The sequence below is a fragment of the Diaphorobacter sp. C33 genome, assembly GCF_030503915.1.
Taxonomy (GTDB): Bacteria; Pseudomonadota; Gammaproteobacteria; order Burkholderiales; family Burkholderiaceae_C; genus Diaphorobacter; species Diaphorobacter nitroreducens.
This window is the reverse complement of record NZ_CP129980.1, coordinates 2,176,438-2,286,487: the sequence shown is the minus strand read 5'-3', so window position 1 is coordinate 2,286,487 and position 110,050 is coordinate 2,176,438. Positions and strand designations below refer to the sequence as shown.

The 110,050-nt window shown below is 68.2% G+C and carries 107 protein-coding genes, 2 tRNA genes and 1 pseudogene (2 of these 110 running past the window's edge); 69 read left to right on the top strand and 41 right to left on the bottom strand.

Features of this window, described 5'->3' with window-relative positions; all coding sequences use genetic code 11:
* The 4 genes from QY917_RS10885 to QY917_RS10870 all read left to right on the top strand — a co-directional run.
* A protein-coding gene (locus QY917_RS10885) for a 3-oxoacid CoA-transferase subunit B (RefSeq protein WP_088888401.1) crosses the window boundary here: on the top strand, positions 1–555 show its 3' portion. The gene continues 99 nt to the left of window position 1, outside the view; only the last 555 of its 654 coding nucleotides appear in the window; the start codon falls outside the window, past its left edge; its stop codon occupies positions 553–555.
* Positions 556–627: 72 nt separating this feature from the next.
* Positions 628–1,839, top strand: a complete 1,212-nt coding sequence (gene pcaF, locus QY917_RS10880) for a 3-oxoadipyl-CoA thiolase (protein ID WP_123676185.1) — start codon at positions 628–630, stop codon at positions 1,837–1,839.
* Positions 1,840–1,866: 27 nt separating this feature from the next.
* Positions 1,867–2,667: a 3-oxoadipate enol-lactonase gene (pcaD, locus tag QY917_RS10875; protein ID WP_123676186.1), complete on the top strand. Its 801-nt coding sequence runs from the start codon at positions 1,867–1,869 to the stop codon at positions 2,665–2,667.
* Between the two features lie 88 nt (positions 2,668–2,755).
* The gene (locus QY917_RS10870) at positions 2,756–3,748 is read left to right on the top strand and encodes a tripartite tricarboxylate transporter substrate binding protein (RefSeq protein ID WP_015914171.1); all 993 of its coding nucleotides are present in this window, start codon (positions 2,756–2,758) and stop codon (positions 3,746–3,748) included.
* Between the two features lie 122 nt (positions 3,749–3,870).
* On the opposite strand, the gene kefC is transcribed toward QY917_RS10870, so the two are convergent.
* The gene (gene kefC, locus QY917_RS10865; RefSeq protein ID WP_123676187.1) at positions 3,871–5,742 is read right to left on the bottom strand and encodes a glutathione-regulated potassium-efflux system protein KefC; all 1,872 of its coding nucleotides are present in this window, start codon (positions 5,740–5,742) and stop codon (positions 3,871–3,873) included.
* 286 nt (positions 5,743–6,028) lie between these two features.
* Here kefC and QY917_RS10860 point away from each other — a divergent pair, with 286 nt between their 5' ends.
* From QY917_RS10860 to QY917_RS10850, 3 genes are all read left to right on the top strand, one after another.
* Complete coding sequence (locus QY917_RS10860) at positions 6,029–6,667, top strand: LysE family transporter (RefSeq protein WP_011806642.1); 639 nt, start codon at positions 6,029–6,031, stop codon at positions 6,665–6,667.
* A 147-nt stretch (positions 6,668–6,814) separates the two neighbouring features.
* Positions 6,815–7,435, top strand: a complete 621-nt coding sequence (locus tag QY917_RS10855) for a ParA family protein (protein WP_047349749.1) — start codon at positions 6,815–6,817, stop codon at positions 7,433–7,435.
* Between the two features lie 80 nt (positions 7,436–7,515).
* Positions 7,516–7,980, top strand: coding sequence for a MaoC family dehydratase (locus QY917_RS10850; RefSeq protein ID WP_011806640.1), 465 nt, complete (start codon positions 7,516–7,518; stop codon positions 7,978–7,980).
* 31 nt (positions 7,981–8,011) lie between these two features.
* On the opposite strand, the gene QY917_RS10845 is transcribed toward QY917_RS10850, so the two are convergent.
* Positions 8,012–8,500 (bottom strand): tRNA (cytidine(34)-2'-O)-methyltransferase, encoded by a 489-nt coding sequence (locus QY917_RS10845; protein WP_015914168.1) that lies wholly within the window; start codon positions 8,498–8,500, stop codon positions 8,012–8,014.
* Positions 8,501–8,590: 90 nt separating this feature from the next.
* Positions 8,591–9,319: a ComF family protein gene (locus QY917_RS10840; RefSeq protein WP_047349750.1), complete on the bottom strand. Its 729-nt coding sequence runs from the start codon at positions 9,317–9,319 to the stop codon at positions 8,591–8,593.
* A 35-nt stretch (positions 9,320–9,354) separates the two neighbouring features.
* Between QY917_RS10840 and QY917_RS10835 the strand changes: the two genes are divergently transcribed.
* From QY917_RS10835 to QY917_RS10805, 7 genes are all read left to right on the top strand, one after another.
* Complete coding sequence (locus tag QY917_RS10835; RefSeq protein WP_015914166.1) at positions 9,355–10,263, top strand: class I SAM-dependent methyltransferase; 909 nt, start codon at positions 9,355–9,357, stop codon at positions 10,261–10,263.
* 423 nt (positions 10,264–10,686) lie between these two features.
* Positions 10,687–11,856, top strand: coding sequence for a cytochrome c oxidase subunit II (coxB, locus tag QY917_RS10830; RefSeq protein WP_015914165.1), 1,170 nt, complete (start codon positions 10,687–10,689; stop codon positions 11,854–11,856).
* Between the two features lie 32 nt (positions 11,857–11,888).
* Positions 11,889–13,523 carry a cytochrome c oxidase subunit I gene (gene ctaD / locus QY917_RS10825; RefSeq protein ID WP_123676273.1) on the top strand — a complete coding sequence of 545 codons (1,635 nt, stop codon included), beginning with the start codon at positions 11,889–11,891 and terminating at the stop codon, positions 13,521–13,523.
* Positions 13,524–13,540: 17 nt separating this feature from the next.
* The gene (locus QY917_RS10820) at positions 13,541–13,651 is read left to right on the top strand and encodes a cytochrome oxidase small assembly protein (RefSeq protein WP_015914163.1); all 111 of its coding nucleotides are present in this window, start codon (positions 13,541–13,543) and stop codon (positions 13,649–13,651) included.
* 15 nt (positions 13,652–13,666) lie between these two features.
* The gene (locus tag QY917_RS10815; RefSeq protein ID WP_088888409.1) at positions 13,667–14,287 is read left to right on the top strand and encodes a cytochrome c oxidase assembly protein; all 621 of its coding nucleotides are present in this window, start codon (positions 13,667–13,669) and stop codon (positions 14,285–14,287) included.
* Positions 14,284–14,493, top strand: a complete 210-nt coding sequence (locus QY917_RS10810; RefSeq protein ID WP_047349752.1) for a DUF2970 domain-containing protein — start codon at positions 14,284–14,286, stop codon at positions 14,491–14,493. Before QY917_RS10815 ends, QY917_RS10810 begins: the two co-directional genes overlap by 4 nt.
* A gap of 58 nt (positions 14,494–14,551) precedes the next feature.
* Complete coding sequence (locus tag QY917_RS10805; protein WP_123676188.1) at positions 14,552–15,433, top strand: cytochrome c oxidase subunit 3; 882 nt, start codon at positions 14,552–14,554, stop codon at positions 15,431–15,433.
* 177 nt (positions 15,434–15,610) lie between these two features.
* Here QY917_RS10805 and QY917_RS10800 read toward each other — a convergent pair whose 3' ends face one another.
* Positions 15,611–15,835, bottom strand: a complete 225-nt coding sequence (locus QY917_RS10800; protein WP_015914161.1) for a twin transmembrane helix small protein — start codon at positions 15,833–15,835, stop codon at positions 15,611–15,613.
* A gap of 15 nt (positions 15,836–15,850) precedes the next feature.
* Between QY917_RS10800 and QY917_RS10795 the strand changes: the two genes are divergently transcribed.
* The 6 genes from QY917_RS10795 (at position 15,851) to QY917_RS10770 (ending at position 22,085) form a co-directional block, all read left to right on the top strand.
* Positions 15,851–16,627 (top strand): SURF1 family protein, encoded by a 777-nt coding sequence (locus QY917_RS10795; RefSeq protein WP_088888411.1) that lies wholly within the window; start codon positions 15,851–15,853, stop codon positions 16,625–16,627.
* Positions 16,569–17,318, top strand: coding sequence for a hypothetical protein (locus QY917_RS10790; RefSeq protein ID WP_011806627.1), 750 nt, complete (start codon positions 16,569–16,571; stop codon positions 17,316–17,318). Before QY917_RS10795 ends, QY917_RS10790 begins: the two co-directional genes overlap by 59 nt.
* Positions 17,315–18,514, top strand: a complete 1,200-nt coding sequence (locus QY917_RS10785) for a heme A synthase (protein WP_302076801.1) — start codon at positions 17,315–17,317, stop codon at positions 18,512–18,514. Before QY917_RS10790 ends, QY917_RS10785 begins: the two co-directional genes overlap by 4 nt.
* The gene (gene cyoE, locus QY917_RS10780) at positions 18,511–19,425 is read left to right on the top strand and encodes a heme o synthase (protein WP_123676190.1); all 915 of its coding nucleotides are present in this window, start codon (positions 18,511–18,513) and stop codon (positions 19,423–19,425) included. The genes QY917_RS10785 and cyoE overlap by 4 nt, the downstream gene beginning before the upstream one ends.
* A 57-nt stretch (positions 19,426–19,482) precedes the next feature.
* The gene (locus QY917_RS10775) at positions 19,483–20,046 is read left to right on the top strand and encodes an SCO family protein (RefSeq protein WP_123676191.1); all 564 of its coding nucleotides are present in this window, start codon (positions 19,483–19,485) and stop codon (positions 20,044–20,046) included.
* 215 nt (positions 20,047–20,261) lie between these two features.
* Positions 20,262–22,085: a bifunctional diguanylate cyclase/phosphodiesterase gene (locus tag QY917_RS10770; protein ID WP_123676192.1), complete on the top strand. Its 1,824-nt coding sequence runs from the start codon at positions 20,262–20,264 to the stop codon at positions 22,083–22,085.
* 21 nt (positions 22,086–22,106) lie between these two features.
* Here QY917_RS10770 and QY917_RS10765 read toward each other — a convergent pair whose 3' ends face one another.
* The 3 genes from QY917_RS10765 to rpoH form a co-directional block, all read right to left on the bottom strand.
* Entirely contained in the window at positions 22,107–22,889 is a 783-nt protein-coding gene (locus tag QY917_RS10765) for a Crp/Fnr family transcriptional regulator (protein WP_088888415.1), read from the bottom strand.
* Positions 22,890–23,125: 236 nt separating this feature from the next.
* Complete coding sequence (locus tag QY917_RS10760; protein ID WP_047349758.1) at positions 23,126–24,136, bottom strand: tripartite tricarboxylate transporter substrate binding protein; 1,011 nt, start codon at positions 24,134–24,136, stop codon at positions 23,126–23,128.
* A 138-nt stretch (positions 24,137–24,274) separates the two neighbouring features.
* On the bottom strand, positions 24,275–25,210 hold the full coding sequence (rpoH, locus tag QY917_RS10755) for an RNA polymerase sigma factor RpoH (RefSeq protein ID WP_088888417.1): 936 nt from the start codon (positions 25,208–25,210) through the stop codon (positions 24,275–24,277).
* A gap of 189 nt (positions 25,211–25,399) precedes the next feature.
* On the opposite strand from rpoH, the gene cutA reads away from it, so the two are divergent.
* Positions 25,400–25,735 (top strand): divalent-cation tolerance protein CutA, encoded by a 336-nt coding sequence (gene cutA, locus QY917_RS10750; protein ID WP_123676193.1) that lies wholly within the window; start codon positions 25,400–25,402, stop codon positions 25,733–25,735.
* A 76-nt stretch (positions 25,736–25,811) separates the two neighbouring features.
* Here cutA and ftsY read toward each other — a convergent pair whose 3' ends face one another.
* The gene (gene ftsY, locus QY917_RS10745) at positions 25,812–26,960 is read right to left on the bottom strand and encodes a signal recognition particle-docking protein FtsY (protein WP_123676194.1); all 1,149 of its coding nucleotides are present in this window, start codon (positions 26,958–26,960) and stop codon (positions 25,812–25,814) included.
* Positions 26,961–26,989: 29 nt separating this feature from the next.
* Here ftsY and QY917_RS10740 point away from each other — a divergent pair, with 29 nt between their 5' ends.
* From QY917_RS10740 to coaD, 4 genes are all read left to right on the top strand, one after another.
* Positions 26,990–28,444 (top strand): pitrilysin family protein, encoded by a 1,455-nt coding sequence (locus tag QY917_RS10740; RefSeq protein ID WP_123676195.1) that lies wholly within the window; start codon positions 26,990–26,992, stop codon positions 28,442–28,444.
* Positions 28,445–28,459: 15 nt separating this feature from the next.
* Complete coding sequence (locus QY917_RS10735; protein ID WP_123676196.1) at positions 28,460–29,842, top strand: pitrilysin family protein; 1,383 nt, start codon at positions 28,460–28,462, stop codon at positions 29,840–29,842.
* Entirely contained in the window at positions 29,839–30,462 is a 624-nt protein-coding gene (gene rsmD, locus QY917_RS10730; protein WP_123676197.1) for a 16S rRNA (guanine(966)-N(2))-methyltransferase RsmD, read from the top strand. The genes QY917_RS10735 and rsmD overlap by 4 nt, the downstream gene beginning before the upstream one ends.
* A gap of 145 nt (positions 30,463–30,607) precedes the next feature.
* Complete coding sequence (gene coaD, locus QY917_RS10725; protein WP_011806614.1) at positions 30,608–31,105, top strand: pantetheine-phosphate adenylyltransferase; 498 nt, start codon at positions 30,608–30,610, stop codon at positions 31,103–31,105.
* Here the strand turns inward: coaD and QY917_RS10720 are convergent, their stop codons facing one another.
* The 6 genes from QY917_RS10720 to QY917_RS10695 form a co-directional block, all read right to left on the bottom strand.
* The gene (locus QY917_RS10720; protein WP_123676198.1) at positions 31,106–32,206 is read right to left on the bottom strand and encodes a putative zinc-binding metallopeptidase; all 1,101 of its coding nucleotides are present in this window, start codon (positions 32,204–32,206) and stop codon (positions 31,106–31,108) included. It lies immediately after the preceding gene.
* Positions 32,207–32,296: 90 nt separating this feature from the next.
* Positions 32,297–32,611: a BON domain-containing protein gene (locus QY917_RS10715; RefSeq protein ID WP_015914146.1), complete on the bottom strand. Its 315-nt coding sequence runs from the start codon at positions 32,609–32,611 to the stop codon at positions 32,297–32,299.
* A 99-nt stretch (positions 32,612–32,710) separates the two neighbouring features.
* Positions 32,711–33,256, bottom strand: a complete 546-nt coding sequence (locus QY917_RS10710; RefSeq protein ID WP_011806611.1) for a bacterioferritin — start codon at positions 33,254–33,256, stop codon at positions 32,711–32,713.
* Positions 33,257–33,278: 22 nt separating this feature from the next.
* Entirely contained in the window at positions 33,279–33,671 is a 393-nt protein-coding gene (locus tag QY917_RS10705) for a hypothetical protein (RefSeq protein ID WP_123676199.1), read from the bottom strand.
* 55 nt (positions 33,672–33,726) lie between these two features.
* Positions 33,727–33,891, bottom strand: a complete 165-nt coding sequence (locus QY917_RS10700) for a DUF1328 domain-containing protein (RefSeq protein WP_011806609.1) — start codon at positions 33,889–33,891, stop codon at positions 33,727–33,729.
* A 165-nt stretch (positions 33,892–34,056) separates the two neighbouring features.
* Positions 34,057–35,400, bottom strand: coding sequence for a CHASE3 domain-containing protein (locus QY917_RS10695; protein WP_015914144.1), 1,344 nt, complete (start codon positions 35,398–35,400; stop codon positions 34,057–34,059).
* A 153-nt stretch (positions 35,401–35,553) separates the two neighbouring features.
* Between QY917_RS10695 and QY917_RS10690 the strand changes: the two genes are divergently transcribed.
* Positions 35,554–36,186: a response regulator transcription factor gene (locus QY917_RS10690; protein WP_015914143.1), complete on the top strand. Its 633-nt coding sequence runs from the start codon at positions 35,554–35,556 to the stop codon at positions 36,184–36,186.
* Positions 36,187–36,302: 116 nt separating this feature from the next.
* On the opposite strand, the gene QY917_RS10685 is transcribed toward QY917_RS10690, so the two are convergent.
* The 4 genes from QY917_RS10685 to gpmA all read right to left on the bottom strand — a co-directional run bounded on the left by QY917_RS10685 (position 36,303) and on the right by gpmA (position 39,948).
* Positions 36,303–36,713 carry a response regulator gene (locus tag QY917_RS10685; protein WP_015914142.1) on the bottom strand — a complete coding sequence of 137 codons (411 nt, stop codon included), beginning with the start codon at positions 36,711–36,713 and terminating at the stop codon, positions 36,303–36,305.
* A 108-nt stretch (positions 36,714–36,821) separates the two neighbouring features.
* Complete coding sequence (locus tag QY917_RS10680) at positions 36,822–37,586, bottom strand: molybdopterin-synthase adenylyltransferase MoeB (protein ID WP_123676200.1); 765 nt, start codon at positions 37,584–37,586, stop codon at positions 36,822–36,824.
* A 66-nt stretch (positions 37,587–37,652) separates the two neighbouring features.
* Complete coding sequence (locus tag QY917_RS10675; RefSeq protein WP_015914140.1) at positions 37,653–39,089, bottom strand: S41 family peptidase; 1,437 nt, start codon at positions 39,087–39,089, stop codon at positions 37,653–37,655.
* A gap of 115 nt (positions 39,090–39,204) precedes the next feature.
* The gene (gene gpmA, locus QY917_RS10670; RefSeq protein ID WP_123676201.1) at positions 39,205–39,948 is read right to left on the bottom strand and encodes a 2,3-diphosphoglycerate-dependent phosphoglycerate mutase; all 744 of its coding nucleotides are present in this window, start codon (positions 39,946–39,948) and stop codon (positions 39,205–39,207) included.
* Positions 39,949–40,021: 73 nt separating this feature from the next.
* On the opposite strand from gpmA, the gene QY917_RS10665 reads away from it, so the two are divergent.
* From QY917_RS10665 to QY917_RS10650, 4 genes are all read left to right on the top strand, one after another.
* Positions 40,022–40,429 carry a rhodanese-like domain-containing protein gene (locus QY917_RS10665; RefSeq protein ID WP_047349768.1) on the top strand — a complete coding sequence of 136 codons (408 nt, stop codon included), beginning with the start codon at positions 40,022–40,024 and terminating at the stop codon, positions 40,427–40,429.
* Between the two features lie 50 nt (positions 40,430–40,479).
* The gene (gene grxC, locus QY917_RS10660) at positions 40,480–40,737 is read left to right on the top strand and encodes a glutaredoxin 3 (protein WP_011806601.1); all 258 of its coding nucleotides are present in this window, start codon (positions 40,480–40,482) and stop codon (positions 40,735–40,737) included.
* Positions 40,738–40,838: 101 nt separating this feature from the next.
* Complete coding sequence (gene secB / locus QY917_RS10655) at positions 40,839–41,291, top strand: protein-export chaperone SecB (protein ID WP_011806600.1); 453 nt, start codon at positions 40,839–40,841, stop codon at positions 41,289–41,291.
* A gap of 72 nt (positions 41,292–41,363) precedes the next feature.
* Positions 41,364–42,356 (top strand): NAD(P)H-dependent glycerol-3-phosphate dehydrogenase, encoded by a 993-nt coding sequence (locus QY917_RS10650; protein ID WP_123676202.1) that lies wholly within the window; start codon positions 41,364–41,366, stop codon positions 42,354–42,356.
* Positions 42,357–42,658: 302 nt separating this feature from the next.
* On the opposite strand, the gene panC is transcribed toward QY917_RS10650, so the two are convergent.
* Positions 42,659–43,531, bottom strand: coding sequence for a pantoate--beta-alanine ligase (panC, locus tag QY917_RS10645; protein WP_123676203.1), 873 nt, complete (start codon positions 43,529–43,531; stop codon positions 42,659–42,661).
* A gap of 16 nt (positions 43,532–43,547) precedes the next feature.
* A complete protein-coding gene (gene panB / locus QY917_RS10640; protein WP_011806597.1) occupies positions 43,548–44,429 on the bottom strand; it encodes a 3-methyl-2-oxobutanoate hydroxymethyltransferase in 882 nt (293 codons plus the stop codon).
* A 65-nt stretch (positions 44,430–44,494) separates the two neighbouring features.
* On the opposite strand from panB, the gene nadC reads away from it, so the two are divergent.
* From nadC to QY917_RS10625, 3 genes are all read left to right on the top strand, one after another.
* Positions 44,495–45,373 carry a carboxylating nicotinate-nucleotide diphosphorylase gene (nadC, locus tag QY917_RS10635; protein ID WP_123676204.1) on the top strand — a complete coding sequence of 293 codons (879 nt, stop codon included), beginning with the start codon at positions 44,495–44,497 and terminating at the stop codon, positions 45,371–45,373.
* A gap of 79 nt (positions 45,374–45,452) precedes the next feature.
* On the top strand, positions 45,453–46,577 hold the full coding sequence (gene nadA / locus QY917_RS10630; RefSeq protein WP_103737209.1) for a quinolinate synthase NadA: 1,125 nt from the start codon (positions 45,453–45,455) through the stop codon (positions 46,575–46,577).
* Positions 46,578–46,646: 69 nt separating this feature from the next.
* A complete protein-coding gene (locus QY917_RS10625) occupies positions 46,647–48,446 on the top strand; it encodes a chorismate-binding protein (protein WP_123676205.1) in 1,800 nt (599 codons plus the stop codon).
* Positions 48,447–48,783: 337 nt separating this feature from the next.
* Here QY917_RS10625 and QY917_RS10620 read toward each other — a convergent pair whose 3' ends face one another.
* The 5 genes from QY917_RS10620 to QY917_RS10600 all read right to left on the bottom strand — a co-directional run bounded on the left by QY917_RS10620 (position 48,784) and on the right by QY917_RS10600 (position 52,363).
* Positions 48,784–49,146: a 5-carboxymethyl-2-hydroxymuconate Delta-isomerase gene (locus QY917_RS10620; RefSeq protein WP_123676206.1), complete on the bottom strand. Its 363-nt coding sequence runs from the start codon at positions 49,144–49,146 to the stop codon at positions 48,784–48,786.
* 31 nt (positions 49,147–49,177) lie between these two features.
* Complete coding sequence (gene panD, locus QY917_RS10615) at positions 49,178–49,558, bottom strand: aspartate 1-decarboxylase (RefSeq protein ID WP_011806592.1); 381 nt, start codon at positions 49,556–49,558, stop codon at positions 49,178–49,180.
* A gap of 27 nt (positions 49,559–49,585) precedes the next feature.
* Positions 49,586–51,175, bottom strand: a complete 1,590-nt coding sequence (gene nadB, locus QY917_RS10610) for an L-aspartate oxidase (RefSeq protein ID WP_123676207.1) — start codon at positions 51,173–51,175, stop codon at positions 49,586–49,588.
* Between the two features lie 48 nt (positions 51,176–51,223).
* A complete protein-coding gene (locus QY917_RS10605; protein ID WP_123676208.1) occupies positions 51,224–52,084 on the bottom strand; it encodes a ScpA family protein in 861 nt (286 codons plus the stop codon).
* Positions 52,085–52,159: 75 nt separating this feature from the next.
* Positions 52,160–52,363: a DUF3460 family protein gene (locus tag QY917_RS10600; protein ID WP_011806589.1), complete on the bottom strand. Its 204-nt coding sequence runs from the start codon at positions 52,361–52,363 to the stop codon at positions 52,160–52,162.
* 144 nt (positions 52,364–52,507) lie between these two features.
* Here QY917_RS10600 and bamE point away from each other — a divergent pair, with 144 nt between their 5' ends.
* Positions 52,508–53,008 carry an outer membrane protein assembly factor BamE gene (gene bamE / locus QY917_RS10595; protein ID WP_123676209.1) on the top strand — a complete coding sequence of 167 codons (501 nt, stop codon included), beginning with the start codon at positions 52,508–52,510 and terminating at the stop codon, positions 53,006–53,008.
* A 149-nt stretch (positions 53,009–53,157) separates the two neighbouring features.
* Positions 53,158–53,844: a YitT family protein gene (locus QY917_RS10590; protein ID WP_123676274.1), complete on the top strand. Its 687-nt coding sequence runs from the start codon at positions 53,158–53,160 to the stop codon at positions 53,842–53,844.
* 120 nt (positions 53,845–53,964) lie between these two features.
* On the opposite strand, the gene QY917_RS10585 is transcribed toward QY917_RS10590, so the two are convergent.
* From QY917_RS10585 to QY917_RS10570, 4 genes and pseudogenes are all read right to left on the bottom strand, one after another.
* Positions 53,965–55,620: an acetolactate synthase large subunit gene (locus tag QY917_RS10585; RefSeq protein ID WP_123676210.1), complete on the bottom strand. Its 1,656-nt coding sequence runs from the start codon at positions 55,618–55,620 to the stop codon at positions 53,965–53,967.
* 68 nt (positions 55,621–55,688) lie between these two features.
* Positions 55,689–56,824, bottom strand: a pseudogene (locus QY917_RS10580) (L-lactate dehydrogenase).
* Entirely contained in the window at positions 56,814–57,704 is an 891-nt protein-coding gene (locus QY917_RS10575; RefSeq protein WP_123676211.1) for a bile acid:sodium symporter family protein, read from the bottom strand. Before QY917_RS10575 ends, QY917_RS10580 begins: the two are co-directional and overlap by 11 nt.
* 28 nt (positions 57,705–57,732) lie before the next feature.
* Positions 57,733–59,340: an FAD-dependent oxidoreductase gene (locus QY917_RS10570; RefSeq protein ID WP_123676275.1), complete on the bottom strand. Its 1,608-nt coding sequence runs from the start codon at positions 59,338–59,340 to the stop codon at positions 57,733–57,735.
* A gap of 115 nt (positions 59,341–59,455) precedes the next feature.
* On the opposite strand from QY917_RS10570, the gene QY917_RS10565 reads away from it, so the two are divergent.
* Positions 59,456–60,469 carry an AraC family transcriptional regulator gene (locus QY917_RS10565; protein WP_302076765.1) on the top strand — a complete coding sequence of 338 codons (1,014 nt, stop codon included), beginning with the start codon at positions 59,456–59,458 and terminating at the stop codon, positions 60,467–60,469.
* A 48-nt stretch (positions 60,470–60,517) separates the two neighbouring features.
* Here the strand turns inward: QY917_RS10565 and QY917_RS10560 are convergent, their stop codons facing one another.
* From QY917_RS10560 to mnmH, 5 genes are all read right to left on the bottom strand, one after another.
* Complete coding sequence (locus QY917_RS10560) at positions 60,518–60,847, bottom strand: hypothetical protein (RefSeq protein WP_123676213.1); 330 nt, start codon at positions 60,845–60,847, stop codon at positions 60,518–60,520.
* On the bottom strand, positions 60,847–62,913 hold the full coding sequence (gene metG, locus QY917_RS10555; protein WP_123676214.1) for a methionine--tRNA ligase: 2,067 nt from the start codon (positions 62,911–62,913) through the stop codon (positions 60,847–60,849). Before metG ends, QY917_RS10560 begins: the two co-directional genes overlap by 1 nt.
* A gap of 59 nt (positions 62,914–62,972) precedes the next feature.
* Positions 62,973–64,205: a patatin-like phospholipase family protein gene (locus QY917_RS10550; RefSeq protein WP_123676215.1), complete on the bottom strand. Its 1,233-nt coding sequence runs from the start codon at positions 64,203–64,205 to the stop codon at positions 62,973–62,975.
* A 30-nt stretch (positions 64,206–64,235) separates the two neighbouring features.
* The gene (locus tag QY917_RS10545; protein WP_015914120.1) at positions 64,236–64,805 is read right to left on the bottom strand and encodes a restriction endonuclease; all 570 of its coding nucleotides are present in this window, start codon (positions 64,803–64,805) and stop codon (positions 64,236–64,238) included.
* A gap of 166 nt (positions 64,806–64,971) precedes the next feature.
* Positions 64,972–66,021, bottom strand: coding sequence for a tRNA 2-selenouridine(34) synthase MnmH (gene mnmH, locus QY917_RS10540; protein WP_123676276.1), 1,050 nt, complete (start codon positions 66,019–66,021; stop codon positions 64,972–64,974).
* A 128-nt stretch (positions 66,022–66,149) separates the two neighbouring features.
* Here mnmH and selD point away from each other — a divergent pair, with 128 nt between their 5' ends.
* The 3 genes from selD (at position 66,150) to apbC (ending at position 69,457) form a co-directional block, all read left to right on the top strand.
* Positions 66,150–67,220, top strand: a complete 1,071-nt coding sequence (selD, locus tag QY917_RS10535) for a selenide, water dikinase SelD (RefSeq protein WP_123676216.1) — start codon at positions 66,150–66,152, stop codon at positions 67,218–67,220.
* Entirely contained in the window at positions 67,217–68,287 is a 1,071-nt protein-coding gene (locus QY917_RS10530) for a tellurite resistance/C4-dicarboxylate transporter family protein (RefSeq protein ID WP_088888440.1), read from the top strand. The genes selD and QY917_RS10530 overlap by 4 nt, the downstream gene beginning before the upstream one ends.
* 78 nt (positions 68,288–68,365) lie before the next feature.
* Entirely contained in the window at positions 68,366–69,457 is a 1,092-nt protein-coding gene (gene apbC / locus QY917_RS10525) for an iron-sulfur cluster carrier protein ApbC (protein ID WP_103737100.1), read from the top strand.
* Positions 69,458–69,475: 18 nt separating this feature from the next.
* On the opposite strand, the gene pstS is transcribed toward apbC, so the two are convergent.
* Positions 69,476–70,591, bottom strand: coding sequence for a phosphate ABC transporter substrate-binding protein PstS (pstS, locus tag QY917_RS10520; protein WP_123676217.1), 1,116 nt, complete (start codon positions 70,589–70,591; stop codon positions 69,476–69,478).
* Positions 70,592–70,941: 350 nt separating this feature from the next.
* Here pstS and QY917_RS10515 point away from each other — a divergent pair, with 350 nt between their 5' ends.
* From QY917_RS10515 to QY917_RS10425, 19 genes are all read left to right on the top strand, one after another.
* Positions 70,942–72,927, top strand: a complete 1,986-nt coding sequence (locus QY917_RS10515; RefSeq protein WP_123676218.1) for an NADH-ubiquinone oxidoreductase-F iron-sulfur binding region domain-containing protein — start codon at positions 70,942–70,944, stop codon at positions 72,925–72,927.
* Positions 72,924–75,815, top strand: coding sequence for a formate dehydrogenase subunit alpha (fdhF, locus tag QY917_RS10510; protein ID WP_123676219.1), 2,892 nt, complete (start codon positions 72,924–72,926; stop codon positions 75,813–75,815). The genes QY917_RS10515 and fdhF overlap by 4 nt, the downstream gene beginning before the upstream one ends.
* A gap of 21 nt (positions 75,816–75,836) precedes the next feature.
* Positions 75,837–76,418, top strand: a complete 582-nt coding sequence (locus QY917_RS10505) for a DUF3305 domain-containing protein (protein WP_123676220.1) — start codon at positions 75,837–75,839, stop codon at positions 76,416–76,418.
* A complete protein-coding gene (locus QY917_RS10500) occupies positions 76,411–77,085 on the top strand; it encodes a DUF3306 domain-containing protein (RefSeq protein ID WP_123676277.1) in 675 nt (224 codons plus the stop codon). The genes QY917_RS10505 and QY917_RS10500 overlap by 8 nt, the downstream gene beginning before the upstream one ends.
* A complete protein-coding gene (locus QY917_RS10495; protein ID WP_302076750.1) occupies positions 77,045–79,108 on the top strand; it encodes a 4Fe-4S dicluster domain-containing protein in 2,064 nt (687 codons plus the stop codon). The genes QY917_RS10500 and QY917_RS10495 overlap by 41 nt, the downstream gene beginning before the upstream one ends.
* Positions 79,105–79,743, top strand: coding sequence for a molecular chaperone (locus QY917_RS10490; RefSeq protein ID WP_123676222.1), 639 nt, complete (start codon positions 79,105–79,107; stop codon positions 79,741–79,743). Before QY917_RS10495 ends, QY917_RS10490 begins: the two co-directional genes overlap by 4 nt.
* Before the next feature lie 173 nt (positions 79,744–79,916).
* Positions 79,917–80,129 carry a formate dehydrogenase gene (locus QY917_RS10485; protein ID WP_015914109.1) on the top strand — a complete coding sequence of 71 codons (213 nt, stop codon included), beginning with the start codon at positions 79,917–79,919 and terminating at the stop codon, positions 80,127–80,129.
* A 21-nt stretch (positions 80,130–80,150) separates the two neighbouring features.
* The gene (locus QY917_RS10480) at positions 80,151–83,120 is read left to right on the top strand and encodes a formate dehydrogenase subunit alpha (protein WP_015914108.1); all 2,970 of its coding nucleotides are present in this window, start codon (positions 80,151–80,153) and stop codon (positions 83,118–83,120) included.
* Positions 83,121–83,130: 10 nt separating this feature from the next.
* The gene (fdh3B, locus tag QY917_RS10475) at positions 83,131–83,751 is read left to right on the top strand and encodes a formate dehydrogenase FDH3 subunit beta (protein ID WP_011806563.1); all 621 of its coding nucleotides are present in this window, start codon (positions 83,131–83,133) and stop codon (positions 83,749–83,751) included.
* A complete protein-coding gene (locus QY917_RS10470) occupies positions 83,748–83,981 on the top strand; it encodes a hypothetical protein (protein ID WP_011806562.1) in 234 nt (77 codons plus the stop codon). Before fdh3B ends, QY917_RS10470 begins: the two co-directional genes overlap by 4 nt.
* A gap of 13 nt (positions 83,982–83,994) precedes the next feature.
* Positions 83,995–85,200, top strand: coding sequence for a formate dehydrogenase subunit gamma (locus tag QY917_RS10465; protein WP_103737092.1), 1,206 nt, complete (start codon positions 83,995–83,997; stop codon positions 85,198–85,200).
* On the top strand, positions 85,197–85,589 hold the full coding sequence (locus tag QY917_RS10460) for a hypothetical protein (protein ID WP_015914106.1): 393 nt from the start codon (positions 85,197–85,199) through the stop codon (positions 85,587–85,589). The genes QY917_RS10465 and QY917_RS10460 overlap by 4 nt, the downstream gene beginning before the upstream one ends.
* A gap of 114 nt (positions 85,590–85,703) precedes the next feature.
* Positions 85,704–86,594, top strand: a complete 891-nt coding sequence (locus QY917_RS10455) for a formate dehydrogenase accessory sulfurtransferase FdhD (RefSeq protein WP_011806559.1) — start codon at positions 85,704–85,706, stop codon at positions 86,592–86,594.
* A 72-nt stretch (positions 86,595–86,666) separates the two neighbouring features.
* Positions 86,667–89,240 carry an ABC transporter permease gene (locus QY917_RS10450; protein ID WP_302076741.1) on the top strand — a complete coding sequence of 858 codons (2,574 nt, stop codon included), beginning with the start codon at positions 86,667–86,669 and terminating at the stop codon, positions 89,238–89,240.
* An 8-nt stretch (positions 89,241–89,248) separates the two neighbouring features.
* Positions 89,249–89,476, top strand: a complete 228-nt coding sequence (locus QY917_RS10445) for a hypothetical protein (RefSeq protein ID WP_123676223.1) — start codon at positions 89,249–89,251, stop codon at positions 89,474–89,476.
* 45 nt (positions 89,477–89,521) lie between these two features.
* The gene (locus QY917_RS10440; RefSeq protein ID WP_123676279.1) at positions 89,522–91,093 is read left to right on the top strand and encodes a bifunctional aminoglycoside phosphotransferase/ATP-binding protein; all 1,572 of its coding nucleotides are present in this window, start codon (positions 89,522–89,524) and stop codon (positions 91,091–91,093) included.
* Between the two features lie 43 nt (positions 91,094–91,136).
* On the top strand, positions 91,137–91,523 hold the full coding sequence (locus tag QY917_RS10435) for a TraR/DksA family transcriptional regulator (protein WP_123676224.1): 387 nt from the start codon (positions 91,137–91,139) through the stop codon (positions 91,521–91,523).
* Positions 91,524–91,565: 42 nt separating this feature from the next.
* Complete coding sequence (locus QY917_RS10430) at positions 91,566–91,991, top strand: group II truncated hemoglobin (RefSeq protein WP_123676225.1); 426 nt, start codon at positions 91,566–91,568, stop codon at positions 91,989–91,991.
* A gap of 138 nt (positions 91,992–92,129) precedes the next feature.
* A complete protein-coding gene (locus tag QY917_RS10425) occupies positions 92,130–94,211 on the top strand; it encodes a bifunctional 2',3'-cyclic-nucleotide 2'-phosphodiesterase/3'-nucleotidase (RefSeq protein WP_123676226.1) in 2,082 nt (693 codons plus the stop codon).
* A 134-nt stretch (positions 94,212–94,345) separates the two neighbouring features.
* Here the strand turns inward: QY917_RS10425 and QY917_RS10420 are convergent, their stop codons facing one another.
* Genes QY917_RS10420 through radC form a run of 3 tightly spaced genes read right to left on the bottom strand, consistent with a single transcriptional unit; the run spans position 94,346 to position 96,938 of the window.
* Entirely contained in the window at positions 94,346–95,014 is a 669-nt protein-coding gene (locus QY917_RS10420; protein WP_041838884.1) for a Smr/MutS family protein, read from the bottom strand.
* A complete protein-coding gene (locus tag QY917_RS10415; RefSeq protein ID WP_123676227.1) occupies positions 95,011–96,225 on the bottom strand; it encodes an esterase-like activity of phytase family protein in 1,215 nt (404 codons plus the stop codon). The genes QY917_RS10420 and QY917_RS10415 overlap by 4 nt, the downstream gene beginning before the upstream one ends.
* Positions 96,222–96,938: a DNA repair protein RadC gene (gene radC / locus QY917_RS10410; RefSeq protein WP_015914096.1), complete on the bottom strand. Its 717-nt coding sequence runs from the start codon at positions 96,936–96,938 to the stop codon at positions 96,222–96,224. The genes QY917_RS10415 and radC overlap by 4 nt, the downstream gene beginning before the upstream one ends.
* A gap of 82 nt (positions 96,939–97,020) precedes the next feature.
* On the opposite strand from radC, the gene QY917_RS10405 reads away from it, so the two are divergent.
* The 3 genes from QY917_RS10405 (at position 97,021) to QY917_RS10395 (ending at position 100,079) form a co-directional block, all read left to right on the top strand.
* Complete coding sequence (locus QY917_RS10405) at positions 97,021–97,497, top strand: peptidylprolyl isomerase (RefSeq protein ID WP_123676228.1); 477 nt, start codon at positions 97,021–97,023, stop codon at positions 97,495–97,497.
* A gap of 13 nt (positions 97,498–97,510) precedes the next feature.
* Positions 97,511–98,506: a 4-hydroxy-3-methylbut-2-enyl diphosphate reductase gene (gene ispH, locus QY917_RS10400; protein WP_123676229.1), complete on the top strand. Its 996-nt coding sequence runs from the start codon at positions 97,511–97,513 to the stop codon at positions 98,504–98,506.
* A 250-nt stretch (positions 98,507–98,756) separates the two neighbouring features.
* Entirely contained in the window at positions 98,757–100,079 is a 1,323-nt protein-coding gene (locus tag QY917_RS10395; protein WP_123676230.1) for a hemolysin family protein, read from the top strand.
* A gap of 3 nt (positions 100,080–100,082) precedes the next feature.
* Here QY917_RS10395 and QY917_RS10390 read toward each other — a convergent pair whose 3' ends face one another.
* Positions 100,083–100,763, bottom strand: coding sequence for an HPP family protein (locus tag QY917_RS10390; RefSeq protein WP_123676231.1), 681 nt, complete (start codon positions 100,761–100,763; stop codon positions 100,083–100,085).
* A gap of 132 nt (positions 100,764–100,895) precedes the next feature.
* Here QY917_RS10390 and serS point away from each other — a divergent pair, with 132 nt between their 5' ends.
* From serS to QY917_RS10370, 4 genes are all read left to right on the top strand, one after another.
* Complete coding sequence (gene serS / locus QY917_RS10385) at positions 100,896–102,224, top strand: serine--tRNA ligase (RefSeq protein ID WP_123676232.1); 1,329 nt, start codon at positions 100,896–100,898, stop codon at positions 102,222–102,224.
* Positions 102,225–102,258: 34 nt separating this feature from the next.
* Positions 102,259–102,340 (top strand) — tRNA-Ser (locus tag QY917_RS10380).
* A gap of 487 nt (positions 102,341–102,827) precedes the next feature.
* Positions 102,828–103,643, top strand: a complete 816-nt coding sequence (locus QY917_RS10375) for an IPTL-CTERM sorting domain-containing protein (RefSeq protein WP_287806054.1) — start codon at positions 102,828–102,830, stop codon at positions 103,641–103,643.
* A 269-nt stretch (positions 103,644–103,912) separates the two neighbouring features.
* A tRNA-Ser gene (locus tag QY917_RS10370) sits at positions 103,913–104,002 on the top strand.
* A 159-nt stretch (positions 104,003–104,161) separates the two neighbouring features.
* On the opposite strand, the gene QY917_RS10365 is transcribed toward QY917_RS10370, so the two are convergent.
* Both QY917_RS10365 and QY917_RS10360 read right to left on the bottom strand, forming a co-directional pair.
* The gene (locus QY917_RS10365) at positions 104,162–105,466 is read right to left on the bottom strand and encodes a tryptophan--tRNA ligase (protein ID WP_123676234.1); all 1,305 of its coding nucleotides are present in this window, start codon (positions 105,464–105,466) and stop codon (positions 104,162–104,164) included.
* A gap of 24 nt (positions 105,467–105,490) precedes the next feature.
* Positions 105,491–106,159: a site-2 protease family protein gene (locus QY917_RS10360; protein ID WP_123676280.1), complete on the bottom strand. Its 669-nt coding sequence runs from the start codon at positions 106,157–106,159 to the stop codon at positions 105,491–105,493.
* 290 nt (positions 106,160–106,449) lie between these two features.
* On the opposite strand from QY917_RS10360, the gene QY917_RS10355 reads away from it, so the two are divergent.
* The 4 genes in view from QY917_RS10355 to QY917_RS10340 are tightly spaced (at most 30 nt apart) and all read left to right on the top strand, a layout consistent with a single transcriptional unit that may run on beyond the window.
* Positions 106,450–107,322 carry a c-type cytochrome gene (locus QY917_RS10355; RefSeq protein ID WP_123676235.1) on the top strand — a complete coding sequence of 291 codons (873 nt, stop codon included), beginning with the start codon at positions 106,450–106,452 and terminating at the stop codon, positions 107,320–107,322.
* A 30-nt stretch (positions 107,323–107,352) separates the two neighbouring features.
* Positions 107,353–108,726 carry a cbb3-type cytochrome c oxidase subunit I gene (locus tag QY917_RS10350; RefSeq protein ID WP_088888459.1) on the top strand — a complete coding sequence of 458 codons (1,374 nt, stop codon included), beginning with the start codon at positions 107,353–107,355 and terminating at the stop codon, positions 108,724–108,726.
* Positions 108,727–108,745: 19 nt separating this feature from the next.
* The gene (locus QY917_RS10345) at positions 108,746–109,549 is read left to right on the top strand and encodes a CbbQ/NirQ/NorQ/GpvN family protein (RefSeq protein ID WP_011806537.1); all 804 of its coding nucleotides are present in this window, start codon (positions 108,746–108,748) and stop codon (positions 109,547–109,549) included.
* Between the two features lie 2 nt (positions 109,550–109,551).
* Positions 109,552–110,050 carry the beginning of a nitric oxide reductase activation protein NorD gene (locus tag QY917_RS10340; protein WP_123676236.1) on the top strand. It continues 1,571 nt past the right edge of the window, so 499 of the gene's 2,070 nt are visible here — the first part of the coding sequence; the start codon lies at positions 109,552–109,554; its stop codon lies beyond the right edge, outside the window.

Below are 110,050 nucleotides of genomic sequence, written 5' to 3'. Positions count from 1 at the left end.
ACCCTGGTGGCCAACCACATCCCCGCAGGCCGCGAGGTGGTGCTGCATTCCGAGAACGGCATCCTGGGCATGGGCCCCGCGCCCGCCAAGGGCCAGGAGGACTATGACCTGACCAACGCCGGCAAGCAGCCCGTGACGCTGCTGCCCGGTGGCTGCTACTTCCACCATGCCGACAGCTTCGCGATGATGCGCGGCGGCCACCTGGACATCTGCGTGCTGGGCGCCTTCCAGGTGTCGGCCACGGGCGACCTGGCCAACTGGAGCACCGGCGAGCCCGGCGCCATTCCCGCCGTGGGCGGCGCCATGGACCTGGCCGTGGGCGCCAAGTCCACCTGGGTGATGATGGATCTGGTCAGCAAGACCGGCGAATGCAAGGTGGTCCAGGCCTGCAGCTACCCCCTGACGGGCCTGGCCTGCGTCAAGCGCATCTACACCGACCTGTGCACGCTGGAATGCACGCCCCAGGGCCTGCGCCTGATCGACACCGTGCCCGGCCTCTCGCACGAGGAACTGGAGCGCATCGTCGGCCTGCCGATCCAGCCCGCACAGCAATAAGTACCAAAACGGCCAGCGCTTGATGGACAAGCGCTGGCAGCTCACTTTTTTGATATTCCCCTCGGAGACACCATGAGCAACGCCCGCCAAGCCTTCATCTGCGACGCGATCCGCACCCCCTTCGGCCGCTACGGCGGCGCCCTCTCCAGCGTGCGCACCGACGACCTGGGAGCGTTGCCCATCAAGGCGCTGATGGAGCGCAACCCTGGCGTGGACTGGGCAGCGGTGGATGACGTGCTGTATGGCAACGCCAACCAGGCCGGCGAGGACAACCGCAACGTGGCGCGCATGTCCAGCCTGCTGGCCGGCCTGCCCATCGACGTGCCCGGCGCCACCATCAACCGCCTGTGCGGCTCGGGCCTGGACGCCGTGGGCTCCGCCGCGCGCGCCATCAAGTCGGGCGAGGCGCGCCTGATGATCGCCGGCGGCGTCGAATCCATGAGCCGCGCGCCCTTCGTGATGCCCAAGGCGGAGAGCGCCTTCAGCCGCAGCAACGCGGTGTACGACACCACCATCGGCTGGCGCTTCGTCAACAAGCTGATGAAGGCTCAATACGGCGTGGACTCCATGCCCGAGACGGCCGAGAACGTGGCCGACGATTTCAAGATCGAGCGTGAGGCCCAGGACCGCATGGCCCTGGCCAGCCAACAGAAGGCCGCCGCCGCGATGGCCGCCGGCTACCTGGCCAAGGAAATCGTCAACGTCGTCATTCCCCAGAAGAAGGGCGACGCCGTCGTGGTCAGCCAGGACGAGCATCCCCGCGCCACCACGCTGGAGGCGCTGGCCAAGCTCAAGGGCGTGGTGCGCGAAGGCGGCACCGTCACGGCCGGCAACGCCAGCGGCGTGAACGACGGCGCGTGCGCGCTGCTGCTGGCCGATGAGGCGGCCGCCCAGCAATACAACTTGGTGCCCCGCGCCCGCGTGGTGGGCATGGCCGTGGCCGGCGTGGCGCCGCGCATCATGGGCTTTGGCCCCGCGCCCGCCGTGCGCAAGGTGCTGGCCCAGACCGGCCTGACGCTGGACCAGATGGACGTGATCGAACTGAACGAAGCCTTCGCCGCACAGGGCCTGGCCGTGCTGCGCGACCTGGGTGTTGCCGATGACGACAAGCGCGTCAACCAGTGGGGCGGCGCCATCGCCCTGGGCCACCCGCTGGGAGCCTCGGGCGCGCGCCTGGCCACCACCGCCGTGAACCAGCTGCACACGCTGGGCGGCCGCTACGCGCTGTGCACCATGTGCATCGGCGTGGGCCAGGGCATCGCCGTGGTGCTGGAGCGCGTGTAAGCGCGCGGCGTGACCCGAGGAGCGAGCATGAACAAGCAAGAACGCTGGGTGGACGTGCAAGGCGGGCGCCTGCGCGTGTGCGTGCAAGGCCCCGAGGGCGCCCCGGCCCTGGTGTTTTCCAACTCCCTGGGCACCACGCTGGAGATGTGGGACGCGCAGGCCGCGCGCTTCGCCCAGGACTTCCGCGTGGTGCGTTACGACACGCGCGGCCACGGCGCGAGCGTGGTGACACCCGGCCCCTACACCTTCGAACTGCTGGGCGGCGACGTGGTCGCGGTGCTGGATGCGCTGCGGATCGAGCGTGCGCACTTCTGCGGCATCTCCATGGGCGGCTTCACGGGCCTGTGGCTGGGCGTGCACCAGCCCCAGCGCCTGCTGAGCCTGTCCGTGTGCAACAGCGCCGCCAAGATCGGCACGGCCGAAGGCTGGCAGGCCCGCGCCGCGCTGGTGCGCGAGAAAGGCCGTGACGCCATGGCGGAACTGGCCGCATCGTCACCCGCGCGCTGGTTCACCCCAGCCTTCTGCGCGGCCGAGCCGGACGTGGTGCTGCGCGCGCAGAGCTGGATTGCCGGCATTTCCCCCGAGGGCTATGCCGCCTGCTGCGAAGCCCTGGCGCTGGCCGACCTGCGCTCGCAGGTCGGTGGCATCGACGTGCCCACGCTGATCGTGGCTGGCAGCGCCGACCCTGTGACCACCGTGGCCGACGGCCGCTTCATGCAGGCGGCCATTGCCGGTGCGCGGCTGGCCGAAGTGCCGGCTTCGCACCTGTCCAACCTGGAAGCGCCGCAGGCCTTTGACGAGGCCCTGGCGCAGTTCCTGCGCGGCTGAGACCGCAGGTAGCGATGCAGTGCGGCTTGCTGCGCTGCCCACGCCGCTCCCTTCCATTCATCCAATCCTAGAGAAAGAGGAAACAAGCATGACCAACCTTCATCACACCACCCGCCGCACGCTGCTGGCCTCCCTGGCCGTGGCCGCCGCCGGCGCGCTGCCCCTGGGCGCCCTGGCGCAGAACTTCCCCACCAAGCCCATCACCATCATCGTGCCGTTCTCGGCCGGCGGCACCACCGACATCCTGGCGCGCATCGTGGGCCAGGGCCTCACCACCGAGCTGGGCCAGTCCGTCGTGGTGGACAACAAGCCCGGCGCGGGCGGCAACATTGGCGGATCGCTGGCCGCCAAGGCCGCAGCCGACGGCTACACCCTGTTCATGGGTACGGTGGGCACGCACGCCATCAACCAGTCGCTGTACAAGAAGATGCCCTTCGACCCGGTGAAGGACTTTGCGCCGCTGTCGCGCGTGGCCACGGTGCCCAACCTGCTGGTGGCCCACCCCAGCCAGCCGTTCAAGACCGTGAAGGAAATGATCGCCTACGCCAAGGCCAACCCCGGCAAGATCACGTTTGGCTCGCCCGGCAGCGGCGCGTCGCCCCACGTATCGGGCGAGCTCTTCAAGAGCATGACCGGCACCGACCTGCTGCACATCCCCTACAAGGGCAGCGCCCCCGCCATGACCGACCTGCTGGGCGGCCAGACCTCCGTCATGTTCGACAACATGCCCTCGGCCATCCAGCACGTGCGCTCGGGCAAGCTGCGCCCCATCGCCGTGACCACCGCCAAGCGCTCGCCCGAGCTGCCTGACGTGCCGACCATCGCCGAAGCCGGCGTGCCCGGCTACGAGGCAACGTCCTGGTTCGGCATGTTTGCCCCGGCCGGCACGCCCAAGCCGGTGCTGGACAAGCTGCACGCCGCGCTGATCAAGGTGCTGAACCAGGCCGACGTGAAGAAGAAAATCGCCGAGCAGGGCGGTGACGTAGTGGCCGAGACACCCGCGCAGTTCGCCGCCTTCATCAAGGCCGAAAGCGTGAAGTGGGGCAAGGTGGTGAAGGAGTCCGGCGCGACGGCCGACTGACCCTTCGCTGAGCGGTTCAGCCGCTTACCCCTCCCTCACACGGCGTGTGGAGGGGTAGCGGTAATCTGCTATTGATACGAGAGCTTGTAGCGCTTGATAGGCGGGCGCTACAGGCTCTTTTGTTATGGAGCCTTGGGTGCCTGGGGCACATCGGGCGGCAGGCCGGCGCCAGCCTCCGCCGCGGCCATGCGTTCCTGGCGCTCCTTGGCCATCTGCTCCACCAGCTGGGCGCGGCCCTGCTTGGCGACGGCGATCATGGCCTCGCGGTCGTTGTGGTGCTCGTACATGCGGTTGGACAGCGCCATGTTGTGCGCGCGGAAGCGCTCGGCCAAGGTGTCGGCCTCTTGCGGCGACAGGCCGTTGAGCTCCAGCACCGTGCGTGCGGTGCGCAGGCTGGACTCGAACACCTCGCGCTCCACATGCTCCACGCCCAGATCGCGCAGCGCGTGCCAGTGCGTCACGTCGCGCGCGCGCGCCACGATCTGCAACTGGGGAAAGTGCTTCTTCGCCAGTTGCACGATCTTGAGCGACTGCTCCGGCGCGTCCACCGCCACCACCAGGATGCGCGCATGCTCGGCGCCGGCCATGCGCAGCAGGTTCACGCGCGTGGCGTCGCCATAGAACACACGGTAGCCAAAGGTGTGGGCCACCTCCAGCATCTCCACGCTGTGGTCCAGCACCGTGGCGGGCACGCCCTGCGCCAGCATCATGCGCGCCACGATCTGCCCATAGCGCCCGAAGCCGGCAATGATCACCGGGGCCGACTGCGGCTCGGAGATCTCCTGCGCCTGCGGGGCGGTCTTCAGCGTGGCAAAGCGCTTGAGCAGCACCCGGTCCAGCAGCACCAGCAGCAGCGGGCTGATCAGCATGGACAAGGCTACCGCGCCGATCAGCAGCGACGCCATCTCGGCCGGAATCGCGCGAAAGCCCGCGCCGGCCTGGAACACCACGAAGGCGAACTCGCCGCCCTGCGCCAGCAGCAGCGTGAACACCGGCCGCTCCTGGTAGGGCATGGCGGTCACGCGCGCCAGCGTCCAGATCACCAGTGCCTTGATGCCCAGGAAGCCGAGCAGCAGCGCCAGCATGCCCCAGGGCGTGCGCAGGATCACGCCGAAGTCGATGCTCATGCCCACGGCGATGAAGAACAGGCCGAGCAGCAGTCCCTTGAAGGGCTCGATGTCGGTCTCCAGCTCGCGGCGGAACTCGCTGTCGGCCAGCAGCACGCCGGCAAGGAACGCGCCCAGCGCCATCGACAGGCCCACCGACAGCATCAGCATGGCGATGCCCACCACCAGGAACAGCGAGGTGGCGGTGAAGATCTCGGGCGTCTTGCTCTTTGCGATCCAGCGCAGCAGCGGGCGCAGCGCGAGCCGCCCGCCGAGCACGATGGCGCCCACCACGCCTAGGATCTTGGCTGCCTCCAGCAGCAGATCCTGCACTTCGTGCGGATGGTCCAGCTCGGCCGCGCGCGCGGCCACGCCCAGCAGCGGCAGCAGCGCCAGGATGGGGATCGCCGCCACGTCCTGGAACAGCAGGATCGAGAAGGCCTTCTGCCCGCTGTCCGTGCGCATCAGGTTGCGCTCGTTGATCACCTGCAGCGCGATGGCGGTGGACGACAGCGCCAGCCCCAGCGCGCCCACCAGCCCCACACGCCATGGCAGCCCGAACGCCCAGGCCGCGGCCCACAGCAGTGCGGCGCAGCCCACCATCTGGGCCGTGCCCAGGCCGAAGATGGGGCGGCGCAGGCTCCACAGGCGGCTGGGTTGCAGCTCCAGCCCCACCAGAAACAGCATCAGCACCACGCCGAACTCCGCGAAATGCAGGATATCCTGCACATTGCTCACCAGCGCCAGGCCCCAGGGGCCGATGGCGATGCCCGCGGCCAGGTAGCCGATGATGGCGCCCAGCCCCAGCGCGCGGGCGATGGGGACGGCGATCACGGCCGCGGCGAGATAGGTGAATCCGTAGGTGAGCCAGACGGGGGCTTGGGCCATGGTGTGCAGGAAGAGGGCGCGAAAAGTGATGCGGGGAAGTGCGTGCGCCGCACTCGGGCGCCGGCAGAAATTGTGCACCCGGCCCGCGGGCGGCGCAGGCGCGGGGGCCCGCCGGGCGGTCAGGGTGCCGTGGATGCTCTTGTTTTGATAGCTGTTAGCGCTGGATGGAAAAGCGCTAGGCCGCGTTTTCATGCCGGACGCCCGAGGACCGCCGCGCAGCGTGCCGGCTGCGTCGGCCGATAGAATCGCCGCATTCCTTCCCCCTCATTTCCCAACGGACCACGACATGGACTGGCATACCTGGATGGCTTTTTTTGCGGCGTCGTGGGTGATCGCCATCTCGCCGGGCTCGGGCGCCGTGCTGTCCATGAGCCACGGGCTGTCCTACGGCGTGCGCAAGGCGGGCGCCACGATCCTGGGGCTGGAGCTGGGCCTGCTGCTGATCCTGGTGGTGGCCGGCGCGGGCGTGGGGTCGCTGCTGGTGGCGTCGGAACTGGCCTTCAGCATCGTCAAGGTGCTGGGTGCGTGCTACCTGATCTACCTGGGCTTCATGCAGTGGCGCGCGGGCGCCGCCGGCACGCTGCAGGGCGACCTGCAGGCGCAGCCCGCGAGCTGGCGCCGCCGCGTGCTCACCGGCCTGCTGACCAATGCGACCAACCCCAAGGGCATCATCTTCATGGTGGCCGTGCTGCCGCAGTTCATGACCGACACGCGCCCGCTGTGGAGCCAGCTGCTGGTGATGGCCGTCACCATGCTCTCGGTGGACCTGATCGTGATGAACGGCTACGCCGCCAGCGCCAGCGCGCTGCGCACGCTGATGCGCAGCGGCCGCGCCATGCGCACGCAGAACCGCGTGTTTGGCGGCCTGCTGATGCTGGTGGGCGCAGGACTGTTTTTCGTTAAGCGCGGCACACAGCACGGATAGCCGCTGGTTTGCTATTTTTATAATAGCTAGTGGCGCTTGATGGACGGGCGCTAAGGCCTGTTTTTGCTTATGTGGAGCCAGCGGCCGTGACCGCCGGCACTACGATGCGGGCTGGCCCCGCGCGGGTACGGAACACAGGAGGCAGGCATGACCGTGGTCGCAGTTGCAAATCCCAAGGGCGGCGTGGGCAAGTCCACGCTGGCCACCAACATCGCTGGCTACTACGCCAGCCGCGGGCATGCGGTGGTGCTGGGCGATGTGGACCGCCAGCAGTCCGCGCGGCTGTGGCTGCAGCAACGCCCGGCCGCGGCGCGCCCCATCGGCGCGTGGGACGTGGAGCCCGATCGCTTCGACAAGCCGCCCAAGCATGCCACCCACGCCGTGCTCGACACGCCCGCGGGCCTGCACGGCTGGCGGTTGAAGGACATGCTCAAGCTGGCCGACCGCATCATCGTGCCGCTGCAGCCCAGCGTGTTCGATATCTTCGCCACGCGCCAGTTTCTGGACGAGCTGGCCGCGCACCGTCGCAGCGCGGGCGTGCCGATCGGCATCGTGGGCATGCGCGTGGACGCGCGCACCATCGCGGCGGACAAGCTGCATGCCTTCGTGGACAGCCTGGGCCTGCCGGTGCTGGGCTACCTGCGCGACACGCAGAACTACATCCACCTGGCGGCGCACGGCCTGTCGCTGTTCGATCTGTCGCCCGGCCGCGTGGCGCGCGACCTGGAGCAGTGGCAGGGCATCTGCGCCTGGCTGGACGGCGCCTGACGCGCGCTGGCCGATTTCCAGCGCCAGGGCTGTCGCGATGCCGACAGGCGCCCGCGCGCGCAGGCCGCTACAGTGGCCGCATGAAAACCTTCCGCAGCTATTCCGAAGTGGCCTCCTGCGTCGGGCAGGAAGTGGCCGTCACCGACTGGGTGGAAGTCACCCAGGCGCAGATCGACCGGTTTGCCGACGCCACGGGCGACCACCAGTGGATCCATGTGGACCCGCAGCGCGCAGCGCAGGGGCCGTTCGGCACCACCATCGCGCACGGCTTTCTGACACTGTCGCTGCTGCCGCGCTTCATGGAGGCATCGTTTGCCATCACCGGCGCGCGCATGGGCGTGAACTACGGGCTCAACCGGGTGCGCTTCCCCGCTCCCGTGCCCGTGGGCAGCCGGCTGCGCGCGCACATGGTGCTGGCAGCGGCCGAGCCCGTCGCGCCCGACGGCATGCAGATGACCTGGGAAGTGACGCTGGAGCGCGAGGGTGGCGACAAGCCCGTGTGCGTGGCCGAGGCGCTGGTGCGCAGCTACGGCGCACCCGCCTGACGGGGCTGCGCCGGGGGCCTGCCGGTCCGGTTCAGGCAGGCTGGGTCTGCGTGGACGGAGTGAGAAAGCTGTTTTGCCGCCACGCCTCGTAGACCGTCACGGCCACGGCGTTGGACAGATTCAGGCTGCGCTGGTTGGGCAGCATCGGCAGGCGCAGGCGCTGCGCGGGGGGGAACGTCTCGCGCAGTTCCGGCGGCAGGCCGCGCGATTCGGCGCCGAACACGAACCAGTCGCCCGGCAGGAAGCCCGTGTCGTACACCGACTGCGTGCCATGGGTGGTCAGCGCGAACATGCGCGACAGGTCGGGCTGCATGTCGCGCAGCAGGGCCGTCCAGCCCGGGTGGCGGCGCACCTCGGCGTACTCGTGGTAGTCCAGCCCCGCGCGGCGCATGAGAGGGTCTTCCATGGAGAAGCCCAGCGGTTCCACCAGATGCAGCATGCAGCCGGTATTGGCGGCCAGGCGGATCACGTTGCCGGTGTTGGGCGGAATCTCAGGCTCGACGAGGACGATGTGAAACATGGTGGCTATTGTCGGCGGCCCGCGGGTGGCAGGCTGACGGATGAGGCGGCAGATGGTAATGAATCGTATACCGGCGGCCATGCCCGCGCGTCACGGCGTGCGGGCCAGCACCAGCGCGCAGACCTGCAGCGCACCCGCATCGCGCAGGGGCGCTGCGGCCGCATGCAGCGTGGCGCCGGTGGTCATCACGTCGTCCACCAGCAGCACCCGCTTACCGGCCAGTTGCGCGGCCCGCAGCGGGTCGGGCACGAAGGCGCCGCGCAGGTTGCGCAGCCGTTCGGCACGCGCCAGGTGGCTCTGCGCCTCGGTATCGCGCACGCGCAGCAGCATCCGCGCGTGCACCTGTGGGTGGCCCAGCGCGCGCGCCAGCAGCAGGGCCTGGTTGTAGCCGCGCTGGCGCAATCGCTCGGGTGACAGCGGCACGGGCAACACCAGGTCGGCCTGGGCTAGCGCTGCCTGCGCGCCTGGGGCACGCGCCATCAGTTGCGCCAGGGCGCCGGCCCAGCCGGGCTCCGCATGGAACTTGAACTGGGCCAGCAGGTCGGCCCAAGGAAAGGCGTAGCTCACTGCGGCCACGCAGGCATCCAGCGGCGGTGGGTGGCGCAGGCAGTCGCCGCACTGCGCGACGCCGTGGGGCAGCAACCGCGCGCAGGTGGCGCAGCGCGGGAGCGGCGGAGCAAACTGCATGCGGCAGGCGTCGCACACGGGACGTGCGGGCCAGGCATGGCAGACCGCGCAGCGGCTGGGCACTGCCGCGCCCATGCGGGCTAGGCCGCGCGATATCCCTGCCAGGTGCGTGGCCAGATGCGTGAACAGCATGGGCTCAATATACTCGCGGCCATTTGCGGCCCGCCATGTCCGAACACCTTCCGCCCACCATCGACCCGGTTGCCGCTGCACGCTGGCATGCCATGGTGCCCGAGGTCTCGCCCTGGTTGCACGAAGAGGTAGCGCAGCGCATGCAGGAGCGGCTGCAGTGGATCGTGCAGGCGCCGCAGGCCTGGTGCGACTGGGATCCGCTGCGCGGCGGCGTGCAGGGCCATGGCCTGGTGGGGCAACATTTCGAACAAGCCGCCAGCCATATCACCGAGACTTCATCACCCGCGGGGGAGGCGCTGGCGCGCGTGCGCTTCGCAAAGCCCTGGTGGAGCCCCGCGCGCTGGTCCGCGGCGGCGCCGCGCTTCGGGGTGCCGCCCGAGGGCAGCGTGCAGATGCTGTGGTCCAACATGGCCCTGCACATGGCGGCGGACCCGCAGGCCCTGATCACCCAGTGGCATCGGGCACTGGCGGTGGACGGTTATCTGATGTTCTCGTGCCTGGGCCCTGACACGCTGCGCGAGCTGCACGCGCTGTATGCCGAGCTGGGCTGGCCCGCTGCCGGCCATGCCATGACCGACATGCACGACTGGGGCGACATGCTGGTGCATGCGGGGTTTGCCGAGCCTGTCATGGACATGGAACGCATCACGCTCACCTTTGCCACGCCCGAGCGGCTGCTGCAGGAGCTGCGCGGCCTGGGGCGCAACCTGCATCCGCAGCGCTTTCCCGCGTTGCGCGGGCGCCACTGGCGCCAGCGACTGGAAGAGGCGCTGGCCCAGCGGCTGGCCGATCCTCGCCATGAGGGGCAGCTTGCATTGACCTTCGAGGTCGTCTACGGCCATGCCTTCAAGCCCGCGCCCCGCGTGCGCGTGGAGGGCAGCAGCGCGGTGTCGCTGCAGGACATGCGCGCCATGCTCCACGCAGGACGCACGCTGCCGCGCTGAGGGGGCTGCAGCGCAATTTGCGCTGTCAATGACCTCAATCAATGCAGGCTACAATTCTTTAAGATTGCAGATTCGGAACTCTCTTGGCGCGCCTGCATCGGGTGGTCGCCCGCGGCCGGCGTCGCGTCTTCTGGAGTTCTGATGGCGCCACGCGGCGCTCTCAGGCCTCCTTTCTGCGTCACTTCTTGGCAGTGTTCTCTCGGGACTAACGTGTATTGCAGCCATGTCCCGTGCTAGGCATGCTGAATGCGATCAAGAGAGTCCGTGTTGGATTGCGGAGACAACAGGCTGCCAGGAAAGCGGTCTGGACTGATTGGTGAAAGCGGGTGCACGGCATGCCCGCATGGCTTTGTGCGCCGCCTGACCCCACGCAGGCGCGCACCGAGGGATTGGTCAATTGGAGCTTAGAAGTAAGTGAGAACTATGAAGAGCATTTCCAACAAGCTGGCTTCTGGGCTGCTGATGGCCGGAGCATGGGTGGGCACGGCGGCCCATGCGGTTCAAAGCCTGCCCGGCGGCCCGGCGGTGAACCAGCTGAACTTGCACCCCCCCGTGACCAAGATCGCCGAGGAGCAGCACTTCCTGCATTGGATGATGCTCATCATCTGCACGGTGATCTTCGTCGGCGTGTTCTCGGTGATGTTCTATTCGATCTGGAAGCACCGCAAGTCGCGCGGCGCCCAGGCCGCCAATTTCCACGAGTCCGTCACCGTCGAGGTGGTCTGGACGGTGATCCCCTTCATCATCGTGGTTCTCATGGCCCTGCCGGCCACCAAGGTGCTGGTGGCGCAAAAGGACACGACCAATGCCGACCTCACGGTGAAGGTGACCGGCTACCAGTGGAAGTGGGGCTACGACTATCTGTCGGGCGAGGGCGAGGGCCTGTCTTTCATCTCCACGCTGGACAGCAGCCATCGCCGGATGTCCGACAGCGGCAACGTGGCCAACGCGCCAGCCGACTACCTGCTGAAGGTGGACGCACCCCTGGTGGTGCCGGTGGGCAAGAAGGTGCGCGTGATCACCACGGCCAACGACGTGATCCACGCCTTCATGGTGCCGGCGTTCGGCATCAAGCAGGACGCGATCCCCGGCTTCGTGCGCGACACCTGGTTCCGCGCGGAAAAGGTGGGTGACTACTACGGCCAGTGCGCCGAGCTGTGCGGCAAGGAGCACGCCTACATGCCGATCCACGTCAAGGTAGTGTCCGCACAGGAATATACGCAGTGGGTGGATGGCGAGAAAAAGAAGGCCGCCGCCAAGCTGGACGACCCCAGCAAGGTCTGGACGCTGGACGCGCTGCTGCCGCGCGGCGAGAAGGTCTACGCTGCCAACTGCGCCGCCTGTCACCAGGCCAACGGCAAGGGGGCCGGCCCCATCAAGCCGCTGGACGGTTCGGCCATCGTCACAGACGCCGACCACGCCAAGCAGATCCAGGTGGTGCTCAAGGGCGCTGCCAACGGCGCCATGCCCGCCTGGGCGCAGCTCAGCGACACCGATCTGGCCGCCGTGGTGACCTACACCAAGAACGCCTGGTCCAACAAGACGGGTCAGCTGGTGCAGCCGTCTGAAATCGTGGCCCAGCGCGGCAAGTGAACCGCAACGCCCAACGCATTGAGGAATCGAACATGAGCGCAGTTCTGGACAATCACGGGCACGCCGGCGGCCAAGCACACGACCACGGTGACCACCACCACGGCCCCACCGGCTGGCGCCGTTGGGTGTTTGCCACCAACCACAAGGACATCGGGACGCTGTACCTGCTGTTCTCGTTCACCATGCTGATGATCGGCGGCGTGCTCGCGCTGCTGATCCGTGCCGAGCTGTTCCAGCCCGGGCTGCAGGTGGTGAACCCCGAGCTGTTTAACCAGCTCACCACCATGCACGGGCTGATCATGGTGTTCGGCGCCATCATGCCGGCCTTCGTGGGTTTCGCGAACTGGATGATCCCGCTGCAGATCGGCGCGTCCGACATGGCGTTCGCACGCATGAACAACTTCAGCTTCTGGCTGATGATCCCCGCGGCCATCATGCTGGTGTCGTCGTTCTTCATGCCGGGTGGCGCGCCTGCCGCGGGTTGGACGCTGTATGCGCCGCTGACCCTGCAGATGGGGCCGTCCATGGACGTGGGTATCTTCGCCATGCACATCCTGGGCGCCAGTTCCATCATGGGGTCGATCAACATCATCGTGACCATCCTGAACATGCGCGCGCCGGGCATGACGCTCATGAAGATGCCCATGTTCGCCTGGACCTGGCTGATCACGGCCTACCTGCTGATCGCCGTGATGCCCGTGCTGGCCGGCGCGATCACCATGACGCTGACCGACCGCCACTTCGGCACCAGCTTCTTCAATCCGGCCGGCGGCGGCGACCCGGTGATGTACCAGCACATCTTCTGGTTCTTCGGCCACCCCGAGGTGTACATCATGATCCTGCCGGCCTTCGGCATCATCAGCCAGGTCGTTCCCGCCTTTAGCCGCAAGAAGCTGTTCGGCTACGCCTCCATGGTGTACGCCACCTCGTCCATCGCGATCCTGTCGTTCATCGTGTGGGCGCACCACATGTTCACCACGGGCATGCCAGTCACGGGCCAGCTGTTCTTCATGTACGCCACGATGCTGATCTCCGTGCCCACCGCCGTGAAGATCTTCAACTGGACGGCGACCATGTGGCGCGGCTCCATGACCTTCGAAACGCCCATGCTCTGGGCCGTGGGCTTCATCTTCGTGTTCACCATCGGCGGCTTCACGGGCCTGATCCTGGCCATGGCGCCGATCGATATCCAGCTGCAGGATACCTACTACGTGGTGGCCCACTTCCACTACGTGCTGGTGGCCGGTTCGTTGTTCGCCATGTTCTCGGCCTACTACTACTGGAGCCCCAAGTGGACGGGCATCATGTACTCGGAGACGCGCGGCAAGATCCACTTCTGGGGCTCGCTGATCACCTTCAACATCACCTTCTTCCCCATGCACTTTCTGGGGTTGGCCGGCATGCCGCGCCGGTATGCCGACTACCCCATGCAGTTTGCCGACTTCAACGCGCTGGCGTCCGTCGGGGCACTGGGCTTTGGACTGATGCAGGTGTACTTTTTCCTGTTCGTCGTGCTGCCGGCCATGCGCGGGCGGGGCGTGAAGGCGCCGCAAAAGCCCTGGGAAGCCGCTGAAGGCCTCGAATGGGAAGTGCCGTCGCCCGCGCCGTTCCACACCTTTGAAGTGCCGCCCAAGCTGGACGCTACGGCCACGCGGGTGATCGGCTGACATTGCGGGAGATCGCCATGACCACGCCGGAGCAAAGAAAGTCCAACCTGCGCATGGCGCTGATCCTGGCGTCGGTGGCGGCGGTGTTCTTCATCGGCTTCATGGTGAAGATCGCCTGGCTGCATTGACGAAAGGGCGGGACCATGGGTGCGCGTAGCGAGAACCTGAAGATGGTGGGCAAGCTGGCCGTGGTGACGGTCGGCATGTTCGCCTTCGGCTACGTGCTGATCCCGATCTACAAGCACATTTGCGAGATGACGGGCATCAACATCTTGTCGCTGTCGGAGCGGCAGGTGCCCGGCAACGGCACGGCCGGCCGCAACGCCCAGGTGCCCGCCAACAGCCAGGTGGACAAGACCCGCCTCATCACTGTGGAGTTCGATGCGAACGCACGTGGTCCGTGGCAGTTCCGGCCCGCGCAGCGCTCCGTGCAGGTGCACCCGGGCGAACTGGCCACCGTGATGTACGAGTTCCAGAACGTGCAGGACCGCCGCATGGCTGCGCAGGCCATCCCCAGCTATGCGCCGCGCCAGGCGGCCGCCCACTTCACCAAGCTGGAGTGCTTCTGCTTCAACCAATACACCCTGGAGCCCGGCGAGAAGAAGGAATGGCCCGTGGCCTTCGTGATCGACCCGCGCCTGTCGAAGGACGTCACCACGATCACGCTGTCCTACACCTTCTTCGAAGTCGGCGGCAAGACGCCGGCCGCGCCCCAGTCCACGGCCGCCGCACTGCCGGCGACTTCCGCGGAGGCCGGTTCATGAGCCCCACGCCCCCGCGTCCGCCGCGCAAGGGATCGCTGTTGCGCACCCTGCGTGCCGTGGCATGGTCGCTGATCGGATTGCGCAAGGGGGATCAGTACCAGCGCGACCAGGAGACGCTGCAGCCGCTGCACATCGTGTTCGTGGGATTGGTCGCTCTGTTTGTGCTGGTGCTGCTGCTGATCGGACTGGTGAACTGGATTGCTTGATGCCTGCCGCCGCTGATAACAACGAGACAACCGAGAACTTTGAGAACGAGGAGCTGAAATGAGTGCATCTACCCACGGCACGACGCCTTACTACTACGTCCCCGCGGAGTCTCGCCACCCCGTGCTGGCGGCGGCGGGGTTGTTCTTTGTCCTCCTCGGCGCGAGCCAGTGGATCAACGGCCATGACTGGGGCAAGTATTCGCTGGCCTTCGGCCTGGCGTGGTGGATCTTCGTGCTGTACCAGTGGTTCCGCGATGCCGCGCGCGAGAGCGAGGGCGGGCTGTATGGCCGCAAGATCGACATCTCGTACCGCTGGAGCATGAGCTGGTTCATCTTCTCGGAGGTGATGTTCTTCGGCGCTTTCTTCACCGCGCTGTGGTGGGCGCGTGCGCATTCCGTGCCGGCCCTGGGCAGCCTGGACAACGCGCTGCTGTGGCCCGACTTCAAGGCGGTCTGGCCCAGCCTGGCGGCCGGGGCGACCGCCTCGCCGGCCAACACCGTGGAGCCTTTCCAGACCGTGGGCCCATTCTGGCTGCCCACCATCAACACCGCGCTGCTGCTGACGTCGGGCGTCACGCTCACCATCGCCCACCACGCGCTGCGCGAAGGCCAGCGCGCCAAGACGATCGGCTTCATGTGGGTCACGGTGCTGCTGGGCTTCGTGTTCCTGTGCGTGCAGGGCTACGAGTACTTCCACCTCTACACCGACCTGAACCTCAAGCTCACCTCGGGCGTGTTCGGCTCCACCTTCTTCATGCTCACGGGCTTCCACGGTTTTCACGTGTTCGTGGGCATGCTGATGCTGCTGTTCATCACGCTGCGCCTGCACAGCGGCCACTTCACGGCCGAGCGCCACTTCGGCTTCGAGGGCGCGGCCTGGTACTGGCACTTCGTGGACGTGGTCTGGCTGGGCCTGTACATCCTGGTGTATTGGATGTAATCCCGTCTCCGGATCGGGAAAAAGCGCCGCAAGGCGCTTTTTTTACGCGGAGGTGGTTGCTTCAAAAACAGGAGCTGCCTGCGCTTGATAGATAAGCACTTTGGATATAAATACTATTGAAATCCCTGTGCACCAAGCGCAAGGCGCTCACTTTTTTGATGGCCATCGGCGTGCGCCTCAGCGCACTGCGGCGGGCAGCCCGGTTGGCTGGATGTACCCCAGCTTCCAGGCCAGCAGCAGACACAGGAACAGCACGATGGACAGCCCCACGCGCAGCCCCAGCGCGCGGGCCATGCGCTTGCCCTGCTGCCGGTCGTCGCCCTTGCCGCGCATCATGAAAAACAGCGCCGAGCCCAGGCTTGCGATGATGGCGAGAAACGCCAATGCCACCAAAATCTTCATGAGGCCCATTATCCGGTGAACCCTGCCCGACAACCCTTCGGCCTGCGCTTCTGGCTGGTGACCCTCGCGGCGCTGGTCGCCATGGTGGTGACCGCGTCCCTGGGCCGCTGGCAGCTATCGCGTGCCGCGCAGAAGACCGCGCTGCAGGCGGCCATGGACGAACGCCAGTCCCGCGCACCGCTGCAGGGTGCCGAACTGGCACAGGCGCTGCAGTCGGCATCGCAGGAGGCCACCGCGCCGCTGCTGCACCGCCGCGCCGAGCTGCGCGGCCAGTGGCTCCCCGAGGCCACGGTGTTCCTGGAGAACCGCCAGATGTACGGCCGTCCGGGCTTTTTCGTGTTCACGCCCCTGCAACTGGCGGACAGCCCGCGCGTGGTGCTGGTACAGCGCGGCTGGGCGCCGCGCAACTTCCTGGAGCGCACGCGCCTGCCGGAGATCACCACCCCTGCCGGACCAGTGCAGTTGGAGGGGCGGCTCGCCGGCCCGCCGGCGCGGTTGTATGAGTTCGCACCCACCGCCCAGGGCGAGGGGTCTTCGCGCATCCGGCAGAATCTGGACCTGGCCGCCTATGGGGCCGAGACCGGCCTGGCGCTGGCGCCCCTGACCGTCGTGCAGACCGGCGCCGCCAGCGACGGGCTGCAGCGCGACTGGGCGCCCATCGACAGCGGCGTCGACAAGCATTACGGCTACGCATTCCAATGGTTCGGGCTTTGCGGCCTGGTGGCAATCCTCTATGTCTGGTTCCAATTCGTCCGACGCTTCCTTCGCCCAGGCCGCCAGCGTGGTGCCTGAGACCGGCGGCCAGCAGCCGCTGGGCCTCACGGTGCACAGCCTGCCCCAGGCGGGCGATGCCATGGCGGCGCTGCAGCGCTCGCGCAGCGGCCGCTGGCAGATGCTGGGGCTGTTGCTGGTGTGCGCGGCGCCCGTGATCGCTTCGTACTTCACCTATTACGTGCTGCGTCCCGAGGGCCGGCGCAACTTTGGTGAGCTCATCGAACCCCAGCGCGCCTTGCCCGCGCAGGCCGCAGCCACCGCATTGGACGGCACGGCGCATACGCTGGGCGAGCTGCGTGGCCAGTGGCTGCTGGTGAGCGTGGCACCCGGCGCCTGCGACGACGGCTGCCGCAACAACCTGTACCTGCAGCGCCAGTTGCGCGAAACCATGGGCCGCGAGAAGGAGCGCATGGACTGGGTCTGGCTGGTGTCCGACGGCGCCGTGCCCCCGGCGGAGATCGCCCCCGGCCTGCAGGGCGCCACCGTGCGCCGCGTGGATGCCGCCACCTTGGCCACCTGGCTGCAACCCGCGCCCGGCCATACGCTGGAAGAACACCTGTACGTCGTGGACCCGCAGGGCCACTGGATGATGCGCTTTCCCGCGCGGCTGGACCGCGCTGGCGCGGCCAAGGCCAAGCGCGACCTGGACCGGCTGCTGCGCGCCTCAGCATCATGGGACCAGCCGGGCCGCTTGCAGGAGGCCCCGTGACGGACATGCAGCCGCTGTACGACCTGGCGCCGGCCCTCGAGCTGATGGCCCTGGGCATCGTGATCGCCCTGGGCCCGCTGGCCTGGGTGTGGTGGCGCGGGCGGGGCGGCACACCGGTGCGGCGCCTGCAGGCGCTCACCGTGCTCACGCTGTTCCTTACCTTCGACCTGGTGCTGTTCGGCGCCTTCACGCGTCTGACGGACTCCGGCCTGGGCTGCCCTGACTGGCCGGGCTGCTACGGCAACGCTAGCCCGGTGGGCGCGCGTGCGGAGATCTCCGCCGCGCAGGAAGCCATGCCTACCGGCCCCGTCACCCACGGCAAGGCCTGGGTGGAGATGATCCACCGTTACCTTGCCACCGGCGTGGGCGTGCTGATCATCGCGCTCACCGTGGGCGCGTGGCGCCAGCGCCGCGCAGCCGCACAGTTGCCTCAGTTGGCAGGGGCGGCGCCTGCGCTGAGCCCCTGGTGGCCCACCGCCACGCTGGTGTGGGTGTGCCTGCAGGGCGCTTTCGGCGCGCTCACCGTGACCATGAAATTGTTCCCCGCCATCGTCACGCTGCACCTCATCGGCGGGCTGGTGCTGTTGGCGCTGCTGTGCGTGCAGGCCGTGCGCCAGACGCAGATGACGCGGGGCGTGGTGCCCGTGGCGCTGCCATGCGGCCTGCGCTGGCTGCTGGGCGTGACGGCGGCGCTGGTGGCGCTGCAGGTCGTGCTGGGCGGCTGGGTCAGCACCAACTACGCGGTGCTGGCCTGCACCACCTTTCCGCAGTGCCAGGGCAGCTGGTGGCCCGACATGGCGTTTGCCGAGGGCTTTCAAGTCTGGCGCGCGCTGGGCCTGCTGCAGGATGGCAGCCACATCAGCTTCGCCGGGCTCACGGCCATCCATTACGTGCACCGGCTCGCGGCCTACCTGGTGCTGGCGGCGCTGGCGCTGCTGGCCTGGCGCCTGCGCCGCGCGGGCGTGTTGCGCGACCCGGCGCGCTGGCTCGCAGGCCTGGCGCTGCTGCAGTTTGTCACCGGTCTGTCCAACGTGGTGCTGGACTGGCCGCTGGTGGCCGCCGTGCTGCACACGGGCGGCGCTGCCGCGCTGGTGGTGGTGCTGACCTGGGCGCTCATGGCCAGCCGCGCCACCGCCGGCGCCACGGCTTCGCAGCCGCGCGCCGGTGCCGATTCCGTCAAGAGAGTTTCCGCATGAGTGCCGCTCCCGCCCCCGCCGCCGCAGCGCCACGCGCTCTGCCGTCGCGGCTGTCCCAGTTCTACGCGCTGACCAAGCCGCGCGTGGTGCAGCTCATCGTGTTCTGCGCCTTCATCGGCATGGTGCTGGCCGTGCCGGGCATGCCCAGCGGCGCGCAGTGGGCGTTGATGGCCGTGGCCAGCGCGGGCATCTGGCTCGTGGCCGGTGCGGCGGCGGCGTTCAACTGCATCGTGGAGCAGGGCATCGACGCCAAGATGAAGCGCACGGCCTGGCGCCCCACGGCCAAGGGCGAGCTGTCCAACACGCAGACGCTGCTGTTCTCGGCGCTGCTGTGCGCGGCGGGCTCGGCGCTGCTGTACTGGTGGGTGAACCCGCTGACCATGTGGCTGACCTTCGCCACGTTTGTCGGCTATGCGGTGATCTACACGGTGATCCTCAAGCCGCTCACGCCGCAGAACATCGTGATCGGCGGCGCCAGCGGCGCCATGCCGCCCGTGCTGGGCTGGGCCGCGATGACTGGCGAGGTGGGCCCCGAGGCACTGATCCTGTTCCTCATCATCTTCCTGTGGACGCCGCCGCATTTCTGGGCACTGGCGCTGTACCGCGTGGAGGACTATCGCAAGTCCGGCCTGCCCATGCTGCCCGTCACCCACGGCAACGAGTTCACGCGCCTGCAGGTGTTTCTCTATACCTTGATCCTGTTCGCAGGCTGCCTCATGCCTTTCGTGTACGGTATGAGTTCGTGGATCTACCTTGCAGCCGCCGTGGTGCTGAGCGCGGGCTTTTGCCTGTACGGCTTCCGGCTGTGGCGCGACTACTCCGACACGCTGGCGCGCAAGACCTTTCGTTTCTCGCTGATCCACCTGAGCCTGCTGTTCGCGGCGCTGCTGGTGGACCACTACCTCCTGTGAAGCAAGCTTATGGATAAACGTGATGCTCTGAAAAAAATAGCTGCTGGCGCTCTCTGGATGGGCGTTGCAGGCACTTTTGCCGCGTGTTCTCCGAAGGCGCCCAAGTTCCAGGGGGTGGACCTCACGGGCGCCGAGTACGCGCGCGACCTGCAGTTGACCGACCACAACGGCCAGCAGCGCAGCCTCAAGGACTTCACGGGCAAGGTGGTGGTGGTGTTCTTCGGCTACACGCAATGCCCGGACGTTTGCCCCACGTCGATGTCCGAACTGGCCGACGTCAAGCGCGCCCTGGGCGCGGACGGCGACAAGCTGCAAGGCATCTTCGTCAGCGTGGACCCCGAGCGCGACACGCCCGAGGTACTCAAGGCCTACATGGCCAACTTCGATCCCAGCTTCCTCGCGCTGCGCGGCACGCCCGAGCAACTGGCCGCCGTGGCCAAGGACTTCAAGATCTACTACAAGCGCGTGGAGGGCCAGACCCCCACGAGCTACACCATGGACCATTCCGCTGGCAGCTATGTCTACGACCCCGCCGGCCGCCTGCGCGTGTACCACCGCTACGGCAGTGGGGCACAGAGCCTGGCGGCCGACGTGCGCGCGCTGCTGGACGAAACGCGCTGATTCCACGCGCTCCACGCGCCCAGGGGCTGGCGTGTGGCAAAAACCACATTGCCCGTAGGGCCTGAATTGACGTGTGCGTCACCTTGGGTGGCGATAGGCGCCAGGAGTGCGCCGCGCCTGCCTAGAGTGCACAGTGGCTGGTCGCCAGGCGCATCGACGGTGATGGCGCAGGCGCCGGCCACGGCCTCAACCTACCGACGCCCTACCGACGCGCCATGGATTCCTTTGCCCCTGCCGCCCGCCCCCGGTCCGAGGACGGCGTGACGCACCCGCCGCCCCATCGGACCGATGACGCCGCCGACGACAGTGCGGCGGCCTTCCTGCAGCGCATCGGCAGCCTGCGCGCGGGCACGCTGGAGCGCGCTGCCATGGATGCGGCGCCCGACGGCATCGTGCTGGCCGACCGACAGGGGCGCATCCTCATGGTCAACGCCCCCATGGAGACCATCAGCGGCTACACCAACGCGCAGTTGTGCGGCCAGTCCATCGACCTGCTGGTGCCGGCGCACGCGCGGCCCGAGCATGGCCAGCATATGCAGCGCTACCACCAGTCTCCCAGCCGCCGGCCCATGGGCATGGGGCGCGACCTGTGGTTGCAGCGACGCGACGGTAGCCAGGTGCCGGTGGACATCGCCCTCGGCCATTCCTCCGCCCACGGGGGTACGGTGGTGGCTTTTGTGCGCGACGTCTCCGACCTGCGGCGCCTGGAGGCGCGCATGCACTACCAGGCCACGCACGACACGCTGACCGGTCTGCTCAACCGCTGGAAGTTCGGCCAGCGGCTGGAACAGGCGATCGCGGAGCAGGCGGTGGCGCAAAGCCCGCCCTTCGCGCTGCTGCTGCTCGATCTGGACGACTTCAAGGCCATCAACGATGGCTACGGCCATGCCGCCGGCGACCAGGTGCTGCAGGAGGTGGCGCGGCGCCTGCGGGGTGCGCTGGGCACGGGCGACATCCTTGCGCGCCTGGGCGGCGACGAGTTCACCGTGCTGTTGCCCGGGGTGGCCAGCGCCGCGCAGGCCGAGGGCGTGGCCGCGCGGCTGATGCAGGCGCTGTGCGTGCCCTGTCGCGTGCAGGGGTTCGAACTGAACTTCGGCGCCAGCATGGGCATCGCGCTGTGCCCTCAGGATGCGGGCGACGCCGCCACGTTGCTGCGCTATGCCGACATGGCCATGTACCACGCCAAGCACCGCGGGCGCGCCAACTTCGCGTTCTACGCCCCGTCCATGGGCCGCAAGATGGCCGAGAAGATCCAGTTGCACGACCGGCTCAAGCTGGCGCTGGCCTACGGCGGGCTGACGCTGCATTACCAGCCGCAGGTCGAGGTGGCCACCAACCGCATGGTGGGTGTGGAGGCCCTGCTGCGCTGGCACGACCCGCAGCTGGGCGAGGTGTCGCCCGAGCGCTTCGTGCCCGTGGCGGAGGCCACGGGACTGATCCTGGAGTTGGGCGCCTGGGTCATGGCCGCGGCCTGTCGCCAGATCGCGGCGTGGGAGCGCCAGGGCATGCGTTTGCGCGTGGCAGTGAACCTGTCCGCCCAGCAGCTGCGGCAGACCGACCTCGTCGAGCAGGTGGCGCGCAACCTGCGCACCCACCATGTCCCGCCCGAGCTGCTGGAACTGGAGGTGACCGAGTCCGAAGCCCTGGCGGACCCCGAGCAGGCCTGCCAGGTGCTGAACGAGCTGCGCGCGCTGGGCGTGGCCGTGGCGCTGGACGACTTCGGCACGGGCCACTCGTCGCTGGCCTACCTCAAGCGCCTGCCGGTGTCGCACATCAAGGTGGACCGGGAATTCATGCGCAACGTGCCTGCCAGCGGAGGCGACACCACGCTGGTGCGCGCCGTGGTCGCGCTGGCGCACACCATGGGGCTGCGGGTCGTCGTGGAGGGGGTGGAAACGCGCGAGCAGCTGCAGTTCTTGCGCGAGATGCAGTGCGCCTGCTACCAGGGCTGGCTGTTTGCCAAGGCGCTGGCGCCCGACGACGTGGCGCTGCTGTACGCGGCCGGTGCCGACGTGGCGGCGGAAGGCGCGCTGGGCTGAGGTGCCGGCAGCGACGCTGGCTTACAGCGCGGCGTGCACCGGCGCTTGCGCCGCAGGGGTGGTGCGCGCAGCCGCACGCGCCTGGTACAGGTTGGCCGCCGAGCGGCGGCCGCCGCGCGTGAGCGCCAGCAGCGGCGCGCGCTGGATCTCGCAGTGCCAGCGGTCGCGCCGCAGCACGCCTTGCTCCTGCGCCAGCAGCGCCAGGGCGCGCGCCACGGACTCGCGCGTGGTGGCGAGCAGGGCAGCCAGCACCGTATGGCTGGGCAGGCGCACCAGCGTGCTGCGCTGCAGCTCGGCCAGTTGCAGCAGCGCGCCCGCCAGTTGGCCCACCACGCCGCGGATGCGGGCGATGCGGCCCCAGTCGGCCAGGCGCGCGTTGGCGTTCAGTTGTTCGCGCGCCAGTTCCAGCAGGAATTCGCCTTGGGACTGGCGGCCCGCCCCCAGCAGGGGCGCCAGGTCCAGTTGGCAGACGCGCCCCGGCGTGACCGCCACGTAGGACAGGTCCGCCGGCTGCTGCAGCAGCGCGGGGGCGCCCAGGGCCTCGCAGCAGCCCGCCATGCCTACGGGGTGCTCCACTCCATCGTCGCCGCGGCGCTGCACCAGCAGCGTACCGATCTTGACCACCTGCACACTGTGGATGCTCTCGCCCTGGCGCTGCAGCATCTCGCCCTTGCGAAAGCGCCGCTCCGTCAGGTGCCCGCGCCAGCCCGCGCGCGTTTGCGGGTCCAGGCGGCCCAGCAGGCACTGCTGCTGGCAGGCGCAGTCGTTGCAGGTATGGCCGCCGGAGGACGGATGGTCGGTCATGAGTACAAGCCAAAATGGGCTTCAGCGCTTGTCTGGCAAGCGGTGGAAGCTATGAATACCGTAGCGTCTCGCAGAGGGCCGGTCAGCGGCCTCGGAGTGCTGGGGATTGGCGGAGAGTGTGCAAGGCGGGGCCGTCCTGCCCCGTGACCTAGGTCAACGTTTGGGACCAAGTGCCTGCACTGCGCGCCCCACGCCGGCCCTTACCGGCGTGGCCGCCGCGCTGCGACGGTGCGCAGTCACTCGGCGCGGATGCCTTGTTCGCGGATGACGCGGCTCATGGTGGCCGTGTCGGCCTGGATCCGGTTGGCCAGCCCCTCGGCCGAGGAGCCAATGGCCTGCCAGCCCTGCTGGAACAGCTTGGCGCGCACTTCCGGGCTGCGGGCGATCTCGCCGATCACGCGGGACAGCCGTGCGCGCACCGGGGCGGGCATGGACGCGGGTGCGGCAAAGGCGTTCCAGATCTCCAGCTGGAAGTCGCGCACGCCGGCCTCCGCCAGGCTGGGCACCTCGGGCGCCAGCGTGCTGCGGCCCGCGGAGGTCACGCCGATCAGGCGCAGCTTGCCCGCCCGTGCCTGGGCCTGCGCGAGCGCGGGCGGCAGCAGCGCCATTTGCAACTGGCCACCCAGCATGGCGGTGGCCACCTGCGGGTAGCCGGGGTAGGGTACGTGCACCGGGGCGATGCCGGTGCGCGCCTTGAGCAGCTCGGTGCCCAGGTGGCCCACGGTGCCCACGCCGGGGGTGCCGTAGCTCCAGCGGTCGCCCGCGGTGCGCGCGGCCTGCAGGAAGGCGCGTGCGTCGGCGCCCGCGGGCACGTCGGGCTGGTTTACGGGAGCGGTCAGGACCAGGGGCGATACGCCGATCAGCGACAGCGGCGCGAAATCCTTCACAGGGTCGTAGGGCACGTGCGCGTTGAGCAGCTTGGCGATCGTCAGGTTGCCGTTGATGAACAGGCCGATGGTGTGGCCGTCCTGCGCCTTGGCGACCGCATCGGCGCCGATGTTGCCGCCCGCACCCACCTTGTTTTCCACGACCACGGGTTGGCCCAGGGCCTGGGACAGTGGCTCGGAGAAGGTGCGCGCCGTCAGGTCGGGCGAAGAACCCGGTGGGAAGCCCACGATGATGCGCAGGGGCTTGGCAGGCCAGCCGGGGGTGGCGGGCGCGGCATCCTTCTGGGCCATGGCGGCGCCGCAGGCCGAAGCCAGGGCCAGTGCCAGCAGGCCGCGGCGGGCGAGGGGGTGGGGGAACATGGTGGCGATCTCCAGTCTGGGCCGGGCAGCCAGGTGCGGCCCCGCCGGCAAAGAAAAAGGCGCGTAGCCGGTGAGGGCTGCGCGCCTGGATTATCTGCCCGCGATCTCTGCGCGCGATCCGGGCTGCTGGGCGAAGGCTCAGGCGTACTCGGCCAGCGCCTTCTTCATCTTTTTCATGGCGGCCACCTCGATCTGCCGGATGCGCTCCGCGCTCACGCCGTACTCGGCCGCCAACTCGTGCAGTGTCATGCCGCCCGAGCCATCGTCGTTCACCTGCAGCCAGCGCTGCTCCACGATGCGGCGGCTGCGTGCGTCCAGGCTGTCCAGGGCGGTGGCAATACCGTCCGTGGCCAGTGCGTCACGCTGGCGCGACTCGATCATGGCGGTGGGCTCATGGCCCGCGTCGGCGAGGTAGGCGATGGGGCCAAAGGCCTGCTCGCCATCGTCGCTGGGAGCGGGGTCCAGCAGCACGTCGCCACCGGACAGGCGCGTTTCCATCTCGATGACTTCCTCGCGCTTCACGTTGAGCTGCTCGGCCACCAGGTCGATCTCGTGATCGGATAAGGTCTCGCGGTGCGTGTCGGCGTCCAGCGCGTCGGCCTTGAAGCCCTGTTTCATGGAGCGCAGGTTGAAGAACAGCTTGCGCTGCGCCTTGGTCGTTGCCACCTTGACCATGCGCCAGTTCTTCAGGATGTACTCGTGGATCTCGGCCTTGATCCAATGCATGGCGTAGCTCACCAGGCGAACGCCCTGGTCAGGGTCAAAGCGCTTGACGGCCTTCATCAGGCCCACGTTGCCTTCCTGGATGAGGTCGCCATGCGGCAGGCCGTAGCCCAGGTACTGGCGCGAGATGGACACGACCAGGCGCAGGTGCGACAACACCAGGCGGCCGGCAGCCTCGACATTGTTGTCATCCTTGAGCTGGCGCGCGTAGCGCTGCTCCTCCTCCTGCGTGAGCAGGGGAAGGCGGTTGACGGCGGAGATATAGGCGTCCAGGTTGCCCAGCGGGGGAACCAGCGCCCACGGGTTCGCGGGCGCGAGGGTCGTCACGGAGGTTGCAGTCTGGAGTGCCATATCGGTAGTCCTTTCTTCCATGCAAATCATATTAGCACTCCATTGGAGAGAGTGCTAAAGGCATAGTTCCCCTACGGATGTAGGAAATAACCACCAAGAGGCGCAACGACGGCCCTTAAAACGCAGGTGGGGCTGCTTCCCCGCGCGTCAAGGTCGTTGTGCAGTTACGCCTTGTGCCAGACTTCGATCATGACATCTGCCCTAGACGCCCAGATCGCCGTTGTGACCACCACCATGGGCGACGCCGCCGCCGCTCACCGACTGGCCAGCGGCGCTGTCCAGGCGCGCCTGGCCGCCTGCGTGCAGGTGGAGGCCATTACCTCGCACTATGTCTGGCAGGGGGTGCAGCAGGCGGAAGCAGAGTGGCGGCTGGTGTGCAAGACGCTGTTGTCTGCCGCGCCCGCCTTGCGGGACTGGCTGCGTGCCCAGCACCCCTACGAAGTGCCGCAACTGCTCACCCACGCCGTGCAGGCAGAGCAGGACTATGTGCAGTGGGTGGCGCAGCAGGTGGACCCGCTTCGATAGCCGGGGCTGGTCAAGCGCCGCGTTGAAGCAATGGCTGGCGGTTGCCGCCTGTATCCGCCCACAGGGGGTAACTATCTCAGCTCAGCAGGGCCTGGGCGAATTCGCGTGCGCTGAAGGTTTCCAGGTCTTCCACCTTCTCGCCCACGCCAATGAAGTACACGGGCACGGGCCGCTCCTGCGCGATGGCGGCCAGCACGCCGCCCTTGGCCGTGCCGTCCAGTTTGGTGACGATCAGGCCGGTGAGTTGAAGCGCGTCGTCGAACGCGCGCACCTGCGCCAGGGCGTTCTGGCCGGTGTTGCCGTCGATCACCAGTAGCACCTCGTGCGGGGCGCTGGCATCGGCCTTGGTGACCACGCGGCGGATCTTCTTCAGCTCTTCCATCAGGTGCAGCTGCGTAGGCAGGCGGCCGGCAGTGTCCACCAGCACCACATCTTTGCCGCGCGCGCGGCCGGCGGTAACGGCGTCAAAGCTCACGGCGGCAGGGTCGCCCCCTTCCTGGCTGACGATCTCCACCGTGTTGCGCGTGGCCCAGACACCCAACTGCTCGCGCGCCGCGGCGCGGAAGGTATCGGCGGCGGCCAGCAGCACGCTCTCGCCATGGTCGGCCAGGTGCTTGGTGAGCTTGCCGATGGAGGTGGTCTTGCCCGCGCCGTTCACGCCGGCCACCATGATCACGGTGGGTGTGTGCTCGCCGATCACCAGCGGCTTTTCCAGCGGCCGCAGCAGGTCGGCCAGCGCATCGGCCAGCAGTCCCTTTACGGCAGCAGGCTCGGTGGTCTTGGTCTCTTTCACGCGGCGCTTGAGGTCCTCCAGCAGGTGCTGCGTGGCTTTCACCCCGGTGTCGGCCATGAGCAGGGCTTCCTCCAGCTCGTCGTACAGCGCGTCGTTGATCTGCGTGCCCGTGAAGACGGTCGCGATGCTGCTGCCGGTCTTGCGCAGGCCGGATTTCAGCCGGTCCATCCAGCCCTGGCGTGCGCCCTCGGGCTTCGGCGTGGGTTCGGGGACGGCAAGGGGCGCGTCGATGGCTGCGGGGGCACCGGCCGAAGGGGCAGCCGGCTCCGCCACGCTGGTGGCGCCTGCGCCAAAGGGCTTGCGCAGCCAGCCGAATGCGCCGCCGCTGGCGGGGGCGTCGGCCGCGGGCGGCGCCGCAGGGCTGGCCACGTCCTCGGGTGCAAGGGCGGGTTCGGTGGGGGCGGGCGATTTCTTCTTGAAAAAACTGAACATTGGCGGGTTCTTAGAATCGCAGCCATTCTATGAAACGCGCTATCACCCTTGTGGGCCTGCTGGCCTGTCTGCACGCCTGGGCGCAAAACCCGGCGCATGAATCCCCACCTGCTGCGTCTGCCGCGGCGGCGCACGCCCAGGCCACCACGGCCAGCGGTGCGCAGCAATTCACCCTGAAGAACGGCATGCAGCTCATCGTGCAGCCCGACCGGCGCGCGCCCACGGCGGTGCACATGGTCTGGCTGCGCGTAGGCGCCATGGACGAGGTGGACGGCACCTCGGGCGTGGCGCATGTGCTGGAGCACATGATGTTCAAGGGCTCGAAGGCCGTGCCGCCGGGCGAGTTCTCGCGCCGCGTGGCGGCGCTGGGCGGGCAGGAGAACGCCTTCACCAGCCGCGACTACACCGGCTACTACCAGCAGATACCGGCCGACCGGCTGGCCGACGTGATGCGGCTGGAATCCGACCGCTTCGCCCACAACCAGTGGCCCGACGCCGAGTTCACCAAGGAGATCGAGGTCGTCAAGGAAGAGCGCCGCATGCGCACCGAGGACCAGCCCCGCGCCGCGCTCATCGAGCAGCTGTTCGCCTCCACCTTCATCGCCTCGCCCTACCGTCGCCCGGTGGTGGGCTGGATGAGCGATCTGGACTCCATGACCCCCGACGACGTGCGCCGCTTTCACCGCGACTGGTACGTGCCCGGCAATGCCGCCGTGGTGGTGGCGGGTGACGTGGACCCGGCGCAGGTGCTGGCCCTGGCGGAGAAGACCTACGGCACCATTCCCGCACGTGCCCTGCCGGCGCGCAAGCCGCGCACCGAGCCGGCGCAGCAGGGCCTGCGCCGCATCGCCTTCAAGGCGCCGGCCGAGCAGGCCTACGTGGCGCTGGCCTTCCGCGTGCCGGGTGTCACGCGCCTGGACGACATGACCGATGCCGACCGTGACGGCCTGGCGCTGCTGGTGCTGTCGGCCGTGCTCAGCGGCTACGACGGCGCGCGGCTGGAGCGAGCCCTCACGCAGGGTGCGGACCGTGTGGCCGACGGCGCGGACAGCCAGGCGTCCATCCTCGGGCGCGGACCGGCGCTGTTTCTCATGACCGGCGTGCCCGCCGCGGGCAAGACCTCGGCCCAGGTCGAGGAGGCGCTGCGCGCCGAGGTGGCCCGCGTGGCGCGCGAGGGCGTGAGCGAGGCCGAGCTCTCGCGCGTGAAGACGCAGTGGGCGGCCTCCACCATCTACGCGCGCGATTCGCTTTACAGCCAGGCCAGCGATCTGGGCAGCAACTGGGTGCAGGGCCTGCCGCTGGACGCGGACGAGCGCATGCTCAAGCTGCTGCGCGCGGTCACGCCGCAGCAGGTGCAATCCGTGGCGGCGCGTTACTTCGGCGACGATCAGCTCACCGTTGCCACGCTGCTGCCCCAGCCCGTGGCGGCAGGCACCAAGCGTGCCGCCCCAGCACCCGACGCTGCCGGTGGCCGCGTGCATTGAGCCAAGGTGTCAGCGATGTACAAAACTCTTAAAACGATAGCTGCTCGCGCCTTTCTGATAAGCGCTGGAGCCATTTTTTATACCCAATCCGCCTGGGCGCTGCTGCCCATCCAGCACTGGACCGAGCCCAGCGGCGCGCGCGTGTGGCTGGTGGAAAGCCCGGCCATTCCCATGGTGGACGTGCAGGTCGACTTCGATGCCGGCGCGCGCCGTGATCCCGCGCCGCAGGCGGGCCTGGCTGCGGCGGCGGCCCTGATGAGTTCCAAGGGCGTGACTGCGGGCGGGCCGAACGAGCCCCCGATGGACGAGAACGAACTGGGCGAGGCCTGGGCCGACCTGGGCGCCAGCTTCGAGGCTGGCGCCGAGCGCGACGGCCTGGCGTTCTCGCTGCGCTCGCTGACCGAGCCCGATCTGCTGGACCGTGCCGCGCGCCTGGCCGCGCGCCAGCTGGGCCAGCCCAGCTATGCACCGGACGTGTGGCAGCGCGAGCGGGCCCGTTGGAGCGCCGCCATCAAGGAGGCCGACACACGCCCCGGCACCGTGGCCAGCAAGGCCTTCAACGCCGCAGTGTTCGGCGGCCACCCTTACGGCCAGCGCGCCACGGCCGAGACACTGAACAACATCCAGCCGGCCGATCTGCAGGCTTTCCATGCCCAGTACCTGCAGGCTTGCCGTGCGCGGGTGAGCATCGTGGGAGCCCTCACGCGTTCCCAGGCGCAGACGTTGGTGCAGACGCTGCTGTCGCGCCTGCCTGCGCCCCAGGCCGGAGCCTGCGCGCCCTTGCCGGCCGTGGCCGAGGTGCAGCCGCTGGCACGCGCCGTGCAGGAGGATGTGCCCTTCGCTTCGGCACAGGCCCATGTGCTCATCGGCCAGCCGGGCTTCGTGCGCCGGGATCCGGACTTCCTCGCGCTGCTGGTGGGCAACCACATCCTGGGCGGCGGTGGGTTCACCTCGCGCCTGACCAATGAGGTGCGCGAGAAGCGCGGCCTGTCCTACAGCGTGGGCAGCAGCTTCTCACCTGGCTTGAACGCCGGGGCCTTCGTCGTCGGCCTGCAGACCCGGCCCGACCAGGCCGCCCAGGCCGTGCAGGTCACGCGCGACGTGCTCGCGCGCTTCGTGGCCGAAGGACCCACCGAGGCCGAACTGCGCGCCGCCAAGGACAACCTCGTCGGCGGCTTTGCGCTGCGCATCGACAGCAACCGCAAGCTGCTGGCCAACGTGGTCAACATCGCCTGGAACGACCTGCCGCTGGACTACCTGGAGCACTGGACCGACCGCGTGGAGGCCCTCACCGTGGCCGACATCCGCGCCGCCCTGCAGCGCAAGCTGCAGCCCGAGCGCATGGTGACCGTCACCGTGGGCGCGCAGCCGGCCGACACGGCAAAGGCCCGGCCATGAACGGGCGTGCCGCGGCGCCAGCCGCCCCGCGCACAGCACCACGTACGGCAGTGCGTGCGCCCGCCAAGGGCGCCGGCGAGGTGCGCATCATCGGCGGGCAGTGGAAACGCACGCGCTTGCCCGTGCTGGACAAGCCCGGACTGCGCCCCACGCCCGACCGCGTGCGCGAAACGCTTTTCAACTGGCTGGGCCAGGACCTGACGGGCTGGCGCTGCCTGGATGCCTTTGCCGGCACAGGCGCCTTGGGTTTCGAGGCCGCATCGCGCGGCGCGGCCAGCGTGCTGCTGGTGGAAGGGGACGCTGCGCTGGCCGCGCAACTGGAGACGCTGCGCCAGCGCCTGCAGGCCAACGCCGTGCGCGTACAGCGCGGCGACGGCGTGGCCGCGCTGCGCCAGTGCACGCCGGCCAGCATGCACCTGCTGCTCATCGACCCGCCGTTTGGCGGCGAGCTGTTCGCCCCTGCGCTGCAGGCCGCCGCACAGGCCGTGGCGCCCGACGGCTTCATCTACCTGGAGGCCCCCGCGGCCTGGACGCAGGAGCAGCTTGGCCCGCTGGGGTTGGTGCTGCACCGGCACCTGAAGGCGGGTGCCGTGCATGCGCACCTGCTCCACAAAGCCTGATTGCTATTGATATAGGAGCTACTAGCGCTTATTGGTAGGGCGCTGGAGGCTGATTTGGCTTCAATGCCCTTTAGGCAGGCGTGCGCTGCATAATCCGCCCCACGGAGCCCGTGCGGGTTCCGCCACTGCAAGGAGACCCCACGCCATGGCGCATGTGCTCGCCGTTTATCCCGGAACCTTCGACCCCATCACGCTGGGGCATGAGGATCTGGTGCGCCGCGCGGCAAGACTGTTCGACCGCGTGATCGTGGCCGTGGCCATTGCCCACCACAAGAAAACCCTGTTCAGCCTGGACGAGCGCATGGAGATGGCGCGCCAGGCGCTTGCCGACTGCCCGCAGGTGCAGGTCGAGTCCTTCGAGGGGCTGGTGACGGAGTTCACTGCCGCGCGCGGCGGCACGGCCATGGTGCGCGGGCTGCGCTCGGGCACGGACTTCGACTACGAGTTCCAGCTTGCCGGCATGAACCGCGCGCTGGTGCCCGGTGTCGAGACGGTGTTTCTCACACCCGCGAGCCAGTACCAGTTCATCAGCAGCACGCTGGTGCGCGAGATCGGCACGCTGGGCGGCGACGTGGCGCAGTTTGTCTCGCCCGGCGTGCACGAGCGCCTCTTGCACAAGCTGGGCCGCACCGCCGCGGCGTGATCAGCGCCGCGCCACGGTGTCGTGCACGAAGCGCAGCTTGCGCAGCGCGCCCGTGGACAGGGCAAACGGATAGGCATCGCGCTGGCCCATGCTGCGGTTCAGGCTGTTGAGTAGCAGCGTCAGCGGCATCCACGCCGAGACCATGGCATCAAAACCGGGCGCCGGCTGTGCAAACGGGTCGGGCATGGCGTAGTGCTGCGCGTGGTCGGGTGTCGTGCCGGGAATGGCCATGCGGGTCTGAAAGCTGGCGGCCGTCTCCAGCAGATCGACCAGGTGCAGGTAATGCGCCCACGTCTCGGCCCAGTCCTCCCAGGGGTGCGCGGCGGCATAGGCGCTGACGTGCTGCGGCTGCCATTGCGCAGCGGGCAGGGGGGCACGCTGGTAGTGCGCCTGCAGCGCCTGGGCGTAGTCGCGCCGCTCGTCGCCGAAGAGTGCGCGGAAGGCGTCCACATGCCCGGCGCGCAGCACCAACTCTTCCCAGTAGTAGTGGCCGGATTCATGCCGCAGGTGACCCAGCAGCGTGCGGTAGGGTTCATGCATGGCCTGGCGCCGGCGCGCGCGCTCGTCGTCATCGGCCTCGGCCACGTTGAGGGTCACGACACCCTGGGCATGCCCCGTCATCACGGGCGGCGCGCCCGCCACGTCCGCCAGGAATTCATACACCGGCCCGGGCTGCTGCGTGCTCAACAGTCCCAGGCGCGCCAGCGTGTAGAACAGGTGCCGCTTGGCGCTCTCTATCTGCGACCAGCGGCGCAGGTTGTCGGGCACGGACAGGTCCGGTAGCACGCGCGTCCGGCGGCAGGCGGCGCACAGCCCGCCGTGCGCCTGGGCATCTGCGGCCGGTAGCGCAAAGGTGCAGGCGCCATAGGTGGTGCGGTTGGTGCATAGCTGGTACTGGGCCGGCGGCGCAGCACCGTCGCTGCCGCGTGTAGTAACGCGCTGCCAGGTGCGCGACAGGGCGTGGTCGCCGTCGTCCGCAGGCGCGAGCGCCAACATGGCCATGTCTTCGGGAGAGAACGCCAGCGTGCAGCCGCAGTGCACGCATTGCACGCTCTCGAAGAACACGAGGGAGCCGCATTGGCCGCAGTGGAACAGTCGCATGCGTAGGGATTCTGACGCAGGTAGTACGCCTCACCTGCGAGTGAAAAAAAACGCCGCCCAGAGGGCGGCGTTCCTGCGCAGTCGTGTGCGTCAGGGGCGCACGACGATGCTGTTGCGCACCTCGCGCACATGCTTGGTGTTGCGCGCGATGGCTTCGGCGCGGTCCTTCTCGGCCTGGGTCTTGGCAAAGCCCGAGAGCTGGACGGTGCCGTTCAGCGTCTCCACGCTGATGGCGGTGGCAGAGACGCTCTTGTCCTCTGCCATCTTGGCCTTCACGGCGGTGGTGATACCTGCGTCGTCCATGTAGGAGCCCACGGTTTGCTGGTTGCGTGCTACCGAGCAGCCCGTGGAAACGATGGTGGCGCCTGCAAGCAGGGAAAAGGCGATGGCACGTGCGTATTTCATGGTTGTGTCCTTAGGTTATGGTTGAAAACACGGGTGCTGGGATAACCCCGCTGCGGCCTGTTGCACCCTCCGGTGGCCTCAACGGTTGGGAAAGGGAGGCTAGCGGTGCAGCCAGTCCTTCAGTTCATCCGCATGCTCCTCCTCGTCGGCCAGGATGCCTTCGAGCATGCGCCGCGTGGTGGGATCCTTGTCGCCGATCAACTGGATCATCTGGCGATAGGCCTCCACCGCGATGCGCTCCGCCACAAGGTTGGCGCGCACCATGTCTTGCAAATCGGACGACTCATCGTATTGCGCATGGCTGCGCGACAGCAGCGTAGAAGGGGAGAAGTCCGGTGAGCCGCCCAACTGCACGATGCGTTGGGCGAGCAGATCGGCATGGGCTGCCTCCTCGTTGGCGTGCACCAGGAACTCTGCCGCGATCGCCGGCGACTCACGGCCGTCCGCCGTGAAATAGTGCCGCTTGTAGCGCAGCACGCAGACCAACTCGGTCGCCAGAGCGTCGTTGAGCAGGGCAATGATGGCATCGCGGTGTGGGCCGTACGCGGGCGTCACGGCGCCTTCGTCCAGATCCGCGGTGGCTGCCTGGCGCAGCGCGGCTTCGTCAAGCTGAAGCGCGCTGGCGTGGGTATCGCTGTGCATCATCGGGTCGGTTCCTGCGGTGGTCTCAATAACGTTCGCCGCGGTGGCGTGTCCACATCAGCGCAGTGGCAAAGGCGGCGCCCGCGGCTGCGGCGATCAGCAGGGACTTGCCAGGTTGTTCCGTGACGTAGCGGTTCGTGGCGTCCGCAGCCTGGTGGAACTGGCGCCGCGCGCGTTCGCCGGTGTGGGCGCAGTACGAAATGCCGCGCGTGGCCAGGTCCTGCGCCTTGGCGGCCAGGTCGTCGATCATCGGGTCCACGCCCTCTTGCATGCGCTGCACGCGGGTCTCGGCCTTGTCGATGGACTCATTGGTCATCCGGCGGGTGGACTGCAGTGTTTCGGACGCCTTGTCGAACACGCCTTCGGCCACGTTGTGCGCCGTCTCTGCCGCCTTCTGGGTGGTGGTTTGGATCGTCATTGGGGGAGTTCCTTTCTGTGGTGGCATTTGCCTGGCGGGCCAGGTTGCTGGGGCGTCAGCCCCTCTTCAACAAGCTGAGCACGAAGGTCACAACCGCCATGATCACGAACACGAAGAACAGGATCTTCGCGATGCCCACGGCGCCGGCGGCGATGCCGCCAAATCCGAACAGGGCGGCCACCAAGGCGATGACCAGGAATACCACTGCGTAATGCAACATAACCAGCTCCTTGTTTTCGGCGCGGTGCGCCGGGTGGTTGCGAATGCGCCTGAGCACATGGCTTGACTGTAGGGAGGCTGGCGTTGCATGAGTGCCGGTGGCTGGCGCACCCCGCTGTAGGACGCCACCGATCAGATGAGCAGCCCGGGCGCAGCTGCGAACGCGTCAGGTGAGCGTGTGCGGCAGCACGGCGCTGACCAGGGTGCCCTCGCCGGGCGTGGACGTGACCGTGAGCTTGCCGCCCGCAGCCTCGACACGGTGGCGCATGCCGAACAGACCATGCGCGTCGGGGGCGATGCTTGAGATGTCGAACCCGTCGCCGTCATCCCGCACCTGTACCGATACATGGTTGGGATAGCTGTGGACCGACACCAGCACCTTGCGCGCGTTGGCGTATTTGCTGATGTTGGTCAGCGACTCCTGCACCAGCCGGTAGACGGTGAGCTGCGCTGCGTCAGACAGCTTGGCGGACTCCAGGCTGGTGTCTATCTGCAGGTTGCTGCGCTGCGCGAAGTCGCGCGTGAGGATTTCCAGCGACGTGGTGAGCCCGAGATTGGAGAGCGACGAAGGGCGCAGGTCCTCGATGATGCGCCGCTTGAGCGCGATGCCGCTGTTGAGCGTTTCGGTGAGGTGTTGCACGCGCTCGGCGTTCTCGGGGGTGTGCAAATCGATGCGCGACTTCAGGCGCGCCACGTCCAGCTTGGCGGCCGTGAGCAAAGCACCCAGCTCGTCGTGCAGCTCGCGCGCCAGGTGTGCGCGCTCTTCCTCGCGTACTTGCTGCAGATGGCTGGCCAACTCGGAGAGCGCGGCAGTGCGTTCACGTACCAACTGCTCCAGTCGGTCGCGTTCGCGCGCCAACACCTCCTGCTCGCGCGCATGCGCAGCCTGCAAGGCGCTGGTCTGGCGCAGGTACAGGTAGAACGCCAGCAGCCCCACCACCGCCACGGCGGCGATGCCGATGCGCGAGAGCATCAGCGAATGCAGGATCTCCTGCGTGCTGTGTTCCGTTTGCTGGGCGCTGCGCGCCACCAGTCGCGCTGCGATCGCCCGGATGGCATCCATGTTCTCCTTGCCCACGTCGGTGGAGAGCACGAACTTCCAGGCGTCGTCGTTGTCCTGGCGGCGCAGCTTGAGGCTGAGGTCGAGTTCGGAAAGCTTGCGCGTGATCTGCTGCGACAGCTGGGAAAAGTCGTCCAGGTCCTGCGGTGCGTGCCGGTAGGTCTGGCGCAGCTCATCAAGGTTGGTATTGATGGTGGCGACCGCCTGCTCGTAGGGCTGCAGATAGCGCTCGTCGCCGGTGAGCAGGTAGCCGCGCAGCCCCGTCTCGGCGTTGAGCATGTTCTGCAGCAGCCGGTCGAGCGCAGCGCGCGTGGCGTGCGAGCGGGCCAGGTCGCCCACGGCCGCGTGCGAGCGCATGTACCCGGTTTCGTTGATGCCGACCAGCAGGGCCACAGCCAGCAATGCCAGCGGCAGACTGACGGCGATCTTGCGCAAACGGGACCAACTCATGCTTGGGCTTCTCCAAGGGGACTGGCAGGGCACGGTTGAAAATGCATATCATCGGCCTGCGCTGCCATGCTAGTGCAATGCAGAGCAGATGGGCAGATCTTCAGACCATACCTTACCGGGGAGCAAGGCGCTCTCCTCTTGAAAGAAGGCTCAATGATCAAGATTGGCATTGTGGATGACCATGCGATAGTCCGTGCCGGGCTGCGCCAATTTCTCTCGGAACATGTGGACCTGCGGGTCGTTGGCGAGGCAAGCAACGGCAGGGAAGCCATTGATCTGGTGCGCGTTCACGAGATCGACGTGCTGGTGATGGACCTGTCCATGCCCGGCCAGAGCGGCTTGGATGCGTTGGCCATGCTGCGCGCCAAGGCGCCCGACATGGGCATCCTGATCCTCAGCGGCTACCCCGAGGAGCACTATGCGATCAATCTGATCCGCCAGGGTGCGAGCGGCTATCTGAACAAGGAATGCGAACCCAAGGAGATCGTGGAGGCCATCCGCACCATCGCCCTGGGGCGCCGCTACCTGACCCCGTCCGTGGCCGACCTGCTGGCCCAGCAGCTCAACCGCAAGGACGATGCGCCGCCCCACGAGCAGCTGTCGGAGCGCGAGTTCCAGGTGTTCCTCAAGCTGGCCAAGGGCGAGACGGCGGGTGACATCGCCAAGTCGCTGTCGCTGAGCGTGAAGACCGTGAGCACCTACCGCACGCGGCTCATGGAAAAGATGGGGCTGTCCTCCAACAGCGATCTGACGTACTACGCGCTCAAGAACAAGCTCATCGATTGAGCGCAAAGCGCACAAAGCACAAGGGCCAGTCACTGACTGGCCCTTGTGCTTTGTGCAGAGGTTTGAGAGTAAGGATGGGCGCGTGTCAAAGTGCAGATGGGGCCCGCGCAGCGCCGTCAATTGGTGGCCGCTGAACTAGCAGCTGCCCGCTGCGTGCTGTTGCTGTGTTCGATGCAATAGTCCACCAGCGCCTCGATCTCGTTGGATTTGTCAAACACGGCGTCCACCCCCAGCTGCGCACAGCGCATGCGCACGTCGGGTGTCGCGTAGTTGCTCAGCACCACCATCTTCTGCGCTGACAGGCGGTTGCGGCAGGCGGCTAGCACGCCCAGCCCGCTGCCTTGGCGTAGGAACAGGTCCACGATGGCCAGGTCCCACTGGGAGGTGTGCGAGGTAAGCCACTCCTTGCCCTCGTCCTCCGTCTCGGCGATGCCGACGGCTTCCACCTCCGCCAGTTCTTCGAGCGTTCCGATCAGGTTTTCGCGGATGGTGGCGTTGTCTTCGACGATGTACGTGCGCAGTTTCACGGTGCTTCCTGTTCGGCCGGGAACGAAAAATAGGGCATCGGCGCTACTGTATGAAAACAGGCTGGCGGATTCTGCCAGCAGCCGGGTGCAGTGCCCGTAGGTGCATTCCTACCCGGCCGGCGCGTGCAGGGATCCGCACACGGGGCAGGCCGGGTCGCGCAGGGTGCGCACTTCGGTCCACTGCATGTCGCGCCCGTCCAGCATCAGCAGCCGGCCAGCGAGCGAGCTTCCGACCCCCACAAGCAGCTTGAGCGCCTCGGCCGCCTGCATGGTGCCGATGATGCCGACCATGGGCGCGAACACGCCCATGGTGGCGCATTGCACCTCCTCAAAACGGGCGGTGGGAGAGAACAGGCAGGCATAGCAGGGCGTGTCATCCCGGCGGGGGTCGTACACGGAAATCTGCCCGTCGAAGCGGATGGCCGCGCCTGCCACCAGGGGCTTGCGTTGGCGTACGCACGCGGCGTTGATGGCCTGGCGCGTCTGGTAGTTGTCCGTGCAGTCGAGCACCACGTCTGCGGCGTTGACCAGCCCATCCAGCGCGGCGGCGTCCACACGCTGGCGCACGGTGCGCACTGAAACCAGGGGGTTGATGGCCTGCACGGCCTGGGCCGCGGAGTCGACCTTGGGCGTGCCGACGCGCGCCGTGGTATGGGCGATCTGGCGCTGCAGGTTCGTGAGGTCCACCACGTCGTCGTCCACCAGCGTCAGGGTCCCCACGCCTGCGGAGCCGAGAAACAGCGCGGCCGGCGAGCCCAGACCGCCGGCACCGATGACGAGTACGTGGGCTGCCAGGATGCGTTCCTGCCCCTCGATACCGATCTCGTCGAGCAGGATGTGGCGGGAATAGCGCAGCAGTTGATCGTCGTTCATGGGGTGGTGGGCGTGAAAAAGGCCGGGCTCCGCGGGAGTCCCGGCCTGGTTGCCAAGAAGACAGCGTCAGTTGTCCTTCTTCTCTTCCTTGCGTTCCGTGAGGGTCTTGCTGGCCAGCACGGTGCGGCCCTTGAGCTGGTTGAGTGCCTGGCTGAGCTGGAAGTCCTTGTCCGAACCGTACTCGGGCAGCTTGCGCTCGGACACGGGCTTCTTGGCCTCTTCCTCGAGGCGCTTGCGGGCCTCCTCGCGCGCCTTCTCGCGGCCGGCGTCCTTCGCTTCCTCGCCCTGGCCGCTGGTCAGGTGTTTTTCCAGGTCGGCTTCGCGCATGCGCAGCGATGCGTAGATGTCGCCCTCGGCGGTCTCGTCGAGCATGACGTCTGGCACGATCCCCTTGGCCTGGATCGATTTGCCCGACGGCGTGTAGTAGCGCGCCGTCGTGAGTTTGATGCCCGTGTCGGGGCCCAGCGGCCGCACGGTTTGCACCGAGCCCTTGCCGAAGGTCTGGCTGCCCATGATGGTGGCGCGCTTGTGGTCTTGCAGCGCCCCCGCGACGATCTCGCTGGCCGAAGCCGAGCCTTCGTTGACCAGCACCACCAGGGGCACGGTCTTGATGGCGGCGGGCAGGCGTTTGAGCGGGTCGCCGCTGCCGCGGCGCAGATAGAACTCGGGCGAGGCCTTGAAGGTGGCCTTGCTCTCGGCCAGCTGGCCGTTGGTGGAGACCACCGTCACGTTCTCCGGCAGGAAGGCAGCCGACACGGCCACGGCCGCATCCAGCAGGCCGCCGGGGTCGTTGCGCAGATCCAGCACCAGCCCCTTGAGGCGGGGATCCTGCTTGTAGACCTCTTCGACCTTGCGCACGAAGTCGTCCACCGTGCGCTCCTGGAACTGCGACAGGCGGATCCAGGCGTAGCCCGGCTCGATGATCTTGCCCTTGACCGATTGGGTCTTGATCTCCTCGCGCGTGATCGTGACGGGAAAGCTGCGGCTCTCGTCGCGGCGCAGGATGGTTAGCGTCACCTGCGTGTTCGGCTCGCCCCGCATGCGTTTGACCGCGTCGTTGAGCGACAGGCCCTTCACGGCGGTATCGTCGATTTTCGTGATGAGGTCGTTGGTCTTGAGCCCCGCGCGGTCGGCGGGGGAGCCCTCGATGGGGGAGACAATCTTGATCAGGCCGTCTTCCTGGGTGATTTCGATGCCCACGCCCACGAAGCGGCCGGTGGTGCCTTCGCGGAATTCCTTGAACGACTTCTTGTCGAAGTACTGCGAATGCGGGTCGAGGCTGGCGACCATGCCACCGATGGCATCGGTGATGAGCTTGCGGTCATCGACCGGCTCTACATAGTCGGTCTTGATCAGGCCGAACACGGCCGAGAGCTGCTGGATTTCCTCCAGCGGCAGCGGGGTCATGGCGCCGCGTGCCACGGTCTGCAGCGAGACGGTCGTGAGCGCTCCGGCCACCACGCCCACCGATATCCATCCAGCAATTTTGAGTTTGTGGCCCATAGAACACCTCTACCGATTCAATATACACCTTGGAAGGGCTGCGGCCTGGGCAGTTCCTTCAGGATCTGCCTATTTTTCAAGCAAGACCGCGCTACGCTTTCCAGAAGGCGGCGGCTCAGGCCCTGCCTTGCGATGCCACCGCGGCTGCGGCCTTGGCGGCGGCCTCGGCGTCGCCCAGGTAGTAGTGGCGCAGCGGCTTGAGGTTCGCGTCCAGTTCGTACACCAGCGGAATGCCGTTGGGAATGTTCAGGCCCACAATGTCCTGGTCGGAAATGTTGTCCAGGTATTTGACCAACGCACGGATGGAGTTGCCGTGCGCGGCGATCAGCACACGCTTGCCCGAGCGGATCGTTGGCGCGATGGCTTCGTTCCAGTAGGGCAGCACGCGCGCCACCGTGTCCTTGAGGCACTCGGTCAGCGGCACCTGCTCGGGCGCCAGGCCCGCGTAGCGGATGTCGCCGCGCTCGCAGCGCGGGTCGGTGGGCTCCAGGGCCGGCGGCGGCGTGTCGTAGCTGCGGCGCCAGACCAGCACTTGCGCGTCGCCATACTGCTTGGCCATGTCGGCCTTGTTCAGGCCCTGCAGAGCGCCGTAGTGGCGCTCGTTCAGGCGCCAGCTGTGCTCCACGGGCAGCCAGGTGCGGTCCATCTCGTCCAGGCAGTGCCACAGCGTGCGCGTGGCGCGCTTGAGCACACTGGTGTAGGCCAGGTCAAACTCGTAGCCCTCGGCCTTGAGCAGGCGGCCGGCATTCTTGGCCTGCTCGATGCCCGTGGGGGTCAGATCCACATCGGTCCAGCCGGTGAAGCGGTTTTCCAGATTCCACGTGGATTCGCCGTGGCGGATCAGAACGAGTTTGTGCATGGTGTCCCTTGGGGCTTCAGGTCAAAAACCCGACATTCTAGAATTGCGCGGTTTGCATACCCCAAGGAACCCCGTGAATTTCGTTCTCGACAATTGGTATTTGATCTTCCTCGCGCTGGCCTCGGGCGTCATGCTGTTGCTGCCTGCCCTCAAGGGGGCCGGGGCCGGTACCCTGGGCACGGCGCAGGCCGTACAGCTCATCAACCGTGAGAAGGCGGTGGTGATCGACGTGTGCGAGCCTGAGGAGTTCGCCGCGGGCCACGTGGGTGGCGCCAAGAACATCCCGCTGGGGCAGTTGCAGGAGCGCCTGCCGCAGGTGGCCAAGAACAAGGCCGTGCCCATCATCCTCGTCTGTGCCAAGGGCGCGCGCGCCTCGCGGGCTGCAGGCATCGCCAAGGGCCTGGGCTACGAAAAGGCGCAGGCGCTGGCCGGCGGCCTGGCCGCTTGGCGCGAGGCCAACCTGCCGGTTGAAAAGGCCTGAGGCGCCCGCATCTACCAGCATTGTTCGTTACGCAGAAAGGTCGCCGTCCCATGCAAGCCGTGAAGATGTACACCACCGCCGTGTGCCCCTACTGCATCCGCGCCAAGCAGTTGCTGAAGCTGAAGGGTGTGGAGCAGATCGAGGAAATCCGCGTGGACACCGACCCCGCCGCGCGCCAGCACATGATGGAGATCACCGGCCGGCGCACCGTGCCGCAGATCTTCATTGGCGACACCCACGTCGGCGGACACGACGACCTCGTGGCCCTGGACAGCCGTGGCGGCCTGGTGCCGCTGCTGGGCGCCTGAGCCTTTGCCGCCATTGGCGCGTTGCATAATGCGCCCCATGTTGCCCGCTGCGGGAGCCTCTCCCGGGCGGGCTTTGTTTTGACCGAAAGACCGAGACCACCATGGCCGAAGAAACCCCCGTGTTCCAGATTCAGCGCGTGTACCTGAAGGACCTGTCGCTGGAGCAGCCCAATTCGCCCGCGATCCTGCTGGAGCAGGAGCAGCCCAGCGTGGACATCCAGCTGGGGGTCGAGGCCACACCCGTGGTCGAAGGCATCTTCGAGGTGGCCGTGACCGCCACCGTGCAGACCAAGATCAAGGACAAGACCGTGTTCCTGGTGGAGGCCAAGCAGGCCGGCATCTTCGAGATCCGCAACGTGCCCGAGGACCAGATGGGCGCCATCATCGGCATTGCCTGCCCCCAGATCATCTACCCCTACCTGCGCGGCAACGTGGCCGACACCGTGACGCGTGCGGGCTTTCCGCCCGTGCACCTGGCCGAGATCAACTTCCAGGCCATGTACGAACAGCAACAGGCCGCAGCCGCCGAGGCTGCCACCAGCACGGCCCAGTAAACGGCTTCTTGGTCGTAACGGGTGTTAGAGCCATTTAAGGCTCTAGCGCCCGCCTGATAAGCGCGAGTAGCTATGAAAATAGTAGTCCTTGGCGCAGGCGCCTGGGGCACTGCCCTGGCCATGAGCGCGGCTGCGCACGCAGCCTGCCATGAGGTGACGCTGTGGGCCCGTGACGCACAGCAGGCGCAGGCCATGCAGGCGAAGCGGCAGAACCAGCGCTACCTGCCCGGCCTTGCGTTCCCGCCCGGCCTGCACGTGGCGTCGGGTGACATGGCTGCGCTGGCCGCGGACGCCGACCTCGTCGTCGTCGGCACGCCCATGGCGGCGCTGCGCGGCATGCTGGAACGGCTGGGCGGCTGCGCGGCGCCCATCGCGTGGCTGTGCAAGGGCTTCGAGGCCGTCACGGGGCTGATGGCGCATGAAGTGTGCGCGCAGGTCGCACCGCGGCTGCACAGTGGTGTGTTCAGCGGCCCCAGCTTCGCCCAGGAGGTCGCCACCGCCCAACCCACGGCCATGGTGGCCGCCAGCCCCCGCGCCACGGTGCGCGATGCGCTGGTGCAGGCCTTCCACGGGCCCGCGTTGCGCGTGTACGCCAGCGAGGACATCGTAGGCGTGGAAGTCGGCGGTGCGGTCAAGAACGTATTGGCGATTGCCACAGGCCTGTGTGACGGGCTGCAACTGGGGATGAATGCGCGTGCGGCATTGATTACCCGCGGCCTGGCGGAAATGACCCGCTTAGGCCTTGCCCTGGGCGCGCGGCCCGAGACCTTCATGGGCCTGTCGGGCCTGGGGGATCTGGTGTTGACTGCTACGGGCGACCTGTCGCGCAACCGCCGTGTGGGGTTGTTGCTGGCCGAGGGGCGGACCTTGGCACAGGCGGTGGAGTCACTGGGCCATGTGGCTGAGGGGGTGTACAGCGCCCGCACCGTGGTACAGCGCGCGCGTGCGCTGGGCGTTGAGATGCCCATTGTGGAGTGCGTCGTGGCGCTGCTCGACGGTGAACTGCGCGCTGCCGAGGCGGTGGCCCGGCTCATGGAGCGCGAGCCTACCGTCGAGCGCCATTGATGCGCACACATCTCCAGTGAACGACAAAAAGCGGCCCGCAGGCCGCTTTTTGTCGTGCGCGGTTCAGGGTGCTTGGATCACACGACACCGAACAGCATCAGCAGCAAAACGATACTCAGCGGGACACCCAGAAGCCAAAGAATGATCGGCATGTACGCCTCCTATAGGGATGGTTGAAACATGCCTTCACCTTAGCGATGGGCCAGACGCCCCGATGTCCGTCCAGGCTGCCACGCCGCGTAGGTCATCGCGGTCCTGTGCTTGTGCGAGTGCGCCTACGCACGGGCCGCCGCCGCGCGGTCTCAGAACTCCAAGTTGTCGATCAGCCGCGTGCTGCCCAGGCGTGCCGCGCCCAGCGCCACCAGCGTACCGGCGGCCGCGCCTGCAGCGGGGGGCTGAAGATCGTGGCGCTGGCGCACGGTGAGGTAGTCGGGCGCCCAACCTTGCTGCGCCAGGGTCTGCAGGGCCTGTTGTTCCAGGGCGGCCAGCGGGGGGGCGCCGGGTGCCTGCGCCGCCTGGGCCAGCGCGCGCAGCGCCGCGGACAGTTGCACGGCCTGGGCGCGCTCGGCGGTGCTCAGGTAGCCGTTGCGTGAGCTCAGGGCCAACCCATCGTCGGCGCGGGCCGTCTCGCCTGCCACCACCTCCACGGGCAGCGCGAACTGCTGCACCATGCGGCGGATCACCATGAGCTGCTGGTAGTCCTTCTTGCCGAACACGGCCGTGCCGCCGCCGCTGGCGAAGAACACTGCGGAAAACAGCTTCATGACCACGGTGCACACGCCCGTGAAGAAGCCTGGGCGGAAATGCCCTTCCAGGATGTCGGCCAGTTGCGGGTCGGGCTGCAGCTTGAAGGTCTGGGGCTCGGGGTAGAGATCGCTCTCGCGCGGCGCGAAGACGATGTCGCAGCCCGCGGCCTCCAGCTTGGCGCAATCGGCCTCCCAGGTGCGGGGGTAGCTGTCGAAGTCCTCGTGCGGGAGGAATTGCAGGCGGTTCACAAAGATGCTGGCGACCAGCACGTCGCCCAGCGGCCGGGCCTGGCGCACCAGGGCGATGTGCCCGTCGTGCAGATTGCCCATGGTGGGCACGAAGGCGGGGCGGCCCTTGCCGGGGCGGCCTGTGCCGGGATGCGCGGCGATGGCGGCGCGCAGTTCGGGAATGGTGCGGACGGTGATCATGGGTGAAGGTGTTTGGTCAGTTCCAGGCGTGCAGTGCGTCGTCGGGGAAGCGCCCTTGCTTGACGGCCTGTACATAGGCCTCGATGGCGCCGCGCACGCTGCCCGCGTCCCGCATGAAGTCGTGCACGAACTTCGGGTTCTTGCCCAGGTTGATGCCCAGCATGTCGTGCATCACCAGCACCTGCCCGGCCGTGCCGCTGCCCGCGCCGATGCCGATGGTGTGGCAGCGTGGCAGGGCCTGCGTGAGGTCGCGTGCCAGGGGAGTCGGCACCATCTCCAGCACCAGCATGGCGGCGCCGGCGTCCTGCAGCTCCAGTGCCTGACGGCGCAGCTGCTGCGCGGCCTGGTCGCCCTTGCCCTGCACACGGTAGCCGCCCAGGGCGTGCACCGTCTGCGGGGTGAGGCCCAGGTGGGCGCACACTGGCACGCCGCGCTCCACGAGGAACTGCACCGTGGGCGCGGTCCAGCCGCCGCCTTCGAGCTTGACCATGTGGGCGCCCGCCTGCATGAGCTGGCAGGCACTGCGCAGCGCTTGCTCGCGGCTCTCGGCATAGCTGCCGTAGGGCAGGTCGGCGATCAGCCAGGCCGTGCCCTGCACGCGGTGCAGGCCGCGAGCCACGCTGGCCGTGTGGTAGGCCATGTGCTCCAGCGTCACGCCCACGGTGCTGGGCAGGCCCTGGCAGACCATGCCCAGCGAATCGCCCACCAGGATGCACTCCACGCCCGCGGCGTCGGCCACGGCTGCGAAGGTGGCGTCGTAAGCGGTGAGCATGGTGATCTTCTCGCCCGCCTCGCGCATCTGCGCCAGGCGGGGCAGGCTCACGGGGCGCCTCTGGGGCAGCGGCGACGCGGGCGGCAGCGTGCCATAGGGCGTGCCGGCGGTGGGGGAGTCGGTCATGGCGCTTGGGATCCGTCGGGTTGCAAAAGTGCGGCGAGTCTATGCGATGCGGCTATGCTCGCCCCATGACGACGAGAGACTTGTTTGGCGCCGACGCACTCGCGGCGCTGGCCCGTGCCGATGTGGACCGCGCCCTGCAGGAAGACGTGGGCAGCGGCGACCTGACGGCCGGCCTGATCGACCCCGCGCGCCGCGTGCATGCGCGCATCCTGGCGCGTGAAGCCGCCGTGATCTGCGGCGCTCCTTGGGTCGAGGCCGCGCTGCGTGCGCTGGACCCCGGTGTGAAGCTGACCTGGCATGTGGCCGAGGGCGCGCGCTGCGCTACCGACCAGGTGGTATTGGAGATCGAAGGCCAGGCGCGCGCGCTGCTGAGCGCCGAGCGCACGGCGCTCAACTTCCTGCAGCTGCTGTCGGCCGTGGCCACCAAGACGCGCACCTATGTGGATGCCGTGGCCGGCACCCGCGCCCACATCGTGGACACGCGCAAGACACTGCCGGGCCTGCGCCTGGCGCAGAAGTACGCCGTGCGCACGGGCGGTGGCACCAACCATCGCATCGGCCTGCACGATGCCGTGCTCATCAAGGAAAACCACATCGCTGCCGCCGGCGGCGTGACGGCGGTGCTGCGGGCCGCCCAGGCGGTGGCTGCGCAGGCTGCATTCATCGAGATCGAGGTGGAAACGCTGGCGCAGCTGCAGGAGGCGCTCGATGCGGGCGCGACGATGGTGCTGCTGGACAACATGCCGCTGGCACAACTGCGCGAGGCCGTGCGCATCAACGCGGCGCATGCGGGCGGGGGCGCCATCCTGGAGATCTCGGGCGGCGTCACGCTGGAAGGCCTGCGTGCGCTGGCCGAGACGGGCGTGGACCGCATCTCCATCGGCACGCTGACCAAGGATGTGAAGGCCACGGATTTCTCCATGCGCCTGCAGGATTTGGCCTGACACGGCGTAGCGTCTTCCAAGGCGCGACAATCGATTCCCCCTCGTGAAGCCGTCGCGCCCCGGCGGCCAGAGCATTGCCATGAATACGACCGCCATCAAGGACGTCGAGTACGAACAGCCCCTCGCGGGCGCGGACGGCGCCACCTGCTCCACCAAGCACGCCTGGGCGCGTGTGCCGCCCGAGTTATCGCCCGCCGAGCGTGCCGCGCTCAAGGACAAGATCCGCCGCCTGCTGAAAGAGAAGAACGCGGTGATGGTGTCGCACTACTACGTGCACCCGGACCTGCAGGACCTGGCCGAGGAAACCGGCGGCATCGTCAGCGATTCGCTGGAGATGGCGCGCTTCGGCCGCGACCACGCGGCGCAAACGCTGGTGGTGAGCGGCGTGCGCTTCATGGGCGAGACGGCCAAGATCCTCAGCCCCGAGAAGACCGTGCTCATGCCTGACCTGGACGCGACCTGCTCGCTGGACCTGGGCTGCCCCATCGACGAGTTCAGCGCTTTCTGCGACCAGCACCCCGACCGCACGGTGGTGGTCTACGCCAACACCAGCGCCGCCGTGAAGGCGCGTGCCGACTGGCTGGTCACGTCCAGCTGCGCGCTGGACATCGTGCGTGCGCTCAAGGATGCGGGCCACAAGATTCTGTGGGCCCCCGATCGCCACCTGGGTGCCTATATCGAGCGCGAAACGGGCGCCGACATGGTGTTCTGGAACGGTGCATGCATCGTGCACGACGAGTTCAAGGCGCTGGAGCTGGAGCTGCTCAAGAAGGAACACCCGCAAGCCAAGGTGCTCGTGCACCCCGAGAGCCCGCCCGAGGTCGTGGCCCTGGCCGACGCCGTGGGTTCGACGTCCGCCATCCTCCAGGCTGCGCGTGAAATGGACGCGCGCGAGTTCATCGTCGCCACCGACAACGGCATGATGCACAAGCTGCGCAGGCTCAACCCCGGCAAGACCTTCCACGAGGCCCCCACCGCCGGCAACAGTGCCACCTGCAAGAGCTGCGCGCATTGCCCCTGGATGGCCATGAACGGGCTGGCCGACGTGGCGCGCGTGCTGGAGACCGGCGCCAACGCCATCCATGTGGACCCCGCGCTGATCCCGCGCGCGCGCCAACCCATCGACCGCATGCTGGCCTTCACCGCGGCGCTCAAGAGCGGGCAGCCCGCGGGTGCGCTGGTGCCGCATTTCGGGGCGGCCTGACGGGGTGTTTGGTTGCTATAAATTGAGTAGCTGTTTGCGCTTGATGGATAAGCGCTACGGCCTGTTTTCATGGGCACCACATCGCTGATCGATTTTGCCGATCCGCGCGACGCCGCCGCGCCGCGCCTGCGCCACGCCTTCGCGTCGCCGCGCCAGGTGCTAGTGGCTGCACGTCTGCAAGAAGTGATGGGTGTGTTGCATGCGGTGGAAGCTGCGGCGCGCGCCGGCCACTGGTGCGTGGGCTGGGTGCGCTACGAGGCCGCGCCCGCGTTCGACCCGGCATTGGCGGTGCATGCCGAGGCGCAAGGGGAGGGCGCGCCCGCGCTCGCCTGGTTCGCGGTGTACGACGCCCCCGCGCCCTGGCCCGCGCACGAGGCCGCGGGAACGGCGACCATCGACTGGACGCAGGCGCTGCCCCGCGCCGCATTCGATGCAGCGCTGTCGCAGATCCAGCAGGGCATCGCGGCGGGGCGCTACTACCAGGTCAACTACACCGCACCGCTCATGGGCACATGGCAAGGCGACGCACAGGCACTGTTCGCGGCGTTGCGCCGCGCGCAGCCCGGCGGTTACGCGGCGCACCTTGACGACGGCGTAGGCACGCAGGTGCTGTCGGTGTCGCCCGAGCTGTTCTTCGATTGGCGCTCCGGGCCCACGGGCGCGGGCGGCATCCTCACCCGTCCCATGAAGGGCACGGCCGCGCGCGGCGCCACGCCCGAGGCCGATGCGGCGCAGGCCGCGGCGCTGCGCGGCAGCCCCAAGGAACGCGCCGAGAACGTGATGATCGTGGATCTGCTGCGCAACGACCTCTCGCGCATCGCCGCGCCGCACAGCGTGCGCGTGCCGGCGCTGTTCCACACCGAGCAGTTGCCCACCGTCTGGCAGATGACCTCCGACGTGGTGGCGCGCACGCGCACCGGCACGCGGCTGGCCGACGTGTTCGGCGCGCTGTTTCCCTGCGGTTCGGTCACGGGTGCGCCCAAGGTGGAGGCCATGCGCGCGATTGCCGCGCTGGAGACCGGCCCGCGCGGCGTGTACTGCGGCGCGGTGGGCGTGGTACGACCCGATCCGGCGGCGGGCGCGGGCGCCATCGCCACCACCTTCAACGTCCCTATCCGTACCGTGGAGCTGCGCGGCGGCCACGCGCGCTGCGGCATCGGCAGCGGCATCGTCTGGGGCGCCGACCCGGCGGCCGAGTGGGGCGAGTGGGCGGCCAAGCGCGCCTTTGTGGATCGCGCCAGCGCGCCGTTCGACCTGTTGGAAACGCTGGGGCTGCATGCCGGCGTGCTGCGCCACCGCGCGGAGCACCTGGCGCGCATGCAGGCCGCCGCCGTGCACTTTGGCTATCCCTGGAATGCCGCGCGCGTGCAGGCCTGCCTGGATGCACTGGCCGCGTCCCATGCGCAGGGCGACTGGCGCGTGCGCCTGCTGCTGGACGCACACGGTGTGCCGCGCGCCGAAGCCTTCGCGTTGGCCGCGACGCCCATGCCCGTGCGGCTGGCACTGGCCGATCGCCCCTTCACCGAGGCGCACAGCGAATTCACGCGGCACAAGACCACGCGCCGCGCGCACTACGCCGCTTTCGCACCCGCGCCGGGCGGCGGTGTGTTTGACACCGTGCTCTACAACGCGGCGGGTGAGATCACCGAGGGCACCTTCGGCAACCTGGCGTTGCTGCTGGACGGTCGCTGGGTCACGCCGCCGCTGGCCTGCGGCCTGCTGCCCGGTGTGGGCCGCGCCGTCGCCCTGCGTGAGGGACGCATGGTGGAAGCCGTGGTGCGCTTGCAGGATCTGCCGCGCGTGCAGGGCTGGGCCTTCATCAACAGCCTGCGCGGGTGGCTGGACGCGACGTTGGACGGGGCGCCTTAAGCGGGGCCCACCCGCTAAGGCGGCGGTTCCGCACCCGCGCATATCGGCGTTACGGCGATACCCGCTGAACCTGCTGAACCCGCCGAATTTCCCACTTGGTGCAGGATTGCGCGAAGTTGTTTGTTCCATAGGCTTGGCCCCACCGCAGGGACGGCCGGGTAGTGGGGACGTGCGCACGGAGGCAGCGCGGGTGCGTGCGTAAGCAGCCTGCACATGCCGTGCGCCGTGCCTCGGCGGCGTTCTCCCGGTGAGGAACGGCCGGGCCGGGCAGGCACCCCAACCGCTGTGACTTTCAGAGCACAGCGGTTTCCTTTTTACGTTCCGGATCCCCAGGTGCTTACAGGCGTTCCTTCACGTAGCTCGGCCGGTCCATGTCCACGATCTCCACGCTGAGCTGTACCAGCACGCCCGCAGGGTGCGGGGTGTGGCGGCGCAACACCTCGGCGATGCGACCCGCCAGGTCTTTCTTGGCTTCGGGGCTGCGGCCGGACAGTAGGCGCAGCTGCGCATGCACGAACGCGCGGTTGGCGGGCTGCGTGCCGATCTGGAAGCTGCCGCTGGTGCGCACGAAGCGCGACTTGAGGTCGGCTTCGTCCAGGACCTCAGGGCTGGCGCACAGGGACGCGTTGAGATCGGCCAGTGCCTGGGCCTCGGGATAGCCGGGCAGGTTGCTGGAGTATTCGATGGTCAGGTGGGGCATGGTGTGTTCCCGGGAGTGGAGGGGGGGTGGATCAAAGTGCCTGCGTGGGTACGTGGTGGCGCAGTTCCACCTGGCGGTTCTGGTCGTTCACGAACACCAGTTGCGGCTGGTGTGCGGCCACGTCGGCTTCTGCCACTTGGGCGAAGGCCGCGATGATGAGCAGGTCGCCCACGCAGGCGCGGCGCGCGGCCGATCCGTTCACCGAGATCATGCCGCTGCCACGCTGGCCCTTGATGGCGTAGGTGACGAAGCGTTCGCCGTTGTCCACGTTCCAGATGTGCACCTGTTCGTTCTCGCAGATGTTGGCGGCCTCCAGCAGGTCTTCGTCGATGGCGCACGAGCCTTCGTAGTGCAACTCGCAGTGCGTGGTCTTCACACGGTGGATCTTGGACTTGAGCAGGGTGCGGTACATGGAATCTCCTTGGATTGTGAAAAGGGGTCAGCGTGCGGGCGGCACCAGGATGGTGGGCGCGGCGGGGGCGGCCACGTCGGGCCAGTCGCGGCTGAAGTGCAGGCCGCGGCTTTCATGGCGCATCTGCGCGCTTTTCACGATCAGGTCGGCCACCTGCACCAGGTTGCGCAGTTCCAGCAGGTCGCGCGTGACGTGGAAGTTGGCATAGAACTCCTGGATCTCGCCCTGCAGCAGCGCGATGCGGTGCGCCGCGCGCTCCAGCCGCTTGGTGGTACGCACGATGCCCACGTAATCCCACATGAAGCGGCGCAGCTCGTCCCAGTTGTGGGAGATAACCACGCACTCGTCGGCGTCGGTCACGCGGCTGTCGTCCCACGCGGGCAGCGCGGGCAGGTCCGCGCGCTGCGCCTGCTGGATGTGCGCGGCCGCGGCGCGCGCGAACACCATGCATTCCAGCAGAGAGTTGCTGGCCAGGCGGTTGGCGCCGTGCAGGCCGGTGCAGGCGGTCTCGCCAATGGCGAAGAGGCCGTGCAGGTCGGTGCGGCCCGCCAGGTCGGTCAGCACGCCGCCACAGGTGTAGTGCGCGGCGGGCACCACGGGGATGGGCTCGCGCGTGATGTCGATGCCCAGCTCCGCGCAGCGCGCGAGGATGGTGGGAAAGTGCTCCTGCAGGAACGCGGGGCTTTGGTGCGAGATGTCCAGGTGCACGCAGTCCAGGCCGTGCTTTTTCATCTCGAAGTCGATGGCGCGCGCCACGATGTCGCGCGGCGCCAGCTCGGCGCGCGCGTCGTGCTGGGGCATGAAGCGCGTGCCGCCGGCCTGCGGCGGCAGCTTGAGTTGCCCGCCCTCGCCACGCACGGCCTCGGTGATGAGGAAGCTCTTGACGTGCGGGTGGTACAGGCACGTGGGGTGGAACTGGATGAACTCCAGGTTGGACACGCGGCAGCCCGCGCGCCAGGCCGCGGCAATGCCGTCGCCCGTGGCCGTGTCGGGGTTGGTGGTGTACAGGTACACCTTGCCCGCGCCGCCCGTGGCCAGGATGGTGTGCGGTGCGCGAAAGGTGAGCACCTCGTCGGTGGCCTCGTCCAGCGCGTACAGGCCCAGGCAGCGCTGCGCGCCAGCCAGTCCCAGCTTGGCGCTGGTGATCAGGTCCACCAGGGTGTGGTGTTCGAACAGCGTGATGCCGGGGGTGGCGCGCACCACGTCGATCAGCGTGCGCTGCACGGCCGCGCCCGTGGCGTCGGTGGCGTGCACGATGCGCCGCGCGCTGTGGCCGCCTTCGCGCGTGAGGTGCAGGGCGCCGTCTTCCTGCGAGAACGGCACGCCCAGGCCCTGCAGCCAGCGGATGGCCTGCGGCGCGTTCTCCACCACGAAGCGTGTGGCCGCCAGGTCGCACAGGCCGGCGCCGGCCACCAGCGTGTCCTGCACGTGCGACTCGAAGCTGTCGCCCTCCGCCAGCACCGCGGCGATGCCGCCTTGGGCCCAGCCGCTGGCGCCATCGGCCAGTTGGCGCTTGGTGAGGACGGCCACGCGGTGGGTGGGCGCCAGCTGCAGCGCGGCGGTCAGCCCCGCGAGGCCGCTGCCTACGATGAGTACGTCGAAGTCGTGTGAGGTCATGGCAATGTGCGCCGCAGCCACCCGGCCGTGGCGAGGGGGATGGGGCGATCAGACAGGCGTATAGGCCAGGCGCACGTAGATGGGTGCGAACGCCTCGGCCTGGGTGATCTCGATGAGGGTTTCCTTGGCCAGCTCCAGCAGGGCGATGAAGGTCACCACGAGCACGGTGCCGCCCTTCTCGGGCTGGAACAGTTCCTCGAATTCCACAAAGCGCCGGCCCTGCAGCGCCTTGAGCACATGGCTCATGTATTCGCGCACCGAGAGTTCCTCGCGCGTGATCTTGTGGTGCTGCACCAGCTTGGCGCGCTTCAAGATGTCGCGCCAGGCTTCCTGCAGGTCGGTCAGGCTCACGTCCGGAAAGCGCGGCTGCAGGCTCTGCTCGATGGTGACCTGCGCGCGGAGGAAGTCGCGGCCGTACTGCGGCACCTGGTTCAGGCGCATGGCGGCCAGCTTGATCTGCTCGTACTCCAGCAGGCGGCGTACCAGTTCGGCGCGCGGGTCCTCGGGCTCGGCGCTGCCTTCCTGCTTCTTGGGCGGCAGCAGCATGCGCGACTTGATCTCGATGAGCATCGCCGCCATCAGCAGGTACTCGGCCGCCAGCTCCAGGTTGCGGCTGCGGATCTCCTCCACGTAGCCCAGGTACTGGCGCGTGACATCCAGCATGGGGATGTCCAGGATGTTGAAGTTCTGCTTGCGGATCAGGTACAGCAGCAGATCCAGTGGGCCTTCGAAGGCCTCCAGGAACACCTCCAGCGCGTCGGGCGGGATGTACAGGTCCTGCGGCAGCGCGAACAGGGGCTCGCCGTACAGGCGCGCCAGCGCCACCTGGTCCACCACCTGCGGCAGGCCGTCGCCAGAGGCCGGCGGCGCACCGTCGTCGGCAGTCGCGGCGAGACGCGGGGCGACCATGGAGCTTACTATTTATTCAATAGCTGCCAGCGCTTGCTGCATGGGCGCTGGAGCCTGATTTGATGTGTGGCGCGCTCAGGAGCGCGACTGGTACACGTAGGGCTGCTGGGGGATGCGCCCGGCGTTGTAGTCCTGCCAGGCATCGCGGTCCACCTGCTTGTCCCACAGCAGGGCGCGGCCGGCCTGCTGCTGGGCATCCAGCTCGGGCTTCTGGGCCTTGAGCTGCTTGATGAACTGGGTGGTGTCGGATTCGTAGTCGGGGCGGCGAAAGAAGGACATGGTGCGGTGCGTGAGCCTCTTGGTAACCGCGCATTTTAGCCCCGGCCCCTGGGCGACGGCCCGTGCGGCAGGCCCGTGGACGCTCTACAGTGCAGCCTGTGCGCCGCGACCGGGCGGCCGATCACCATGAGGATGGACCTACCGATGGCTTTTCACCACTGGCTCAAGGGCGCGGGCGCCTCCGTGCTGGCCGTGCTCACCCTGCTGGCGGGCTGCGACGAGCAGCGCATCCGCGAGCTGGAAGAGGGCGTCTCCACCGAGCAGGACGTGCGTGCGCGCTTTGGCGAGCCCGAGCAGGTCTGGCAGGAGGCCGACGGCTCGCGCACCCTGGAGTACAACCGCCAGCCGGCCGGGCGGCGCAACTACATGATCACCATCGGCACCGACGGCAAGATGAGCGCGCTGCGCCAGGTGCTGGCGCCGCACCACTTCGCCAAGGTGCAGCCCGGCATGACGCAGGAGCAGGTGCGCCGCCTGCTGGGCAAGCCTGGCAAGCAGGTGACCTACGAGCTCAAGCAGGAGACCGAGTGGGACTGGCACTGGACCGACGCTCCCGCGCAGGAGAAGCTGTTCACCGTGGTGTTCGGCGCCGACGGGCGCGTGCTGCGTGCGGCCAGCACCGAGAAGCTGCACGACGGTCCTTGATCCGATCCTGGGCCGCTTCCTGAAGCCGCCCTGAATGCGCGGGCGGGGAGGGGCGGCGCGCTGGCGTCCAGCAGACCTAGGGTTTTCCATGAGATGATTGCGCCCCGGCGCCACCAGCGCCGACCCGCAGGATGCTCAGGAACCACACCATGGCCAGCCGCACCGCACACACTTTGCACGCCCAATCGTCTCTTTCCGCACTCGCGCCCGCTGGCGCGGCGCACGTTCCCTCTTCCAACGCCACCCTGCGCCACGGCCCGTTCGAGGACGCCCAGGCGCTGTTCGCCGGCTCGCTGTTCGTCGGGCTGGCCATGCTCATGTACGCCCAGGCCGGGCTGCTCACGGGCAGTACGGCGGGGCTGGCGTTCGTGCTGCACTACGCCACGGGCTGGTCGTTCGGCGCGGTGTACTTCCTCATCAACCTGCCGTTCTACTGGTTTGCCTGGCGCCACCTGGGGCGCGCCTTCACGCTCAAGACCTTCGTCTGCGTGGCCATGCTGTCGCTGGTGATGGTGCTGGCGCCGAACGTGTTCCACATCGACTACCTGCACCCGGCGTTCGCCGCGGTGGCCGGAGGGTTGCTGATGGGCACGGGCGTGCTGTTCCTGGCGCGCCACCAGTCCAGCCTGGGCGGCGCGACCATCGTGTCGCTTTACGCGCAGCAGCGCCACGGCATCCGGGCAGGCAAGGTGCAGTTGGCCATCGACTGCTGCGTGGTGCTGCTGGCGCTGTGCGTGGTGCCGTGGCAGCGCGTGGCCTGGTCGGTGCTGGCCACGGTGGTGATGTGCGTGTTCCTGTGGGTCAGCCACCGGCCGGGACGCTACCAGGGCGGTTGATGCAGTTGATATGAAAAAGTGAGCTGCTCGCGCTTGTCTGGAAAGCGCTAGAGGCCAAAATCATTCATATAAAGAAAGCCCCGCGGTGCAGGGCTTTCTTGCGTAGGGCTCTCGGCCGCCTTACGGCGCAATCTTGCGCTTGAGCGCGCGCGCCACCTGCGGCGGCAGGCTGGGCAGGGCGCGCAGCAGCCAGGGCAGCACTTTGCGTTTGGGGCCGGCGAGCGACTCGGGCACCAGCGCCTCGATCAGGTGCGGCCCGGGGTGCGCCAGTGCGTATTCCAGCGCCTGGCAGAAGTCCTCGGCCGTGCTGGCGCGCACCGCATGCACGCCCATGCCCTGCGCGAGCTGGGCGAAGTTGAGTACCGGGCCCTTCAGGTCGAGCTGCGACTTGGCCTTGGGGCCCGCTTGCTCGGCGCCCACGCGCTCCAACTCCACGTTCAGCACCGAGTAGCTGGCGTTGTTGAAGATCACGGACACCACATGCAGGTTCTCACGCGCCATGCTCCACAGCGCCTGGAGGGTGTACATCGCCGTGCCGTCGCCGATCAGTGCGATCACCGGGCGGTCGGGGCAGGCGATGGCCGCGCCCACGGCATTGGGCAGGCCCTGGCCGATGGCGCCGCCGGTCAGCGTGATCAGGTCGTGGCGCGGGCAGCCCGCCGTCATCACGCCCAGCATCAGGCCGGAGGTGATGGCCTCGTCGATGAGGATGGCGTTCTCGGGCAGCAGGTGGCCCACGGCCTTGCACACTTTGGGCGCGGTGAGCGGCCCGCGCGGGCGGCCGGGGCGCTGCGCCGGGGCCAGGGGCGGCTGCGTGGCGCTGGCGCCCAGCGCGGCGGCCAGCTTGTCCAGGCTCGCCGCCGCGTCCTGCGCCGGGCTGCACAGGGTGTGCACCGTGCAGCCCGCGGGCACCAGGTCGCTGGCCTTGCCGGGGTAGGCGAAGAACGAGACGGGCGACTTCGCATCGACCAGCACCAGGTGCCGCGCGCCCGCCAGTTGCACGCCGGCCAGCTCGGCCAGGTAGGCCACGCGCTCCACGGCGGGCAGGCCCGCGCCGCGCTCCATGCGGGTGGGGAACACCTCGGCGAGCAACTGCACGCCGCTGTGGGCCGCAATGCGCGCGGCGCTGCGCAGCGCCCCCTCGCGCAGCGCGTGGCCGCCCAGCAGCACGATGGTCTTTTCGCCCGAGCGGATGGCCTGTGCGATGGCCTGCACGGCTTCGTCGCTGGCAGCGGTGGGCGCCGGCGGCGCTGGGGGCGGGCAGGGCTGGCCGCCCTCGCCCCACGACACGTCGGCGGGCAGGACCAGCGTGGCCACCTGGCCCGGCAGGCCGCGCGCGGCGGCAATGGCATCTGCCGCGTCCTGGCACAGGGCCGCAGTGCTTTGCGCGGTGCGCACGAAGCCGGGCGAGACGTTGCGCGCCACGGTCTCGATGTCGGACTGCAGCTGCGCGTCGTACTGCGTGTGGTACGTGGCGTGGTCGCCCACGATGTTGACCACCGGCACCTTGCCCTTGCGTGCGTTGTGCAGGTTGGCCAGGCCGTTGCCCAGGCCGCAGCCCAGGTGCAGCAGCGTGGCGGCGGGCTTGTCCGCCATGCGCGCGTAGCCGTCGGCCGCGCCGGTGGCCACGCCCTCGAACAGCGCCAGCACGGCGCGCATGCGCGGCTCGCTGTCCAGCGCGGCGACGAAGTGCATCTCGCTCGTGCCGGGGTTGGTGAAGCAGACCTCGATACCGGCATCGGCCAGGGTCTTGAGCAGGGCTTGTGCGCCGTTCATGGGAATCTCCTTGCTTCTTTATTCATAGCTGCTTGCGCTTGATGGGTAAGCGCTAGAGCCGTTTTTCATTACCAATCCGTGTCGAGGTGCTGGGGGCCGATGTCGGCCACGCGCGTCACGCCCGCCAGCGTCATTGCCAGCAGCAACTCGCGCTGCCACTGGGCCAGCAGGGTGCGCACGCCCGCCTCGCCCTGCGCCGCCAGCGCCCACACCCAGGGACGGCCGATGAGCACGCCGCGCGCCCCCAGGGCCAGGGCCTTGAACACATCCACGCCGCTGCGCACGCCGCCGTCCACCAGCACCTCGGTCTGCGCGCCCACGGCCTGGGCGATGGCGGGCAGCTTGGCGGCGGTCGAGGCCACGCTGTCGAGCTGGCGCCGTCCGCGCCCACCTGCACGGCGGCCTGGGCGTCGTGCACGTCCAAGATACCTTTGAGCAGCAGGCGGCCCTTCCATTGGCCGCGCAGCCAGTCGATGTCCTGCCACGTCACGCTGGGGTCGAACTGCGCGTCCACCCAGGCCTTGAAGGCGCCCAGGTCGCGCGCGCCGGGCACTTGCGCGGTCAGGTTGCCAAAGCGCAGCGGCTGGCCGCGCAGCGCCACGTCCCGCACCCAGCCGGGGCGCGCCAGCACCTGCGCGGCGCGGATGAGCGCCGGGCGCGCGCCGCTCGCGGCCATGCCGTGGCGGATGTCGCGCAGCCGCATGCCGGGCAGCGGCAGATCCACCGTGAAGACCAGCGTGCGGCAGCCGGCGGCCCAGGCACCGTCCAGCAGTGCGCGCACGGCGCCGCGGTCGCGCAGCATGTAGAGCTGGAACCAGGGCGGTGCGTCGGCGGCGGCCGCCACCTCGGAGATGGGGCAGATGCCCACGGTGGAGAGCGTGAATGGCACACCCGCCGCGTGTGCCGCGCGCGCGGCCTGCGCCTCGCCCCTGCGCGCGGCCATGCCCGCCAGGCCCACGGGCGCCAGCGCCAGCGGCAGCGCGCAGGGCTGGCCGGCCAGGGTGGCGCGCGTGTCCACCTCCGCCACGTCCACCAGCACGCGCTGGCGCAGGCGCAGGGCGGCGAAGTCCTGCACATTGGCGGCCAGCGTGCGCTCGCCGCTGGCGCCGCCGTCGATGTAGTCGAACAGGAAGCGCGGCAGGCTCCTTGCCGCCAGGCGGCGCCAGTCCTCGGTGGAGGCGGGGTAGGACAGGTCAGGCAGCATGGGCGGCATCCGTGGCGCGGCCGCGGCCGAAGCGCCGCATGGCCAGCGCGAAGACCAGCCCGCCGGCATACATCAGCACGCCGTAGAGCGCGCCGGGGATGGCCATGGCGTCGTCCTTGAGCACGGTGCTGGCGATCACCAGCGCCAGCGCGGCGTTCTGCACCGCCGTCTCGATGCCCAGCGTGACCGATTGCCGGTAGGACAGCCGCGCGGCCCAGGCCACGGCGAAACCCAGCGTGAGCATGCTGAGGTTGAGCGCCACGGCGAAAGGCGCCAGCGAGCCGAAGTTGTCCACCAGCAACGCCCAGTTCTTGGCTACGGCCAGCACCACGATGAGCACGAACAGCACCGTGGCCACCTTCGTGGCGCGCGGCTCGAAGCGCAGCGCCCAGGCGGTGAACCGCCGGCGCGCCCACATGCCCAGGCTGACGGGCACGCCCAGCACCAGCGCCACCTGACCCATCATCAGGCCCACGGGCACGTCCACGGCGCGCGCCGCGCCGAGGAAGTGGCCCAGCGCCCAGGTGACGACCAGGGGCAGCGTGAAGATGGTGAGCACGCTGGCCACGGCGGTGAAGCTCAGCGCCAGCGCCACGTCGCCGCGCGCCAGGTAGGTCAGCAGATTCGACGTGCTGCCCGTGGGGCAGGCGGCCAGGATCATGAAGCCCACGGCAAACACGCCGCCCATGCCGAGCAGCGTGAGCATGAGGTAGCAGACCAGCGGCAGCAGCACGAAGTGACAGGCCACGCCCACCAGCAGCGCACGCGGCTGCGCCAGGATGCGCCGGAAGTCGGCCGGCGTGAGCCCCAGGCCGAGCGAGAACATGATGAACGCCAGGATGAGCGGCAGCAGCACGCCCGAAACGATGTCTCCCTGCATGGTGTCGTTTCCTTTCGCTGTGGTTGTCTCAGCCGCCCGCCGCGATGGCGCGCGCCGCCGCACGGCCCGTGAGGATGCAGCCGGGCAAAAAGGTGCCTTCCAGCGAGCGCTTGCCGTTCGCACCGCCGCCGCCGAAGCCCGCCGCCTCGCCCACGCAGTACAGGCCGTCGATGGGCTGGCCTGCGCCGTCGAGCACGCGGCTGTGCAGGTCCGTCTGCAGCCCGCCCAGGCTCTTGCGCGTGATGAGCTGCATCTGGATGGCGATGAACGGCCCCGCGCCGGGTTGTTGCAGCGGTGCGGGCGCGCAGGTGCGCAGCCGGTCGGGGCCCCACTGGCGCGCGTGCAGGATGCGGCGGATCTGGTCGTCGTTGTGCAGCTTGGCGCCGTGGGCAAAGTTGGCGTCGAAGGCGTCGGCCGTGGCCTGCAGTACCTCAGGCGCCACATCGAGCGAGGCGGTGAGTGCGTTCATCTTCGCGGCCAGCCCGGCCAGGGTGTCGTCCACCAGGAAATGCGGGCTTTGCCGCTGCATCTGGCGCACCAGGCGGTGGTTGCCCAGCAGCGTTTCCTTGAGGAACTGGGGGAACTGCATGTCGCGGATGCGCTGGTTGTGCTCGGCGCCGGAGATGGCGAACTCCTTGGCTGCGATGCGCCAGTTGAGCAGGTGCCAGGTCCAGGGCTTTTCCTGCGCGGCCACACGCTGGCACAGCCAGTGCGTGTCGAAGCCGGTGACCAGCGGCGCGGGGCCGATGCGCTCGCCCCGGTGGTTCAGCCACAGCGCCGACTTGCACGGGATGGCCGACAGGCCGTGCCCGTCGAAATGCGGAAACGGGTGTGGAAAGCCCGCGGCGTAGTTCCACATCTCGCCCGCGTGGGTGATCTGCGCGCCCAGCGTGGCGGCGTGGCGGTGCAATTTGCCATCGGCGAAGGGGTGCGCGCCATTGAGCATGGCGGCGGGGCGCGGCCGGCCATGGGGCCAGTTGGCGCGGGTCTCCTCGTGCCCGCCGTTGATGCCGCCCATGGCCAGCACCACCACCGGGGCGTGCAGCCGCACCTCTTCGCCCGTGGCTTCGTTCACCGCCACGGCGCCGGAGATCCGTCCACCCTGGTGGTCCAGTGCCGTGGCGCGGTGGCCGTGTAGCAGTGTGAGCCTGCTGCCTTCACCCACACGGCGCAGTGCCGCGATCAGGCAGCGCGTGAGTTCGCGCGAGGTGCCCCAGACGATGTGGTAGCGCGGCAGGCTGTTGCCCTCGCCCTGCAGGCCGCGTTCCACCCAGTTCACCGCGGGCATGAACTTCACGCCCTCCTGCAGCAGCCAGTCGTGCACCTGCGCGCGCGAGTGCTCCACGTAGTGGCGCGCCCAGGCGCGGGGCCAGTGGTCGTCGGGCCCCAGCTCGCCAAAGCGCAGCCAGTCGGCCAGCGCACGCTCGGGCGTGTCGGGGATCTTCATCTTCGCCTGCAGCGGCGTGCCCACCAGGGCCATGCCGCCGAAGGCCCACAGCGCCAGGCCGCCGAAGCGTTCGGGCGTGTCGCGGTCCACCAGCGTGACGCGCTGGCCCGCGCGCAGCAGCTCCAGCGCGGCCACGATGCCGGCCAGACCGCCACCAATGACGACGGTGTCGGAATGTTGGATTGCCATGCGGCTGTCTCCTTGCGCGCTCTGTGTGGCGCACTGCCGGCCAAGATAGCGGCATATCATGGCGCACCATAGACTTTGGAGGCCATAGAAATTGACCTTGCAGGCCAGCGTTTCGATGAGTTGGGTGAACACCGTGCTGGCCGCCGCCGAGCGCGCGGGCGTGGTGCGCGAGCGCCTGCTGGCGCAGGCGGGTATCGCACCGGCCGAGCTGGCGCACGAGCGCTGGCCCATTGACCACATCACGCGGCTGTGGCGCGCAGCCGTGCACTGCACGCAGGATTCGGGTTTTGGCCTCAAGGTGGGGGCACAGGTGGGGCCGGGCAGTTTCAATGTGGTGAGCTACCTGCTGCAGTCCGCGTCCAGCCTGCGCGCGGCCATTGCCGCGGTGCAGCAGTACCAGCGCCTCATCAGCGACGGCGGGCGTTTCCAGATGATCGCGGGCGAAACCACCAGCTGGGTGGTGTACCACCCGCGCCAGGGCGCGCTGGCATTCAGCCCGCACCAGATCGAGGCGGTGCTGGCCGCGGTCGTGGCGTTTGCGCGGTGGGTCACGGGACAGGTGGTGCGTCCGCGGCAGGTGCAGTTCAGCCAGGCACGCATCGGGCCGCTGGCGGGTTACCGCGAGGCCTTAGGCTGCGCCGTGGAATTCGAGCAGGCCTTCAGCGGCGTGCTGCTGGACAACGCGCTGCTGGACGCGCCGCTGCCCCAGGCCGACGAGCAGCTCGCGCGCCTGCACCGCGAACATGCGACGACACGGCTGGCGGCACTGTCAGCGCCGGCCGACCTGGCACAGGCGCTGCACGCATGGATGGCCGATCAATTGCAAGCGCCGCTGCAAGGCAAGGCCCCCGAGCGCGCCCAGGCCGCGGCAGCGCTGGGACTGAGCGAGCGCACCCTGGCGCGACGCATGCAGGCGCTGGGCTTGAGCTACACCGCCGTACTGGACGCGGCGCGGCACCAGGCCGCACTGCACGCGCTGGCGCAGGCGGACCGCCCGCTGGGCGAGATCAGCCAGTCGCTGGGGTTCGCGGAGCCCAGCGTGTTCAACCGGGCCTTTCGCCGCTGGACAGGCTGCACACCGGGGCAGTGGCGGCAGGCCGCAAGGCCACCGGGCGAGCCCTCGGCGTGACCATGCGTACGTCCTGTGGCGGGTGCCGCCAGGCAACGCGCGCAGCGGCTACGGCAGCGCCTCAGGCGTGGGTGCCACCTGCTCCTGCGGCGGGGCATCCGGCAGCGGCTGCGGTGCGCCGCCTTCGCGGTAGCGGACGGTGATGCCGCTGTGGTCTTCTTCGTCTTCGGTCATCGCGTCATAGGCCTTGCCCACGCCTTTACCGACAACCTTGGCCGTGCCCACGGCGGCGTCGGCCGCGAGCCCCACGGCGGTCGCCGTGACACTGACGGCGGCTGAACCCACCGCCACCACCGTGCACCCCGAAAGCAAGGCGCACAAAAAAACCCCTGCCGCCGCAAGGCGCAGGGGCTGGCGCGATCGCCGAGGCTGGGGCATCAGTGGATGCGCATGCCTGGCTGCGCGCCGGGGAAGGGCTCCAGTACGAAGATGCCGGGGTGCGCCTTCTCGTCGGCGTGGCTGGCGGCCAGCACCATGCCCTCGCTCAGGCCGAACTTCATCTTGCGCGGCGCCAGATTGGCCACCATCACCGTGAGCTTGCCCTGCAGGTCCTCGGGCTTGTACATGCTGGCGATGCCGCTGAAGACGTTGCGTGTCTGCCCTTCGCCCACGTCCAGTGTCAGGCGCAGCAGCTTGGTGGAGCCTTCCACGGCCTCGCATTTCACGATCTTCGCGATGCGCAGGTCCACCTTGGCAAAGTCGTCGATGGTGATCGTCGGGGCGATTTCCTCTCCGCCGGGGATGGCCTTTTCGACCACGGGAGCCGGCGGCTCGAACAGCGCGTCCAGTTGCTCCTGCGTCACGCGCTGCATCAGGTGCTGGTACTGGCCGATCTGGTGGCCGGCGCCCAGGGGCTGGGCCACTTCGGCAAACTGCTCGGGCGGCACGATGAGAAAGCGCGCCACCTCGGCCGCCACCTGCGGCAGGATGGGCTTGAGGTAGATCGTCAGGATGCGGAAGGCTTCGATGCAGGTGGTGCAGACGTCCTGCAGGCGCGCCTCCATGCCTTCCTGCTTGGCCAGCTCCCAGGGCTTGTTGGCGTCCACGTAGCTGTTCACGCGGTCGCACAGCAGCATGGTCTCGCGCACGGCACGGGCCGTGTCGCGCGCCTCGTAGGCCGCAACGATGGGACCGGCCTGTTCGCGCAGCTGCGCCAGCAGCGCCTGGCCATCGGCGCTGACTTCGCCCAGCTTGCCGCCGAAGCGCTTGAAGATGAAGCCCGCGGCACGGCTGGCGATGTTCACGTACTTGCCGATCAGGTCGGAATTCACGCGGGCCATGAAGTCTTCGGGGTTGAAGTCGATGTCTTCGTTCTTGCCGTTGAGCTTGGCGCCCAGGTAGTAGCGCAGCCACTCGGGGTTCATGCCCAGGGCCAGGTATTTGAGCGGGTCCAGCCCCGTGCCGCGGCTCTTGCTCATCTTCTCGCCGTTGTTCACGGTCATGAAGCCGTGCACGCAGATCTTCGTGGGCGTCTTGCGGCCGCTGAACTTCAGCATGGCGGGCCAGAACAGCGTGTGGAAGGTGATGATGTCCTTGCCGATGAAGTGGTACTGCTCCAGCTGCGGGTCGGCCATGTAGGCGTCGTAGTCCTCGCCGCGCTTGTTCAAGAGGTTCTTGAGCGAGGCCAGGTAGCCCACGGGGGCGTCCAGCCACACGTAGAAGTACTTGCCCGGCGCATCGGGGATCTCGATGCCGAAATAGGGGGCGTCGCGGGAGATGTCCCAGTCGTCCAGACCTTCGCTGGTCGTGCCGTCGGGATTGGTGCGCGTGCCGAACCATTCCTTGATCTTGGCGGCCACTTCGGGCTGCACATGCTGGCCGTTCTGCGTCCACTCGGTCAGGAACTCCACCGCGCGCGGGTCGGAGAGCTTGAAGAAGAAGTGCTCGGAGGTCTTGAGCACCGGCTTGGCGCCCGACAGCGCCGAGTACGGGTTGATCAGGTCGGTGGGCGCGTAGACCGAGCTGCAGACCTCGCAGTTGTCGCCGTACTGGTCCTTGGCATGGCAGCGCGGGCACTCGCCCTTGATGAAGCGGTCGGGCAGGAACATGTTCTTCTCGGGGTCGAAGAACTGCTCGATGGTGCGCGTCTCGATGAAGCCGGCGGCCTTCAGGTCCAGGTAGATCTGCTGGGACAGCTCGTGGTTCTCCGGGCTGTCGGTGTTGCTCCAGTTGTCGAAGGCAATGTGAAAGCCATCCAGGTATTGCTTGCGTCCGGCGGCGATGTCGGCCACAAACTGCTGGGGCGTCTTACCCGCCTTCTCGGCGGCAATCATGATGGGCGCGCCATGGGCGTCGTCCGCGCCGACGAAATTGACCGCGTTGCCCTGCATGCGCTGTGCGCGCACCCAGGTGTCGGCCTGGATGTACTCCATGATGTGGCCGATGTGGAAATTGCCGTTGGCATACGGCAGGGCGGTGGTGACGAAGATCTTGCGTGCGGTCATCGGGGGCGGCTCTCCAGTCGCCTCGGGTTTCGAGGCGCAACCCTCGATTTTAGGGCGTGTCAGTTCCGCGGCGCCCGCACGGGATTGCCGTGGTCCTGCCAGCCGAAGAAGGCGCAGATCTCGCTGCGCCGCGCCAGCGCGTCCCCGTGGCCCAGCGCCATGAGCTCGCGCGTGTAGCCGCGCTCGAACAGCAAATAGCTGGCCAGCGCGCCGGTGCCGGCGTCAGGCCGGTCGGCGCGCACGCCCAGCGCGCTGAGCAGGGTGCGGATGGTCCCCGGCAGATCGCACACATGCCGTGCCGCCATCTCGTCCAGGTTGCGCGAGGGGGCGAACACCAGCAGATCCAGCGGCCGCAGCGGGCTGTGGCTGCGGGCCTCGGGCGGAATCAGCGCCAGCGTCTGGTTGATGCGCTGAGCGCGCTCGATATCCACCGACAGCGCATCCAGAAAGATGTTGGACAGCGTGTGGCCCGCCACCTGGGCCAGCGCCGGGTAGGGCTGCTGCGTGCCAGCCATGCAGGGGCGCGGCGGCTCATAGGTGCGGCTGGTGCCCACCACCAGCAGGCGCCACGCACCCAGGTGGATGGCGGGCGCCAGCGGCGCGGTCTGGCGCATGGAGCCGTCGCCGAAGTATTCGGTGTGCCCGTCGATGGCCAGTGGCGCTGCCGGGAACATGAACGGAATGGCCGACGAGGCCAGCAGGTGGTTGCGCGTGATGGGGCCGCGCGCGGATTTGCGCAATGAGCGTACCCAGGGCTCCTGGGCGTCTCCGGCGTCAAAGAACGCCACGTGCTGGCCCGAGCTGTAGCTGGACGCGGTCACCGCCAGGGCGCGCAGATGGCCCGCGCGGATCAACCGCGGCACGCGCGCCAGCGGCACCAACTGGTCCAGCAGCTGCGCGAGCGGCGCGTTGTCCAGCAGCGAGTGCGGGCGCATGCGGCTCCAGCGGGTGAGAGCCCAGCCCAGCGACAGCAGCGTGAGCCAGCGCGCGCCGCTGCGCATCACGCTCAGGGAGTCGGCGCGGTACACCTGTCGGGCATGGAACTGGGTCCACACGCGCGCCAGGCGCCGCACCGTGCGGTCGAACTGGTCCGCGCCACAGGCCAGGGCCGCCGCGTTGATGGCTCCGGCCGAGGTGCCGGTGAGGATGCCGAATGGCCCCGGCCCGCGCCGCTCGCCGCAAGCCAGCCGCAGGTCGGCAATCGCCTGCAGCACGCCCACCTGGTAGGCGGCGCGCGCGCCGCCGCCCATCAGCACCAGGCCGGTGTGCGCAGGGGCAGGGGAGTGGGTCATGGAGCCACGCGGCTTGGGTTGCGCTTTTTTTTAACCTGCGGGCGTGGCCTTGAGCAGCAGGGCAGCCAGGGCATCGCCCTCCAGCAGCACCACGCCATGCTCGCGCGCAAAGCTGCGTGCGGTCTCGCTCACGGTGCCGGTCAGCGCCACGTACACGGCCTGCGCGCCTTGCTGCTGCGCTTGGGCGTGCAGTTCACGCAGGGGTTCCACACCATGGGTGGCGGCCTTCCAGCGGCGTGCGGCCACCAGCACCGCGCGGTCGCCCTGCGTGATGCGCAGGTCCGCGTGCAGGCCGGCCAGGCGCTGCACCTCGTGCCCCTCGGTGCGCCATGCGCGCTCCAGCGTGTTGGCGAAATCCTTCCACGGCATGGCGGCAGCGGCCTGCAGGGCACCCTGAACGCGCGCGGCGCTGGGGGCGCGCCACTGGCGCCACGCGGCGATGCAGCCGATCACGGCGATCGGCAGCGCGCCCATGGCGGCGAACGGGGCGATGTCCCTCGGCAGCAGTGCGCCGCAGACGAGCACGATGGCGGCGGCGATGGCAAAGCTCACCCACCAGGGCGAGCGCAGCAGGATTGCGAAGCCCGAGTTCGGGGCCATCTTCAGTTTCACAAAGGAGTCCTTGAGGAATGAGGTGGGTTTGAGCCTAGCTGAAGGCGGCGTGTTCCCGTACGAATCGCCGGGATTTCATGTGCGCGAGAGGTTTTCAAAAATGATAGCTGCTTGCGCTTATCCATAAAACGCTGCAGCCTGATTTGATGCCAAACTATTCCAGCGCCAGCACGGCCTGCGCCACGCTGGCGATGCCCTCGGGCGACAGGTCCGGCGCGCCCACGCGCTGGCGTGTCTCCCAGTGCGTGAAGTTGCGCGCCTGCGAGCGTCCGTAGTGCGGGTCGTAGTGCAGCAGCATCAGCTCGGCGAACAGCGCGGACAGCTCCCCCGCCCGGGCCCAGGCCTGCCAGCGCTGCACGACTTCCTTGCCCTGCAGCTCGGTGAGTGTGCCCAGGCGCTTGGCCAGTGCATCGGGGTCGTCGCCCAGGTAAGCGTAGTCGCGCAGCAGGTAGGCCAGGCGCTCTTCGGGCGTGGCTTCGATCTCGATGCACGCGGCGGCGCGCAGGCGTTGCACCAGCGGCACGGGTACCGTGAGGCGGCCGATGCGCGCGCTCTCACCCTCCACATACACGGGGCGGGACAGGTCCAGCGCCTCCAGTGCGGTGGCGATCTGTGTCTCGAAATTTTTTTGCGATGGCTGGGGCACGCCCGGCAGCGCGCCGAGCAGTGAGCCCTTGTGGCGGGCGTAGTGCTCCAGGTCCAGCACCTGCGCGCCCATGCCGGCCAGTTGCTGCAGCACGCGCGTCTTGGCACTGCCGGTGGCGCCCACCAGCACGCGCAGCTCCAGCTGCGGCACCAGGGTCTCGATCTGCGTCATCACATGGCGGCGAAAGGACTTGTAGCCGCCGGCGAGCTGCTGCGCGTCCCAGCCCACCAGGCGCATCCACTGCACCATGGAGCCGCTGCGCATGCCGCCGCGCCAGCAGTAGACCAGCGGGCGCCAGTGCGCAGGCTTGTCGGCGAAATGCGTGCGCAGGTGGTGCGCCAGGTTGGCCGCCACCATGGCCCCGCCCACGCGGCGCGCCTCGAAGGCGCTTTGCTGCACGTAGATGGTGCCGACGATGGCGCGCTCCTCGTCGTTCAGCACCGGGCAGTTGATCGCGCCGGGGATGTGGTCCTCGGCGTATTCGGCGGGCGAGCGCGCGTCGATGAGGGCGTCGAACTGGTGGCGGTCTTCGGGACGGATGGGGCGGTGGTGGGACACGGGAATGCGGTGCTGAACAAAGCCGGGCAGGTGCGAATCTGGGATGATGCGCGCGGCGCGCCCGCGGCACACTTTTTTGCGTCGGGGCAGGCGCCATTGTCCGTCACCGCGCTTTTTCCCTGTTTGCCATGAATGCTTCAGCACCCACCGCCGCCCCTTCCCATCCGCGCCTGACCTCGCTATCGCATGGCGGCGGTTGCGGCTGCAAGATCGCGCCGGGCGTGCTGTCGCAGATCCTGCAGCAAAGCGGCGCGGGCGCCGTCATGCCGCCCGAGTTGATGGTGGGCATCGAGACCTCGGACGACGCGGCCGTGTACCGCCTGAACGAGAGCCAGGCGCTGGTGGCTACCACGGACTTCTTCATGCCCATCGTGGACGACCCATACGAGTTCGGCCGCATCGCCGCCACCAACGCGCTGTCCGACGTGTACGCCATGGGCGGCAAGCCCATCATGGCGCTGGCGCTGGTGGCCATGCCGGTGAACACGCTGCCGCTGGACGTGATCGGCGCCATCGTGCGCGGCGGACAGGACGTGTGCCGCGCGGCGGGCATCCCGATCGCGGGCGGCCACACCATCGACTCGGTCGAGCCCATCTACGGCCTGGTGGCCATGGGCCTGGTGCACCCGGACCGGGTGCGCCGCAACGCCGGCGCCCAGCCGGGCGACGTGCTGGTGCTGGGCAAACCGCTGGGCGTGGGCGTGTATTCGGCCGCGCTGAAGAAGGAGCAACTGGCCGACGCCCACTACCGCGAGATGATTGCCGCCACCACGCGCCTGAACACCCCCGGCCCGCTGCTGGCCGAGCTGCCCGGCGTGCACGCCATCACCGACGTGACGGGCTTCGGCCTGGCCGGCCATGCGCTGGAGGTGGCGCGCGGCGCGGGCGTCACGGTGCAGATCGACTGGTCGCGCGTGCCGCTGCTGCCCGGCGTGGCGGACCTGGCCGCGGCGGGCTTCGTGACCGGCGCCAGCGGCCGCAACTGGGCCGGCTATGGCGAGGGCGTGGCGCTGGCCGCCGGCCTGCCGGCCACCGCACAGGCGTTGGTGACGGACCCGCAGACCTCGGGCGGCCTGCTGGTGGCCAGCGCGCCGGACAGCGTGCAGGACGTGCTCGCGGTGTTCGCGCGCGAGGGCTTCGCGCAGGCGGCGGTGATTGGCAGCGTGCAGGCGGGGCCGGCACGGCTGGAGCTGCGTTGAACACGCCGCCGGGGTCGCCGCCGCAGCTGGCTACTCCGGCGGGGCAGGGGGGATTGCGCGAGCTGTCGCCTGCCTATTTCGGCCTGGTCATGGCCACAGGCATCGTTTCACTGGCTGCGGACATGCTGGGCCATCCCCTGCTGGCGCGCGCGTTGCTGGTCCTGAATGCCGTGCAGTACGTGGTGCTGTGGGGCTTGTATGTACTGCGGGCCTGGCGCTATCCGCGGCGTTTCTTTGGCGACATGGTGGACCACGCGCGCGGGACCGGCTACTTCACCATGGTGGCGGCCACGGGCATCCTGGCCAGCCAGTGCATCGTGCTGCTGGGCCATGTGCCGCTGGGCTTCGCGCTATGGGCGTTGGCGGCGCTGCTGTGGCTGGTGTTGACCTACACCATCTTCACGGCCTTCACCATCCGCCGGGACAAACCTCCGCTGGACCGGGGCATCAGCGGTGCCTGGCTGCTGGCCGTGGTGTCCACGCAGGCGCTGGCCGTGTCCAGCGCCCTGCTGGCCGCGCGCATCGGCCAGCCGCTGCGGCTGGAGCTCAACCTGCTGGCGCTGTCCATGTGGCTATGGGGCGGCATGCTCTACATCTGGATGATGGCGCTGATCTTCTACCGCTACCTGTTCTTTCCCTTCTCGCCGGGCGACTTGTCGCCGCCGTACTGGATCAACATGGGGGCCATGGCCATTTCCACGCTGGCCGGCTCGCTGCTGATCCTGAATGCGCCGCAGGCGCCGTTCCTGGTGTCGCTGCTGCCGTTCCTCAAGGGCTTCACCGTGTTTTACTGGGCCGCGGGCACCTGGTGGATTCCCATGCTGGTGCTGCTGGGCATCTGGCGCCACGGCGTGCGCCGCTTTCCGCTGCGCTACGACCCGCTGTACTGGGGCGCGGTGTTTCCGCTGGGCATGTACGCGGCCTGCACCTGGCAGATGGACCAGGCCATGGCCTTTGGCTTTCTGGATGCGCTGCCCCGGCTGTTCTTTGCCGTGGCGCTGCTGGCCTGGCTGCTGGCGTTCATCGGCATGCTGCGCAGCGTGGCGCGCCAGCTGCGTGGGCTGTAGGCAAACAAAGGCACAGGCGCGCCAGTGCCAAGGCCGCTTGGCTAGACTCCTGCTTTCTCTTCAGCAAACCACACAACCATGGCACTCACAGAACAGGCATTGTTGGCGGCGATCGCCGGCGTCCAGGATCCGCACACGGGCAAGGACTTCGTGAGCACGCGCGCGGTGCGCAATGTGCAGATCAACGGCGGCGATGTCGCCTTCGACGTGGAGCTGGGCTACCCCGCCAAGAGCCTGGTGCCCGAGTTGCGCCGCCAGTTCATCGCCGCTGCCAAGGCAGTGGCGGGCGTGGAGAACGTGTCGGTCAACATCAACACCAAGGTGATCGCGCACGCGGTGCAGCGGGGCGTGCAACTGCTGCCGCAGGTGAAGAACATCATCGCCGTGGCCTCGGGCAAGGGCGGCGTGGGCAAGAGCACCACAGCCGCCAACCTGGCCCTGGCGCTGGCCGCCGAAGGCGCCCGCGTGGGCGTGCTGGATGCCGACATCTACGGTCCCAGCCAGCCCATGATGCTGGGCATCAGCCGCCGCCCGGAGAGCGAGGACGGCAAGACCATGGAGCCGCTCGAGAACTACGGCGTGCAGGTCATGTCCATCGGCTTCCTGGTGGACCAGGACGAGGCCATGATCTGGCGCGGCCCCATGGCTACGCAGGCGCTGGAGCAGCTGCTGCGCCAGACCAACTGGAAGGACCTGGATTACCTCATCATCGACATGCCGCCGGGTACGGGCGACATCCAGCTCACGCTCTCCCAGCGCGTGCCCATGACCGGCGCGGTGATCGTCACCACGCCGCAGGACATTGCGCTGCTGGACGCCAAGAAGGGCATCAAGATGTTCGAGAAGGTGGGCGTGCCCATCCTGGGCATCGTAGAGAACATGGCCGTGCACGTGTGCAGCAACTGCGGCCATGTGGAGCACATCTTCGGCGCCGACGGCGGCAAGAAGATGGCCGCCGACTATGGCATGGACTACCTGGGCGCGCTGCCGCTGGACATGCACATCCGCCTGCAGGCCGACAGCGGCAAGCCCACCGTGGTGGCCGACCCTGACGGCGAGGTCGCGCAGATCTACAAGAAGGTGGCGCGCGATGTGGCCGTGAAGATCGCGCAGCAGGCCAAGGACTTCTCCAGCAAGTTCCCCACCATCTCGATCAGCAAGAACACCTGATCTGCCAGGGCGCGCGGCTCAGCGCAGCGCGAGCCGCGCGCCCGCGCCTTCCTTTGCTCCGCCCATCACGGGCAGCGGCTTGCCGTCCGGTGCGCGCACCGTGCTCAGCAGCGCCACCACGCGGGCCTGCGTCTCGGCGGGCAGTGGCGCAAAGCCGGTGCCGGCCACCGCGCGGTCGCCCATCAGGAACGAGCGATAGAAGAAGTTGAGCGCGCGTGCCGTGCGCTCGGGCGCGGCGGGCTTGCTGTCGATCACGATGTAGGTGGCCGACACGATGGGCCAGGCCATGGGGCTGTCCACGTCCACCAGCGGCGGCGCGTTCAGGCCGTCACGAAACAGGTTGGCGCCGCGCACGGCGGCGCGGTAACTCGCCAGCGAAGGGGTCACCCATTCACCGCGCCGGTTGCGCAGCGCGACGGCGGCGGGACCGTCGCCCACCACATAGTCCGATGAGACGTAGCCCAGGGCACCGGCGGTGGCCTGCACCGCCGCCACCATCTTGCTGGAACCCTCCACGGCTTGGATCGCGCCGCCGGCGGGCCAATTCGCACGTCCGTCCTTGAGGGGGATGGCGCTGTCGTCCGCGGCCGCGGCCTGCCGCAGGTAGGCGAGCAGCACTTGCGTGGTGCCCGAGCCGTCGGCCCGCACGACGCGCGTGATTGGCAGGTTGGGCAGCTTCAATTCAGGGTTCAGCGCGGCAATCGCCTTGTCGTTCCAGTGGTCGATGCGAGCGGCGAAGATGGCGGCCAGCACGTGCGCGTCCAGGCGCAGCCGCCCGCTGGCTACGCCCGGCAGGTTCACGACCGGCACCACACCGCCCACCAGCGTGGGGAACTGGATCAGGTGATGCTGGGCCAGCTCCTGCTGCGACAGGGGAATGTCGGTGGCGCCGAAGTCGACCTGCTGCGCCTTGATCTGCTGCACGCCTTGGGTAGAGCCGACGGCTGCGTACTGGACCTTGGTGCCGCGCTCCTGCGCATAGTGGCTGGCCCACTGGGCATACACCTTGGCAGGAAAGGAAGCGCCCGCGCCACGCAGGGTGATGTCTTGGGCCAGTGCGGGTGCGGCCAGGCCCAGGCTGACCAGCACGGGGGCGGCGATCAGCGCGATACGCGATCGGAAAGTCGTTTGCATAGCGAGAAAGCGTCGGAAAGAGTGGTGGGGCAGGGCCCGCATGCGCCGCAATCCAGGGGCGCGGCGGCGGGGGGCTGCAGGGCCGGGCGGGAGCCAGGAGCGGAGCGCGGCTTTGAAGGGCGCGCATCTTACCGGCCTTAGCAAAGAGGCAGGACGGCTGGATGAGATGCCATGCAGCGGGAGCGGTATGGGACCAAGGTGCCGAGGGCAAGCGAAGTGCGCGCAGTCAAGCGCGGGACGGTGTGCCGGACAGCAGGGCCCCGCCTTAGTCCTGCCCGGTGGGACGGCGTGCATTGACGCCGCGGGGGGTGCGGCGCACACTGCCTGCGCTTCCTTTTCCCCGCGATTCCATGATCTCCCGACCCGAATTCACCGCCGTGCCCGTGGCCACGGCAGACGATCTGCGCGAGCGCCTGCGCCGCAAGGCCCACCTCAAGGGCCGCCAGCCCGAGGCCTCTGCCTTGACCGAGGTGCAGACGCTGATCGGCGCGCGCCCGCCCGAGGGCTATGCGCGCGACCGGCTTATCGAGCACCTGCACCTGATCAACGATCGCCACGGCGCGCTGTACGAGCGGCACCTGGTAGCGCTGGCGCGCCTGATGAACCTGCCCATGGCCGAGGTGTACGAGGTGGCAAGCTTCTACCACCACTTCGAGGTGCTGCGCGACGCCGACGGGCCGCCGCGCCTGGTGCTGCGCGTGTGCAACGGGCTGTCCTGCTGCATGGCCGGGGCCGACGCGTTGCTGGCCGAACTGCCCGGGCGGCTGAGCGCCGCGGGCCATGGCGACGTGCGTGTGCAGGCCGCGCCGTGCGTGGGCCGCTGTGAGCAGGCGCCTGTGGCCGTGGTGCACCAGTGCCCGGTGCCGCGTGCCACGCTGGGGGCGGTGCTGGAGCGGGTCGATTTGATGCCGGATCGGGCTCGGGCCCAGCACCCTCAAGCGCCGACAGCTCCTGTTTTTGAAGCGCTGCCGCAAACGGCGATCACGCGCGGGCCGGAGGCGGTCGCGCCGCCGTGGGTGGGATTGGCCGCCTATCGGGCGCGCGGCGGCTATGCGTTGGCCGCCGGCCTGGCGCAGGGGCGCGTGCCGGCCGACGGCGTGCTTGCGGCCATGGAGGACTCGGGCCTGCGCGGCCTGGGCGGTGCGGGTTTTCCGGCGGGGCGCAAGTGGCGCATCGTGCGCGAGCAGGCGGCCCTTGCCGGGCGCCAGGCCGCCCCAAGCGAGGCAGCGGCCCCCTCGGCGGGCAGCGGACCACGCGAAGCGGGGGAGCGTGGGGGCGTGGCCCTCATGGCGGTGAACATCGACGAGGGTGAGCCCGGCACGTTCAAGGACCGCACTTACCTGGAGCGCGACCCGCACCGCTTCCTGGAGGGTGTGCTGGTGGCTGCACAGGTGGTGGGCACCGCAGAGGTGTACATCTACCTGCGCGACGAATACCACGGCTGCCGCGCCCTCCTGCAGACAGCGATTGCCGAACTGCAGGCCGACCCGCCGTGCGCCTTGCCGCGCATCGAGCTGCGCCGCGGGGCAGGCGCCTACATCTGCGGCGAGGAGTCCGCGATGATCGAGAGCATCGAAGGCAAACGCGGCGAGCCGCGTATGCGCCCGCCCTATATCGCCCAGGAGGGGTTGTTCGGCCGGCCCACGCTGGAGCACAACTTCGAGACGCTGTACTGGGTGCGCGACATCGTGGAAAAGGGCCCCCAGTGGTTTGCCAGCTTCGGCCGCCATGGACGCAGGGGGCTGCGCAGCTTCAGCGTGAGCGGGCGGGTGAAGGAACCCGGCGTGAAGCTGGCGCCCGCGGGCATCACGCTGCGTGAACTGGTGGATGAATACTGCGGCGGCATGGCCGACGGGCACGTGCTGTATGCCTACCTGCCCGGTGGCGCGTCGGGCGGCATCCTGCCGGCGCGGCTGGCCGATGTGCCGCTGGACTTCGACACGCTGCAGCCGCACGGCTGCTTCATCGGATCGGCGGCCGTGATCGTGCTCAGCCAGCACGACCGCGCGCGCGATGCGGCGCTGAACATGATGCGTTTTTTTGCGCATGAGAGCTGCGGCCAGTGCACGCCGTGCCGCGTGGGCACGGCCAAGGCGGCGCAGCTCATGCAGGCGCCGCTGTGGGACGAGGACACGCTGGACGACCTGGCGCAGGTGATGGCCGACGCTTCCATCTGCGGGCTGGGGCAGGCGGCACCCAACCCGATCCGCTGCATCCACAAGTACTTTGCGCATGAGGTGGGCGAGGGCCCCTGGCCCGGCGACCTGCCGCTGCCGCGCGGCGGCGTGCGCACCGAGCGCATCCCGCCCGCCGCAGTGCCGGAGGATCGCCCATGAGCGCCGCACCGCACACCGGCGCAGGCGCCGTGCCGTTCGAGCTCGACGGCGAACTCTTGCAGGCCCTTCCGGGCGAAACCCTGTGGCAGGCCGCGCGCCGCTACGGCGTGCAGATCCCCCACCTGTGCCACACCGATGGCCTGCGGCCCGACGGTAACTGCCGCGCCTGCGTGGTGGAGATCGAGGGCGAGCGCACGCTGGCGCCCAGCTGCTGCCGCGCGCCCAAGCCTGGCATGCGCGTGCGCGCCCAAAGCCCCCGCGCGCTCAAGAGCCAGCAGATGGTGCTGGAGCTGCTGCTGTCCGACATGCCAGAGACCGGCTACAAGTGGAACGACGCTACAAAAACAATAGCTGGTAGCGCTTGCCAGGAGAGCGCTGGAGCACAATTTGACCAAGTACCAACGCCCCCGGGGCAGCATGGCGAGTTGAGCGCCTGGGCCGATGCGCTGGGCGTGGCCGTGCGTCCCGCGCTGGCCGCGCTGCGCCGCGCGCAGCCCGCGCCCGACCTGAGCCACCCGGCCATGGCCGTGCACCTGGACGCGTGCATCCAGTGCAACCGCTGCGTGCGCGCCTGCCGCGAGGAACAGGTCAACGACGTGATCGGCTATGCACTGCGCGGAGCCGACAGCAAGATCGTCTTCGACCTGGACGACCCCATGGGCGCCAGCACCTGTGTGGCCTGCGGCGAATGCGTGCAGGCCTGCCCCACGGGCGCGCTGAGTCCCAAGACCCACATCGGCCCGCAGAAGGTGGACCGCACGGTGGACTCGGTCTGCCCGTTCTGCGGCGTGGGCTGCCTCGTCACCTACCACGTAAAGGACGAAAAAATCGTGCGCGTGGACGGCCGTGACGGCCCGGCCAACCGGGGCCGCCTGTGCGTGAAGGGGCGCTTTGGCTTTGACTACGCGCACCACCCGCAGCGCCTCACGGTGCCGCTGGTGCGCAAACCTGGCGTCCCCAAGGACTGGCAGGGCGCGGTGAGGCCCGAGGACTGGCGCGAGGTCTTCCGCGAGGCGACCTGGGACGAGGCGCTGCAGCGCGCCGCAGGCGGACTGCGTGCGCTGCGCGATGCGCACGGTCCCAAGGCGCTGGCGGGGTTTGGCTCGGCCAAGGGCAGCAACGAAGAGGCCTACCTGTTCCAGAAGCTGGTGCGCACCGGCTTTGGCAGCAACAACGTCGACCATTGCACGCGACTGTGCCACGCCTCCAGCGTGGCGGCGCTGCTGGAGGGCGTGGGCTCGGGCGCGGTGAGCAACCCGGTGAGCGACGTGGCGCATGCCGAGGTTATTCTGGTGATCGGCTCCAACCCCACATCCAACCACCCCGTGGCCGCCACATGGATGAAGAATGCCGCCCGGCGGGGTGCAAAGATCGTGCTGGCCGACCCGCGCGTGACCGACATCGGGCGCCACGCCTGGCGCGTGCTGCAGTTCCGGCCCGACACCGATGTGGCCGTGCTCAACGCGCTGATCCACACGGTGATCGAGGAAGGCCTGGCCGACGAGGCCTTCATCCGTGACCGTGCGCTCAACTACGAGGCCCTGCGAGAGAACGTGCGCGCCTACAGCCCTGAGGCCATGGCGCCGCTCTGCGGCATTCCCGCGGACACGCTGCGCGAGGTGGCGCGCGCGTTCGCCACGGCCAAGGCGTCGATGGTCCTCTGGGGCATGGGCGTGAGCCAGCATGTGCATGGCACCGACAACGTGCGCTGCCTGATTGCCCTCGCCACCGTCACCGGGCAAATCGGCCGGCCCGGCACGGGCTTGCATCCGCTGCGCGGCCAGAACAACGTGCAGGGTGCAAGCGACGCGGGCCTGATCCCGATGATGTTCCCCAACTACCAGCGCGTGGATAACGCCGAGGCGCGCGCGTGGTTCGAGCAGTTCTGGGGCTTGCCGCTGGACGACGCGCCGGGTTACACCGTGGTCGAGATCATGCACAAGGCCCTGGCCGATGAGGCCGACCCGCACAAGGTGCGCGGCATGTACATCATGGGCGAGAACCCGGCCATGAGCGACCCTGACCTGAACCATGCGCGCCAGGCGCTCGCGAGCCTGGCGCACCTCGTGGTGCAGGACATCTTCCTGACCGAAACCGCCTGGCTGGCCGACGTGGTGCTGCCCGCCAGCGCCTGGCCCGAGAAGACCGGCAGCGTGAGCAACACCGACCGCATGGTGCAGTTGGGCCGGCGCGCGCTCACGCCACCGGGTGACGCGCGGCCCGATCTGTGGATCGTGCAGCAGATGGCGAAGGGCATGGGCCTGGCCTGGGACTACGAGGGCGCAGAAGCTGGCGTGGCTGCCGTCTATGAGGAAATGCGCCAGGCCATGGCCGGCGCCATCGCGGGTATCAGCTGGGACCGGCTGGAGCGCGAGTCCAGCGTGACCTACCCCTGCCTCTCGGTCGAGGATCCGGGCCAGCCCATCGTATTCACCGAGCGCTTTCCCACCCCCACGGGCCGCGTCACGCTGGTGCCGGCCGACATCATCCCGGCCGACGAGCGGCCCGATGCTGACTATCCGCTGGTGCTCATCACAGGCCGCCAGCTGGAGCACTGGCACACGGGCAGCATGACGCGGCGATCGGCCGTGCTGGACGCCATCGAGCCGCACGCCACGGCCTCGCTGCACGGCGACGAACTGGCGCGCCTAGGGCTGGCGCCGGGCGACTGGGCGGCGATCCGCTCGCGCCGCGGTGCCGTGCAGGTGCGTGTGCGCCGCGACGACGGCACGCCGCGCGGTGCGGTGTTCATGCCGTTTGCCTATGTGGAAGCGGCGGCCAACCTGCTCACCAATGCGGCGCTGGACCCGTTCGGGAAGATTCCCGAGTTCAAGTATTGCGCCGTGGCCGTGCGGGGCATTGCGCCGCCGCAGGGGCAGGGCGGCTGACTCCGGCGTACAGTGGCGCGCATGTCCTCCCGCCCCTTTATCTCCGTTGCTGTGGTCATGCGCCGCGAGCATCTGAACAACCGCTGGCAGCCCTGGCGCTGGTCCCTGGGCGAGGTCGTGCCGCATGAAGACGTGTTTGGCACCACGCCCCGCCTGTTGCGCCAGAGCGAGGCCGAGGAGCACTGGCTGTTCCCCGGCTTCGCCGTGGAGCTGTTCCGCGACGATGTCGAGGGCTACCACCTCAATCTGAGCGCGCCCGAGCCCTGTTGGTTCGTGCACTGGCGCATGGACGAGGAGCCCGGCGCGGACGGGCACCAGCTGGCGCGCCCGGTCGATGTGAGCCTGAGCTACCACGATGCGGGCCGATGGCTGGATGCGCAGGAAAACGTGGACCAAGTGCCCGCGCCCGACCCGGTGCGCGAATGGCTTCAGGCCTTCGTGACGGAGCACTACCAGCCCGAGCCCAAGCGCCGCCGCCGGCCTGAGAGCTTCCGCCCACTGACCGACCGGTTCGGCAACCCCGCTTCCATCTCCACGGGCAAGACGCGCGGAGGCGGCGGTGGCGGTGGCGCACCGGCAGAAGGCGAGGGCGGTCATGGCTGAGGGCTTCCTGGGCCGCTGGTCGCGACGCAAGCAGGAGGCGCGAGACCCCGAAACCGCTTCCCAGACCGAGGTGGAGGTTGCTGCGGCGCCCGTTCTGCCGCTACACCGCGAAGCACCTGTGCAGCAGCCTGCCGCACAGCCAGCAGCGCAACCGGCAGCCGCAGCGCGGCCGTTGCCCACGCTGCAGGACGTGCAGGCGCTCACGCCAGAGTCCGACTTCTCCAGTTTCGTGACGCGCGGCGTGGCGCCGGAGGTTCGCAACGCCGCCATGAAGAAGCTGTTCAGCGACCCGCACTTCAATGTGATGGATGGGCTGGATGTCTATATCGACGACTACACCCAGCCCACGCCGCTGCCGCTGAGCACGCTGCGTCAGCTCGCCAGCGCCAAAGTGCTGGGGCTGGTGCAGGAGGACGCGCCGCAGGAGCGCGCCAGCGCGGCAAAGGCCAGCCAGGGTGCTGGGGTGATCGAGCCGCAGCAGGCCGCGGGCGATCTCGATGTGGCACAGTCCGGCGTATGCAACGCCATTCCTAGCCCGCAGGCGCCGGATGCTGCACCGCAGCAGACCGCGCCCGCCAGCCACCTACCCGATGCCCAAGACGCTGATATGCGATTGCAACCGGACCATGCCTCTGGACCCCAAGGCACTGGGAACGGCTCTGCATGAGGAGCTGACGCTCCACTCCACCCTGTGCCGCCGCGAGGCCGGCGCCTTCCAGCAGGCCGTGCGCAGCGGCGAGACGGTGCTTGTCGCCTGCACCCAGGAAAAACGCCTGTTCACCGAACTGGCCGACCAGACCGAAGGGGCCACCTCGCCCCTGCGCTTCATCAACATTCGCGAGACCGGCGGCTGGAGCCGCGATGCGCGCCAGGCCGGCCCCAAGATCGCTGCGTTGCTGGCGGCGGCCCATCTGCCAGAGCCCGAGCCTGTGCCCACCGTGAGCTTTCGCAGTGGTGGACGTCTGCTGATCATCGGCGCGCTGGATGCCGCCGAGCGTGCGGCCACGCTGCTGGCCGACGTGCTGGACGTGACGCTGTTCGCGCAAGGCCCCGGTGATGCCGGTGGCCGGCAAGAGCGGCGCTTTCCCGTGCTGGGCGGGCGCGTTGTGTCACTCAAGGGTTGGCTGGGGCGATTTGCGCTGCAATGGACGGCGGACAACCCCATCGACCTGGACCTGTGCACGCGCTGCAATGCCTGCGTGACCGCCTGCCCCGAGAACGCCATCGGGCTCGATTACCAGATCGACATGACGGCCTGTACCGGCCACCGCGATTGCGTGAAGGCCTGCGCGGTGGCGGGTGCCATCCGCTTCGAGCGCGAGGCCGAGGTGCAGTCGCAGGACTTTGATCTGGTGCTGGACCTGCGCCCTGCCGGCGCCGGGCCCACCTTTTTGCAGCACGCGCTGCCGCAGGGGTACTTCCGCTGGGACGGGCAGGACCTGCAGGCGCTGCTGCGCCTGCGCGACCTGGTGGGTGAATTCGAGAAGCCCAAGTTTTTCAGCTACCGCCAGAAGCTCTGCGCCCACAGCCGCAACCGTGGGGTGGGCTGCAATGCCTGCGTGGACATCTGCTCGGCCGAGGCCATCAGCAGCGACCCCGTGCGCCAGCAGGTGGTGGTTAATCCACACCTGTGCGTGGGCTGCGGCGCCTGCACCACGGTCTGCCCCACGGGCGCCATGGGCTATGCCTACCCGTCCGCGCAGGACATGGGCACGCGCATCCGTACCCTGCTGTCCACTTATGCCCAGGCCGGCGGCCGCCAGCCCAGCCTGCTGCTGCACAGCCAGGAGAGCGGGCAGCAGCTCGTGCATGAACTGGGACGCGCGGCCCAGTTGGGCGTGGCCCGGGGCGTGCCCGCGCACATGATCCCCGTGGCGCTGTGGCATACAGCCAGTGTCGGTATCGATCTGTGGCTCAGCGCTATCGCGCAGGGGGCGACACAGGTGGCGGTGCTGTTCACGGGAGACGAGGCACCGCAGTACGTGGAAGGCCTGCAGTCGCAGATGGCGGTGGCGCAGGCGTTGTTGCACGGCCTGGGCTATACGGGCACGCATCTGCATTGCGTGCATGCGCGCTCCGCGACCGATCTGGATGCGGGGCTGCGCGCGATCGGCGGCGCGTGCGGCAGCGTACCGGCGCAGGCCGCCCGCTTCACGCCGACCAATGACAAGCGCGCCACGCTGGAGCTGGCGCTGGATCATCTGGTGACCAATGCCCCCGCGCGCGAGTTGCCCGAGGCTATTGCGCTACCCAAGGGGCCATCTCCGTGGGGTACGGTGGTCGTGGACAAGGACCGCTGCACCCTGTGCCTGAGCTGCGTGAGCGCCTGCCCCGCCGGCGCGCTGCAGGACAATCCGCAGGCACCGCAACTGCGCTTCACTGAGCAGAATTGCGTGCAATGCGGCCTGTGCGAGCGCACTTGCCCCGAGAATGCCATCACGCTGCAGCCGCGCATGCTGCTCACGCCGGAGCGCGGCCAGCCGCGCGTGCTGAACGAGACCCAGCCCTATGGCTGCATCCGCTGCGGCAAGCCTTTCGGCACGCTGCAGGCCATCGAGGCCATGCTGGGCAGGCTGGCCGACCACCCGATGTTCCAGGGCGAGGCGCTGGAACGCCTCAAGATGTGCGGTGACTGCCGCGTGATTGACCTGTACTCCGCCCAGAACGAAGCGAAAGTGACCGACCTGTGAGCAGTCCCACTACAGCCCACCTCACCGCCCCGGCCACCACCTCCGCGCTGGATGAGGAAACCGCGCGCGCAGAGTTGTACGGCCTGTTGGCCCAGCTGTACTACGCCTCGCCCGATCCGGCGCTGCTGGATGCGTTGCGCGTCGCCGTGACCGAGGCGCCCGCCAGCGGCGCCTTTTTGCAGGAGCCTTGGCAGCAGCTCGTGGCCGTGGCGCGCGAGCTGACGGACGGCGCGGTGGCCGACGAGTACGACGCGCTCTTTGGCGGGGTGGGCAAGCCCGAGGTATTCCTGTACGGCTCGCACTACCTGAGCGGTTTCCTGAACGAAAAGCCCCTGGCGCGGCTGCGCACCGACCTGCAGCGGCTGGGCCTGGCCGCCCGGGAGGACATGCCCGATACCGAGGACCACATCGCCTACCTGTGCGAGGTGATGCGCTACCTGATCGCTGGTGACGATGGGGGCGTGTGCCACCTGGAGTCGCAGCGCACCTTCTTTGCCGCGCATATCCAGCCCTGGGTGCTGCAGTTGTGTGATGTGCTGGAGCAGCAGCCGCGGGCGCGCTTTTACGCCGTCCTGGCGCGGTTCACGCGCGCCTTCGTGGCTGTGGAGTCGCAGGGCTTCGACATGCTCGAGTAAGCGCGGCGCCGCACCTAGCGCGGAACGTGTAACGGTGCAGCACGCCCATCGCCAAAGGCGAGCCCGGTCCTCGGGTGACGTTGCCGCATTGTGACCAATGTCATAGACTGTATGAATGCGGCTTCATACGCCGCGATTTTTCCGTTTTCTTGCCAGCATTCCTGGAGACAAAAATGCAGGACCGCCAGCCCACCCCTTCCCGTCGTCGTTTCTTTGCAGGTGCTGCCACCGTCGGTGCCGCAGCTGCTTCCGTGGCCGTGCTTCCGCGCATGGTGACCACCCCGCAGGCTGTGGTGGAACAGGCCCCGCGCCCTACCCCCGAGCGGGGCGGCGGCTACCATGAGTCGGACCATGTCCGCCACTACTACAACACCACCCGCATCTGATGCGGCACAGCGGGGTTCGCCATGTTGCTGACTAAAAAATCTTCCCATGCGCCGCAAGGTGCACAGGCCTCTTCCCCTTTCGTGCACAGCCTGCGGCGCGGACTCTCGCAGGCGCTGCCCACCATGGATCGCCGCGCGTTCCTGCGCCGCTCGGGCCTGGGGGTGGGGGTGGGCATTGCCGCTTCGCAGCTCACGCTGGTGCGCAAATCCCAGGCAGCCGAGGGTGCCAAGGTCGCCATCGGCGATACCAAGGTCGAGGTGCGTCGCACCGTGTGCACGCACTGCTCGGTGGGCTGCGCTGTGGACGCCGTGGTGGAAAACGGTGTCTGGGTGCGCCAGGAGCCGGTGTTTGATTCGCCCATCAACCTGGGCGCTCATTGCGCCAAGGGCGCATCGGTGCGCGAACATGGCCACGGCGAGTACCGCCTGCGCTATCCGATGAAGCTGGTCAACGGCAAGTACGAGCGCATCAGCTGGGATACCGCCCTCAACGAAATCACCGCCCGCATGAAGGAACTGCGCGAGGCCAGCGGCCCCGACAGCGTGTACTTCATCGGTTCGTCCAAGCACAGCAACGAGCAATCCTATCTGCTGCGCAAGTTTGTGAGCTTCTGGGGCTCCAACAACTGCGATCACCAGGCGCGCATCTGCCACTCGACCACGGTCGCGGGCGTGGCCAATACCTGGGGATACGGTGCGATGACCAACTCGTACAACGACATGCAGAACAGCAAGTGCGCGTTGTACATCGGCTCGAATGCCGCCGAGGCCCACCCGGTGAGCATGCTGCACATGCTGCATGCCAAGGAAAACGGCTGCAAGATGATCGTGGTGGACCCGCGCTTCACCCGCACGGCCGCCAAGGCTGACGAATACGTGCGCATTCGCTCCGGCACGGACATTCCGTTCCTGTTCGGCCTGCTGTACCACATCTTCAAGAACGGCTGGGAAGACAAGAAGTACATCAACGATCGCGTCTACGGAATGGACAAGGTGCGCGAGGAGGTGCTGGCCAAGTGGACGCCCGACAAGGTCGAGGAGGCCTGTGGCGTGGGCGAGGCGCAGATGTACAAAGTGGCCGAGATGATGGCCAAGAACAGCCCGGCCACGTTGGTGTGGTGCATGGGCCAGACGCAGCACAGCATCGGCAACGCCATGGTGCGTGCCTCGTGCATCGTGCAACTGGCGCTCGGCAATGTCGGTAAGAGCGGCGGCGGGGCCAACATCTTCCGTGGCCACGACAACGTGCAGGGCGCGACGGACGTCGGCCCCAACCCCGATTCACTGCCCGGCTACTACGGCCTGGCCGAAGGCTCGTGGAAGCACTTCGCCAACGCCTGGGGGGTCGACTTCGAGTGGATCAAGGGCCGCTACGCATCGCCCGCCATGATGAGCAAGAATGGCATCACCGTCTCGCGCTGGATCGACGGCGTGCTGGAGAAGAACGAGCTCATCGACCAGGATTCCAACCTGCGCGGTGTCTTCTACTGGGGTCATGCGCCCAACTCGCAGACGCGCGGCCTGGAGATGAAGCGCGCGATGGACAAACTGGACCTGCTGGTGGTGGTTGATCCCTATCCGTCGGCCACGGCGGCCATGGCGGCCATGCCCGGCAAGCCGGAGGATCTGAATCCCAACCGGGCCGTGTACCTGCTGCCGGCCTGCACCCAGTTTGAAACCAGTGGTTCGGCCACGGCATCCAACCGCTCGCTGCAGTGGCGCGAAAAGGTCATCGAGCCGCTGTGGGAGAGCCGCAGCGACCACATGATCATGTACCAGTTTGCACAGAAGCTTGGCTTCGACAAGGAACTGGTCAAGAACTACCAGATGCAGAAGGTCAAGGGCATGGACGAACCCGTGCCCGAGGACATCCTGCGTGAGATCAACCGCTGTGTCTGGACCATTGGCTACACCGGCCAGAGTCCGGAGCGCCTGAAGGCGCACATGAAGAACATGCACATGTTCGACGTGAAGACGCTCAAGGCCAAGGGCGGCAAGGACAAGGAAACCGGCTACGACTTTACGGGCGACTACTTTGGCCTGCCCTGGCCGTGTTTTGGCACGCCCGAGATGAAGCACCCGGGCTCGCCCAACCTGTACGACACCAGCAAGCATGTGATGGATGGCGGCGGCAACTTCCGCGCCAACTTCGGCGTGGAACGCGACGGCGTCAACCTGCTGGCCGAAGATGGCTCGCACTCGGTGGGCGCCGATCTCACCACCGGCTACCCCGAATTCGACCATGTGCTGCTCAAGAAGCTGGGCTGGTGGGCCGACCTCACCGAGGCGGAGCAGAAGGCGGCCGAGGGCAAGAACTGGAAGACCGACCCCTCTGGCGGCATCATCCGCGTGGCGATGAAGGTGCATGGTTGCCACCCGTTCGGCAACGCCAAGGCGCGCGCGGTGGTCTGGAACTTCCCCGACCCCATTCCGCAGCACCGCGAGCCCATCTACGGCACGCGTCCGGATCTCGTGGCCAAGTACCCCACGCACGATGACAAGAACGCGTTCTGGCGGCTGCCCACGCTCTACAAGAGCCTGCAGCAGAAGAACGTGGCCGACAAGGTGTACGAGAAATATCCGCTGATCCTTTCGTCCGGCCGTCTGGTCGAGTACGAGGGTGGTGGCGAGGAAACCCGCTCCAACCCCTGGCTGGCCGAGCTGCAGCAGGAGTCGTTCGTCGAGATCAACCCCAAGACGGCGGCCGATCGCGGCATCCGCAACGGTGAGCGCGTTTGGCTCAGCACCCCCACGGGCGCGCGCCTGAATGTGCAGGCGCTGGTGACCGAGCGCGTGGCGCCGGATACCTGCTGGATGCCCTTCCACTTCTCGGGCCGCTGGCAGGGCCAGGACATGCTGGCCTATTACCCCAAGGGTGCGGCTCCCGTGGTGCGCGGCGAGGCGGTCAACACCGCCACGACCTATGGCTACGACAGCGTGACCATGATGCAAGAAACCAAGACCACGATCTGCAACGTGGAACGCGCATAAGGAGGCAGCGATGGCACGGATGAAATTCATTTGCGACGCGGAGCGTTGCATCGAGTGCAACAGCTGCGTGACGGCGTGCAAGAACGAGCACGAGGTGCCCTGGGGCGTGAACCGCCGCCGCGTGGTCACGCTCAACGACGGCGTGCCCGGCGAGAAGTCCATCTCGGTGGCCTGCATGCACTGCAGCGATGCCCCTTGCATGGCCGTCTGCCCCGTCAACTGCTTCTACCGCACGGAAGAGGGTGTGGTGCTGCATGACAAGGACGTATGCATTGGCTGCGGCTATTGCAGCTACGCCTGCCCGTTCGGTGCGCCGCAGTTCCCCTCGCAGGGCACTTTTGGTGTGCGCGGCAAGATGGACAAGTGCACCTTCTGTGCCGGTGGTCCCGAGGAGCACGGCAGCCAGGCCGAGTTCGAGAAGTACGGACGCAACCGTCTGGCCGAGGGCAAGCTGCCCGCCTGTGCCGAAATGTGCTCCACCAAGGCGCTGCTGGCCGGTGACGGCGACGTGGTCGCCGACATCTTCCGCACCCGCGTGGTCCAGCGCGGCAAGGGCGCCGAGGTCTGGGGCTGGGGCACGGCCTATGGTTCCAAGCAGGCCGGCCAGCCGCCGGCGGGAGCAAAGTCATGAAGACGCGTGCATGGCATGTTCTGGGCGCCTTGGGCGCAGCCGTGGCCCTGACGGCCTGCGGCGAGAAACCGCAGACCGGCGGCGGTGTGAAGTACGACGCACCGCCCTACGCGGGCACGGGCAGCAACTTCACTTCTCCCGACTGGAAGGCGGGCGATGCGGGCAGCTGGGAGCAAAAGCTCAAGGCCCGCATGCAGTACGGCCAAAACGAATACAACCGCGTGCGGTGATGCGAGGTCTGCCATGAAACACCTCTTGTGTGCATTGCTGCTCGCCAGCGGTGCCGCGTGGGCGCAGGCCCCGGCGGCGCCCGCCAGCGACGCGGCAGCGCCCGCGGCGGCAGACGCTGCCCCTGTGCCGGCGGCGGTTGGTGCCGTCAAAAGCCAGAACATCTTCGACGTGAAGCCCGATGCCAGTGAGGAGCCGGGCTACGCCCAGCAGACCAACGGTGAGCGTGCCAAGGTTCAGCCGGGCAACAACGCGCCCATGTGGCGGCAGGTGCGAGATGGGGTGACGGGCTACAGCAGCCTGCCGGCGAGCCAGGCCCCTGAGGCCGGCAACCTGATCCAGCCGTTCGCGCAATACCCTGGCTCGCGCTACACCACGGCAGGCCAGGCGTGGCGCGAGGTGCGCAATAACTGGATCATTCCCTACGGCGCGGCCTTGCTGGGCATCACCGTGCTGGCGCTGGCCATCTTCTTTGTGACCAAGGGCACCCTGGGCCACGCGGATGCGGAGGCTGGCGGTCGCCGGATCGAGCGCTTCACGCCCTTCGAGCGCGCGGCGCACTGGTCCAATGCGATCGCCTTCGTCACGCTGGCCATCACGGGCATCCTGATGGCGTTCGGCAAGTTCTTCCTGCTGCCCGTGCTGGGTGCACAGCTCTTCGGCTGGTTGGCGTACGCGGCGAAGAACGTGCACAACTTCATGGGCCCGCTGTTCGCCGTGTCGCTCACGGTGATCATCATCACTTTCATCAAGGACAACATCGCCAACCGCGCGGACTTCGTCTGGCTGTCCAAGGCAGGTGGCATGTTCACCAACAAGGAAGTGCCGTCGCACCGCTTCAACGCAGGCGAGAAGGGCATGTTCTGGTGGGGCATCACTATTCCCGGGGTGTTTGTTGTGCTGTCGGGCCTGGTGCTCGACAAGTTGATCCCCGGCTGGGGCCTGCTGCGCGGAGAGATGCAGATCGCCCACATGGTGCACGCCACGCTGGCCCTCTGGATGATGGCGCTGCTGCTGGGCCACATCTACATGGGCACGATCGGCATGCGCGGGGCCTACAAGGCCATGAAGACCGGTTACGTGAGCGAGGCCTGGGCGCGCGAGCACCATGAGCTGTGGGCCGACGATGTCCGCAGCGGCAAGATTCCCGCACAGCGCAGTGGTGCGGCTCCCGCCGCGCAAACCACGCCTTCCCACCCCGCCGTAGGAGGAACCTCATGATTTTTGCAGCAACTCTCGTGCGCCGCTGCACAGCGGGTCTGGCGCTGGCGTCGTTGGCCGGCGTGGCAGCCGCCAAACTGCCGCCCCTGTCGCCCGAGGCACAGGCCAAGGCGGCAGAGACCGCCGCCAAGGCCGCATGGTCCGGCAAGGTGGACGCCTATAAGCTGTGTCAGGCACAAGACCGCGTGGTGGCGCACTACCGCCGCACCGCGCCGAACGCCGCGCCTGCGGTTTCTGCCCCCGCGTGCCTTGATCCGGGTCCTTTCAGCTACACGCCGCCGGAGGCCAAGCCGCTAGAGGCCGCGGGTGCTCACTCGCCTGCGGGCACTGCCACCAGCCCCCCCAACACGGCAGTGCCGGCCGCCGCCGCGTCGGCCCCCAAGAGCTGACCGAGCCGCCAGTCCGCGGTGCCTGGAGGCCCGCGGGCCGGTGACCGTAGCCTCTGTCCTGCACGCCCCGCCGCGCTCTGCGCGCCGGGGCGTCGTTACGTGTACGCTGCACCCATGACGCCAACGTCCCAACCACAGACCCTCTCTCGCCATGCCAGTGTGCCGCGGCTCACGCAGGCGGTTGCGCCGCTCACCCATGCGGTGCAAGCCATCAACGAAAGAGGCGAGCGCGAAGAGCTGCACATTCCCGCCGAACGCCCGCTCACGGTGTACGTGGATCGGCGCGAACTGGTCACGCTGATGACGCTGGGCGCACACCCCGAGCTGCTGGTGTTGGGATACCTGCGTAACCAGCGGTTGGTGGATTCCGTGGAGGAGATCGAGTCCATCACCGTGGACTGGGAGGTCAACGCCGCCGCCGTCGCCACGCGCCGCGGCATCGCACGCATCGAAGAACGCACCGCGCGCAAGGTCGTCACCACCGGCTGTGGCCAGGGCAGCGTGTTCGGCGGCTTGATGGACGAGGTGGCCGGCATACACCTGCCTCCCGCGCAACTGACGCAGGCCGAGCTGTACGGTATCGTCAACGCCATCCGACTTCAGGAATCCACCTACAAATCCGCCGGTTCGGTGCACGGCTGCGCCCTGTTCCAGGGGCCGCAGATGCTCGTCTTTGTGGAGGACGTGGGACGCCACAATGCCATTGACACCATTGCGGGCTGGATGTGGATGCAGCAGCCGGCCGAGGCCATGCAGGGCAGCGACAAAGTGTTCTACACCACGGGTCGCCTCACGAGCGAGATGGTCATCAAATCCGCCCAGATGGGGGTGCCCATCGTGGTGTCGCGCAGCGGCATGACACAAATGGGGCATGCCGTGGCCAGCCAGCTGGGGCTGTGCGCCATCGGACGTGCGACCAATCGGCGCTTTCTCTGCTACAGCGGGGCGGATCGGCTGGTGCTGCAGCCAGAGCTGGCACAGGCGCCGCCTGTACCCGCTGCGTAGCGGCGCAAGGGGCCCTATGTGGCCAATGGCGGTCATTGAGGCACACATAGTGCCGGTGGCATGATGCACGCCATGCCCGCATCCCCAGCCTCCGCATCTTCGCAAGACTCGCCAACCGGCCGCATCGCTGTGCCATGGGCTCGCCTGGGCTGGCGCACGCTCTGGCGTGATCTGCGCGCGGGCGAGTTGCGCCTGCTCATGGTCGCCGTGACGCTGGCCGTGGCAGCGCTCACCTCGGTGGGTTTCTTTGCGGATCGACTTCAGGGTGGCCTGGCGCGCGACGCACTGCAACTGCTGGGCGGCGACGCAGTGGTGGCCAGCGACAACCCCACGCCCGTCGCGTTTGTGGAGCAGGCACGGGCGCTGGGTTTGACGGGCGTGACCACCCTGAGCTTTCCCACCATGGGGCGCGCGCCCGATCTGCAGGGCGGCGCCAGCCGGCTGGTGGCGCTCAAGAGCGTGGAGCCGGGCTACCCGTTGCGCGGCCGCCTGCAGGTGGCGGACGCCCCTCAGCGCCCCGGCATTCCCACACAAAGCATTCCAGCGCAGGGCGAGGTCTGGGTGGACGCTCCGCTATTGGAGTCGTTGGCGCTCCAGTTGGGTAACTTCCTGCTGCTGGGGGACACGCAACTGCGCATCACGCGCATCATCACGCTGGAGCCCGACCGCGGGGCAGGCTTCATGAACTTTGCCCCGCGCGTGATGCTCAATGCGATGGATCTGCCCGCTACCGGGCTGGTACAGCCCGCCAGCCGTATCACTTACCGCTTTGCGGTGGCCGGCACACCGGACGCCGTCAAGCGCTTCACCGCCTGGGCCAGTGCGGCGGCGGCCGAGCCGGGCATGCGCGGCGTGCGTGTGGAGTCGCTGGACAGCGGTAGGCCTGAGATGCGCCAGACGCTGGACCGCGCGCAGAAGTTCCTCAACCTCGTGGCGTTGCTGGCGGCGTTGCTCTCGGCCGTGGCCGTGGCGCTGGCCGCCCGCGGCTTCGCCAACGAGCATCTGGACGCCGCCGCGCTGCTGCGCGTGCTGGGCCAGAGCCAGCGCACGATCGCCGGCGCCTACGTGATGGAGTTTGCGCTGGTCGGCCTGTTCGCCAGCGCGCTGGGTGTGCTGCTGGGCTTTGCGGTGCACCATGTGTTCGTGCTGCTGCTTGCGGGGCTGGTGGAATCGGCACTGCCTGCGGCCAGCCTCTGGCCCGTGGCCTTCGGCGTGGGCGTGGGCCTCACGCTGATGTGCGCCTTCGGCCTGCCGCCGGTGCTGCAGCTGGCGCAGGTGCCGCCGCTGCGGGTGATCCGGCGTGACCTGGGGAATGTGCGGCCCACGTCCCTGGCTGTGCTGGGCTTGGGCGTGGCGGGGTTTGCGGCGTTGCTGCTGGTGGTCAGCCGCGACTGGAAGCTCGGCGCGATCGCCGTGGGTGGTTTTGCCGCAGCCGCGCTGCTGTTTGCCGCGCTGGCCTGGGCGGCCGTGGGGCTGCTGCGCAAGAGTGTGCGCGAGACCATGGCGCCGCGCTGGCTGGTGCTGGCCACGCGCCAGATCGCCGCGCGCCCCGCCTATGCCGTGGTGCAGGTCAGCAGTCTGGCGGTGGGGCTGCTGGCGCTGGTGCTGCTGGTGCTGCTGCGCACGGACCTCATCGCCAGCTGGCAGCGTGCCACGCCGGCCACGGCGCCCAACCGTTTCGTGATCAACATCCTGCCGGACCAGGCCGAGGCCTTTCGCCAGATGCTGCAGCGGGCGGGCGTTGCGCAGTACGACTGGTACCCCATGTTCCGCGGCCGGCTGGTGGCCATCAACGACCGCCCGGTGAGCATGGACGACTATGAGGACGACCGCGCCAAGCGCCTGGTGGACCGTGAGTTCAACCTCTCCAACGCCCACGACGCGCCGGAGCACAACCCCATCGTGGGCGGGCGCTGGACCCCTGACGAGCACGGCGCCGTGAGCGTGGAGGAGGGTATCGCCAAGACGCTGGGCCTCAAGCTGGGCGATCGACTGCGCTTTGACATCGCCGGCGTGCAGAGCGAGGCGCGCATCACCAGCCTGCGTCAGGTGGACTGGAGTTCCATGCGTGCCAACTTCTTCGTGATGTACCCGGTGGCGCAGATGCCCGACGTGCCCTACACCTACCTGGCCGCCTACCGCGCACCGCAGCAGCCGGGCTTTGACAACGCGCTGGTGCATGCCTTCCCCAACATCACCAACGTGGACATGAGCGCCACGCTGGCCCAGGTGCAAGGGGTGCTGGCGCAGGTGATCCGCGCGGTGGAGTTTCTGTTTGCCTTCACGCTGGCGGCAGGGCTGGTGGTGCTGTTCGCGGCCGTCACCGCCACGCGCGAGGAGCGCGCACGCGAATTCGCCATCATGCGTGCCGTGGGCGCGCGTGCCAGCCTGCTGCGACAGGTGCAGCGTGCCGAACTGGCCGGCGTGGGCCTGCTGGCGGGCTTCCTGGCCAGCTGTGTGGCCGTGGCCGTGGGCTGGGCGCTGGCGCGCTATGTGTTCGACTTCAGCTGGACGGCCCAGTTCTGGGTGCCGATCGCCGGTGCGCTGGCGGGTGCGCTGCTGGCGCTGGCGGCGGGTTGGTGGGGTTTGCGCGAGGTGCTGCGCCGCCCCGTGGTACAGACGTTGCGCAGCGCAGCGCAGGAGTGAGGAGGGCCATGCCGCAACACGACACGCCGCATTGGGAACCCGACTGGTCGCAGGCGCCGGAGGGCTGGGATTGGCTGGCGCAGGACGAAGACGGGCGCTGGTACTGGTACCGCACGCAGCCGCAGGTGGGCGTGGGCGGCGGCGTGTGGCGCTCCAACTCACGCCACCAGCAGTACGCCGGCCAGGGCCTGCCCAACCCGGCCTGGGACGCCTCGCTGCGCCATCGTCAACAATGATTTTGATAGCTGCCAGCGCTTGCTGGTATTGCGTTGGAGGCCAATTTGGTTATTGACGCAGACGAGAGTGCCGATCTGGCTGCCGCGCTGTGTCGGGCCCTGTACGTGGCCGAGGGGGGGCCGGTCGAGCATGTGCAGACGCACCTATCGCATCTGCTGCTGACCCCTACGCATGCCTACAAGCTCAAAAAGCCGCTGCACCTGCCCTTTGCCGATTTCCGCACGCTGCAGGCGCGGCGCCATTTCTGCGGCGAGGAACTGCGTCTGAACCAGCGCCTGGCGCCCATGCTCTACCGGGACATACTGCCGGTGGTGGGCAGCGCCAAGGCGCCGCGCCTGGGGAGCGTGGAGGAAGCCGGCAACGCTATCGACTGGGTGCTGCGCATGCGCCGCTTTCCCGCGGGCAGCGAGGCCGACGCCCTGGTGCGCGCCGGCGCGCTGCTGCCCGCGCAGGTGGACGCGTTTGCCGCGCATCTCGCGCGCTTTCACGACGGCGCACCGGTGGCGCCGCCGGATGGCGGCTGGGGCACCGCCGTGCAGGTGGAGCAGGCCATCACCGGCGTGCTGGACACGCTGGCGCCGCTGCTCGGCGAAGCCGAGAGCGCGCGGCTGGCGGCGCTGCGCATGTGGTTCAGCGCGCAGCAGCCCCTGCTGGCCCAGTGCTGGGCCGTGCGCCACGCCACGGGCCATGTGCGCGAAGGCCATGGGGACCTGCACCTGGGCAACGTGGTGCTGCTGGCGGGTGCGCTCACCGCCTTCGACTGCATCGAGTTCAGCCCGCCGCTGCGCTGGATCGACACGCTGGCCGACGCGGGTTTCTTCAGCATGGACCTGCATGCCCATGGCCGGTCTGACCTGGCCTGGCGCTTCCTGGACGGCTACCTGGCGGTCACGGGCGACTATGCCGGCCTGGCCGTGCTGCGCCCCTACGAGGTCTACCGCGCGCTGGTGCGGGCCATGGCCGCGCGCCTGCGTGCCGCGCAGGGTCTGGCGGGGACATCGGGGCCGGACTATCTGGCTTGCGCCGAACGCCTGGCCGCACCGCTGGCCCCCCGCCTGCTGATCACCTACGGACTGTCGGGGTCTGGCAAGTCCACCGTCGCCGCCGCGCTGCTGGAGCAAGGCGCCGTGCGCCTGCGCTCGGATGTAGAGCGCAAGCGCCTGTATGGCCTGGCGGCGCTGGACCGCTCCACCGCGCGGGGTGTGGACATCTATACCTCCGAGGCCTCGCAGTGCACCTTCGCGCACCTGCGCCAGCAGGCCCGCGCCGTGCTACAGGCAGGCTACCCGGTGATCGTGGACGCGGCCTTCCTGCACCGACGCGAGCGCGACGCCTTTCGCGCGCTGGCAAGCGAATTGGGCGTTCCGTTCACCATCCTGCATTGCCATGCGGACCCACAGCAACTGCGCGGGCGCGTGCTGCGCCGCAGCGCGGCCGGCACCGACCCGTCGGAGGCCAGCCTGGCCGTGCTCGCGCGCCAGCAGGACAGCGCCGAGCCACTGGCGCCCGACGAGCAGGCACAGGTGCTGGACGTGGCCACCGACCGGGCATGGGATGCGGTGGCGCTGTGGCGCCATTGGCAGGCGGCGGGCCGTGGCGCGGAGGGTGGTGCTTGATGTGTGTCAACATGCCTCGTATGGCCAGTGGCATGCTGAAACCATGAACACCACCTCCCTCTCCGATTCCCAACGCGAACAGCTGCGCGGTGCGCTGGAGCAGCGCAAGCAGCAATTGCTGGCCGAACTGGGCGAGGCCCAGCGCGACACGCTGGCCGTGGCCACCAACCGCGCCGATGCCGAGCGGCTGGACGACCGCAAGGACCAGGCCGACCGCATGGCGCAAGCCACCGTGCGCGACGCCGAGGCCACGCGCGACCACGACGAGTTGGTGGCGGTGCGCGCCGCGCTCGCACGCCTGGCCGACGGCAGCTATGGCGAGTGCACCGACTGCGGCCAGCCCGTGGGCGTGGCCCGCCTGCTGGCGCAGCCCGCGGCGGCGCGCTGCATTGCCTGCCAGTCCAAGGCCGAGGCGCGCGGCGAGCGTTGACAGCCCTGAGGAAGCGGCGCCAGCGCCGGCCCGCTTTCTACAATGGCGCGTATGTCAGCACCTGATTCCGCGCCGTCCGCTCCCACGCCTGCCACACCGTTCGAGCGGATCGGCGGCGAGCCGCGCATCCGCCAACTGGTGGACCGTTTCTACGACCTCATGGACCTGGAGCCCGGCTACGCCGAGCTGCGTGCCAGCCACGGCACTACGCTGGATGACGCGCGCGACAAGCTGTTCTGGTTCCTCTGCGGTTGGCTGGGCGGGCCCGACCACTACCAGAGCCGCTTCGGCCACCCGCGTTTGCGCGCGCGCCACATGCCGTTTTCCATCGGCATCCTGGAGCGGGACCAGTGGGTCGCCTGCATGGACCAGGCTATGGGGGAAGTGGGCGTGTCCGACGACCTGCGCGCGCGCCTGAACGAGAGCTTCATGGGCACGGCCGACTGGATGCGCAACCGCGGCGGTTGAAATAGCTATTGATTCAATAGCTATTGGCGCTTGTGGCAAGCGCGGTGAAGACGGATGCGACATGTGGACCCGCGGCGTCACATGCCTGTCAAACCCGCCCTACAGACTCTGGCGTTTTATCCACCACCAGGGTCTTCCATGCAGGACACTTTCTTGCGCGGCCAGCCATTTGCCGTGCGCCTTGCCTTTGTTTTCCCCCGTCGCCATGCGCTGGGCGCGCTGGCCTGTGCCGCGCTGCTGGCCGCCTGCGGCGGCAACGACGACGATGGCGACAGCTCCGCCGCCACGCCCGCCACGGCCACGCTGGCCGTGCTGGAAACCACCGATCTGCACTTCAACGTGCGCAGCTTCGACTACTTCAAGCTGGCTGAGGACAAGACCTACGGCTTCGAGCGCACGGCCACGCTGGTGCGCGCCGCGCGCAAGGAGTTCGCCAACACCCTGCTGGTGGACAACGGCGACACCATCCAGGGCACGGCTCTGGCCGACTACGAGGCCACGGTCAGCCCCATCCCGTGCACGCAGCAGCTGTCCATGTACAAGGCCATGGGCGCTTTAGGCTTTGACGCGGGCACGCTGGGCAACCATGAGTTCAACTACGGCCTGCCGTTCCTGAACCAGGTGCTGGGCGGCGGCCTGGAGGTGGACGGCGTGGACGCCACCAAGAAATGTGCGGGCAACGGCTATCCCGCCGTGCTGGCCAACGTGTACAGCAGCAAGACCAAGAAGCCCCTGGTGCAGCCCTACACGGTGCTGGAGCGCACGCTGGTGGCCAAGTCCAGCGACGGCAAGGACGTCCAGCTGCCCATCAAGATCGGTGTGATCGGTTTCACCACGCCGGGCATCATGAACTGGGACAAGCGCTTCCTGGAGGGCAAGGTCTACACCGAAGGCGCCGTCGAGGCCGCGCAAAAGTACGTGCCCGAGCTGCGTGCCAAGGGTGCCCAGCTGGTCGTCGCGCTGCTGCACGGCGGCCTGGACGCCAGCAGCTATTCGCCCACCATGGAGAACCCGGGCCTGCACCTGTCCAAGGTGCCGGGCATCGACGCCATGGTCATGGGCCACCAGCACAGCGTGTTCCCGGACCTGTCGGCCAAGCCCGCCTTCACGCAGGCTGGCGTGGACAACAAGGCCGGCACCATCAATGGCGTGCCTGCTGTGATGGCCAGCTCCTGGGGCAAGTCGCTGGGCGTGATCCAGCTTGCGCTGAAGTGGGACGGCAAGGCCTGGAGCGTGGACAAGGCCGCCAGCAAGAGCGAGCTGCGCAACATCCAGACCAAGGACGCCGCAGGCGCCAACGTATTCGTGGCCGCCGACCCCGCCGTGGCACCGCTGATCGAGAGCCAGCACCAGGCCGCCATCAACTACGTGAAGACGCCGATCGGCAACACCGACTTCCGCATGAGCACGCTGTTTGCCGACGTGGGCGACCCCGGCGCGATCCAGATCGTGAACCAGGCGCAGCAGGCCTACGTGGCGGCCTACATCCAGGCCAACCTGCCGCAGTACGCGCAGTTGCCCGTGCTGTCGGTGAGCGCGCCGTTCAAGTCGGGCTTCCAGGGCGGCAAGGACTTCACCGACGTCGCGGCCGGCCCGCTGGCCATCTACAACGCGGCCGACCTGTACCTGTACCCCAACACCGTGTACGCGGTGAAGGTGAACGGCGCCGACATCAAGGACTGGCTGGAGGCCGCCGCCAAGCGCTTCAACCAGATCGACCCCGCCAAGGCCGGCGAGCAGGCGCTCATCAGCACCTTCCCCGGCTACAACTTCGACATGTTCACCACCGCGGACGTGCAGTACGAGATCGACGTGACGCAGCCCGTGGGCAGCCGCATCAAGGGCCTGACCTACAAGGGCCAGCCCATCGACCCGGCGCAGGAGTTCGTGATCGCCACCAACAACTACCGCGCCACCAGCGGCAAGAGCTTCATCCCGAAGCTGGACGGTTCGGCCACCATCTGGGCCTCGCCGGATGCCAACCGCGATGTGGTCATCGAGTACGTGCGCAAGAACCCGCAGGTCACGCGCGTGGCCAACGGAGCGGCCAAGAGCTGGCGCTTCACCCAGGTGACGACCGCGGGCGACGTGGTGTTCAGCTCCGGCGCGGACGCGCTGCCCGTGGCCCAGGCCGCGGGGCTGGCCGGTGTGTCGCTGCTCGCGGCCGATGACGGCTCGGGCAAGGGCATGGCCAAGTACAAGATCGACCTGTCCAAGTAAGCGCTGCGCGTCCCCCCGCACGGGGGCTGGCCCACGGTGGTGCACGCCCCCGTGGGCCTTTTGCTTCTAAAACAATAGCTGCTGGCGCTTGATGGATAAGCGCTGAAGGCTGTTTTGGCTTGAAGTGCTGGTCGTCAGCCGCCCGGCCTGCGCCGCCCGGGCTGCAGCAGCACCACCAGCGCGCCCGCGCCGCCGTCCAGCGGCCGCGCCTGCACGAAGGCCAGTACCTCTTTCTTTTGCACCAGCCAGCGCTGCACCCGGCCCTTGAGCACCGGTGTGCGGCCCGGCGACCCCAACCCCTTGCCATGCACCACGCGCACGCAGCGCAGGCCCGTGCGGTGCGCCAGGCGGATGAACTCGCCCAGCGCCTCGCGCGCCTCGTCGGTGCGCAGGCCGTGCAGGTCCAACTGGCGCTGGATGCTCCAATGCCCTCCGCGCAGCTTGCGCGTCACGTCCAGCCCGATGCCCGGGCGGCGAAAGCTGAGCTGGTCGTCCACGTCCAGCAGCGTGGTCACGTCGAACTCGTCGCTCAGCGACTCGCGCAGCACGCGCTCTTCGTCCAGCGCGCGCTGCACGGGCAGCGGCTCGGGCGGCTCGGGCGTGGACCAGCGCCGCTCGTGTCCCCGCTTGAGCGGCTGCACGGGGCCCACTGCGTCGGCGAACAGGTGGCGCTCGGCGCGGGCGCGCCGCTCGGCCTCGCGGCGCAGGCGCTCGCGCTCGGCCCGCTGCTGCGCGGCCTCCTGCAGCGCACGACGCAGGGGCTTGAGGTCGGCGAAGGAACGGGCGGTGAGGGCGGCGTTCATGGGCTGGCGTTGGTTGTACCGCATCGTCCATGCCCGCCCTGGGGGTCCAGGTATTCGGCGGCAATGAACTGCGTGACCTGCGCGGGGTTGAAGTTGTCATCGCTCACGAAGACCAGCACGCAGCTGCCCGCCGTGCTGCCGCCTGCGCCACCGCCGGGCAGGGACGGGCCCCAGGTCATGCCCTCCAAGTTGTCCACATCCAGGCCCAGGGCGGCGAAGTCGGCCACCAGAGTCTTGGGTGGGCTGTGGTGGTTGGAGGGGGTGAGCGCATCCAGCGCCAGCGTGTCGCTGCCCGCGCGCGTGTCGATGCGGTACAGCCGCGCGGCAAAGCCGGCGCCGGCGCTGTAGGAGCGCTCCAGCACCAGCAGGTGGTGCGCACCGTCGGCCAGGATCTCGCTCACCCCGTTCATCTGCGGCCCCCAGGGCAGGCGGCGGGCCTGCGGCACGGCGTCGGGCGGGTAGGCGATCTGGCGCAGCGCTTGGCCGCTGACCAGGTCGATGGCTGTGATGCGCACCGGTGCACCGCCCGATGCGGGCGTGGCCGGGGGGCCGTCCTGGCGCCAGGGCAGTTCCATGGACAGCCACGCGGTGCGGCCATCGGGCGCCAGGGCGAGGCCCTCCAGCGTGCCGTTGCTGCGCGGTCCGCTGCTGGCCTGGGGCGCGAAGCGGGCGGGCAGGGCGACATCGCGCACGGCCGCGCCGTCGGCGCGGCTTACGCGCAGTTGCGGGCCGAAGCCGCGGCTGAAGTCGCCCTCGCTGGTCCACACGAACTGCGCGCCGCCGGGCAGCCAGCGCACGGCCTCTGCGTCGGGCACGTCCATGCCGGGGTGCGCCCTCAGCCACGGCGCGTAGGGCCGGCCGCCGGCATGCAGCAGCGTATGCACGCCGGTGAATTCGGGCGGGGCGAGGGCGGTGGCGTCGTAGCGCAGCCGGGCGGTGTAGATGCGCGCCGGGTCATGGGTGGAGCGGTCATCGCTGATGAGCAGGTAGGTGTCTTGCGCGGCGTTGTAGTCGATGCCGGAGAGGCCGCCCACCGTGGTGCCGCCATAGCGGGTGAGCGGCGGCACGGTGGCGGTGCCGATGAGCCGCAGCAGCGGGGCCTGGGCCGGTGGCTGCGGGGGCGGCAGGCGCGTGGCCAGCGGGACGCAGCCCGCCATGGCCAGCAGCAGCGCCTGGGCCAGTACGCGCCGCGAGCGCCCCGGTGCGCTCACACCAGCCCTTGCTCGGCCATGGACAGGGCAGCGCCTGGCGCCACGATCACATGGTCGAGCACGCGCACGTCCACCAGCGCCAGCGCGGCCTTCAAGGTCTGGGTCAGCGCCTCGTCGGCGCGGCTGGGCTGCACACTGCCGCTGGGGTGGTTGTGCGCCAGCACCACGGCGGCGGCATGGTGGTGCAGGGCGCGCAGCACCACTTCACGGGGGTAGACCGAGGTCTGCGTGAGCGTGCCCCGGAACAGCTCTTCCATGGCGATCAGGCGGTTGCCGCTGTCCAGGAACAGCACGGCGAACACCTCGTGCGTGCGCCCCGCCAGGTGCAGCTGCAGGTAGTGCTGGACGGCCTGCGGCGAGTCGAACACCTCGCGCTCGCGCAGCTGCTGGGCCATGGCGCGGCGGGCGAGTTCCAGCACGGCCATCAGCTCGGCGCGCTTGGCGGGGCCCAGGCCCTTGATGCGCTGCAGGTCCTGGCTGCTGGCGTGCAGCAGCCCGGCAATGCCGCCAAAGCCGCCGCCGGCGCTGCGGCCCGTGGCGGGGTCGCGCACGGGATCATCCAGCAGCTCCTGGGCCAGCTGCAGCACGCCCTTGCCCGCCAGGCCCGTGCGCAGCAGGATGGCCAGCAGCTCGGCGTCGGACAGCGCGGCGGGGCCGCGTGCGAGCAGCTTTTCGCGGGGCTGGGCATCCAGCGGCAGGTCTTTGAGGGGCATGGCGCGGTGGGCGCCGCCCCGGCATACGGCCGTGGGGGCTTGCCCGGTTTTCTACAATGCCGGCAGTTTATCGAGAGCTTTCATGACCGCAGACGCCTTCGCATCCTCGTCCACCGTGCCCACTGTGCAACAGGGCTCGTTCCTCACGCTGCACTACCGCCTGGCCGGCCCGGCGGGTGACGTCATCAATACCTTCGAGGACAAGCCCGCCACGCTGTCGGTCGGCACGGGCGAGCTCTCGCCCGCGCTGGAGCAGCGCCTGATCGACCTGCCCGAGGGCGCGCGCGCCACGTTCGAGCTGGCCGCGGGCGAGGCTTTCGGCGAGCGCAACCCCGACATGCAGCAGTGGGTGGCCAAGAAGCTGCTGAACGAGCTGGGCGACCCCCACGAGGAATACACCGTGGGCGACGTGGTGCAGTTCCCCACGCCCGACGGCACGGGCCAGTACGCCGGCGTGGTGCTGGAGGTGCGCGAAGACGGCGCCGTGCGCTTTGACTTCAACCACCCGCTGGCGGGCGTGCCCGTCACTTTCGAAGTGCTGCTCATCGGCGTGCTCTGAACGGGACGCCGCCATGCAAAAACCCCAGGAAATCATTCTGGCCGAGCCGCGCGGCTTTTGCGCGGGGGTGGACCGGGCCATCGAGATCGTCGAGCGCGCCATTGCCAAGTTCGGCGCGCCCATCTACGTGCGCCACGAGATCGTGCACAACACCTATGTGGTGAACGACCTGAAGGCCAAGGGCGCGATCTTCATCGAGGACCTGGACGAGGTGCCGCCCGGCGCCACGCTAATCTTCTCGGCCCACGGCGTGAGCCGCGCTGTTCAGGATGAGGCGCGCGCGCGCGGTTTCACCATCTTCGACGCCACCTGTCCGCTGGTGACCAAGGTGCATGTCGAGGTGGCCAAGCTGGCCAAGGAAGGCTATGAGTTCATCATGATCGGCCACAAGGGGCACCCCGAGGTCGAGGGCACCATGGGCCAGTTGGACCATGGCATCCACCTGGTGGAAGACGTGGCCGACGTGGCCCGCGTGCAGCCCGCGCAGACCGAGAAGCTGGCCGTGGTCACGCAGACCACGCTCAGCGTGGACGACGCGGCCGAGATCACCGCCGCCGTGCGCGCGCGCTTTCCCTCCATCCGCGAGCCCAAGCAGCAGGACATCTGCTACGCCACGCAGAACCGCCAGGACGCGGTGAAGCTGCTCAGCCCGCAGGTGGACCTGGTGGTCGTGGTGGGAAGCCCCACCAGCTCCAACAGCAATCGCCTGCGCGAGCTGGCAGCGCGCCTGGGCACGCCGGCCTACATGATCGACAGCGTGGACGAGCTGCGCCACGAGTGGTTTGACGGCATCTCCCGCGTGGGCCTCACGGCCGGTGCGTCGGCACCCGAGGTGCTGGTGCAGGCCGTGATCACGCGCATCAAGGAGCTGGGTGCGGTGGCCGTGCGCAAGCTGGACGGCATCGAGGAAACCGTGAAATTCCCGCTGCCCAAGGGCCTGAAGCTGGACACCGCCACGGGCCTGGAGATCACCGAGCGCCCGCCCGAAACCGGCCCGGGCGGACACTGAGCGCGCTTATTCGCGCGCAGGAGCCCAGGCGTGACGGGGCTGCACGAACCCTGTCTGCGACAGCTTTGCTTCATTATTGATAGCTGTTCGCGCTTGATGGATAAGCGCTAAGGGCATATTTGGCATCTATGTGGCAATGCCTGCGCGTGGGTGGGGCATGTGGCACCGGATGGCCAATCCCCCGCAGAATGTGGGCCTCTTTACAATTTCCGCTTCTTCACACCGTGGGGGCACGCTGGGCCCCCTGCATATGGAAATAGCAATACTGTTCGCCCTCATCCTGCTCAATGGCGTGTTCGCCATGTCCGAGCTGGCTCTGGTCTCCGCGCGCAAGACGCGCCTGCAGAAGCTGATCGATGAGGGCGATAGCGGGGCGATCGCCGCGGCCAAGCTGGGTGAGAACCCCACGCGCTTTCTCTCCACCATCCAGATCGGCATCACTTCGATCGGCGTGCTCAACGGCATTGTGGGCGAGTCGGCCCTGGCCAAGCCGCTGGGCGAGTGGCTGCTGGGCCTGGGGGTGGAGCCGCAACTGGCCGGCTACCTGGCCACGGGCCTGGTGGTGGTGCTGATCACCTACTTCTCGATCGTCGTGGGCGAGCTGGTGCCCAAGCGGCTGGGCCAGAGCTACCCCGAGACGCTGGCGCGCGTCGTGGCGCGCCCCATCAACTGGCTGGCGCTCGCCACCAAGCCCTTCGTGCGCCTGCTGTCGATCTCCACCGAGGGGCTGCTGCGCGCCCTGGGGGTGAAGGAGTATTCCGCCAGTGCCGTGACCGAGGACGAAATCCACGCCGTGCTGGCCGAGGGCACGAGTGCCGGCGTGATCGAGTCGCACGAGCACCAGATGGTGCGCAACGTGTTCCGCCTGGACGACCGGCAGATCGGCTCGCTGATGGTGCCGCGCGCGGACGTGGTGTTCCTGGATGTGGAGGAGCCTTTCGAGGAGAACCTGCGGCGCATCGAGGAGTCCGACCATGCGCGCTTTCCGGTGGTGCGCGGCGGCATGGAGAACATCCTGGGCGTGCTCAACGCGCGCCAGTGGCTGTCGCGCACGGTGCGCGATGCCCAGGCGCGCGACCTGACGACCCAGCCGCTGCAGACGGCGCTGTACGTGCCCGAGACCATCAATGCCATGGAACTGCTGGACAACTTCCGGCAGTCCGACGTGCAGATGGCCTTCGTCATCGACGAATACGGCGAGGTGCAGGGCATTGTGACCGTGCAGGACATCATCGAGGCCATCACGGGCGAGTTCCAGCCGCGCGACCCCGAAACCTCCTGGGCCATGGAGCGCGACGACGGCAGTTGGCTGCTGGACGGCCATATCCCCGTGCCCGAGCTCAAGGACCGGCTGCAGTTGGCCACCGTGCCCGAAGAGGACCGCGGCCGTTACCACACGCTCAGCGGCATGGTCATGCTGCTCACCGGCAAGCTGCCCAAGGTCACCGACACGGTGCAGTGGGAACGCTGGCGCTTCGAGGTGGTGGACATGGACGGCAAGACCATCGACAAGGTGCTGGCCTCCCGCCTGCCCGATGAGGAGGCCAGCGCCGATCCCGCGAGCGGCGACTGAGGCTCAACTCCACAGGTCCAGCGGCGGGTCCGCCGCCACCGCGCGCAGGATGTCGGTGCGCGAGATGAAACCCGCGAGCAACCCGCGCTCATCCGTCACCGGCAGGCCGGGCAGGCCGGTGTCCAGCAGCACGCCCGCCACGCGGCGCAGTTCCGTGTCCGCAGCCACCGTGGGCACGGGACTCACCATCACTTCGGAGACCGGCCGGCGCGCGAGCTCAATGGCCTGCTTGACCGCGCCGGGCTCGGGCAGCAGGTCCAGGGGCGCCATGTCGGCGCGCAGCAGCAGGCCCACCACTTGGCCCTGATCATTCACCACGGGGGCCTGTGCGATTTCGTGCTCGGCCAGCGTCTGCCATGCATCGTTCACGCGCTGATCGGGGGCCACCGTGAGCGCGCCCGTGGTCATCACGTCGCCCACGCGCGACAACGGCTGACGCGGTTGGACGGGCCCCTGCTCGGTCTGCACATAGGCCGATACGGCCTCCAGCAGGCGCAGGGGCTTGGGCGTCGCCGTCTGCGCCGTGGCGGGAGGGGCTGCGGTCGCAACAGGTGCCGCGTCGCTGTCCAGGGCGCGCGTGCGCAGGGCCTGGGGGCGGTGCACGCGCCGCACCGGCGCCACCTGCGCCAGCTTGTCCGGTCCACCCCGGTAGATTTGCCCCGAAGGGCCGAACACGAAAAACATGGCTTTGCCTCCTGACCCCTGGCCAATGCACCCGCATTGATGGTGCATTGCCATGTTATCGGCGCGAAACGCCGCGGCTTTCGCCCCAGTACGCTCTTAGCATGCCGGGCTGCGCCACTAAAATCGCCGCCTATGCTAGACATCCTCCTCCTTCGCAAAGACCTCGCATCGGCCGTCGCACGGCTGGAAACCCGCAAGAAGCCCCAGGCCTTCCTGAATGTGGAGGCGTTCCAGGCCCTGGAGTCCGAGCGCAAGACCATCCAGATGCGCACCGAGGAGTTGCAGTCGCAGCGCAACCAGCTGTCCAAGCAGATCGGCATGCTCATGGGCAAGGGTGAGAAGGACGCCGCCGAGGCTGCGAAAGCCCAGGTGGCCGCGATCAAGGCGGAACTGGACGGCTCTGCCACCCGGTTGGATCAGATCCAGGGCGAACTGCAGACGATTCTGGCCGCCGTCCCGAATCTGCCGCACGAGAGCGTGCCCGTGGGCTCGGACGAGAGCGCCAACGTGGAGGTGCGCCGCTGGAGCCCCAATGGCCCACAGCCGCGCAGCCTGGGCTTTCCCCCCAAGGACCATGTGGACCTGGGCGAGCCGCTGGGCCTGGACTTCGACATGGGCGTGAAGCTCTCGGGATCGCGCTTCACGGTGATGAAGGGGGGCATCGCGCGCCTGCACCGGGCCCTCAGCGCATTCATGCTGGACGTGCAGACCCAGGAGCACGGCTACACCGAGTGCTACGTGCCCTACGTCGTCAATGCGGACTCGCTCAAGGGCACGGGCCAATTGCCCAAGTTCGAGGGCGACCTCTTCGCGGCCCAGAAGGGCGGTCAGGATGCCGAGCCCGTACCCGACAACGCGCAGCTGTACCTCATCCCCACGAGCGAGGTGCCCCTGACCAACTTCGTGCGCGACGAAGTCTTGGCCGAGGCCCAGCTGCCGCTCAAGCTCACGGCCCATACGCCCTGCTTTCGGTCGGAAGCCGGCAGCTACGGCCGGGACACGCGCGGCATGATCCGCCAGCACCAGTTCGACAAGGTTGAGATGGTGCAGATCGTGCATCCCGACAAGAGCTACGAGGCGCTGGAGGAAATGACCCGCCATGCTGAGGCTGTGCTGCAGAAGCTGGGCCTGCCCTACCGCGTGATGAGCCTGTGTACGGGCGACATGGGCTTTGGCGCCGCCAAGACCTACGACCTGGAAGTGTGGCTGCCCGCCCAGAACACCTACCGTGAGATCAGTTCGGTGAGCAACTGCGAAGCCTTCCAGGCCCGCCGCCTGCAGGCGCGCTTCAAGAACGCGCAGGGCAAGAACGAGCTGGTGCACACCCTCAACGGGTCTGGCCTGGCCGTGGGCCGCACGCTGGTGGCGGTGCTGGAGAACTACCAGAACGAGGACGGCAGCGTGACCATTCCCGAGGTGCTGCGCCCCTACATGGGCGGTCAAGCCACGCTATCGGTCTGAAATTTCCTGATTGAATCGCGGGGCTCGACACACAGGAGAGGTGGCAGAGTCGAATGTCCCTGACTCGAAATCAGGCGTAGTGGCAACACCACCGTGGGTTCGGATCCCACCCTCCACTGCGAGTATTCATATCAGACGGGCCCGAGTGGCCCGTTTTGCATTTCTACATTCCGCTTTATCTATCGCAGCGGCGAGCGAGTCGCGGTGCGGCTAGCAGTTGGATTGGTATTTTTCATTTCCAGCTTGCCGCGTACACACGCTGCATGACGGCAATGTGAGAGTGTTTGAGGCATTGGGCGGTATCGCTACATTGGCTCCGAGCCAAGCGATAGCGTCCTCAACCGAGCGGCAACGTCCCATCCACCGTTGGCCGGACGAGTGAGGGGTAGCGCGAGGGGGAGAGGTGCCGGACGGGCCGCTATGCGGTGCCTGACATCAGACTGCGGAGGTGGGGATGACTACCGTTCCGCCATACGAATTGGCTCGGCTGCATCAGGGGCCTTGCCAATTTCAAGTGCGCGTTTTCTGTTTCTACTTGTCACGGACGGACAGGAGACGATATGCTCGCTTCCTATATCTCAGTCTATCGAGGTCGGCACGGTCATGAGTTTGTTCAATTTTCATTTCCATCGGTTCCTGGCTGCATGCGTGCTGGCGGGCAGCGTCGCTTTAGCCCAAGCAGCAACGATTTACACGACAACTAACAATGGTACGAGCTTGGGTACGGTGGACTCATTGACTGGCGTTGGTACTGTTGTGGGGCCTTTCGGTCAATCGAATTGCTATTCGTTGGCATTCGACACCAACGGCACGATGTATGTGACTTGCGGGGGCAATCTATACACAGGCAACAAGACCACGGGAGCGCTCACGTTGGTTGGCGCTACCGCCGGTATCAATTACGGGATGGAGTTCGACGCTTCGGGACAGCTTTGGGGCATCAACGGCAATAACCTCTACAAGATCGACAAGACAAACGGTGCTACTACGTTGGTAGGGTCCACGGGGGCGGCCAGCAACGTCATGGATATCTCGTTTGGTGTTGGAGGTACCTTGTATGTGGTGGATGGAGCTGCTCGCCTGTTCACGGTCAATACCACCACCGGTGCTGCCACTTTGGTAGGTACTATGGGCAGCAACATCATGGCGCTCATGGCAGATACTAGTGGCGCGATGTACGCGATTTCGTACGTTACACCCGGCGTCCTCTATCGGGTGAACACGGGCACCGCAGCCTTGACGCCCATTGGGGGCAATACTGGTCTCAGTCTGCCCCACGGAGGGTCGTTTGGTGCATTCTTCGGTGCTGCCTCAACCGCTCCTGCGAGCATTCCGACCCTATCTGAGTGGGCGCTGATCGGACTGTCCTCGCTTGTGGCTATGTTCGGGATTGCGAGGATGCGGCGACGTCAAGCCTGATCAAGCTAGCCACCTCCGGGTGGCTTTCTCATATGCGCTTCTCGCGCAGGCAAGTATCAATCATCCTACCCACAAGCCTACCCATCGCTCCCGGGTTCAGAGGCTTTGGTCTGGCTTAGCCGTGGGCCGCACCCTGGTGGCGGTGCTGGAGAATTACCAGAACGAGGACGGCAGCGTGACCATTCCCGAGGTGCTGCGCCCCTATATGGGCGGCCAAGCCACGCTGGCAGTCTGAAATTTCCTGCTAGAATGGCGGGCTTCGACACACAGGAGAGGTGGCAGAGTGGTCGAATGTACCTGACTCGAAATCAGGCGTAGTGGCAACACTACCGTGGGTTCGAATCCCACCCTCTCCGCCAAACTAAAAAGCCTTGCAAGCCAGTCGCTTGCAAGGCTTTTTTCTTGGTGCGTCCCTTCTGGGGCCAGCTCTTGTAACCAAATTTCGAGCGATTCTGCCCCCTGGGCCTTGCTGAGCTGGCGCCAGTAGCTATGTAAATAATAGCGACGGGCGCTGGAATTCATTCCTGCGCAGCTGCCAGAGCCAGCAGCGCTGCCTCCACCTCTGATGCTGGCACGCCGTCCACCGGCGTCAACAGGGGGGCCAGGGCCTGCAGTGCGCCGGCTTCCTTTTGCAGCCGAGCGATGGACTGGCCGGCGTCGCGCGGGGCGTCGAAACCCGTGCTTTGCAGCAGCAGGCGGCCGTCGGCAGCCACCAGCTTGAAGTAGAACTTGCCGTCGGCCTCGCGGTATTGCTTGAACGCGGGCAGGGCGGCCTTGCTGGTCTTCTGCGTGGCGGGTGCGGGGTGTGTGACGGCGCTCAGGCTGCGCAAGCCTACGGCGGCGCGCAGGCGCTGCAGGAAGGGGGCGGCGATGGCGCGGGCGCGCTTGGCGCCGATTTGCAGGGCGGCCTCCACCTTCTCGGGATGGGCCATCAGGTCGTCATAGCGCGCGCGCATGGGCGCGATTTCGCGGTCGATCCGCTCGAACAGCATCTGCTTGGCGTCGCCCCAGGCGATGCCGTCCGCATAGGCGCGCCGCATGGCGGCGGTTTCTTCGGGCGTGGCGAAGGCCTGGTAGATCTGGAACAGGGCCGAGCCCTCCACCTGCTTGGGCTCGCCAGGGGCGCGCGAATCGGTGACGATGGAGCCGATGAGCTTCCTCAGCTGCTCGCGCGTCGAGAACAGCGGAATGGTGTTGTCGTAACTCTTGCTCATCTTGCGCCCGTCCAGGCCCAGCAGCAGTGCCACATTGTCCTCGACGGCCGCCTCGGGCAGCGTGAAGTGCTCGCCGTAGAGGTGGTTGAAGCTGGCCGCCATGTCGCGGGCCATCTCGATGTGCTGGATCTGGTCGCGGCCCACGGGCACCTTGTGGGCGTTGAACATCAGGATGTCGGCCGCCATCAGCACGGGGTACATGAACAGCCCTGCGCTCACGCCGTCGTCCAGGTCGCGGCCGGCTTCCTGGTTCTTGTCCTGTGCGGCCTTGTAGGCGTGGGCGCGGTTGAGCAACCCCTTGCCGGTCACGCAGGTCAGCAACCAGTGCAGCTCAGGAATTTCAGGGATATCGGACTGACGGTAGAAGGTGACCTGCTGCGGGTCCAGTCCGGCGGCGAGCCAGCTGGCGGCGATCTCCAGCGTGGAGCGGTGCACGCGCTCGGGCTCCTGGCACTTGATGAGGGCGTGGTAATCGGCCAGGAAGTAGAAGCTCTCCACGCCTGCGTTACGGCTGGCTGCCACGGAGGGGCGGATGGAGCCCACGAAGTTGCCCAGGTGCGGCGTGCCCGAGGGGGTGATGCCGGTGAGGAAGCGGATGGTCTTTGGCATGAGGGGAGTCAGAGAAGGAGCCGGTCAGCGCAGCAGCGCGACCAGTGGCGACAGCAAGAGGTTGATGGCGCTGTAGCCCAACGCCATCAGCGGACGCAGCCACAGCGCGCCCACGATGCCCGCCACCACCAGTGCGAGCACGATGAAGAAGCCGTAGGGCTCGATGCGCGAGAGCAAATGGGCTTGCTTCCACGGCAGCAGGCCGACGAGGATGCGCCCGCCGTCGAGCGGCGGCAGCGGAAACAGGTTGAACGCCCACATCACGAGGTTGACGGCAATGCCGGCGCGCGCCATCTCCAGAAAGAAACGCTCCTGAGTACCGGTGGCGACCAGCGTGACCAGCAGCAGCGCCCAGCCGATGGCCTGGATGAAGTTGGATGCCGGGCCCGCCAGCGCCACCCAGATCATGTCGCGCTTGGGATGGCGCAGTTGGCTGAAATTCACCGGAACGGGCTTGGCATAGCCGAACAGGAACGCCCCCGACGTGGCGAAATACAGCAGCAGCGGCATGAGCACTGTGCCCACCGGGTCGATGTGTTTGAGGGGGTTGAGCGTGATGCGGCCCATCATCAGCGCGGTGTTGTCGCCAAAGTGCCGGGCGGCATAGCCATGCGCGGCTTCGTGCACGGTGATGGCAAACAGCACCGGCAGGGCGTAGATGAGGACGGTCTGGATAAGGTCGGTCATGGGCACCCGCCGATTGTCGCGCATGCGCGCCGCGGGTTCCTGTCTTACAGCGCACGGGCAGTTGTCCGACAGCCGCATGCTGGACAGGCCGTCACCATGCACGGCAGTGGCGCGCGCTCCCACGGCGCGCCGGCCCAAACAACAAGCTAGAGGAGGCCACCCCATGCATGCCTGGTATCTGCCTGTGAAGGTGTTTGCGCTCGTCGTGGTGCTGCTGATGGTCGTGGCCATGGTCTACGCCGGCACCATGGCCGTCATGTACTGGTCTGGCATCGGCGTGTGAAAGGGAGAACCCCATGAACAAGCGCCAGACGCGTCTTTTCGCCATCGTCGCCACGGGCATCTCGGCGGCGGTGTTCCTCCTCCTCACTTTTGACAGCCACCGCAAGTTCGATGCGCTGACCAATGCCGAGTCCATTACTCCGGCGGTCGTGCACGGCAAGGATGTCTGGCACAAGAACAACTGCATCAACTGCCACACCATCTTTGGCGAAGGCGCCTACTACGCGCCCGATCTGACCAAGATCACCAAGCTGCGCGGCGAGACTTATCTGAAGGCTTACCTGAAGGATCCTTCCAAGTTCTACGACGAGCAGCGCCACCGTCGCCTGATGCCCAAGCAAGACCTGAGCGACGAGGACATTGCCGGACTCATCGCTTTCTTCGACTGGGTCAGCAACGTGGACAACCAGGGATGGCCGCCGCGGCCCATCCTCGTGACGGGCTCCACACTGCCGGGGGCTGACCGCAGCGCCGCGCAGCAGGCGGACGACGCAAAGATCGAACGGGGCGGCATCGCTGCGCCCCCCGGTGCGCGCCCGCTGTCGGGCAACGAAGACCCGATTGCCCTGGGCGAGCGGGTATTCCGCACGGCCACGCCCGCCTGCACCGCCTGCCACTCCACCGCGCCTGGCGTGAATATGGCTGGGCCGTCCCTCGCAGGTGTGAAGGGCCGCACCGAGGCACTGCTGGGCTCGGCCGACTACAAGGGTCAGGCCAAGGATGTGGCGGCCTACTTGCATGAGTCCATCGTTTCGCCCAGCGCGCACCTGGTGCCCGGGCCCATGTACTCGGCTGATGGGACCTCTTTCATGCCCACGACCTACGCCAAGGACCTCACGGCCGAGCAGATCGACCAGCTCGTGGCCTACCTGATGTCCATGAAGTAAGCACGCCCGCAGCCATCGCCGGAGTCCGCCATGAGATACAAGTCCCAATCCGTCGCCTACTGGTATTTCGCCGTGGCCGTGGCCCTGTTCGGGCTGCAGCTGGTGTTCGGCCTGTTGTCGGCCACCAAGTACCTGGGGCCGGATCCGCTGCTGTACATCCTGCCGTTCGACGTGACCAAGATGATCCACACCAACATCCTGATCGTCTGGGTGTTGTGCGGCTTCATGGGGGCCACGTACTGGATGGTGCCCGACGAGTCGCGCACCGAACTGCACAGCACACGGCTGGCCTACATCCAGCTCGTGCTGTGGACGGTGATGGGCGTGGCCACGGTGGTGGGCTACCTGTTCCGCTGGGGCACGGGCAACAAGCTGCTGGAGCAGCCGCTGCCCTCCAAGATCGTGATCGTGATCGTGATGCTCATGTTCCTCTACAACGTCGGCATGACGATCCGCAAGTCCGGCCGTTTCACGACACCGGAGGGTGTGCTGCTGGGCGGCCTGGGCCTGGCGGCGGTGCTGTACCTGCCGGCGTTGCTGGAGTTTCACAACTACACCGTGGCTATCTTCTACCGGTGGTGGACCATCCACCTGTGGGTGGAGGGCGTGTGGGAGATGATCCAGGGCGGCTTCCTCGCGTACCTGCTGATCCGCCTGTCGGGCGCAGACCGTGAGGTGATGGAAAAGTGGCTCTATGTCATCGTGGGGCTGGTGTTCATTGCCGGCATCCTGGGTACGGCGCACCACTATTACTGGGTGGGCGTGCCGCAGTACTGGCTGCCCATCGGAGGCTTCTTCAGCGCACTGGAGCCCGTGGCCCTGGTGGGCATGGCCATGTATGCCTACTTCGCCATGCGCCGCTCGGGCATGGCCCACCCCAACAAGCTGGCGCTGCACTGGACGGTGGGAAGCGCCGTGTTCACGCTGTTCGGTGCCGGCCTGCTGGGCCTGGCCCACACTTTTCCCAGCGTGAACAAGTGGACGCACGGCACCCTCATTACCGCCATGCACGGGCACGCGGCGTTCTACGGAGCCTACGCGATGATCGTGATGGCCATGATCAGCTATGCGCAGCCGGCCCTCACACGCAGGCCCGAGGAAGGCACCGCCATGGGCTACCTGTCGTTCTGGATGCAGCTGGCGGGCATGTTCGGCATGACGCTGTCGTTCGCCACCGCGGGCATTGGGCAGGTGTACCTGGAGCGCATCATGGGCATGGGCTACCTGGATGCGCAACTCAAGATCCAGGTGCACTTTGTCATGCTGGTCATCACCGCGTCCATCTTCGCGATTGGCGTTGCGTTGTTCATCATCGATTTCTTCCGCCACCCGCTGCGGCTGGAGGTCAGCGCCAGCGATCCGGTGGACCGTCCCCTCGATACGCACCGTGCTGCAGCGATTTGATCTACAGGGCGGGGCGGGGATGGCCCGCCCGGCAACGTCCCCTGCGCCGGAGCCTCCCTATTACCTGCCCAGCGGCGACGAGATCGAGGTCTTCGCGCAGTGCCACGCGCAGGGCCTGGCCGTCATGCTCAAGGGACCCACAGGTTGCGGCAAGACGCGCTTCGTAGAACACATGGCCTGGCGCCTGAAGCGCCCGCTCATCACCATCGCCTGCCATGACGACCTGAGCGCCAGCGACCTGATCGGCCGCTTCCTCATCCAGGGCAGCGGCACCGTGTGGCACGACGGGCCGCTGACCCGTGCCGTGCGCGAGGGCGCGCTGTGCTACCTGGACGAAGTGGTGGAGGCGCGGCAGGACACGGTGGTCGTATTGCACCCGCTCACCGACCACCGGCGCATCCTGCCCATCGACAAGACGGGCGAGGTGGTCGAGGCCGCGCCCGGCTTCGGGCTCATCGTGTCGTACAACCCCGGCTACCAGCGCATGCTCAAGGACCTGAAACCCAGCACGCGCCAGCGCTTCGTGGCACTGGACTTCGGCTTTCCCGCGCCTGAGGTAGAGGCGCGCATCGTCGCGCAGGAAAGCGGCATTGCCGAGCCCGAGGCGCGCGCGCTGGTGCAGCTTGCCACGCGGCTGCGCGCACTGCAGGACCGTGGCCTGGCCGAGGTGCCCAGTACGCGGCTGCTGGTGGCGGCTGCGCAGCTGGCGGTGCGCGGCGTGGACCTGCGCCGCGCCTGCCTGCACGCCATCGTGGCGCCGCTGTCGGACGAGGCATCGCTGGTGGGCGCCATGCGCGACCTTGTCGACGCCACCTTTGTCTGACCATGGCCGAGGCCGAGGACGTCATCACCGACGCGGCGCGACATGCCACGATCTATGCCCAGGCGCTGTGGCGCCGCCACCGCCCCCCGCCGGCCGGCCCACCCCGGCTGCATCTGGCCGATGTGGCGCCGCGCCTGGACCTGTTGGTAAGCGCCGCGCTGGGCATCCGCCTGCAGCTGCGCGCGGCGCAACCGCCTGCTCCGCCTACCTTCCTCTCGCGCTGGATGCAGCGTGCAGAGGCCCCCAGCCAGCGCGACGCCGTGCCCGCCACCGACGGCGCCAACCTGTGGCTGCCCCCCGCGCTGACGGATATACCCGGCGCGCAAGCGTGGAAGAACGGGGCGCTCACCGCCGACGAGCGCTACCGCACGCTCGCGCTGATGCACGGTATGCGCGCAGTGCGGGGGGCGCCAGCATGCGCTGCCCAGGCGGTGGACGGTTTCGAGCGGGCGTTGTTTGCACTGCTTGAAGCCCATGCCGCCGACCACGCGCTGGCCCTGC

Coding starts and splice junctions, on each gene's coding strand:
- nadB (WP_123676207.1), bottom strand. CDS start 51,175: ATGACCTCACACGACTTCGACGTACTCATCGTAGGCAGCGGCCTCGCG.
- QY917_RS10550 (WP_123676215.1), bottom strand. CDS start 64,205: ATGACCCACTCCCCTGCCCCTGCGCACACCGGCCTGGTGCTGATGGGC.
- panC (WP_123676203.1), bottom strand. CDS start 43,531: ATGATCACCGTCCGCACCATTCCCGAACTGCGCGCCGCCATCGCCGCG.
- QY917_RS10620 (WP_123676206.1), bottom strand. CDS start 49,146: ATGCCCCACCTGACCATCGAATACTCCAGCAACCTGCCCGGCTATCCC.
- QY917_RS10790 (WP_011806627.1), top strand. CDS start 16,569: ATGTCTGGTTCCAATTCGTCCGACGCTTCCTTCGCCCAGGCCGCCAGC.
- QY917_RS10860 (WP_011806642.1), top strand. CDS start 6,029: ATGGACTGGCATACCTGGATGGCTTTTTTTGCGGCGTCGTGGGTGATC.
- coaD (WP_011806614.1), top strand. CDS start 30,608: ATGGCGCATGTGCTCGCCGTTTATCCCGGAACCTTCGACCCCATCACG.
- ftsY (WP_123676194.1), bottom strand. CDS start 26,960: ATGTTCAGTTTTTTCAAGAAGAAATCGCCCGCCCCCACCGAACCCGCC.
- QY917_RS10460 (WP_015914106.1), top strand. CDS start 85,197: ATGATTTTTGCAGCAACTCTCGTGCGCCGCTGCACAGCGGGTCTGGCG.
- QY917_RS10675 (WP_015914140.1), bottom strand. CDS start 39,089: ATGGGCCACAAACTCAAAATTGCTGGATGGATATCGGTGGGCGTGGTG.
- QY917_RS10570 (WP_123676275.1), bottom strand. CDS start 59,340: ATGGCAATCCAACATTCCGACACCGTCGTCATTGGTGGCGGTCTGGCC.
- QY917_RS10765 (WP_088888415.1), bottom strand. CDS start 22,889: ATGACCGACCATCCGTCCTCCGGCGGCCATACCTGCAACGACTGCGCC.
- QY917_RS10820 (WP_015914163.1), top strand. CDS start 13,541: ATGACCACGCCGGAGCAAAGAAAGTCCAACCTGCGCATGGCGCTGATC.
- pstS (WP_123676217.1), bottom strand. CDS start 70,591: ATGCAAACGACTTTCCGATCGCGTATCGCGCTGATCGCCGCCCCCGTG.
- serS (WP_123676232.1), top strand. CDS start 100,896: ATGCTAGACATCCTCCTCCTTCGCAAAGACCTCGCATCGGCCGTCGCA.
- QY917_RS10715 (WP_015914146.1), bottom strand. CDS start 32,611: ATGAAATACGCACGTGCCATCGCCTTTTCCCTGCTTGCAGGCGCCACC.
- QY917_RS10405 (WP_123676228.1), top strand. CDS start 97,021: ATGACCGCAGACGCCTTCGCATCCTCGTCCACCGTGCCCACTGTGCAA.
- grxC (WP_011806601.1), top strand. CDS start 40,480: ATGCAAGCCGTGAAGATGTACACCACCGCCGTGTGCCCCTACTGCATC.
- selD (WP_123676216.1), top strand. CDS start 66,150: ATGAATGCTTCAGCACCCACCGCCGCCCCTTCCCATCCGCGCCTGACC.
- QY917_RS10345 (WP_011806537.1), top strand. CDS start 108,746: ATGGCCCGCCCGGCAACGTCCCCTGCGCCGGAGCCTCCCTATTACCTG.
- QY917_RS10740 (WP_123676195.1), top strand. CDS start 26,990: ATGAAACGCGCTATCACCCTTGTGGGCCTGCTGGCCTGTCTGCACGCC.
- QY917_RS10445 (WP_123676223.1), top strand. CDS start 89,249: ATGCCGCAACACGACACGCCGCATTGGGAACCCGACTGGTCGCAGGCG.
- QY917_RS10545 (WP_015914120.1), bottom strand. CDS start 64,805: ATGGCCCCGAACTCGGGCTTCGCAATCCTGCTGCGCTCGCCCTGGTGG.
- apbC (WP_103737100.1), top strand. CDS start 68,366: ATGGCACTCACAGAACAGGCATTGTTGGCGGCGATCGCCGGCGTCCAG.
- QY917_RS10575 (WP_123676211.1), bottom strand. CDS start 57,704: ATGCAGGGAGACATCGTTTCGGGCGTGCTGCTGCCGCTCATCCTGGCG.
- QY917_RS10705 (WP_123676199.1), bottom strand. CDS start 33,671: ATGACGATCCAAACCACCACCCAGAAGGCGGCAGAGACGGCGCACAAC.
- secB (WP_011806600.1), top strand. CDS start 40,839: ATGGCCGAAGAAACCCCCGTGTTCCAGATTCAGCGCGTGTACCTGAAG.
- cutA (WP_123676193.1), top strand. CDS start 25,400: ATGACATCTGCCCTAGACGCCCAGATCGCCGTTGTGACCACCACCATG.
- QY917_RS10770 (WP_123676192.1), top strand. CDS start 20,262: ATGGATTCCTTTGCCCCTGCCGCCCGCCCCCGGTCCGAGGACGGCGTG.
- QY917_RS10775 (WP_123676191.1), top strand. CDS start 19,483: ATGGGCGTTGCAGGCACTTTTGCCGCGTGTTCTCCGAAGGCGCCCAAG.
- QY917_RS10850 (WP_011806640.1), top strand. CDS start 7,516: ATGAAAACCTTCCGCAGCTATTCCGAAGTGGCCTCCTGCGTCGGGCAG.
- QY917_RS10500 (WP_123676277.1), top strand. CDS start 76,411: ATGGCTGAGGGCTTCCTGGGCCGCTGGTCGCGACGCAAGCAGGAGGCG.
- QY917_RS10805 (WP_123676188.1), top strand. CDS start 14,552: ATGAGTGCATCTACCCACGGCACGACGCCTTACTACTACGTCCCCGCG.
- QY917_RS10835 (WP_015914166.1), top strand. CDS start 9,355: ATGTCCGAACACCTTCCGCCCACCATCGACCCGGTTGCCGCTGCACGC.
- metG (WP_123676214.1), bottom strand. CDS start 62,913: ATGACCGCACGCAAGATCTTCGTCACCACCGCCCTGCCGTATGCCAAC.
- QY917_RS10800 (WP_015914161.1), bottom strand. CDS start 15,835: ATGAAGATTTTGGTGGCATTGGCGTTTCTCGCCATCATCGCAAGCCTG.
- QY917_RS10840 (WP_047349750.1), bottom strand. CDS start 9,319: ATGCTGTTCACGCATCTGGCCACGCACCTGGCAGGGATATCGCGCGGC.
- QY917_RS10420 (WP_041838884.1), bottom strand. CDS start 95,014: ATGAACGCCGCCCTCACCGCCCGTTCCTTCGCCGACCTCAAGCCCCTG.
- QY917_RS10560 (WP_123676213.1), bottom strand. CDS start 60,847: ATGCCCCAGCCTCGGCGATCGCGCCAGCCCCTGCGCCTTGCGGCGGCA.
- QY917_RS10350 (WP_088888459.1), top strand. CDS start 107,353: ATGAGATACAAGTCCCAATCCGTCGCCTACTGGTATTTCGCCGTGGCC.
- QY917_RS10650 (WP_123676202.1), top strand. CDS start 41,364: ATGAAAATAGTAGTCCTTGGCGCAGGCGCCTGGGGCACTGCCCTGGCC.
- QY917_RS10680 (WP_123676200.1), bottom strand. CDS start 37,586: ATGAACGACGATCAACTGCTGCGCTATTCCCGCCACATCCTGCTCGAC.
- QY917_RS10600 (WP_011806589.1), bottom strand. CDS start 52,363: ATGTCCTTCTTTCGCCGCCCCGACTACGAATCCGACACCACCCAGTTC.
- QY917_RS10585 (WP_123676210.1), bottom strand. CDS start 55,620: ATGAACGGCGCACAAGCCCTGCTCAAGACCCTGGCCGATGCCGGTATC.
- ctaD (WP_123676273.1), top strand. CDS start 11,889: ATGAGCGCAGTTCTGGACAATCACGGGCACGCCGGCGGCCAAGCACAC.
- kefC (WP_123676187.1), bottom strand. CDS start 5,742: ATGGCCCAAGCCCCCGTCTGGCTCACCTACGGATTCACCTATCTCGCC.
- QY917_RS10870 (WP_015914171.1), top strand. CDS start 2,756: ATGACCAACCTTCATCACACCACCCGCCGCACGCTGCTGGCCTCCCTG.
- fdhF (WP_123676219.1), top strand. CDS start 72,924: ATGAGCGCCGCACCGCACACCGGCGCAGGCGCCGTGCCGTTCGAGCTC.
- QY917_RS10735 (WP_123676196.1), top strand. CDS start 28,460: ATGTACAAAACTCTTAAAACGATAGCTGCTCGCGCCTTTCTGATAAGC.
- nadC (WP_123676204.1), top strand. CDS start 44,495: ATGACGACGAGAGACTTGTTTGGCGCCGACGCACTCGCGGCGCTGGCC.
- QY917_RS10435 (WP_123676224.1), top strand. CDS start 91,137: ATGAACACCACCTCCCTCTCCGATTCCCAACGCGAACAGCTGCGCGGT.
- QY917_RS10605 (WP_123676208.1), bottom strand. CDS start 52,084: ATGGTCGCCCCGCGTCTCGCCGCGACTGCCGACGACGGTGCGCCGCCG.
- panB (WP_011806597.1), bottom strand. CDS start 44,429: ATGACCGACTCCCCCACCGCCGGCACGCCCTATGGCACGCTGCCGCCC.
- rpoH (WP_088888417.1), bottom strand. CDS start 25,210: ATGGCACTCCAGACTGCAACCTCCGTGACGACCCTCGCGCCCGCGAAC.
- QY917_RS10695 (WP_015914144.1), bottom strand. CDS start 35,400: ATGAGTTGGTCCCGTTTGCGCAAGATCGCCGTCAGTCTGCCGCTGGCA.
- QY917_RS10590 (WP_123676274.1), top strand. CDS start 53,158: ATGGCCAGCCGCACCGCACACACTTTGCACGCCCAATCGTCTCTTTCC.
- panD (WP_011806592.1), bottom strand. CDS start 49,558: ATGTACCGCACCCTGCTCAAGTCCAAGATCCACCGTGTGAAGACCACG.
- QY917_RS10495 (WP_302076750.1), top strand. CDS start 77,045: ATGCCTCTGGACCCCAAGGCACTGGGAACGGCTCTGCATGAGGAGCTG.
- pcaF (WP_123676185.1), top strand. CDS start 628: ATGAGCAACGCCCGCCAAGCCTTCATCTGCGACGCGATCCGCACCCCC.
- QY917_RS10815 (WP_088888409.1), top strand. CDS start 13,667: ATGGGTGCGCGTAGCGAGAACCTGAAGATGGTGGGCAAGCTGGCCGTG.
- QY917_RS10365 (WP_123676234.1), bottom strand. CDS start 105,466: ATGCCAAAGACCATCCGCTTCCTCACCGGCATCACCCCCTCGGGCACG.
- QY917_RS10760 (WP_047349758.1), bottom strand. CDS start 24,136: ATGTTCCCCCACCCCCTCGCCCGCCGCGGCCTGCTGGCACTGGCCCTG.
- fdh3B (WP_011806563.1), top strand. CDS start 83,131: ATGGCACGGATGAAATTCATTTGCGACGCGGAGCGTTGCATCGAGTGC.
- QY917_RS10710 (WP_011806611.1), bottom strand. CDS start 33,256: ATGATGCACAGCGATACCCACGCCAGCGCGCTTCAGCTTGACGAAGCC.
- gpmA (WP_123676201.1), bottom strand. CDS start 39,948: ATGCACAAACTCGTTCTGATCCGCCACGGCGAATCCACGTGGAATCTG.
- QY917_RS10355 (WP_123676235.1), top strand. CDS start 106,450: ATGAACAAGCGCCAGACGCGTCTTTTCGCCATCGTCGCCACGGGCATC.
- rsmD (WP_123676197.1), top strand. CDS start 29,839: ATGAACGGGCGTGCCGCGGCGCCAGCCGCCCCGCGCACAGCACCACGT.
- nadA (WP_103737209.1), top strand. CDS start 45,453: ATGAATACGACCGCCATCAAGGACGTCGAGTACGAACAGCCCCTCGCG.
- radC (WP_015914096.1), bottom strand. CDS start 96,938: ATGCCCCTCAAAGACCTGCCGCTGGATGCCCAGCCCCGCGAAAAGCTG.
- QY917_RS10855 (WP_047349749.1), top strand. CDS start 6,815: ATGACCGTGGTCGCAGTTGCAAATCCCAAGGGCGGCGTGGGCAAGTCC.
- QY917_RS10565 (WP_302076765.1), top strand. CDS start 59,456: ATGAGTTGGGTGAACACCGTGCTGGCCGCCGCCGAGCGCGCGGGCGTG.
- pcaD (WP_123676186.1), top strand. CDS start 1,867: ATGAACAAGCAAGAACGCTGGGTGGACGTGCAAGGCGGGCGCCTGCGC.
- QY917_RS10515 (WP_123676218.1), top strand. CDS start 70,942: ATGATCTCCCGACCCGAATTCACCGCCGTGCCCGTGGCCACGGCAGAC.
- QY917_RS10455 (WP_011806559.1), top strand. CDS start 85,704: ATGACGCCAACGTCCCAACCACAGACCCTCTCTCGCCATGCCAGTGTG.
- QY917_RS10700 (WP_011806609.1), bottom strand. CDS start 33,891: ATGTTGCATTACGCAGTGGTATTCCTGGTCATCGCCTTGGTGGCCGCC.
- QY917_RS10720 (WP_123676198.1), bottom strand. CDS start 32,206: ATGCGACTGTTCCACTGCGGCCAATGCGGCTCCCTCGTGTTCTTCGAG.
- QY917_RS10625 (WP_123676205.1), top strand. CDS start 46,647: ATGGGCACCACATCGCTGATCGATTTTGCCGATCCGCGCGACGCCGCC.
- QY917_RS10450 (WP_302076741.1), top strand. CDS start 86,667: ATGCCCGCATCCCCAGCCTCCGCATCTTCGCAAGACTCGCCAACCGGC.
- QY917_RS10425 (WP_123676226.1), top strand. CDS start 92,130: ATGCAGGACACTTTCTTGCGCGGCCAGCCATTTGCCGTGCGCCTTGCC.
- QY917_RS10480 (WP_015914108.1), top strand. CDS start 80,151: ATGTTGCTGACTAAAAAATCTTCCCATGCGCCGCAAGGTGCACAGGCC.
- QY917_RS10505 (WP_123676220.1), top strand. CDS start 75,837: ATGTCCTCCCGCCCCTTTATCTCCGTTGCTGTGGTCATGCGCCGCGAG.
- QY917_RS10430 (WP_123676225.1), top strand. CDS start 91,566: ATGGCGCGTATGTCAGCACCTGATTCCGCGCCGTCCGCTCCCACGCCT.
- ispH (WP_123676229.1), top strand. CDS start 97,511: ATGCAAAAACCCCAGGAAATCATTCTGGCCGAGCCGCGCGGCTTTTGC.
- QY917_RS10375 (WP_287806054.1), top strand. CDS start 102,828: ATGAGTTTGTTCAATTTTCATTTCCATCGGTTCCTGGCTGCATGCGTG.
- QY917_RS10810 (WP_047349752.1), top strand. CDS start 14,284: ATGAGCCCCACGCCCCCGCGTCCGCCGCGCAAGGGATCGCTGTTGCGC.
- QY917_RS10470 (WP_011806562.1), top strand. CDS start 83,748: ATGAAGACGCGTGCATGGCATGTTCTGGGCGCCTTGGGCGCAGCCGTG.
- bamE (WP_123676209.1), top strand. CDS start 52,508: ATGGCTTTTCACCACTGGCTCAAGGGCGCGGGCGCCTCCGTGCTGGCC.
- QY917_RS10465 (WP_103737092.1), top strand. CDS start 83,995: ATGAAACACCTCTTGTGTGCATTGCTGCTCGCCAGCGGTGCCGCGTGG.
- coxB (WP_015914165.1), top strand. CDS start 10,687: ATGAAGAGCATTTCCAACAAGCTGGCTTCTGGGCTGCTGATGGCCGGA.
- QY917_RS10390 (WP_123676231.1), bottom strand. CDS start 100,763: ATGTTTTTCGTGTTCGGCCCTTCGGGGCAAATCTACCGGGGTGGACCG.
- QY917_RS10690 (WP_015914143.1), top strand. CDS start 35,554: ATGATCAAGATTGGCATTGTGGATGACCATGCGATAGTCCGTGCCGGG.
- QY917_RS10485 (WP_015914109.1), top strand. CDS start 79,917: ATGCAGGACCGCCAGCCCACCCCTTCCCGTCGTCGTTTCTTTGCAGGT.
- QY917_RS10845 (WP_015914168.1), bottom strand. CDS start 8,500: ATGTTTCACATCGTCCTCGTCGAGCCTGAGATTCCGCCCAACACCGGC.
- QY917_RS10395 (WP_123676230.1), top strand. CDS start 98,757: ATGGAAATAGCAATACTGTTCGCCCTCATCCTGCTCAATGGCGTGTTC.
- cyoE (WP_123676190.1), top strand. CDS start 18,511: ATGAGTGCCGCTCCCGCCCCCGCCGCCGCAGCGCCACGCGCTCTGCCG.